Source organism: Sphingobacteriia bacterium, assembly GCA_017304685.1.
Taxonomy (GTDB): Bacteria; Pseudomonadota; Alphaproteobacteria; order Rickettsiales; family 33-17; genus JAFKLR01.
The window spans coordinates 115,343-230,685 of sequence record JAFKLR010000004.1 but is presented as its reverse complement, the minus strand read 5'-3'; the positions used below and the strand labels follow the sequence as shown (position 1 = coordinate 230,685).

Here is a 115,343-nt window from a genome sequence, read left to right as displayed (position 1 = left end):
CAAGACCAGTTGCAACATTAACTGTGGAAGCTCAAGAAAGAAGAGAAAATTACGAAAGACAACACAACGAAGAAGATGAATAATTTTTAACAATCGTTAAAAATTTATTTACATTTGCTTAAAAACAAGCTAGTTCTTAACAAAACTAGCTAGAAACTAAATTATGGATAAACTTAATAAATTACTAAATTATTTACTAAAGTCTAAAAATTTATCCTTTTTTATATTTGTAATAGCCCCATTAAGTGGTTTACTTGCATATTATATTATAGCAAAAAACTATAATAAATATGGACCAGATCCAAAATTAATTAGCACATTAGTTATTTTAAATCTTATCCTGCTAATTATTACGTCAGCGATAGTAATAAAAAAATGGCTAAGCATAAAATCTTTAAAGCATGTAAAAACAGCCCTTAAAACCTCAAGTCTACAAAGAAAAGTAGTTTTAAATTTTACATTTATAGCCATTATACCTGCCATAATTATAGCTTTATTATCAGTTTCCTTTATAAATTATGGTGTAAAAGCTTGGTTTCATGAAAGGGTAAGTGTAGCTATTAATGAGTCATTAGCGGTTGCTGATGCTTATTTATCTGAACACAAAGAAACTATTAGAACAGATGTGCTGTTCCTAGCAAATGACATTGATAGACAACTTTATTTATATTCCAATAATAGAGAATTATTAAAAGAACATTTAGAATTGCATGCAAAAGTAAGATCGCTCGCAGAAATTGTAGTTTTTCAGGAAAAAAAAATAGTAGCTTCAACTAAGTTTAGTACTATTAAATCATGGGATGATATACCCAAAGAAGATATTGCTAAGGCGGAAAGAGGAGAAATTCCTCCAATTATAAACAGTAAATCTAGGGATTCAGTTAAATCAATTATAAAGCTTCAAAATTTCTTCGATAGCTATGTTCTTGTGGGAAGATATGTTGATAATAAAATTCTAAAATTTATTGATAATGTAAACGGAGCAGCTAGCGAATATAACATACTTATGGACAACCTTTCCACGCTATTTCTTGAATATACTATAATTTTTATACTTATTGCAACTTTAGTAACTTTATCAGTGATATTCTATGGTTTAGTGTTTTCAACTTCTATAACAATGCCAATAAATCATTTAGTAGAAGTTACTGAAAAGGTACAACTTGGCAATTTAAAGGTTAGGTCAAAAGTTGAATCGCGTGATGAAATAGGGTTACTTGCAAACGCATTTAATAAAATGATTTCACAATTGGAGAAGCAGCATTTCGATCTTATAGTCGCGAATGATAAACTGGAAGAAAAAAGTAGATTTAATGAAAAAGTATTAAGCGGAGTTTCTGCAGGTGTAATAGCATTAGATACAGATAAGAATATTAAATTAATTAACCCTGCAGCAAAGCGAATTTTAAAAATTGATGAAATACATCAACTGAATACTAATATATTAACATTAATTCCAGCATTAAAAGATACATTAGAGAAAATTGAAAAAGAAAGAATAAAACAAACTAATAATATCGAATTAGAATATATAGTTGAAAATTCTAAAATTATTTTATTGTTAAATATTTTAGTAGAAAGTATTGAAGATAAAATTCATGGTTTCATTATAACTTTCGATAATATTACAGCTTTAGTTTCTGCGCAAAGGCAAGCAGCCTGGTCGGAAGTAGCTAGAAGAATTGCACATGAAATGAAAAATCCTCTTACACCAATAAGGCTATCAGCAGAAAGATTAAAGAAAAAATATACAAATTATCTTGAGGAAGACGAAAAAGAAACTTTTAATAAATGTACATCTACCATAATAAATAATGTAGAAAACATAACCTCAATGGTAAATGAATTTGTAGATTTTGCAAGAATCCCTTTACCGCAATTAGAAAAAATTAACTTTTATAATTTAATAAAAGGTGTTATAAACACCGTAAGTTTAGAAAATGAAAACATTGCATTTGAAGTAAAAGCAAGTAAAATCCACGATACAATTGGGGATCAAAAACAATTATCACGAGCATTTTTAAATTTAATAAAAAATGCTACTGAATCAGTGATAAGCGTAAAAAATGAAAATCCAAAAATAATAATTGAAATAGAACAAGATGATAAAAATACTGTAATAAGTATAATAGATAACGGTAGCGGCTTTGATGCCGAAGTTTTACCTAAACTAACAGAACCTTATATGACAACAAAGCCCGGTGGTACAGGCTTAGGACTTGCAATTGTTAAAAAAATAATAGAAGATCATAATGGTATGGTAAGTTTTAAAAATTTAAGTAATAACATGGGGGCTATTGTAAGTATAATAATTCCTCATAATACGAATTTGGATAAGGAAAATATATGAGCACGATTCTAGTTGTAGATGACGAAAAAGACATTAGAGAAATAGTTCAGGATATTTTAGAAGATGAAGGCTTTAAAGTAATTGTAGCATCAGATGGACTTGATGCTATTAAAAAATTTAATGAAAATAATATAAGTACAGTACTTCTTGATATTTGGTTAGAAGGTAGCGAGATAGACGGATTAGGAGTATTAGAAAATATCCAAGCAGAAAATTCAGATATTCCGGTCATAATGATTAGTGGACATGCTACAATTGAAGTTGCTGTGCAATCTATTAAAATGGGTGCTTACGATTTTATAGAAAAACCTTTATCTACAGATAAATTATTAAATATATTAAGAAGAGCAATAGAGACCTATAATCTCAAAAAAGAAAATAACGAGTTAAAAAAAAAGATTGGTTTGCCCCAATTAGTAGGTAAAAGTCCTCATATAACACAAATAAAAGCAATAATTAATAAACTTGCTCAAACTTCTAGTCGTGTTTTAATTTCAGGGCCTTCAGGATGTGGAAAAAGACTCGTCGCTGAATTAATTCACCAAAAATCTAAAAGAGCTAAATATCCTTTCATAGTATTTCATCCTGTAAATTTTGTATCAGAAAGATTCCAACAAGAAATAGTTGGAAATCAAAAACCAGGAAATGATAATGTTGTATCAGATAAAAACAGTATTTTTGCAAAAGCAAATAATGGAACCTTATATATTGATGAAGTAACTGATATGTCTATTGAAATGCAAAATCTATTTTTGCGTCAATTACAGCAACCAGGATATGATGTAAGAGTTATTGCTTCAACTAGTAGAAATATAGAACAATTAATAAAAGAAGGCAGATTTAGAGAAGATCTATATTATAGATTAAATGTTATGCCTATAAAAATACCATCGCTAATTGAAAGAAAAGAAGACGTTCCTCTTTTATGCGAGTATTTTATAAATTATCATGCAGAAATTTCTGGCGTACAAAAAAGAGAATTATCTGAAGATGCAGTAGCTGCACTTCAATTATTTGAATGGCCTGGGAATGTAAGACAATTAAAAAATATAATTGAATGGTTACTTATTATGGTACCGGGAAATTATAGCGAACAAATTACTGCTGAAATGCTTCCAAATGAATTAATATCTAATAAAGCTGCGATACAAAGACCTGACAATAATGTGAGCTTAATGTCTTTACCTTTAAGAGAAGCTAGAGAAATTTTTGAAAAACAATATTTAACCGCTCAAGTTTTAAGATTTAATGGTAATATTTCTAAAACTTCTTCTTTTATAGGAATGGAGAGATCAGCCTTACATCGTAAACTTAAATCATTAAATATCATAACTGATATTAATAACGATAATGATGAAAAAATAGCTAATAATGCCAATAACAGGATTAATTGATGAAGGTTATTATTTGTGGTGCTGGGTTAGTTGGTTACAGCATTGCATTACATCTAGCGAAAGAGCGGCATGATGTAACTATAATTGATACTAATCACGAAGTAGTAAATAGAATTAATAATTCACATGATATTAGAGCAATACATGGTTTTGCTTCGCACCCAAATGTTTTAAAAGAAGCAGGAGCGGAAAATGCTGATGCCATTATCGCTGTAACAGTTTCAGATGAAGTTAATTTCGTGATATGCCAAATAGCTTATGCAATTTTCCATATTCCTTTAAAAATAGCTAGAATACGACAACAAAGTTACCTAAGAAAAGAATGGTCAAGCATTTATGAGACAGGAAATTTGAATGTCGATGTACTTATTTCTCCTGAACATGAAGTAGCAAAGGCTATATATGATCATTTAGAAGTACCTGGAGTTGAAAATATAATCTCATTTTGTGAAGATAAAATAAAAGTTCTTATTTTAGAAGTTAAAGATAGTTATCCAATACTGAAACAAGAGATTATAGATAGTTTTAATAGCAATAAATATAAAATTTTTGGATTGCTTAGGAATGAAGAATACATTTTTGATGAAGAAATAAAATATATTCAAGCTAAAGATAAATTATGCATTGCCATTGCAAGTGATGAGATAGAAAAAATTTGTGAATTATCAGGGTTAATTAGTCGTAAGAAAAATATTATAATTATAGGTGGCGGTAATATAGGTCATAGTGTTGCAAGCCTATTAGAACAAGATGATTCACGTCATAATGTTAAATTAATTGAATTGTCAGAAAAAAGAGCAAATTATATAGCTGAAGATTTACAAAAAACTATTATTATTAATGGTAATGCTATTGATAAAAATATTTTAGAAGAAGTTGAAGTTACTGAATCGGATAAGGTGCTAGTTTTAACTAATGATGATAAAGTAAATATACTTGCTTCTTTACTTGCAAAATCGGCAGGATGTAGGGAAGTTATTACTCTAATAAATGATTATGATAGTTATGCAGATTTAGTATCTTCTCTTGGAATTGACCTAATAATTAACCCACGTGATATTACAATTAATAGTATTATAAGACATTTTAATTATGATAATATAACCTCTATTCAAATGCTTGGAACAAAAGATGTAGAAATTATAGAGGTAGAAGTTGCAGATAATTCTTTTGCAGCTTTTAAACCTATTAATCAAATTGATTCTACGCATATAGCCCTTGCTGCTATTTTACGAGAAAATAATGTTATTATTCCTAGTGCAGATACAGAGTTTTTACCTTTCGATAAAGTAGTAATGATGGTTAAATCATCTTTTATAAACTCTATTAAAGACCTTTTTTCAGTTAATTTAGAAGTATAAATCTACTTATTTTTGACCAAACCATTTTCACATTTTTTTTCTTCAGTTTTTTCACGATTAGTATAAGAAAAAATATTATGAGTACTTGTGAAAATATAAGAATCTTTAGGTGATAATTTTGTTAGAGCTGAAATAATTTCCTGTTTTTTATGATTAGAGTTTAAGGATTTATCATCATGAAAAAGCTCATATAATTCTTTTAAAATAAATTTAATTTTTTGTGTATAAGGATCTTCAACCGAGTAAGAGGAAAGAACTTTTATAAATGATTTGTTAGTATGATCTGTTAAAAATATATCTCTACCTTTTTGTAATTCTTCTAATGCTTCTTTAGCATTTAAATCACTATATTCGACAGATGAATCATTTGCATCCATAACTATTTTACAAATTGCAGACACATTTTTATCAGTAGTAAAAGATTTAGTATATTGGAACTTACCCCAAAGATTTTCGTTTCGCTGTTTTGCATTTTTATAAATCCATTTAAAAGCTTCAGAAGAGGAAATCTCACTATAATTTTTAGGAAAAAGTTTAATAGCTTTTATAACATCGTTAGGATTATTATAATCTAAATTTTCTAAATTTGTGTGAATGTCCTCTTTATTTTTAGAATGATAAGAAGCTTTGTTGGTAAAAACACCTTTATTTATTGTAGGAAAAGTACGTATTACCTTGAAAATTTGTGATAGCATAAATTTAAAAACTCAATAAAATTTAACTTATTAAGTTTAGAATAAAATTTTATAGATAGTAAATAACTTTTTTTCTTAATTTTGCATATGTAAATAAAGCTATTAAAAAAGCAATACCTGCTACTGTAAAGGCCAATAAGAATTTTATAGGTGTTGGGAAATGACCATAGTACATTACATCCTGTATAGGAGAAATTAGTAAATATATTGGATTATATTCAAAAAATATTCTTTTAGCTTCAGGGATTATTTCTAAAGGATAGGCAACTGGCATAGTCCAAAATATAACGTTTAATGCAACATTTACTAAATGACTTATATCTCTAAAATATGGTGTTAGATACGCTAGTAAAATAGAAGTACATATACAGGTTATAAATAGAGGTAAAATTGCAATTGGCAAATATAATACACTAAAATAAAGTTTATGAAAAATTATACCGTTAATTAGTATTAAAACTACCAATATAGAAATTGTAAAAACAAAAAATGCGCCGCTAACATCTGCTACAGGAAAAATAGTTTTAGAAACTATACATTTCTTTAATAGACTTTCTCTTCTAACTAAAGAGGTAGATCCTGTATTTACTGAATTTACGAAGAAATTCCAAGTAACAACACCAGAAGTCATGTAAATAAGATGATCTGCAAAGGGAAAACGCATAATAATTGAAAAAACAACTGAAGTAACGCCCACAAAGACCAGGGGTTGAATTAATGACCATAAAATACCAAAAAAAGAATTTTGATACTGAGTCCTAAGACTAAATTTTGTTATATAAAATACTGAAATTACATAACTTTTAGAAAAAATTCTCTTAAAATGAGAAATCATATTTTAACCTTATTATATTCTTTAAAAACATCATCAGTAGCGCCGTCTGCGATTATCTCACCATTTTGCAATAAGACACATCTTGTACAATTTTCACGTATAATATTTTCAGCGTGAGAAACCATTATAGAAATAGAAGATTTTTGAAATTTCTGTTTCATATAATCAGAAGATTTTTGTACAAATTTTGCGTCTCCGGCAGCAAAAACCTCATCAAGAAGTAAAATGTCACTTTCTGTAGAAGTTGAAATAGAAAATGCTAAGCGCGAAATCATACCAGAACTATAATATTTTATAGGTACATCGATTTTTTCACCTAACTCAGAAAATTCAATAACTTGTTCTTCGAGCTCTTTTGAATATTCAGTTATTCTATTAAAGTATAATAAGCCAAGCTTAATATTCTCTCTGCCTGTTAATTCACCATCGAACCCTAAGCCCATATCAATTATGGCTGAGATTGTACCGTAAACATCTATTTTTCCACTTTCTTGCGGATAAATTCCTGCTATAGCTTTTAAAAGAGAACTTTTACCTGATCCGTTAAATCCTAAAAAACCTACTTTTTCACCATGATTTATTTCTAAATTAATATTTTTTAAAATAGGGATTTTAACTTTATCCTTTTTATTTTTAAATTTAAAAGGATTTAAAAAAATATGTTTAATAAAAAATGATCTAGCGAAACAATCAATACCAGTTACATCAACATTCGTAAGAGCAATCTTTGCACTTTTTTGATTTTGCATTTTTATAATTTTTAATTTATTAATTTTTATGTTATAATTTCTTTAAGCATTTTTAGCGTAAGGTTTTTATTATTATTATTTACTATATAGTCAATAATTTTCTTGCTTATCTCTTCAATTAAAGAATACGAAAGCTCGTAATTGTCAATAATAAAGTCAATAAATTCTTTTTTAAGTCTAATTTGATATTGAATAAAATTTTTCATGAGTAATTGTTTTGCTAAGGAACTATCGACTGATTCAATTTTTATAACATTGAAAGAAGACAAACGTGAAGCTAAATCTGTTAAATTGAATATCTCATTAAAATTTGTATAGTTATTGGTTATAAGTAAGTGTTTTTTGTTGTTTACAACATAATTTATTATATGCAAAAGCTGTTCTTGAAGTTTACTCCATCTAAATATGTCATCAATAATAAAATATTTATTATTTTCAAGGGATTGAATAATTTTATCTAAATGTTTAATAGGTTTGATTTCAAAAGCCTTATTTTTATTTTGCCATAAATGTAGAAGGGTAGTTTTTCCACACTTTTTTTCACCAGTTAAAATAGTTATATAATAATTAGTAAGAATACTAGGCCAGGATTCAACAAATTTACAAGCAAAGCTATTACATTCCGATTTTAAAAAACCTGAATCATCGATATTGGGTATATCAATAGGTAAAGAAAATTGGGTGTACATGAAAATTTTAGTTTAAATAAAAATTAGATTTTATATATGCCTTTGTCATATGACGTGAAGCCACTCCAACAATGCCTGCTATAGGTACAGCAAGGATAATTCCAGTTATACCAAAAAGTGTTCCTCCAGTCATCATAGCAAAAATTAACCATACAGGATTTAAATTAATCTTATCACCTATAAGCCTAGGAACAATAATATTTGATTCAATAGTTTGACCTATTACAAAAATAAGAACGCATGCAAGTACTGGCGACATTGAGTTAAATTGAAAGAATATTATTACAGAGCATAATATACATGAAAATATAGCTCCTACATACGGTATTAGAGTGAGTGCTCCACATGCAATCCCCAATACTATACTGTTATGAATTCCTAATATCGATAAGGCTACTACATAATAAACAATCATTGTAAGTATAACTAATAATTGACCTCTTAAATAGCCTGAAAGTACTTTATCAACATCGTAAATAAATAGATTTATCGATTCTTTATATTTTAAAGGTATTAATTTAAAAGAGTATTGTCTTATAGTATTCCAATCTTTTAAGATATAATACATAACGATTGGTGTCACAAATATAAGAGCAATAAAATTAATTAATTCAGCGCCTGAAGAAAGAATACCTATCAAGCTATTTTTAGCATTAATAGCTATTTCATCACTATAATTTGGCAAATTTCTTTTAAAATAACTATAGATACTTTCTTCGCTTATAATATTTGAAAATGGAAAAATTTTCGAAATAATAAACGACTTAATGTTCACAAAATATTTAGGAGCTTGACTAATAAATGAAACTACTTGAGCAGCAATTAATGGAATGAAACTAATTAATATTAATAATAAAAAGCATGAAATAACTAATACCACAATTGCACTTGCTACACTTCTGTTAACTTTATGTTTAACTAACCATTCGGTAAGTGGGTTAAAGAGATAGGAAAGTATTATACCTATTATAAAAGGGAATAGTATATCTTGAATTAAATATAAACCCAAAATCGATAATACTATTAAAAAAGTAACAATTGCGTAATTTTTCATAAATAATTTCTTAATAACAAAATAATTTTCTTTTAAAGTTCTGTTGAATAAATTTATTTTTACAATAATATCAAGATATAAGAATAAGACAATATAGAGTTACAAAAATGAAAAATTTGTTAAATTTAAATTGTAGTAAGAAATGTAAAAAAGTTAATTAAAAGCAGAAATGCTTTATAATTAGATAAAAATGAGAAAATATATAACATTTATATAAGAGTTAAGTTAAATTATGAGTTTTAATATTAGAAGAATTTCGATAACTTTCATTACCATTATCCTTACAGTATTAATTTCAAATTTTTCATTAGCAAAATTTTCAGGTGAAAAAAGTACAGTAGCAAATATATTAGGTACTAATTCTACTGAATTCTTAGCTCTATTTTATGAATCTTTTGCAAAAGTTAAGAAAGAATACGTTACTGAAGTTTCAGATAAAGAATTAATCGAAGCAGCTATTAATGGAATGTTATCTTCTTTAGACCCACATTCAGCTTATTGGGACCCTAAAAGTTTTGAAGATATGAGACAAATCACTAGGGGTGAATACGGTGGACTCGGCATGGAAGTTACTATGGAAAATGGTTTAGTAAAAGTAGTAACCCCAATTGAAGGGACGCCTGCAGAAAAAGTAGGAATGAAACCAGGAGATTTCATAATAGGGATTAATACAGAGCCTGTGTTTGGGTTAACCTTAACAGAAGCTGTAGAAAAAATGAAAGGAAAAGCGGGTACCGAAATAAAACTTACAATAACTCGTGATGGTTTAAATGAGCCGCTAGACATAAATCTTATAAGAGAAATTATAAAAATTAGGTCAACACGCTCAAAATTATTTGAAGATATAGCGTATGTAAGGCTTAATACTTTTAATGAAAAAATCAATGAAGCTATGATAAAAGAGTATGATACTTTAAAATCGCAAGCTAAAAAACCACTAAAAGGTTTAATCCTTGATCTAAGAAATAATCCAGGTGGATTATTAGAGCAAGCCGTTGCAGTTGCTGATAGTTTTCTAAATGAAGGCAAAATAGTTACAACAAAATCACGCAATAATGAAGAAGAATTTAAATTCTCAGCTACAAAGGGAGACATAACAAATGGATTACCTATTGTAGTCTTAATTAATAATGGAACAGCTTCCGCTCCTGAAATTGTTGCAGGCGCACTTCAAGATAATAAAAGAGCTATAATTTTAGGGACAAAATCATTTGGTAAAGGTTCAGTTCAAACTGTAATGCCAATGAGTAATGGAGGTGCGATGAAGATTACAACTGCTAGATACTACACTCCAGCCGATAAATCTATTCAAGCAGAAGGAATAACCCCGGATATTTATGTAGAACAAGCCAAAATAGAAAAGGCTGCTCCAGCTAAACTTAAAATCCATGAATCAACCTTGCACAGACATCTTGAAAAGGTAAGTCCTGAAAAAGAAATTTCAGAGCAAGAAAAGAAACTAAATGAAATGTATGAACAAGATTTTCAATTAGCAAGAGCAATAGATGTAATAAAAACTATAGATATATATAGCTCTACAGGAAAGAAGAAATGAGTAGTTTTAGTAATAAACTTAAAGTTATTTTTAATATTAGAAGAATATTATCATTTTTCTCCTGGCTTTCAATTATTATAAGTATAGTTTATGTTTTATATTTTTATATATTTCTTCAAAATGTAAGAAATGAAACTTCAGTTAAAGAAGGACAAAAGGTTATATATGATTTAAAAAACTTAAAGTTTTTAGCATTTAATAGGCCTGGTGAAAAAGAGAAAACAACTGCAGAAGAAATAAAAATTGAAACACCTTCAATCAACAAGGTAGAAGGAGAGGCAAGTAATAACATACCAAATAAGCATCCAGCTACAGAAACATCTGCCAATGCAGCAGCATCTCAACAACAAGCAGCTGTTAATAAATTTAAACCTAAAATAGGTTTTTTAGTAATAAATCTTGGTCTAAGTGAGTCTGCAACAAAAATGGCTTTTAGTTTACAGCCATATGTAGGTATAGGAATTTCTCCTTACTCAGCTAATATTCCTTATTGGGAAAATGAATTTGTTAGTGAGAATCACGAAATTTATGTAGAATTACCCCTAGAACCAATAGATTACAAAAATGAAGATAAAGGTTTTTTATCAATTTTAAGTTATAATACTAATAAGCAGAATTTTGATAATTTAAATAATATTATTAAAAAATTTAATAAACTTAATGGTTTTTATACTTTTGGAAATGAAAAGTTTAGTTCATCAGATAAAGCTTTAGCCGTTTATAAAACAATTGCAGAGAAGGGATATAAATTAATATACAGCGATAGCTTAACTCTTGATGCAACTAAAAATTTAAAAGGAAGTAAAGTTAGATATTTAACTAACCCAATTGTAATAGATTATGAATTAACAAATGAAGCAATTGAAACCAGAATGAAAATACTATATGATACAGCACTTAGTACTGGTTATGCATTCGCTATCGCAAGGCCTTATCCAATTTCCATCAAAATAATTAGTAATTGGATTGATTCACATAAAGATGATGATAAAATAAGTATTGTAAATATTAGTGAATTGTTTAAATAAGATTTTTTAAAAGAGAAAAAGTAGTGGTAACAAATAATTACTACCTTACTTTGCCCTATCGTCCTGGGATCGGACTTATGATTACAAATAAAGAAGGCAAAGTATTTGTAGGTAAACGTATAGATACAAAAACAGACTCATGGCAGATGCCGCAAGGAGGGATAGACGAAAGTGAAACTCCTGAAGAAGCAGCTTATAGAGAATTATATGAAGAAACAGGAATCAAAACTGCTAAAATAATTGCTAAAAGTAAAATATGGTTTTATTATGACCTTCCAGATTATTTGATGACAAGATTATGGGATGGGAAATATCGAGGTCAAAAGCAACTTTGGTTTTTAATAAAATTTGAAGGTTCGGATGATGAAATTGACCTACAAAAAGAAGTTCCAGAGTTTTCAGATTGGAAATGGGTAAACGTAGATGAATTACCTGAAATAATAGTACCATTTAAACGTAAATTATATTTAGAGATAATTGAAGAATTTAAAAATATTTTAGAAGAAGTTAAGTTAAATTAAAGGATAAAAAATGCAAAATAGTAATGAATCATTCGATATTGAAGTTACAGCACAATATTTAAAAGATCTATCTTTTGAAAACCCAAATTCACCAATGAGCTTAATCCAAAAGGATGCACCAAAAATCGGGCTTGATGTAAATGTAAATATTCAAAAATTTGAAGAAAATAATTATGAAGTTGTATTAAATGTGACGGCAACTGCAACAAATCATTCCGATGAAACAATCTTTATAGTGTCAGTAGCTTACGCAGGAATATTTGATTTAAGTACAATTCCTGAAGAATTTCATAGAAATGTCCTAGTAATCTATTGTCCGACATTACTATTTCCTTTTGTAAGAGCAATTGTGAGCGATGCAACTAGAGACGGGGGCTTTCCTCCGCTTATGTTAAAGCCAATTGATTTTACAAAATTGTATCAACAAGATAACGAACAATCTATAAATTAATGAATATAGCACTTCTTGCTAGGAACCCGAATCTTTATTCTCATAAAAGATTAATCGAAGCAGCACGAGAAAAAGGGTTTCAGATTAGAATTATTGATACTTTAAAATGTTACATGGGTTCTTCTCCTAAAGGGGCTAAAGTTTGGCTTCGTGGTGGAGAAGAATTAGATAATGTAAATGTAGTAATTCCTCGTATTGGTGCTTCTATAACATTTTATGGCGCAGCAGTTGTAAGACAATTTGAAATGATGGAAGTTTACACTGCTAATTCTTCAGCAGGCATTGTAAATTCACGTGATAAATATAGATGTTTACAATTGCTTGCTAAAAATGGAATTAATATCCCTATAACCGCTTTTGGTCATTCACATGAAGACACTTCAGAATTAATTAGGATAGTTGGTGGAGCACCTCTAATTATTAAGTTACTCGAAGGTACACAAGGTGTGGGTGTAGTTTTAGCGCAAGATAATAGAATGGCAGAAAATGTTATAAATGCCTTTAAAGGTGCAAAAGCAAATATCCTTATTCAAGAGTATATAAAAGAAGCTTCAGGTTCAGACATTAGATGTTTTGTAATTGGTGATAAAGTTGTTGCCAGTATGGAAAGAAAAGCTATGAAGCCTGGTGAATTTAGAGCAAATTTACATCAAGGTGGAGTAGGAGAACCGGTTGTTCTAACTGATGAAGAAATTCATATGGCAATAAGCGCTGCAAGAGTAATGGGTTTAGGTATAGCTGGAGTTGATATTTTAAGATCAAATAATGGCTCAATGGTTATTGAAGTAAATTCATCCCCAGGCCTTAAAGGAATTGAAACTGTAACAGGAATTGACGTTGCGGGAAGTATAATAAAATTCATTAAATCCCAATTTTAAATTATGGTAAATTTAAATGTCAAATGATCAAGGCAAAAATTATGATAAAATTGCCAAAGATTTTGATTTAGCTCGTACAAAAAATTTAGAAAAAGAAAAAATATATTTAGATATTTTGACAGAAAATTTATTAGAAGATTCACATATTTTAGATTTAGGTTGTGGTACAGGTGAACCAATAGCTTCTTATTTAATAGACAAAAATTTTAATGTAACCGGTGTTGATAGTTCCAAAGAACTTCTTAAAAAAGCAAAAGAAAATTTAACTAAGCTTGAAATTATTTTTGGTGATATGAGAACAATTGAATTTGATAAAAAATTTGATGTTGTAATTGCTTGGGATAGTTTTTTTCATTTACCTCATAATGATCAAGAATTAATGATAGCTAAATTTTCAGATTGGTTAAAATATTCTGGTAGAGTAGTGTTTACTACAGGCAGCGAAAATATCGAAATACTTAATGCCGATATGTTAGGTGAAAAATTTTCTTATTATAGTTTTTCTCCTGAAGAGTATAATAAACTACTCGAAGAAAATAATTTTAATGTAATTCTTTTTGAGGAAGATCAACCTAATCATTTAGTTTGGATTGCAGAGAAATATTAGAAACATTTTTTAAAGATATTATCGTTATTAAAGTCATAATTCCAAGTAAGCTTATATACAAAATAGTTAAAAAAATACTATGCGTAAAATGCCAAATAGATAAACATATCATAGGAAGTGAGCGACCTATTATTGTAGATCCTAAAGATCTACCAATTCCAATTAGAAAATATTTATCATTTGAATTAAATAATGAATTTAACCAAACATTTAGTGGAGTTAGATAAGTTACTCCTAAAATTATTATCCAAATGCGAATAAATGTTACGTAGTAAATTGAAGAATTTTCCGCATAATAAAATAAAAATGGAAGAGTAAATGAAAATATAAAGGAAGATAGTATCATTACACTCGCAAATTTAAATCTTCTAATTATTTTACTAATTATTGGTATTAATAAAAAATCAAGAATAAGGAGAATGCTATTATAATACATCATTGATTCTAAGCTTATTGAACTAATAAGCGGTATAAAAGCATTCATAAAAACAAAAGGAACGCTATAAGTTAAATAAGAAAAGCCATCAATTATAGCAATGCGTAAAACTAGATATTTATTTTTCCATAAAAAAATTAAATTTGAAAAAGAATAGAATTTAAAAATACTAGTTTTTTGTTTCTCAAAATATCTTAATTCTTTTCTTAATCGATATGCAATAAATCCCGTGAAGGCTCCTAATAAAAAGGGTATACGCCATAAATATTCATTAGCTTTAAAATTTGTAACTATTACGGTTATTAAAGATGCAAGTAAGATACCTAAAACTGTAGTTGAATTATAAAAATTTGAATGAGATACAGAAATTGCTTTTGGTTTGTTTTCAATAATATAAAGGCTTGCAATTGTACTTTCACCAGATGCACATAATCCTTTTATCATTCTTAACAAAATTAAACAAAAAGGTGCAATCCAACCAAGTGTTTCATAAGTTGGAAGACAACCGATAAAAAAAGTAGTTATAGCAACTCCCATTAAAGAATAGGTAAGCGCAATAGCAGGTCCACTATTTTTTGCTAAAATTCCAAATATAAAAGCACCTAATGGGCGGGTAAATAAAGAAGTAGCTAAAACACTATATGCTAAAATTAATTGGACTTCAGGAATAAATTTTGGGAAAAACAAAGGAGCAAGAATAGGTGCAAGTAGTCCATAAATTGCTGTATCAAAATGGTCTAATATATTTGCAATTAAAATTGAAGAATCTTTTTTAGAAATTTTTGCCATAAATACTCCATGTTTAAAATGTCACCATGGAGTGATGGTAAAAATATAATTACCATATTCTTCACGCTCCTTACGCTAGTATTACCTAGAATCAAGTTTTAGAGTTGAACTTTAAAAGTTCTCTCAGCCCAAAGGCACCCCTGGTGATAAATGAAATATAATAAAATCATTTAATTAAATCAAATATTAAGTATAATCTAAACCGCTGTGCCGCCAACTGTCATTGAGCTTAGAAGTAAAGTAGGTTGGCCAACTCCAACAGGAACGCTCTGGCCATTTTTACCACATGTTCCTATACCTTTATCTAATTTCATATCATTACCGATTGCTTCAATTTTTGTTAAAGCATCTGGGCCATTGCCAATTAAAGTTGCGCCTTTTACTGGATGAGAAATTTTTCCATCTTCAATTAAATAAGCTTCCGATGCAGAGAAAACAAATTTACCAGAAGTAATATCAACTTGCCCTCCGCCAAAGCTTACTGCATATAATCCCTTTTTAACCGATTTAATAATATCTGCAGGGTTTGAATTGCCACCTAACATATAGGTATTGGTCATACGAGGCATTGGTTGGCATGCATAGCTTTCACGTCTACCGTTTCCAGTTGCTTGAACATTCATTAGCCTTGCATTAAGCCTGTCTTGCATAAAGCCCTTTAGAATTCCATCTTCGATTAAAACAGTTTTTTCTGTAGGGGTTCCTTCATCATCAATTGAAAGTGAGCCGCGTCTATCTTGCATTGTTCCATCATCAATTACAGTTACACCTTTAGATGCAACTTGTTTACCTAAAAGGTTATGAAAAGCAGAAAGTTTTTTACGATTAAAATCTCCTTCAAGTCCATGACCTACTGCTTCATGAAGTAACACACCAGGCCAGCCAGGACCAAGTACAACAGGCATTTCACCTGCTGGGGCATCTTTTGCTTCAAGGCATACTAGCGCTTGTCTTAAAGCTTCATCAGCTTGTGATTTCCACTCATTTTCATTTAGAATAACATTGTAATTAAATCTTCCACCTTTACCGTCAGAACCGCCTTCTTGTTTACCGTCTTTTCCTACTACCGCAGAAATATTTAATCTTACAAGCGGTCTAAAATCATAAAATTTTTCGCCATTAGGTCGTATAATACAAACAACTTGCCATTCACCTATTATCCCAGCTGAAACTTGTTTAACTAGTTCATTTTTACTACGAAGATATTCATCAATATTCTTTAAAATTTCTACTTTTTTATCAAAAGATACTCCTAATAACGGATTTTCTTCCATGTATAATCTTGGATAATTACTTTTAGTATTATTAAGAGACAAATTATTGCTACAATTAGATTGCTTCATACTAATAATAGCTTGAGAAGCATTTAAAATTTCTTCTTGTGAAAGTTTAGATGAATGAGCATAAGTTACCAATTCATCAATAACACCTCTAATACCAAATCCTGAATAAACAGAATAATTTGCGGTTTTAATTTTTCGATCATCAAGTATAATTTTTTCAGATTCTACATATTCTAAAAATAATTCACCATCATCAAAATTTGATAATGAATTTTTAGTTGTTTGCTCTAAAAATTCTTCTGAAAGATCATTTTTTAAGAAAGCTTTAGCGAGTATGGAATTTTCAAACATAATTACATTTATTAGGAATTAACTGAATATTAACAAAAACAATGTTGTATTTATCGGAATATATGATATTTTTTAGACATTGTCTATTAATCAAAATTTTTATAGTTTGCGCAAGGGTTAAGATGAAAAAAATTGGGTTTGTGTTGTTATTAATGATGATAGCTTTGAATGTTGCATTCGCTGACTATCCAAGGCCATGGGAAACATATTTTCAAGAGCCGGCTACACCAGTAATGGAGAGGTTTTATAAATTCCATGATAAACTATTAGTTATTATTACTGCTGTTTCATTATTTGTATTAGCTTTATTAGTTTATGCTTGTATTAGGTTTAGTAAAAAGTTTAATCCCATTCCAAGTAAAACAACACACAATGTAAAACTTGAAGTGCTTTGGACAATTATCCCGGTATTTATTTTATTATATATTTCAGTTCCGTCTTTTAAAACATTATACTATTCAGATGTAACACCTGAATCTGAAATGACCTTAAAAGTAGTTGGGCATCAGTGGTATTGGGAATATATTTATCCTGAGCAAGAAAATATAGCTTTTGAAAGTTATATGATCAAAGATGAAGATATAAAACCAGGTCAAATAAGATTACTTGAGGTTGATAATCAGGTCGTATTACCTGTAGATACTGTAGTAAAAGTTTTAATTACCTCAGCTGACGTTTTACATTCATGGGCTATACCTGCATTTGGGATAAAAACTGATGCGGTTCCTGGAAGAACAAATGAAACATGGATGAAAATTACAAAGCCAGGTGTTTATTATGGTCAATGTTCGCAATTATGTGGCTTTGGACACGGCTTTATGCCAATTGCAATAAAAGCAGTTTCAAAAGAAGATTTTAAACAATGGCTTGAAGATGCTAAAAAGAAATATAGCTACAATCAAAATAGCTTATTAAGCAGTATTAATTAAATTTGTATAGGTTAGAAGTATGGCAAATGTAAATGCAATAGTAGGACATCATGATACACATGATCATCGTCCAACTGGTTGGAGAAGATGGGTTTTATCTACCAACCATAAAGATATTGGAACCATGTATCTTACATTTTCAATTATTGCAGGATTAGTAGGTGGTTTATTTTCACTTATCATGCGTATGGAATTAATGCATCCTGGAATTCAGGTTCTTAATGGTGATCATCAATTATATAACGTTATTTTAACTGCGCATGCTTTTATCATGGTTTTCTTCATGATCATGCCAGGGTTATTTGGTGGTTTCGGTAATTGGTTTGTTCCTCTTATGGTAGGAGCGCCGGATATGGCTTTCCCGCGTATGAATAACATCAGTTTTTGGTTACTTGTACCATCATTTATTTTACTTATCGGTTCTGCCTTTGTAGGTGGAGGAGCAGGTACAGGCTGGACAGTATACCCACCTTTAAGTAAAAGTACATTCCAAGCAGGACCTGCAGTTGACATGGCAATTTTAAGTTTACATATTGCAGGTATTTCTTCGATTTTAGGTGCTATTAATATGATAGTAACTATTTTTAATATGCGTTGTAAAGGCATGACATTACATAAAATGCCATTATTTACTTGGGCGATTTTACTTACTGCATTCTTATTAGTATTAGCATTACCAGTTTTAGCAGGTGCAATAACAATGTTACTTACAGATCGTAATTTTGGAACTGCCTTTTTTGATCCAGCAGGGGGAGGTGATCCAATTTTATACCAACATTTATTTTGGTTCTTTGGTCATCCAGAAGTATATATTATTATTCTTCCAGGGTTTGGTATTATAAGTCACGTAATAGCTACATTCTCACGTAAACCAGTATTTGGTTATTTAGGAATGGTGTATGCTATGATCTCTATTGGCGTAATAGGTTTCGTAGTATGGGCGCATCATATGTTTACCGTAGGGTTAAATGTAAATGCACTTGCATATTTTACTGTAGCTACAATGTTAATTGCTGTTCCAACCGGAATTAAAATTTTCAGTTGGATTGCAACTATGTGGGGTGGTTCAATCGAATTTAAAACACCAATGTTATTTGCGATTGGTTTCATTTTCTTATTTACCGTAGGTGGTGTTACAGGTGTAGTACTTGCAAATGGTGGATTAGATAGAGTATTCCATGACACTTATTATGTAGTAGCACATTTCCATTATACAATGTCATTAGGTGCAGTATTTGCTGCATTTGCTGGATTCTATTATTGGATTGGTAAAATGTCAGGTCGTCAATATCCAGAATGGATGGGTCAATTACATTTTTGGTCTACATTTATTGGGGTAAATTTAACATTCTTCCCACAACATTTCCTTGGTCTTGCAGGTATGCCTCGTCAAATTCCTGATTACCCAGATGCATTTGCGGGGTGGAATTATGTATCATCAATCGGTTCAATGATTTCTATTGCTTCAACCTTTTGGTTTATATTTACTGTAATTTATACTTTGAAATTTGGTAAAAAGTGTGAGAATAATCCTTGGGGTGAAGCTGCAGATACATTAGAATGGACTTTACCATCACCACCACCGTTCCATACATATGAAAAGATACCTGAAGTAAAGTAAATGGTTAAAACTATAACTATCAAAGATACTAGTGTGAATCATGAAGAGTCACGCGTAAGAGATTATATCTCTTTGCTAAAGCCAAGAGTAATGTCTTTAGTTGTATTCACCGGTTTCGCAGGGTTATATTTAGCGCCAGGAAAAATAAATCCTGTTATTGCTGCAATAGCTATATTATGTATAGCTATTGGCTCAGGAGCTGCTGGCGCAATTAATATGTGGTACGATAAAGATATTGATAAAATAATGAAACGTACTCAAACTAGACCAATTCCTGCAAAGAGAGTAAATCCAGAAAGTGCATTAGAATTTGGCGTTTGCATGTCATTTGTTTCGGTATTTTTAATGGGAGTAGCTGTAAATTATTTATCAGCCTTTATACTTTTAATAGCAATTTTATTTTACGTTTTCATTTATACGATTTGGTTAAAAAGAAACACTCCACAAAATATTGTTATTGGGGGTGCGGCTGGGTCTTTTCCACCAATGATAGGTTGGGCTGCTGTAACAAATTCTATTTCACTTGAAGCAATAATTTTATTTTCAATTATTTTTATGTGGACACCTCCACATTTCTGGGCGCTTTCACTTTATAAATCAGATGATTATAAAGAAGCAGGTGTTCCTATGCTTTCTGTAACGCATGGTGAATTAGTTACAAAGCGTCATATATTTGTATATAGTGTACTGATGGTACTTACAGCATCGCTACCATATTTTATTAAAATGTCATCATGGGTTTATTTAACAGCTTCTTTAATTTTAGGAATAAAATTTATATATGATGCTTTAAGATTGCTTGTTTCAAGAAATATCATATTAGCACCAAAATTATTCGGCTATTCTATACTCTACTTATTTCTGATTTTTACATTTTTAATCTTAGATAAAATATTTTTTATTTAAAAAATTTAAAAATAATTTTTATTAATATTATTACTGATAAAGAGGTTCCTATGCCTTTACACGAAATTCATAAACAAAAAAAATATAAAAATTACACTTTGTTAGCTGCATTATTTGGTATGATTTTTATATTTTTTATTTTAGGTGTAATCAAATATTCCGATTTATTAATTAAATGAACAATAAAAAACTTGCAATTAATATGGCGGCTATAGTTTTAGGCATGTTCATGATGGCCTACGCTGCTGTTCCAATTTACCGAGTATTTTGTCAGGTTACAGGTTTTGGCGGTACAATAAGCCAAGTTAAACAAAAATCTGACAAAATAGGTACGCGAGAAATAAAAGTTTATTTTGATGCAAATATTGATAAAAACTTGCCTTGGGAATTTAAAACTAAACAAAATAATATTAAAGCCTTAACTGGTTCAAACATTTTAGTATATTTTGAAGCTAAAAATTTATCGAATAATATGATAAAAGGAATGGCAACATATAACGTTACTCCACTTAAAGCAGGTAAGTATTTTAAGAAAATTCATTGTTTCTGTTTTGAAGAACAAATTTTACTACCAAATCAAAAAGTTGAATTCCCAGTAACTTTTTATGTTGATCCAAAACTAGAAGACGATCATAATTTAGATGATGTTAAAGAAATAACTTTATCATATACTTTTTTTGATATAACAGAAAGGTAATTAAGATAAAATATTAGTAAGGAGTTTTAAATGGCAGACCACGAAAAATCGCACCCGTATCATCTAGTTAATCCAAGCCCATGGCCAATAATGGGAGCCATTTCCTTACTTACAACTGCAATCGGTGCCATATTATTTTTACATAAATATATGTTAGGTAAATTTCTTTTACCACTAGGTTTTTTAATGATTTTTTATGTTATGTTTGCTTGGTGGCGCGATGTAGTAAAAGAAGCTGCTATCGATAAAGCACATAATAATGTAGTTAAAAACGGGTTAAGAATAGGCATGGCCTTATTCATTCTATCAGAAGTAATGTTTTTCTTTGGATTTTTCTTTTCATTCTTCCATTCAGTTATTGCAACTCCTGGAATTTTAGAAGGAGTATGGGTAGTAAAAGAAGGTGTATGGCCACCAGCAGATATTAAAACTTTTGACCCATGGCACTTACCATTATTCAATACATTAATTTTATTATTATCAGGTACAACAGTAACTTGGGCTCACTATTCATTACTTGAAAATAATAGAAAAGATTTTATTCAAGGATTAGGGATAACAGTTTTATTAGGTATGTTTTTTACCTTATGCCAAGCTTTTGAATATATGCATGCACCTTTTACTTTTAATGGTGGAAATTACCCTTCTAACTTCTTTATGGCAACAGGTTTTCATGGTGCGCACGTAATTATAGGTACTATATTTTTAGCAGTTTGCTGGTTTAGAGCGCGTAAAGGCCAAATGGATTCAGAAAATCATTTAGGTTTTGAATTTGCAGCTTGGTATTGGCATTTCGTTGACGTTGTATGGTTATTCTTATTCGTATTTGTATACGTTTGGGGTAGATAAATAAATAATGAAATTTAAATTCAAACTTATTCCAACTACCATGACTATAATTATGGTTATATTCATGGTGTCGCTTGGGGTATGGCAATTATTTAGATTAAATACTAAACTTGATATTATTAACGATATTAAGAAAAAAATAGATCGGCCTGTAGTTACCGCTACTTGTAAGGAACTTAATAAAAAATTTGATGATAAAGAAGATATTTTTTATTCAAAAGTAAAAATTTCAGGCACTGTTAAAGCAGATCAAATCTTATTTTTATATTCAGGTCCTATTCAGTTTAAAGGTGAACCAGGTTATAGATTACTTGCGCCACTTAAATGTAAAGATGGGGATTATTTAGTTGCTGATATCGGGTGGATTCCCCTTAAGGAAAAAGATAAATATAAAAAAGATTATAATTTAAAACTTACAGGTGGAATACTTGAAGGTGAAAAGAAAAAAATGTTCACACCGACAAATGATGTTGAACATAATGTATGGTACTATATTTCACCCAAAGAAATAGGTAAGCATTTCAAAATTAATGTAAAAGATTTTTATGTGATGAAAGCTTATGAGAATAACATACCGCCTATTGGTAAAGATATCTCTTTAAACATACGTAATGATCATTTAGGTTACGCCTTTACATGGTTCGGCATGGCAATAGCACTTTTAATTATCTTCTTAGAATATTCAAGGAGACTTGCTAAAAATGAAAGAGTATAAAAAGTTAGAAGAATATAATAGTCGTCTAAGTAGTATTTCAGATGCGCTCTCAATTTTATATTGGGATTCTGCAACTATGATGCCAATAAAATCAGGGGAATTCCGTAATAAACAAATCGAAGAACTTTCAAAATTTTATCATGAGCTTACAACTTGCAAACAATATGAAGAATTAATTGTAAATGCCGAAAATAAATTAAATGAACTTAATGATTGGCAAAAAGCAAATGTAAGAGAAACAAGAAAGTTATATGACATCTCAACTTGCATTGATAATGAGCTTGCCGGAAAAATGGTTAAAGCAGGTTGTGAATGTGACCTTGTATGGCGAGAAGCAAAGCCAAAAGGTGATTTTAAAGCTGTTAAGCCTTACTTAGAGGAAATTGTAAATTTAACTAAAGAAATTGCTTCTATTAAAGCAGAGAAATTTAAAGTTACTAAATATGAAGCTCTACTTATAAGCTATGATTACGGTAGAAAAGAAGAAGAGATAAATAAATTATTTTCTAACCTCAAACAATTTCTACCAAGTTTTACTGATGAAATAATTGAAAAACAAAAAAGAGAAAATAATAACTATTCTAAAATTAAATTAAGCAAAGAACATCAAAAACAAATTAATTTAGAGATCATGAAAGATCTAGGTTTTAACATAGAAAATGGTCGGGTTGATGAAAGTATTCATCCATTTTGTGGTGGAACATATGGGGATATAAGAATAACTACAAATTATGATGAAAATGATTGCTTAAAATCAATTATGGCGACAGTCCATGAAACAGGACATGCGATATATGAACAAAATAGGCCTTATGAATATTATAACCAACCGGTTGGAAATTCATTGGGTATGTCGATTCACGAAAGCCAGTCTTTATTTTATGAAATGCAAATAGGAACAAATAAAGATTTCTTAAGTTATTTATCTAAAAAAATAAAATCTATTGCAAATGTAGATGTTAGTGAAAAAGATTTATGGAATAATTCTAATAAAGTAGAAAAATCTTTTATTAGAATCTATGCCGATGAAGTAACCTATCCTTTACATGTTATTTTAAGATATGAATTAGAGCAGGAAATTTTAAGAGGCGATGTTCAAGTAAAAGATTTGCCAGAAGCCTGGAACGCGAAAATGAAGCAATATTTAAATATCACTCCACCATCAGATGATTTAGGTTGCTTACAAGACATGCACTGGTATGGTGGGCATTTTGGATATTTTCCTTGCTATAGTTTAGGTGCAATGATAGCAGCACAATGGTTTGACGCTGCTAAACCGCATATTGATACTAATCAATTTAGAAATGGAAATTTTTCATCAGCAAAAATTTGGCTAAATAATAATGTACACAAATATGGTTCATTTTATAGTGCAAGCGGACTTATAGAAAAAGTAACAGGTAAAAACTTAGATCCAGAAATATATATAAATTACTTGAAAAACAAATTTAAGTAGATTTTAATTAATCATTTCAAATAGTTTTCTAGTAATTTCATACACTTTTGTTTCCATGATATTACTTAATATAATTATATGAATATCTCTTTTAGGTTCATATGCCATTATAGTGGAAAACCCGTTTATACGACCCTGATGATAATAAACTTTTTCATTACTTAACTTAGTACTTATGAATATACCATACCCATGGTTTTGTGAGTGATTTGTAAGCATTAAATTTAAATAGTTTTCTGATAATAATTTACCTTTAAACAATCCTTTTTGCCATTTATATAAATCATGAGTTGTTGAAATAATACCTGCTTCACCAAAAGCTAAACTTAAATTTAAACCCTTAGTTTCAATAAGATTATTTTTATCTTTTAAATAACCTTTAGCGAGTATTTTATTTTTAGTATAAAGAGAGGAAACTAATTTATTACGGGGTATAAAAGTTCTACTCATTTTTAAAGGGATAAAGAAATTATTTGCTAAATAATCTTCATATTTAATATTAGAAGCGTGTTCAATAACAGCACCTAATAGATTAAATCCAAATCCACTATATTCATATTTACTTCCAGGAATGAACCTTAATGGTAAATCTTTCCCTATATTAATTACTGTTTGGGTAGATTGAGGAGATTTATATAATTTTTTAAATTCTTCTGTTTCTATATAATTAGGAACCCCAGAAGTATGAGTTAGTAAATGATGTAATGAAACATCTTTAGACCACTTAGCTTTATATGTAGGTAAAGCCTTATCTAATTTATCGTTTATATTTAAAACATTATTTTCTGCGAGTTTTAAAATAGCGACTGAAGTGAATATTTTCGATAATGATGCAATAGGAAATTGTGTGTTAATAGTATTTAAAACCCTTTTATTTACATCAGCAAATCCATAAGCTTTATTAAATATAGTTTTATTACCTTTAATAACTAAAATAGTACCGCTTTCAAAATTTTCTTTTAAATAATTTTCAATAGAAGTTGATGCATAAACTTGAAATGAACATATGTAAAATAATGCTAATAAAAAAATAGTAATAGCTCTATTTCTCATCTTTAAAATATCCTTTTTCTTTAAGTTTATCTTCTAATTCTTTTGGAATATATTTTTCGTCATGCTTAGTTAAAATTTCGCTAGCTAAAAATTCACTAGAATTAATTAATTTTCCTCTTGCGACTACGCCTTGATTTTCTCTAAATAATGCAGGTAAAATTCCTTTATATTTTACTGAAATTTTTGCTTCTTCATCCGTTATAACGAATATATGAAATTCATTTGAGTGGCTGGCGTTTTTTATAGATCCTTCTTCAATCAATCCGCCAATTCTCATTTCTTTATTAAATAAATTTGTTTGATTTTTAAGCTCTGAAGGAGTGTAGAAAAAAATTATATTTTCTTTAAATTGAACTAAAACTAAAGTTAAACCACTACCAAAAAGAGCTAGAAAAATAAGTAGTGATAATAATCGTTTATATTTCTTTTTTATCATTTGATCTAATTTTATACCACTCTTTAAAAGTGTAAAAAGTATAAGAAATTATACAGGTAAAAAAAACTATATAAGATAAAATTACATATGTAAGATATTTTGCGTGCATACTTAATCTTGTTTTTTTATATTAATTACAATAATATCTATAAATATCAAAAAATTAAATGTATTAACTTATGATAAAAAAATATAGGTTAAATAGTTGTGGTGGTCCAGAAAAACTTGAACTAGTTCAGGATCAAACTACTATTCCTAATTCAGATGAAGTTCTTGTAGCACATAATTTTATTGGAATCAATCACCAGGATGTACTTAGAAGAAAAGGTATTATCCCAACTAAAACCCCTTATGTATTAGGTTATGAAGCAGTTGGAAAAATAGAAAAAATAGGCAATGGGGTTGAATGGAAGGATTTAAATGAAGGCGACAAAGTAATTTATGCGACAGTAGGTTCAGGTGCTTACTCTACTCATCGTGTAATTAACCCATATTTTTTAGTAAAATTACCTTCCGATATAGATCAACAAACTGCTATAGCTTGTTTTTCAAAAACTTTAACCGCTCATTATTTGTTAAAAAGAGTAGCGAAAATTAAAGAAGGACAGCCAATACTTATTCATGGAGCTGCAGGGAGTGTCGGTCATATACTTTGCCAAGTAGCTAAATTTTATAATTTAAAGGTTTTCGCAACTGTAAATTCAAAAGAAAAATATGATTATTTAACTTCTTTAAAATCATGTGAAATGGTTATTGATGTAACGCAGCAAGATTTTGTAAGTGAAATAATGAAAAAAACAAAAAATATTGGTGTTGATATTGTATACGATTTAGTTGGTGGCGATTATTTAACTAAATCTTTTAAATGCATGAATTTCTTAGCCGTAGCAGTTTCTTTAGGTGATATAGCAGGAAGGCCAAATAATTTAGATTTAACATTATTAGATGATAGATGTTTATTTGTTACAAGACCTGATCTAAATATTTATCAAATTTCTAAAATGGAATTAACGCTTGCCGCTAATGATGCGTTTGAATTAATGAGAAGGAAAGCTATTAAACCTACAATTAATATTTATAATTTTGATGAAATATCAAAAGCTCATAGTGATATTGAAAGTGGTACAAAAATAGGCTCTTATATAGCAAAAATATAAAAATAAGAGAGAAAGTTATTAAATTTTCTCTCTTATTTAAATCTATAGACCTTTTTTCTTACGAATGTTGAATCTTCCAAAATTTGAGAATATTTCTTTTACAAAGCTTGGATCATCGCCAAATGAAGGAGTTTCTTCATAAGAAAAACTTATATTTTTATAATTATTTAAATCAATTTTTTGATAATAAGTTAAAATGTTATTATCGAATTCAAAAAGAAAACCATATTGTTTTACAGTTTTAGCTTTAAGAAAACCTATTTTATCCATTTTTCTTACAATATATAACCACTTGTCGCCATCAATTTCTTCTACAGCAGTAGGTGAACCTAATTCTTGATGAATCTCGTTCTTTGTAGTTTTATTTATTTCAAATTGTAAAGAATCTTCTATTAAAAGTTCATTATTACCATTTATAATTTCCTTCTTTAAGCATCCATTAAGATTTAAAGTAAGTAGTAATAAGATAAGGCTATATTTCATAAAACTCATTGATATTCTAAAATTAATACGAAAACGTTTTATATTACACAAAAAATAATTTGCATTCTAGATATTTTCAATATATTAATAACTTTATTTTGAAGATCAATAAATCAATTATTTTAAATTAAGGGTAAAAAAATGGCAGTACCTAAACGGAAAACCTCGCCTTCCAAAAGAAAAATGCGTAGAGCGCACTTAGTAACGAAGGCTACACCATCAATGCCTGTAGAAGACACTACAACAGGTGATTTCCACAGACCGCACAGAATGACCAAAAGTGGTTATTATAAAGGTAGAAAAGTTATAATTAAAGCTCAAAAGCAAGAGACACACGACCATAATCATGATGAAAATGACAATCATGATGATCACAAACACTAGGATAATTTAATAAAGAATGCCAAAGTCCAATAGAGAAATAACCATAGCATTAGATTGTATGGGGGGCGACAACGCCCCTTCATCTGTCATAGCTGGTGCAAGTAAGGCATTAGAAAGAGAGGGTAACCTAAGATTCCTTTTAGTTGGTGATGAAGATAAAATTATTAAAGAAGTTAATAAGTCTCCGAACCTTGTAAATCATTATCATATTATACATACAACCGATATAGTATCTTCAAATGATACACCCGCATATGCTATCAGAAATGGTAAGCGTTCAAGTATGTATTTAGCAGTACAAGCAGTAAAAAATGGTGAAGCTCATGCTGTAGTTTCTGCAGGAAATACAGGTGCTTTAATGGCAATTTCTAAAATTGTACTTAGAACCTTAAGTGGTATAGACAGACCTGCAATATGCGGTATAGTCCCTACATTAAGAGGAAAAGCTGCAATGTTAGATATGGGTGCTAATATTGAATGCTCTGCTACAAATTTAATGCAATTTGCAATAATGGGTTCAGCTTTTGCAAAAATTATTTTTCAAGTTGAAAGACCAAAAGTAGGCTTACTTAACGTAGGTTCAGAAGATATTAAAGGCAGTGATACTATAAAGCTAGCTTCTCAAATGATCAGAGAATTTAGAGATTACATAAATTTTTATGGTTATATTGAAGGCGACGGTATTATCGATGGATTTGTAGATGTTATAGTTACAGATGGCTTTTCAGGAAATATTGCCCTTAAAACTGCTGAAGGTACAGCAAAACTTTGTAGAGAATTTATGAAAGAAGGTTTTCAAAACTCTATAATAGCAAAAATAGGATATTTGTTAGCTAAAGCAAGTCTTAAGAAAACTTTTTCAAGACTTGATCACAGAAATTATAATGGCGCCATGTTATTAGGTTTAGATGGAATAGTGGTTAAAAGTCATGGTTCATCTGATGAGCTAGGTAATGCAAATGCCATATTAGTTGCTAAAAGCCTTGCGAGCGAAGAAATTAATAAATCAGTAGCTAATATTTTAGAGCAATCATTTAGTGTAGAAGCTTTAATAGAGTAGAACAGTGCAAAAACAAATGATTAAAGCAGTCATAAGTGGTATTGGGTCTTATTTACCTAAAAATGTTTTAACTAACAATGATTTAGAAAAAATAGTAGATACCAATGATGAATGGATAACTACAAGAACTGGCATTAAACAAAGGCATATTATTGACGCAGATATGTTAACCTCTGACCTTGCAAGTGAGGCTTCAAAAAAAGCTTTAGAAGATGCAAAACTTTCTGCAGATAAAATTGACTGTATCATTGTAGCAACAACGACACCAGATTATACATTTCCTGCAACTGCGGTAAAGGTGCAAGCAAATATAGGAGCTTCAAATGCTTTTGCATTTGATGTGCAGGCAGTATGCGCAGGTTTTATTTATGCACTCCACATTGCAAAGAATTTTATTGAAAATAATCAGGCTAAAAATGTTCTAGTTATAGGCGCTGAAGCGATGACTAAAATACTAGATTGGAAAGATAGAACAACATGTGTTTTATTTGGTGATGGGGCAGGAGCTATAATACTTTCAGCTGAAGAAAATTCAAGTAGAGGAATACTTGCAAGCAAGTTACATTCTGATGGCAATTACATTGACATATTACGTACAAGTGGCGGTATAGGCGTAAACAACGGTGAAAAAAGTCTTCTTTTAATGAAAGGTGGTGAAGTTTTTAAACATGCTGTTGAAAAAATGCATGAAGTTATTGAAGGTATACTTGAAGAATTAGGACAAAAATCAGAAAATATTGATATTTTTATTCCACATCAAGCAAATGTAAGAATTCTTTCTAGTGTAGCAAAAAAACTTACATTAGAAGAAAATAAAGTAGTTATAACATTAGATAAGCACGCTAACACATCAGCAGCTTCGATTCCGCTTGCGTTAAGTGAGGCTTATAACCAGAAAAGAATAAAAAAAGGTGATAAAATTATGCTAGCAGCAATAGGTGGAGGACTCGCCTGGGGTGCCGCATATTTGGTATTTTAAATTTAACAAGAGATTGAAAATACTAGCTTTATTAAAATAAAATACATAGGAAACTTATAAAATTCTTTACTAATCACTAAAAATGTTTTAAATTTCCTGTGCTTATAAACTTTAAAATTATAAAAGGTAATAAATAATATGGCAGTTAAGATCAGATTAGCAAGAGGCGGAGCGAAAAAAAAGCCATTCTATAAAGTTGTAGTGGCAACTTCTACATCTCCGCGTGATGGTAAATTTATTGAAGTGATTGGTACATTTGATCCTTTAAAACCAAAAGGAACAGAAGATAGATTTGCAATTAACATCGAAGCTTTAAATAACTGGATGAGCAAAGGCGCTTTACCATCTGATAGAGTAGCAAAACTCGCTATGGATAAAGGAATCCAATTACCGGCTGCAGTTGTTCAGCAAGTTGAAAAATTAAAGAAGAATCCAAAAAGAGCTCCTAGAAAAGCAAGTGGTGAATAATTTAGTTTGTTTTGGAGTAATTTCAAACGTTCACGGATTAAAAGGAGAAGTGAAAATTAAACCTTTTACTTCTTCTGCATCTTCTTTTATTGAATTTCATAGTTTTACAGATGAAGAAGAAAATATTTTAGAGTTTAAATATAGATCTATAGGTGATAGTCAAATTATAGCTTCTATAAAAGGAGTTACTTCAAGAACTGATGCCGAAAAGTTCAAAGGTAGAAAGTTATATATTCTTAGAGAAGAATTACCGGAGATTAAAGAGGAAAACACTTTTTATATAGAAGATTTAATAGATTCAAAAATTATATTAGAAGGAAGTAATAAAGAATTTGGAATAGTAACCCAAGTTTTTAATTTTGGAGCTGGAGATATAGTAGAAATAAAGAAAATAGATAATACAAAAGTATTATATAATCTCACTTCAAAAATTTTCCCAGTTATTGATGTTAATAAAAAAATTATAGAAATTATTCCTCCAGAAGAGGTGTAAAATGATAACCTTCCATGTACTTACTTTGTTTCCTGAAATGTTTCCGGGAACGCTTAAGCATTCACTTGCAGGTAAAGCTTTAGGTAGTAAATGGGAATTAAAGGTTTATAATATAAGAGACTATAGTCAAGATAAACATCAAAATGTTGATGAAAAACCTTTTGGTGGCGGTGCCGGAATGGTAATGCGGCCTGACGTATTAGGGAATGCTATAGAAAATATTATAAATGAACATGTTATTGAAAAACAAATATATTTTACCCCTCGGGGTAAGGTTATGGAGCAAAATTATATAAGTCATTTGACTAATTTTAATTCTGCTCTATTATTGTGTGGGCGTTTTGAAGGTATAGACCAAAGAATTATAGATTTCTATAACTTTGAGGAAATAAGTTTAGGTGATTTTATAATGTCAGGAGGAGAAATTAGTGCGTTAGCTCTAATTGATGCTTGCATTCGTCTTCTACCTGGTGTAATAAATAACCAAAATGCGTTAAGTGAGGAAAGTTTTAGCAGTCAAAATGAATTTTCGGGATTGCTAGAATATCCGCTGTATACTAGGCCCTCTGAATGGAATGGCCTTATGGTTCCTGAAGTTTTAATGTCAGGTAATCATAAAGAAATAAAAAACTGGCGACATGACCAAGCAATGAAAATTACTAAAGAACGTCGTTCAGATTTATGGAGCAAATATAAAGAAAGTTAACTTACGGGGATGTTATGAATAAGTTAGAGCAATTTAATAACGCTCAAATTGCAAAATTGACACAAAATAAAAAATTACCTGAATTTAAAGCAGGCGATACAGTATCAGTGCATGTAAAAATTGTAGAAGGAAATAATGAAAGGGTACAGGTCTTTGAAGGACTTTGTATTGCAATCCGTAACAAAGGTTATGGTTCATCATTTGTAGTACGTAAATTATCTCATGGTGTGGGTGTAGAAAGAATATTCCCAACATATTCACCACGTATTGAAAAAGTGGAAGTGGTTAGACGCGGTAGAGTTCGTAGAGCGAAACTTTACTATATGAGAAAATTACGTGGTAAAGCTGCGCGTATTTCAGAAGTCGTTGACAGAAGAAATACACAAAAAGATTAAACAAATTTAATTGGATAGAGAATATGGTTCAAACAACTTATTCAATGAAAGCATCAGAAATTAAAAAAGATTGGCTTATAATCGATGCTTCTGATTTAGTATTAGGAAGACTTGCAAGTATAGTTGCTAAAGTTCTTCGTGGTAAGCATAAACCTACTTTTACTCCACATATGGATTGCGGTGATAATGTAGTAATTATTAATGCTGAAAAAGTAAGGCTTACAGGTAATAAAGCAAATAGAAAAAATGGTAAATTTTACTATCATCACACAGGATTTCCAGGCGGTATTAAAGAAATAACAGCTGGTAAAGTTCTTGAAAGTAAATTTCCTGAAAGAGTTATCTATAAAGCTGTACAAAGAATGATAACAAGAAATACTCTTGGTAGAAAACAAATGACTCATTTATTTGTATATGCAGGAAGTGAACATCCTCATCAGGCTCAAAAACCTGCTGCTTTAGATGTAGCTTCTATGAATAGAAAAAATAAAAAAACTAGTTAATTATAGGTGATAAGTTTATGGCTCGTAAGGAAGAAGCAGCACCAAAAAAAGTTAAAGTAGAAAAAGTTCCAGCTGTAAAAAAAGCTGCGGGAACAACAGAAAAAAAAGCTGTTACAACAGCTAAAAAGTCTACTAATATGCAAAATGCAACTTATGCTACAGGTAGAAGAAAAAGATCTATAGCAAGAGTTTATGTAAAACCAGGTACAGGTAAAGCTGTTATAAATGGTAAACCAATAGAAGAATATTTTGCTCGTCCAATTTTAAGAATGATTCTTAATCAACCTTTCGCTGATACTAATACAACAAATCTTTATGATATAGTTTGTATGGTTAAAGGCGGTGGTTTATCAGGTCAAGCTGGGGCTGTAAAGCTTGGGATAGCAAGATGTTTAGACCAAATTAACCCTGAAAGTAATCATAAAGCTTTACGTCAAAATGGTCACTTAACAAGGGATTCAAGAGAAGTAGAGCGTAAAAAATACGGTAAGAAGAAAGCTAGAAGAAGCTTCCAATTCTCAAAACGTTAGTTTTTACTTCTATATATTATTCAAAAAAAGCTCAAAGTTATTTCTTTGAGCTTTTTTTATACAATCTTTATAAAATATATATATTAGCTAATTCAATAAAAAATTATACCATACATATTAAATTAACATTTTAGCTAAAATGTAAAATCTTAATGAGTTAATTTTTAATTATGAATATTTATATCTCTAAAATCTCATAAAGATAACAAATAAAAAACTTATATCCCCTTATAATATTTACCAATTCTAATTATAAAATGCTAAAAAATTAAAATTGTGGAATAGTAAATAAATAATTAACGTAATAAAATAAAATCAATTTTTAATTAAGAAAGTTATTGAAAGCTTGAATTAAATGTTCTAGCATAAATTTATACGAAAAGAGGATGTATAATTTAAAAAGAGGATGGGTCATGAAAAAATACTTATGTGTACTCTTATTATTATTAATCGCTGGATGTGCAACCGTACTTTCAGGATTAACACAAACAATACATATTAAAGTCGTTGATAATAAAACTCATACTGAAATACATAAAATTCATTGTACTGTCATAGATGGTAAGGGAAACCACTACGAAATAACTACTAACCCTGCTTCACTAAATGTAAATTTAGGTCATGGAACCTTAAGAATTGAATGCGTAAGAAATGGTTATAGACAAGTTGGAACTGTTGCAGGCGAAAACTTTAATGTGTTAACTATTGGTAATGTACTATTCTGGCCAGGCTTTGTAATTGACGCTGCAAGCGGCGCTTATAAAAAATATCCAACCCATTATATTGTAAAAATGGCAAAAGAATAAATATTATTTAAAATATGATGAGATAGGGGGAGGTGGTTGAGCTCCCCCTTTTTTATTTAACGCGACTACCTTTACCTCTATTGTGAGGAGTTTTTCCAGTAAAATTTTCATGTGATTTATCATTACTATGAGATTTTTTACTAAGATTTGAAAAAAACTTTTTGATGCTTTCCACATTTTTCTTATGCGTTTCAGCCATTTTTTTCATATTATTTTGATGACGCTCTTTAAAACTTAACTTTTTATCTTTACCTTTCTCATCAACTCCAAGTGTTTTTTGTACTTTAGAAGATTTAAGGTTTTCTACTTCTTTATTGTCAGCTTTACTCTTATTTATTTCTACAGAATTATTTTTAATATGTACTTGTTCAATATTAACATTGCTATTTTTGCCTATTTTTTCTGCAAGTTTTTGGTCAAAATTCTTCTTATGCTCTCTTTGAAAATCATTTCTTGGTTCTTTAGCTACATCAATAGGGGTTTTACCATTTGTATCTTTTGCTTTAAGATCAGCGCCATTATCTATTAAATCATTAGCAATATTATATTGAGCAAGCTTAGTTGCTCTGTGAAGAGGAGTATTACCCAAATTATCAGGATTATTAACAAGAGAGGTAGGATCTTTTGAATGTGATATAACTTCTTTTACAACACTTGCATCTCTAGCATCAACTGCAATATCAAGAGCAGTATAATTATGGGCATATGGATCTTTAAAATCAACATCCATACCGTTTTTAATAAATATTTTTCCAATTTCTCCAAAGTCATTTCGCATTGCAAAATCAAAATGAGGTCTTAAAACTTCTGTACGCATATTTTCAGGAACAGTTTTAGCATATTCATCGATTTTATTAAGATTAGCCGCGTTAGAATTCCTTTGATACTCAGCAAGAAGTTGAGTGAAAGTTTGTTTAAAAGGATTTTCAGGTCTTGTTTTAGTCATAAAAACCCTCATAAATAATTATTATTCTATATATAATAATTATATCATATATTTTATCAAAAGTTAATATTTTAATAATTTAATAGTAATATTTTGAGATGTAAGGATTTTATAAGTAATTAATCAGTAAAATTATCGGCATAATTCTTTTTAACTTTCTTACTTTCATGTGGATAAGAAATTTCATAATCAGGGTAATATTTTTTTACATAATTTTCAGCAGCTTCTTTAGAAGGAAAAGTTAAAGTAGTTTCTTGAAGCATGTCCTTTGAACCGGTCCATCCCATTAAACTATCAACATAACGAGATCCATCATGCTCAAATTTAACTAACCATTTTTTTGTATTACGCAATCCAGATTGCATCGCAGTTTTAGTGGGCTTAAAAATTGTTGCTTGCATTGAAATTTCTACCCTTTTTAAATTAAAACTTTTTTAGCTAAAGTTGAAGCCGCTTTAACACCTATATCTTTATTATAAGAAATATCGCACATTTCTTCAAAGTAATAAATATTATTCATTTCATCATCTGCAACCATTGCCTTAAATTTAAGTTGATTTGCAGAGATTTTTGCAAGAGCTGCTATTGGAGTTTGGCAACTTGATATACGAATTCCAAATTTATTAAATTTTTCTACTTCCCATTGTCTTAAAAAAGCTCTTTCACTTTTTGCTATAATGTAAGTTTCACCATGATTTATTTTACTTAAAATATCGCGGATCATTGTATTATCTTCTCTAGACTCAATAGCAATAATTCCTTGCGCCGCAGCAGGAAGAAATTGCGTTTCATCTAAAGGGAAATAAATATTTTTATCAATTCCTAATCTTTTAAGCCCACTTACAGCAAGTATAGTTGCACTAACAATACCTTCATTTAACTTATTAATTCTAGTAGGAACATTTCCTCTAAAAGGAATTATTTTTAAATCAGAACGAAGGTTTTTTATTTGAGCAGTTCTACGTAGTGAAGAAGTACCGATTATTGCATTAAGCGGTAATAATTCAAGCGATGGAATGCCTAAAATAGCATCTCTATAATCTTCTCTTTCGAGAACTGCAGAAATTATTAAACCTTTTGGTAATTCAGCCGGCATATCTTTCATAGAGTGAACAGCAATATCAATAGAATTGTTTAAAAGTGCATCTTCTAATTCTTTTGTAAATACACCTTTTACCCCTATTTCACTGATATTTTTATCCGTAACAATATCACCTATAGTTTTTATAGGGATAATTTCAAATGCATCTTCCTTAAATCCAAGCATATTTATAAGTTGATTTTTTACAATATTAGCTTGAGTGATTGCAAGTTTACTTGTTCTGGTACCGATTCGAATTTTATCCATAAGTATAAAATTTTAAAGAGTTATTCTAGGTAATATATAAGTATATTTTAAATAGTCTACTGATAGTTTAAGTTGAAAATATATATTAAGTTAGAAATATTGCTGAAGAATAAAACTAATAATGTAAATTTTTATTGAATCTTAATAATTAATAAAATATTATTTTTAATAAACAATAATTTTTTTTAATAAACAATAACTTATGGTGAAATAGCATTGCTTAAAAATTTTTTAAATCTAATTATTATTTCTACAGTACTTGCAAGTTGTACATCATTAGAAACCTTAAAGCGTGCCAAAGCAAAGGGTGATGCTTACCAGCTACATTTATTCGAATTATACAAAGAATTTGCTGAAAACGAGGCAGAAAAATATGATTGGATTGATTCTCAACATTTTATAAATAAAGCAATGTTTATTGTATATGGTCAAAATGTTGAACCAGAAAAAATTGAACATTGGAATATTCCAGATCAATTTATTCCAGAACTTAATAATAAAAGAAAAATATTAGTAGATTTAATTGCAAAAACAGAAATTCGTAAAAACTATGCAAAAGATTTAGCAGAAGCCCATTTTGCTTTTGACTGTTTATTAGAAGAACAAGAAGAAAATTTACAACAAGAAGATATTGGTAAGTGTAAAAACCTACTTGATCAAAAATTAGCTTTATTAAGTAATTTAAATGTTGCAACAAATAAAACTATCCTTGCACCAGTAAAAAGTGAACCGATAAAATCACCTGAAGAAATATTGAACCAGGCAAAAGAAAATTTTTCATATCGTATATTCTTCGAATTCGATAGCGATAAATTAACTGAAGGTTCAAAAAATGCTCTTAAGAAAATATCTAATGAAATAAAGAAAATGAAACCTGCTCCGGAAGAAGTTTCTCTAAATGGTTTTACTGATAAAGCTGGTTCAGAAGTTTATAACCTTGAACTTTCTAAGAAAAGAGCGACAGCGGTTAAAAAGTTCCTTGCTTCTGAAGGTATTTCAAAAGAAAAAATAGTTATTTATGCATTTGGTGAATCTGACAATGCAATTGAGACTATTGATGGTCAAAGAGAACCAGGAAGCCGTAGAGTAGAAATCTCAATTGTTGATTAAAGAATCTAGCTTTTAAAATGCTCAAGAGTTTTATTAATCACATTCTCACAAAATTCTCTAAAATTTTGGGTTTGATCGTTATTGATATTATAGTTATTCGTATTACCGAAATCTTGTTGTTCATTGTTTTTGCTACCAGATAAGTTGGTAAAGTAATAGAGCACTAAGCTTAGAGAAACAAAGCTAAAAACTTTTATTAATATTCTTGGGGCATAATGTAATTTAATATCAGTTTTAATTTTTTCGCTCTTACTTTCTTCATCAAAGCTCGTGAATAAACCATACAGAACTTTTACATTCTTATTTTTTAAATCCTCTTTAATTGAAAGACATTTTTCTTGAGATGTTTTGATATCTGAGCCAAGTAGGCTTAATAACTTTAAATTAAATAATTTAAATATCTCGGGTAAGTTATGTACCACAGATCCACTCAGATCAAGTTCAACTAAATTAGTAAGAGCAGTTACATGATTTATATTAAAAATATTTAAAGACTTTCTAGATAAAGTAAGGTCGCGAATTTTTAATATTGTAAGAGTATGTAATTTGTTTAACACGTTAGTTTCAGTTAATGCACATTCATATAAATCAAGTGACTTCAAATGCGTAAATTTAACTAAAAATTTTAAATTAAATTGAATATTTCTACAGTAAAGATGAACGAGATTATTAAATTTACTTATATACGATAAGTTTTTAACCCTATCATTATTACTAACAAGTTCTAACGATGTTAAATTAGGAAAATTAGGGATATCCTTACAATCAATTCCACGAGCAAAAAAATCAAGGTGTAGCTCTCGAAGCGATGATAAGTTTGTTAAAGATTTTAAGTGATACGATTTAATATAAGCATTTAATTTTAATTTTTCTAATTTTACAAGTGATGAAATATTATCAATATTTTCAAAACTTCCGCAATTAGCTTCAAAACTAGTTAAATGCGGAGGAAGTATAAATCTATTAATATTAATATTAGTATAAAAACTATCTAAGGCTAGCTCTTTTAAGCGTGTTAAATTTTTAAAAAGATCAAGGTTAATACTCTTACCTTGGGTACGACTAATTCTAAGAGAGGTAAGTTGAGTTAGGTAAGAAATATTAGAAAGATTACTTATATGATCATTTTTATCATATGAATTACATTCAAATTTTAAACTTAATTCTCTTAATTTAGTAAGACCGGTAATATAAGGAAAATTTCTACTATGATAAAAATAATATTCTAAAGAAGTTAAATTAGTTAGAGATTGAAGAACAGTTTGATTGAACCCCTTCTTAGAAAAAATGCGCAAATTTAAATTATCAAGCTTTGTTAAGGCTAATAAATTTGTGAAATAAAAAGGATAGGATGGAAAATTAGATAATTTGTAGTCCGAATAATGTAACCTTAAACTTCTAAGGTTTGTGAAATAAAGTAATCTATTTTGGTTATCTTCTTGTACATCGATTGAGAGCTCTTCATTTTGTAAATATTCCTGAGTAGAAGTCCATTTATATAAATCTATATGCGTTTTAGACATATAACTTTCCCTACTTAATTATTTTATTACAGATTATTATTGCAATCTCATAAAGAATAATTAGCGGTAAAGCTAAAGCAATTTGGCTAAACACATCTGGTGGAGTAATTATTGCTGAAATAATAAACATGCCTACAATTGCATATTTACGTTTAGCTTTTAATGTTTCTATAGAAACTAGGCCAATTTTATATAATAACACCGTTGCAACTGGTAGCTGAAACGCCACCCCAAACGCAATCATTAAATGCATTACAAGGGATAAATATTCATAAATCCTTGCTTCAAAAACAATAGGTAAAGCGGCATTAGGGGATTCAAAGCTTAAGAAAAATTGCCATGCATAGGGGAAAACTAAATAATAAGCAAAAGCAATACCGCTGTAAAAAAGGAAAGGAGTAAATATTAAAAAAGGTAAAAATCCCTTTCTTTCATTTTTATAAAGCCCAGGTGCTGCAAATAAATAAATTTGCCAGAAAAAATAGGGAATTGTAAAAAGAAGAGCTGTAAAGGTAGAAAGTTTTATATAGGTAAAAAATGCTTCTGTAAGCCCAGTATAAATTATGCGGTGATTATTTTCACCATTGATTTTAATTAAAGGCATTAATAAAAAATTATAAACATTTTCCGAAAAGAAATAAGCAATTGCAAATAATGCAATAAACACAATTCCAACTTTAATAAAACGATTTCTAAGCTCAATTAAATGAGCGCTTATAGAAGCAGTTTTTTTTAAAATTTCGTCATTAGGTAATTGGTTTTGTGTCTGGTTCTGTATGTTCTTTTTCATCATTAGCAATATCAGGTTTTATAAAATCTAAATCATAGGCAAGATATTCTTTACCATCTTCACCTATAACGATTTTTGTAAATTGTTTGTTTATTTCTTCAATTTCTAGTTCGTTAGAGACTTCTTTTATATAATCCTTTACTTGAGATTTATAAAATGACAATTTTTTTATTACCTTTAATGCCATTTTTACAAGTTCAGGAATCTCCTTTTTACCAAATAAGGTAAGTGCCACTACGAAGATAACTATAATTTCAGAGAACGAAATCGAGAGCATCGTCAGTACCTAATTTTTCACCTTTATACATTGCATAATTACCGTTTGAATCTATTATTTTAATAGAATGCAATACTTTTTCATTAATTTTAACTAATAGCCAATTCCAAAAGGTAAAAGCTAAATTTTCTAAAGTGGGAACAATATGATGAAATTCATCCACTTCTTCATTTAAAAATTTATTATTAACTTTATTTATAACAAATTCCTTTACGAACTCATTTAATTTTAAATGGTTTAATACCATTCCATTTACAGGGTCAATTGCACCTTTAAATTCAATAATTAATTCAAAGCTATTACCTAAAATGTTATTATTTAAACCATAAAACATCAAATTTTCTTGTTCACTAAGATTTGGGTTAGTCATTTTATAAGAGCAAGAAAATTTTGTTTTATAAGCAAAAATCATTAAAGATTTTTCCATTTATAAGATCCTTAATTTTAGTTTTATAGAATAATATAAAATATTTGTTTCTAAAAATAGTTTCTCATAAGTAAAATTGTTAGTCTATAAAGTTTTGGAAAATAGAAATTAAAAATCGCTTACTCTACCTTTAACTTCCCAATCGCCATAGCGTGTTGGTTCAGGACCTTTTGGGCCGCCAATTTCTTCAATAGACTCATTATTTTTATTATCTTCACTATTATTTTTATCTGCTTCTTTCATGCTATTTTTTCCATATATGCATTATTAAATTTTGTAATACAATATAAACCTAATAAAGCGCTAACCATAATTAAAAAACCATGTGTATAAATTATACCAGTTTGCTTATAAAGAGATAAACTAAGGGTTGGAGCATAAGCTCCTATTTGGCTACCTATAGAATAACCAAATGAGATATTTGTATATCTTCTATTTACAGGAAATTGTTTTACAGACCAAGGGTGAAATGCTGTAATAAAAGCAGCGCAAATGGTAATCATAATTAGCTTGAAAGCAAAAATTGACCATATATCACCGCTAGTAAGTAATGTGAAAGTTGGGACGGTAACAAATACTCCAGCAAGTAAGGAATAATATAACAATCTATCAGTACCAAGTTTATCTGTAAGCATTCCCATAAATGGTAACATTATAGCATATAATACTAATACTAACGAATTTATTTTCATAATTTCAGGCACCGTTATATTGGTTACAATTGTTATGAAAGAATTTACCATTATGGTAGGTACCATATATAGAACACTTATAAATGTTGCAAGAACGATAATAGTAACTAATTGTTTAGCGCTCTCATTCGATAAATTACAAAAATGCTCATTAAAAGTTTTTCCATGACTTTTAATAAATTCAGGTGTTTCTGTTGCAGATAATCTAAAATATAATCCTATAAGAGCTGTAATTGCTCCTATAAAATATGGCACACGCCATAAATTTGCTTCTTCTTTATATTCTATAACAAGTGTTGTGGCAATAGATGCGAGTAATATTCCAATTGCGGTGAAACTACAATAAATTCCACTCATTAAACCATTATCTTTTTTATTGTGTTCAACAATAAAAATAGCGCCACCATTATATTCGCCGGCGACAAAAAATGCCTGTAACAATCGACTTAATATTAATAAAACAGGTGCCAAGCCTCCAACTTGAGCATAGGTAGGTAATAGACCCATAAATATAGTTACTATACCCATGCCTAAAATAGAAGTTACTAATGCTCTTTTTCTACCATATTTATCTCCTATCATACCTAATACAACAGCCCCAATAGGTTTACCTAATAAACTAATTCCATATCCAGAAAGTATTAGCATAATTCCATTAATTGGATCGACATTAGGAAAGAATAATTCAATTAATAAAGGAGACATAAAACCATAAAGGCTCGTATCATAATGCTCAACGAGTACACCTAAGCTTACAGGTAAAAAACGGAATCTTTTTGACACTGGAGGGCCCCTTAAATTTATTAATTGAATATAATAAAAGAAGTGTTTAGGTAATATTTTTAGCGTAGACCTTTAAGTGAAAAAGTCAATAAAAAAACTTCTGGGAAACCCCAGAAGTTTTCTTAAATTATTTGGAAATAATTTATGCAGTAACTACATCAACTGTAACTTCAGCTGGTAAAACGTTTGTTGGTACTTCGATAACTTCTTCAGTTCCATTAACGTTTTCTAAAACTACTACGTTAGCTTCTTCACTAACTGCAACTTCTTCATTATTTATAACTTCGTTATTTTCCATTAAAACCTCCTTAAAAAATTAGTTGTAAAGTAACCTTACAACGTAACTGTTATAAATATTTTATTTTCTAAAAGTGGTCAACAATTAAATCAAAAATTGTTAAAAATACTAAATTGACCAAAGAGGTTCTTTTATTTTTGAAAGAATTTCAAGATGAGCTAGTTTTTCTTCTTCAGATATTTGTGTAGGGTTTTCACGTGAGAATAAATTTCTTCTAGTAATAATAATTTCTTCGATTTGTTTTTTTGTAACATCAATTGTAAGAGAATCTTGGTAGCCACCAGTCAATTGAATATAAACATCAGCAAGTAGGTTAGAGTCAATTAAAGCTCCGTGTTTTTCACGTGAAGATAAATCAATTTTAAATCTGCGACAAAGAGCATCAAGATTAATTGGTGAACCAGGAAATTTAGTTCGAGCAAGTGTTAAAGTGTCTACGATTTTCCTATTATGATCAACAGGAAGGAACCCGAGTTCAATTAAATGATGATTAAGAAATTTAACATCGAAAGAGGCATTATGAATAATTAAACTTGCATCACCTATAAATTCTAAAAATGTATGCGCAATGTCTTCAAAAAAAGGTGCATTATTTTTTTTTAAAAAATCTAAAGAAATTCCATGAATGCGGAAAGAATCTTCAGGAATATTTCTTTTAGGATCAATATAAGTATGAAATTCAACACCAGTTTTAACTCGGTTAATTAATTCAACGCAACCAATCTCAATAATTCTGTGATTATTTGCAGGATTAAGGCCTGTTGTTTCAGTATCAAGAATAATTTCACGAATTAAAGGTTGCATCGATTTCCTCAAAAATATTCTTTAATTGTTTTAGCACAAAATTTTTACCTAAGCTACTATTTATAGTAAAATCGGCAAGCTCTGACTTATGCTTTGAACTGATTTGTCTTTTCAATATATTTTGAAGTTGTTTTTCATCAATTTTATTTCTCTTTAAAACACGTTTCTTTTGAATATAAAAAGGTGCTCTAACGTTAATAACATAATCACAAAGCCGGTCTAATTTTGACTCAAAAAGAAGAGGAGCCTCAATTACCAAATAATTGTACAATTTGTGCATTTTAAAATATTGAATATTTTTTAAATAAAACTCTTCAACTTTAGGATGAATAATTTTTTCTAAAACAAATAGCTTATTTTCATCATTAAAAACGATATTTCCTAATAATTTCCGGTCTATTGTATTATTAACAATTGCTTCAGGAAAATGATTTTTTACTTCTTGTGAATTTAAAAAATTATGCGCGATTGTATCAGCATTTAAAGTTATACAATTAAAATTTTTCATTAAGTCAGCGACAAAACTTTTGCCCATTCCAATTGATCCAGTTAATCCAATAATAATCATATAAAAAAATTTTAGGTTTTAAAAAGCTTACTTGCCATGTTAAAAAGTATATGATAGTTTGAGCAACAATAAAATCCAACCAAAAGTTAATCTATTATGGCAAAATCTGCAAAAGATGATGCAAAAATTATAAACGTATATGCAGAATCTTTATTCGAAATAACAGAAGCAAATTACAAAGGTATCAAGAATACCTTAGATAATTTATTGCAACTATACAATACTTCTGAAGAGCTGAAAAAGCTCGTACATAATAAATTTCTGAAAAAAAATATTGTCGAAAATACAATAAAAGAAATATTAAATAAATTAAACGCTGAAAAGTATTTGATAAATTTTATAAATCTTTTAATTAAAAATTCTCGACTAAATTATTTACCGCAAATTATTGAACGCTATAATGAAATAATTGAACAAAAAGAAAATAAATTTAGACTGAAATTAATTTTTGCTAAACAACCATCGCAAGAATTAATTAATAAAGTAGTAAATAAACTCGAAACTAAGCTAAATAAGAAGTTAATTACAGAAATAAAAATTGATCCTGAAATACTTGATGGCTTAGTGGTACAAATTAATTCAACATTATATGACGCGTCTCTTTACAATAAGCTGAAAAGCTTCAAACAAAGTGTGTATAAAGAATTTAGTAATCTAACTAGTTAAGAGGAAGATAATGGAAATAAAGGCTTCTGAAGTATCTCAAATAATTAAAAAGCAAATAGCAGAATTTGCTGATTCAGCTGAAGTAAAAGAAGTTGGCGAAGTACTTACTGTGGAAGATGGTATTGCTAAAATTTACGGCTTAAATGATGTCCAAGTAGGTGAAATGATAGAATTCGAGTCAGGACTTAAAGGTATGGCTCTAAATTTAGAATTTGATAACGTAGGAGCAGTAATTTTCGGAGAAGATTATAAAGTAAGAGAAGGTGAAACCGTTAAAAGAACTCATCAAATTGTTCAAGTACCAGTAGGAAAAGGTTTGCTTGGAAGAGTTGTGGACGCCTTAGGTAATCCTATTGATGGCAAAGGCCCTTTAACAAATGTTGAATTTCGTAAAATTGAAATAAAGGCTCCTGGAATTATTGCAAGGAAATCAGTTCATGAACCTGTACAAACGGGCCTTAAAGCTATTGATACTCTTATACCAATTGGAAGAGGCCAAAGAGAACTTATCATTGGTGACCGTCAAACAGGAAAAACTTCAGTAGCATTAGATGCTATATTAAATCAAAAGAAAGTAAATTCACTTGATGATGAAAGAAAAAAATTATATTGCGTATATGTTGCAATTGGCCAAAAGCGTTCAACTGTTGCACAAGTAGTTAAAAAATTAGAAGAAGAAGGTGCATTAGAATATAGTATTATAGTTGCTGCTACTGCTTCCGAACCTGCTCCTCTTCAATTTTTAGCACCATATACAGGTTGTACTATGGGCGAATATTTTAGAGATAATGCAATGCACGCATTAATTACTTATGATGATTTAAGTAAACATGCGGTAGCTTATAGACAAATGTCACTATTACTTCGTCGTCCACCAGGAAGAGAAGCATATCCAGGAGACGTGTTTTATTTACATTCACGCTTACTTGAAAGAGCAGCGAAAATGTCTGATGAAATGGGTGCTGGTTCACTTACTGCTTTACCAATTATTGAAACTCAAGCAGGGGATGTATCAGCTTACATTCCAACAAACGTAATTTCAATTACTGATGGACAAATATTTTTAGAATCAGAATTATTTTATAAGGGTGTAAGGCCTGCGGTAAACGTGGGGTTATCAGTAAGTCGTGTAGGATCTGCAGCTCAAATTAAAGCTATGAAACAAGTAGCTGGTTCAATTAAGTTAGAGCTTGCACAATATCGTGAAATGGAAGCGTTTGCACAATTTGGTTCTGACCTTGATATCACTACTCAAAAATTACTTGCAAGAGGTCAAAGATTAACTGAGTTACTTAAGCAACCTCAATATTCTCCGCTAGCAGTTGAAGAACAAGTTATAGTAATTTTTGCAGGGGTAAAAGGTTATCTTGATAACGTACCAGTTAATAAAGTGCAAAGATACGAGAAAGAATTATTAAGGCTTATTAAAACTCAATATAGTGATCTTTTAAAAACTATTAGAGAAGAGCAAAAAGTTTCTGATGAAAATGAAAAAATATTAAGGCAAGTTTTACAGCAATTTTCAGAGAATTTTGTATAAAAGGTTTAAAATATGCCAAGCTTAAAAAGTTTAAAACTTAGAATAAAAAGTATTAAATCTACGCAAAAAATAACTAAGGCTATGCAAATGGTTTCAGCCGCAAAGTTAAGACGTGCAAGATTAAAGCTTGATGGTGCGGTTCCTTATGCAAGTGCTATGAAGGAAATGATTAACACTTTAGCTAATAGTATTGATATTAGCGATGAAAATGTTAATCCACAATTAGTAAAACTGCTTAATGGCAAAGGTTCAGATAATAAACATTTACTTATTATTACTTCATCCGATAGGGGTTTGTGTGGCTCTTTTAACACTTCAATAGCGAAAGCTGCTAAACAACGAATTTCAGAATTAACTACCTTAGGTAAGCAATTTGAAATTGTAACTGTTGGTTCTAAAGGTTTTGATTTATTAAAACAGCAATTTAGTCAAAAAATAATAAATTCTTTTGATGGATTAAGTAAGAAAACTTTACATTTTAGTGATATAATTCAAGTTGCAGATAAAATTATAGATCTTTATTTACATGATAAATACGACACTGTAACAATTGTTTATAATCATTTCAAATCGGCAATAACTCAAGAGGTAACTTTTGAAAGATTACTTCCATTTACTGAGCATAAAAAAGAAAAAGACAGTGTAGTTGAAAACTTTAATTATAGCTTTGAACCAGAGCAAAATATTATTCTTGAAAATTTAATTATAAAAAATATTCGTACAAGAATTTATCATGCTTTATTAGAAAATGCAGCAAGTGAACAGGGTGCGCGCATGACAGCAATGGATAATGCAACGCGAAATGCAGGTGAAATGATAAATGATTTATCTTTAGAATATAACAGAACTCGCCAAGCACACATCACCAAAGAATTAATTGAAATTATATCAGGCGCAGAAGCCGTATAAGTTTTAAGGAGATAAGAATGACTAAAAACGTTGGTAGAATCACACAAGTAATTTCAGCAGTTGTGGATGTATATTTTGAAAATGGACAAGTGCCACCAATTTTAAATGCGCTTGAATGTAATAATAATGGCCAAAAATTAATTTTAGAAGTAGCTCTTCATATTGGAGAAAATACAATTAGAGCTATTGCTATGGATTCTACAGATGGTCTTAAAAGAGGTGTAGAAGTACTTGATACAGGTAAGCAAATAAGCGTACCGGTAGGTCCTGCAACTCTTGGAAGAATTATGAATGTTATAGGTGAGCCTATTGATGAAAGAGGCAGTATTGATTCTAAAGATACAGCGCAAATTCATGCTAAAGCTCCTGATCTAACCGAACAATCAACAAAAAAGGAAATTCTTGTTACGGGAATTAAAGTAATTGATATGTTAGCGCCTTACGCTAAAGGTGGTAAAATTGGATTATTTGGTGGTGCCGGTGTTGGTAAAACAGTTTTAATTATGGAATTAATTAATAACGTTGCTAAAGCTCACGGTGGATATTCTGTATTTGCAGGAGTTGGCGAAAGAACTCGTGAAGGAAATGATCTTTATCATGAAATGATTGAATCAGGGGTAATTAATCTTGATGAACCTTCAAAATCAAAAGTAGCCCTTGTTTACGGACAAATGAATGAGCCTCCTGGAGCACGTTCACGCGTAGCTTTAACAGGACTTACTCTTGCAGAATACTTCCGCGACCATGAAGGCCAGGATGTATTATTCTTCGTGGATAACGTTTTCCGTTTTACTCAAGCAGGTTCAGAAGTATCTGCGCTTTTAGGAAGAATACCGTCAGCAGTAGGTTATCAACCAACACTTGCAACTGATATGGGAGCGATGCAAGAAAGAATTACTTCAACTAAGAAAGGTTCTATTACTTCTGTTCAAGCGGTATATGTTCCAGCGGACGATTTAACAGATCCTGCACCGGCAGCGTCTTTTGCCCACTTAGATGCAACTACAGTACTTAGTAGACAAATTGCAGAACTTGGAATTTATCCTGCGGTTGACCCATTAGATAGTACATCGCAAATGTTAGATCCAGCTGTAGTTGGAGAAGAGCACTACCGTGTTGCGCGTGAAGTTCAAAGAATTCTCCAAACATATAAATCATTGCAAGACATTATAGCAATTTTAGGTATGGATGAATTATCAGAAGAAGATAAATTAGTAGTATCAAGAGCTCGTAAAATTCAAAGATTCTTATCACAACCATTCCATGTTGCAGAAGTATTTACAGGCTCACCAGGTAAATGGGTGTCACTTGAAGATACTATCAAAGGATTTAAAGGTTTAGTCGAAGGTGAATTCGATGATTTACCAGAAGCAGCTTTCTACATGGTAGGTAGTATTGAAGAAGCGAAAGAAAAAGCTTATAAACTTTCACTCGAGGCAGCATAAATATGTATAGTGTTAGGCTTATAACCCCTGAAAAATTAAAAAAAATTGATGATGCAAAACTTATTCAATTTGAAGCATTTAATGGTCAAATGGGGGTTATGCCTGGACACGAAAAAATGATGGTAATGGTAAAACCTGGAATTGTTACCATTGATAATGAAAATGAAATTTTTATTACCGGTGGCTTTGCTGAAATTAAAGAAAGTGAAATAATTATAATATCAGAGGAAATTGTTTATCCAAAAGATATTACTCATGATTATTTACAAAAAAAAATAGCTTACTTACAAGGTTTAAGTGCTGACCATCCAGATTATGACAATGCTTTTCTTACCGTTCAAAATATTGAACATTTAGTGTTAAGTAAAGAATAGTTATAAGTTATTTAAAGTTTTTGTTTTTTAAAAGTGCTTTAATTTTGTTACGTTTTTCTTTTATTTTTGTATCATTATTTAAATATAAAGGCCTTAAAATTATTTTAGAATTTTTTATATCAGCATAATCATATGCTAAAAACCCTTCATTATCTTTGATATTGATATCAATATCATTTACCAATAAAGCTTCAGCGATTTCAATTAGCCCATATTTTGCAGCAACATGCAAAGGTGTTCTACCATATTTATCTTGCAGGTTTAATTTAGGGTTATGGTCTAGAATTATTTTTACGCATTCCAAGCATTCTTTATTAACGTATACATGTAAGGATGTATTTGCCAACTTATCTTGAGCATTAATATCTGCCCCGTTATTAATAAAAAACTTTATTAGGTCAGGATTACTTACATTCATAAGAGGGGTTTTACCTGAAATATCTTTATTATTTACATCGGATATTGGTATCAATTTTTTACAAGCTTTAATCCCTTTCTCACAAGCATAATGTAAAGCCTCACGGTTATATAAATCTTTTAAGTTAGGATTAATTTTATTTTTTAATAAGATATCAATAATTTTTAATGCTTTGTCCTCATCATCACATTCTTTTATTACTTTATGAAGTGGGCTAAAGTTATCACCACCAAGTAAATTTACTTCGGCGCCTTTTTTAATTAATTCAATAGTTTTATTAATATCACATTTACTTACCGCATAATGAAGTTCGGTATTATTATATTTATCTTTTAAATCCACGTTTTTTGCAAAAGCAGAATAAAAAATAATGAAAAAACAAATGATTATAAGCTTCATCGAATAGGCCTTTATATTATTTGCATGTTATAAAATAATTTTAATTTAACTTATATGCTCTATCAATTAAAGATTTATTTACGATTTGACAATTTACCTAAATAATTGTAGCCATATATACAGAAATTTAAGATTTTTAAAGGGAAGCTCTGTATGCATATGTCACAACTTTTTTTACCAGTTTTAAAAGAAGACCCAAGGGAAGCTCAAGTTATTTCACATAGACTTATGCTTAAAGCAGGTATGATTCGCCAGGTTACATCTGGTATATATAATTGGCTACCTCTAGGCCTTAAAGTATTGAAAAAGGTAGAAAACATTATCCGTGAGGAGATGGATTCATCAGGAGCACAAGAAATTTTAATGCCTACAATTCAGCCGGCAAGTCTTTGGATTGAGTCAGGAAGGTTTGAAGCTTACGGCAAAGAAATGCTTAAAATTAAAGATAGACATGAAAATGACATGCTTTATGGTCCAACTCATGAAGAGGTGGTAACTGATATAGTAAGACATACTGTTAAATCTTATAAGCAATTACCTTTAAATTTATATCAAATTCAATGGAAGTTTAGAGATGAAATTCGCCCACGTTTCGGAGTTATGCGTGGTAGAGAATTCTTAATGAAAGATGCATATTCATTTGATTTAACGAAAGAAGAAGCAGAAAAATCTTATGCTTTAATGTTTAAAACCTATGTGAATATTTTTAAAAGAATGGGTTTAAATGCATTACCAATGCAAGCAGATACAGGACAAATTGGTGGAAATTTAAGTCATGAATTTCATGTAATAGCTGAAACTGGTGAAAGTGAAGTATTTTATGACAAAAGAATTCATGAAGAAAAAGAATTAGATATAAATAATTACAAAAAATATTATGCCGCAACTGATGAAAAGCATGATGTAGATAAATGTAATGTACCTGCTGAATATTTAGTAAATAAAAAAGGTATTGAAGTAGGTCATATCTTTTATTTAGGAACAAAATATTCAGAGGTATTAAAGTTACAAGTAATGGGTTCAAATGGAGCGCAAATTACTCCTGAAATGGGTTGTTATGGTATTGGAGTTTCACGTTTAGTTGCAGCTATAATTGAAGCAAGTCATGATGAGAAAGGAATCATTTGGCCTGAGCAAGTAGCGCCATTTGATTATGCAATAATTCCTCTTGGAAATTCAGAAGCTGTAATGAATCTAGCGCAAAAGATCTATGAAAAATATTTAAGCGAAGGTTATAATTGTTTGCTTGATGATAGTGAGGGAAGTGTAGGAAATAAACTTGCAACAAATGATCTTATTGGCACCCCAAAACAAATTATTATTGGGCCAAAGAATTTAGAAAAAGGTGTGGTTGAAATTAAGGATAGAAAAACTAATATTTCAAAAGAAGTTAATATTAGCGAGTTCTAATAAAAATGTATGAAGAAAAAAATATAGAAAATTTATGGTCAAAAGAATATCAAGCTAAAGGTGTTCCTTCTTCATTTAAGGAAACGCCTTCATCAAATTTAGTAGACTTTTTAAGACTATTTTCTAAAGAAAAACTTTCTGATTCAAAAGCTCTTGATATTGGTTGCGGTAAGGGTAGGCATTCTTTTTACTTAGCTGAAAAAGGTTACTTAGTTACCGGAATAGATATAGTAGCCACTAATATTGATGAAATAAACAATGCTGCTTTAAATTCTGCTTTACCTATAAAGGCATATAAAAGAGATTTAAGTGAAAATTGGCATTTAGAAAATGAAAAATTTGATATTGCTATAGATTGCTTTTGTTTTAAACACTTAATCTCAATAGAGTCTCGAGAAAATTATTTAAATGAACTAAATCGTTATCTTAAGCCGAAGGCTTATTATTTGCTTACTTTATCAGATATCGATGATGCTTATTACAAACAATTTCCAGTTAGAAAAGAAGAAGAATTGCAAGTAATTTTAGATCCTGTAAATAATATTGAATCAATACTTTATGCTAAAGAACAAATATTAAATTTTTTCTCTAAATACTTTGATTTAATTGACCATAAGTTAAACCACGCTTTTTCTGAAATGCATGGAAAAACCTTTTTAAGAAGTACTCATAAGTTTGTAATGCAGCATAAAATTGGGTAAAAAATGAAATACATATTTTTAAGTATATATTTAATTTTGCATCCATTTTCTAATAGTATTGCTCGAAGCGATTTTGAATATAAAATTCTAAATGAAAATGATTATGTTAAAATGCCATGGGTGAATGGTAAAGGTGTTACTTATGAAATTGCACGAGGCAATTTTTATAATAGTAAAACTTGGGATTGGCGTGTTAGCAGAGCAGAAGTTACAGAAGACAATGAATTTTCACTTTTTCCTGAAGTTGATAGAAAAATTACAGTTTTAAATGGAGAGGGAATCGAATTAAGTTTTCCAAATAAGACAAAGATTTTACTTAATAATCAAAGAATTTATTCCTTTCAGGGTGAAAATGCCCCAACTTCAAAATTAATAGGAAATAATGTTCAAGATTTTAATGTAATGACAAGACGAGGAATTGCTGAATCAAATTTACAAAATTTAGAAAATAATTTTAAGCCTAAATTGGAAGAAATAAATTTATTTTATATAATTAGTGATAAATGTAATTTTATAATAACTCAAAAATCTCCGCAAAATTTATTTAAAAAAATTACCCTTGATAAAAACAATACGCTTATTATCGGAGATAAATATGAGCTACAAATCGGGTCAAAATGTAAGGGTTTATTTACTTCTATTAATAAAGTGAAAGAATAGTTATTTTTGACATTTCTCACAATAATAGGTCGTACGTCCTCCTTGAACAATTTTAGTAATCATGTTTTCACAAAAAATACATTCCTTGTTATGCCTATCATAAACGCTAAATAATTTTTGAAAGCTGCCTGTAGTTCCATCTGCTTTTTTATAATCTTTTAAAGTGGAACCTCCTGCCTCAATAGCTTTTTTTAAAGCTTTTCTAATACAATCTACTAAAATTTTACACTCATCTAATGATAAAGAATTGGAAGGTCTTCTAGGTGAAATTTTTGCCATAAACAAACTTTCTGAAGCATATATGTTACCAACTCCAACTACAATTTTAGCATCCATTAAAGATATTTTAATGGATTGTTTAATTTTTTGTAGTCTGTTAAATAAATAATTTTTATTAAAATTTTCTGAGAATGGTTCTGGTCCTAAGTTTTTGAATAATATATTTTTTTCAAAATCTTTTTCTTCAATTATAGTAATTAACCCGAATCTACGCGGATCGGTATACAATAAATGTTTATTATTATCAAAACTTGCGATAAAATGGGTATGTTTTTCAAGTAAAGTTTCAGGATTTAGGTTAGTAAGCAGAATTCTACCGCTCATCCCAAGATGAATAACTAAGATTTTAGAATTATCTAGGTGTATAAGTATGTATTTAGAACGACGAGTGATTTTCTCAATTTTGTGGTTTTGTAATATATTTTGTATATTTTCAGGAAAAGGAATTCTTAGGTCCCTTCTTAAGGTTTTAGCGTTTATAAATTTAGCATGTCCTAAATCTTTTTTAAGTGCATTGCATATTGTTTCTACTTCTGGTAATTCAGGCATATACAAAATGGTTTTTAAGTTATGAATAAAAATGATGATAATGTAGATTTTGGTTATAAAAAGGTCAATAGTAAAGAAAAACCTAAACTAGTTAGTAATATTTTCTCAAACGTATCTAATAATTACGATTTAATGAATGACTTAATGAGTGCAGGTCTTCATCGTATGTGGAAAAATCGTTTTATTACTCATATACCTAAATTTGATATTGATTATTTAGATGTTGCAAGTGGAACTGGTGACATTGCGCTTAGGTTTTTACAAGAAGCGAAAAGTAAAAATAAAGAGAGTAAAGTAGTTTTAAGCGATTATAACATAGATATGTTACGAATAGGAAAAGATAAATTATTTGATAAAGGTTTTTATAAAAATATAAATTTTCTGGTCGCTGATGGGGAAAAACTTCCTTTTCCAGATAACAGTTTTGATTTAATTACAATAGCTTTTGGAATACGTAATTTTACTAATATTGATGCTGCATTAAAAGAATTTTATAGAGTATTAAAACCATTTGGAAAATTTTTGTGTTTAGAATTTTCTAAAGTAAATTCATTTATTGAAATCCCTTATAATTTTTATTCTTTTAATGTTATTCCTAAAATAGGGAAGTTAGTCGCAGATGATGAAGATGCTTATCAATATTTAGTTGAAAGCATAAGAAAATTCCCTAGTCAAAAGCAATTTGCAAATATGATGATTACAAATAATTTTAAAAAAGTAGATTACGAAAATCTATCCTTTGGCATTGCAGCAATTCATTCTGGATATAAACTATGATGAATTATTTTAAATTTATATATTTTATAATAATATTTATTCGTTATAAATTATGGGCAGTCTTTAGCGAAAAAGATTATGAATCAGGTTTAAGATTAGCCCGTGCTTTACAAAAACTTGGACCTGCTTTTATTAAACTAGGTCAAACCCTCTCTACAAGACCGGATATTATTGGCTCAAATGTAGCGCTTGCTCTTACAAAACTTCAAGATAATTTACCACCTTTTGAATATAAATTTGTTGAAGAAACATTTATTAAAGAATTTGGAGTAAAACCAGAATATTTTTTTCCTGTTATTGAACGCCCTGCAGTAGCGGCAGCTTCAATTGCCCAAGTACATAAAGTGCAAGCATGTGGAGGAAAATATTATGCAGTGAAAATTCTCCGCCCAAATATAGATAAAATAATAGATAGAGATATTAAATTTTTTCATTGGGGAGCTAAAAAATTAGAGAAATATTTTCCTGCAACTCGTAGGCTTAAACCTAAAAGTGTAATTGAAACATTTGCTGAAGCAATGAGGCTTGAGCTTGATTTAAGATTAGAAGCTGCAGCAGCTTCAGAATTAAAAGATAATTTAAAAGATGATTTAGGGATAAAAATCCCTGAAATAAATTGGAATGTAACTTCTAAAAGAATTTTAACTATAGAGTGGGTAGAAGGCATTCCAATAAATGATTTAAATCAATTAAAAGAAAAAGGCTATAATCTTAAAAAAATTGCCTCAAATTTAGCAATTAATTTCTTTAATCAAGCTTACCGCGATGGTTTTTTTCACGGTGATATGCATCCAGGAAATTTATTTGTAGATAGTGACTATAATATTGTTTTAGTTGATTTTGGAATAGTAGGAAGATTAGGTAAACAAACTAGAATTTATGTAGCAGAAATTTTACGCGGGTTTTTAAGTCGTGATTATCTACATGTAGCAAAAATTCATTTTGAAGCAGGATACGTTCCTCATGACAAATGCTTGTTTAGCTTTGCTCAGGCTTGCCGGTCAATTGGAGAGCCAATTATAGGTCTACCTTCAAACCAAATTTCAGTTGGAAAACTTCTTTCTCAATTATTTGATATTACTCGCGAATTTGATATGGAAACTCAGCCTCAATTATTACTTTTTCAGAAAACATTAGTAATAGTCGAAGGGGTAGGGACAAAGCTTGATCCTGAAGTTAATTTATGGAGTTTAGCAGAGCCTTGGATAGAAAAATGGGCAATTCAGAATTTAGGTCCAGAAGTGAAATTAAGAGATGGGCTACTTAAACTATTTGATTTTATGAAAAAATTGCCAGATATTTTGGAAGAAATTTCTAATAAATATGAAAATAAGAAAAAGAAACATGAAAGAGAACAAAATTATAATTACAATTGATGGTCCTGCAGCTTCAGGTAAGGGCACTGTTGCTAGGTTACTAGCTAAGCATTTTAATTTAGATTATTTAGATTCAGGGATAATTTACAGGTTACTTGGATTTAAAATTTCAAATGAAAAAGTTGACGAAACGAATATAAGTATTTTAGTTAATTTAGCAAAAAATTTAGATTTAACTCAAATTACTGATATCTCCCTTTTAAAAACTGAGGAAGTAGCAAAAATTGCTTCAAGAGTTGCAGCAATTAAAGAAGTTAGGGAAGCTTTATTAGAAGTTCAAAGAAAATTCGCTGAAAAATCAAGTAATGGTATTGTTACTGACGGACGTGATATGGGAACAGTTATTTTCCCGACTGCCAACTATAAGTTCTTTTTAACGGCTTCAATTGAAGCTAGAAGTTTAAGAAGATTTAAAGAGTTGCAGAGTAGTAACAAAAGTGTTATATATACCCAAGTTGTGCAAGAGTTAGTTGATAGAGATAATCGTGACATGAGCCGAAGCTCTGCGCCACTTGCGCCTGCCATTGATGCTATTACTATTGATAGTAGTAATCATACAGCAGTAGAAGTGGCAGATTATATTATTAATTACATTGCAAGTCATAACTCTAATTAATATTTAATAAATAATGCTGCTTTAAGCATTATACGAAAAGGTGATTTTTATGTTAAAAAAAGGTAATTTAAAGTCTAAACGTCTTAAAGTTGAAGCGGAATATACAACTAACGAAGATTTCGCTGCTCTCTTTGAAGCTTCTAATACTAATACTAGAGTAAGAGAGGGTTCTGTTGTAAAAGGTATAGTTATTGATATTCAAAAAGATAACGTAATAGTTGATATTGGTCTTAAAACTGAAGGTATAGTTTCATTAAAAGAGTTCGAGTCGATTAATGAAACAGCTAATATCGGTGAAACTGTTGAAGTTTATCTTGAGAAGATTGAAAACCGTTACGGTAGATGCGTAATTAGTCGTGAAAAAGCTCTAAGAGAAGCTGCATGGGCTAATATTGAAAGCGCACTTGCTGAAGGTAAAACAGTTAGTGGTTTCATTTGTGGTAAAGTTAAAGGTGGTTTCACCGTTGATTTACAAGGTGTTATCGCTTTCTTACCAGGTAGCCAAGTAGACATTAGACCAATTAAAGATATTGCACCATTAATTGGTGTGGTTCAGCCATTTAAAATCTTAAAAATCGACAGGAAAAACGCTAACATCGTAATTTCTCGTAGAGCAATTCTTGAGGAATCAAGAATGGAAGAGCGTGATGAAGTTCTTTCACAAATTAAAGAAGGTATGGTTCTTGAGGGCGTTGTTAAAAATATTACAGATTATGGTGCGTTCATTGATCTTGGAAGTTTTGATGGTTTATTACACTTAACTGATATTTCTTGGTCAAGAATTAACCATCCATCTGAAGTACTTTCATTAGGTCAAACTGTGAAAGTTATGGTGATCAAATACAATGCTGATACAAAACGTGTATCATTAGGTATGAAGCAACTTGAAGAAAACCCATGGGGCGATATTGAAGCTCGTTACCCAAGAGGTTCAAGAATCCGTGGTAAAATTAGTAATATTGCTGATTATGGTGCTTTCGTTGAATTAGAAACAGGTATTGAAGGTTTAGTTCACGTTTCAGAAATGAGCTGGGTGAAAAGCAATGCAAACCCTAAAAAATTCTTAAGCTTAGGTCAAGAAGTTGAATGTATCATTTTAGATGTTGATGCAAACAAACACCGTATAAGCCTTGGTATGAAGCAATGTGAAGAAAATCCATGGCAAGCGTTTGCTGATAAAAACGCTATTGGTTCAATCATTGAAGGTGAAATTAAAAACGTTGTTGATTTCGGTATCTTTGTTGAATTACAAGGTGGTATTGAAGGTTTAATTCACGTAGCTGATGTTTCATGGGAAGATGAAGATCCTAAGAGACTTAAAGAATTCAATAAAGGTGATAAGGTTAAAGCTATCGTACTTTCTACCGATGTTGAAAAAGAACGTATTAGCCTTGGAATTAAACAATTAGAAGGTGGAGATCCTTTTGAAGGTTCAACTAAAGATCTTAAAAAAGGTTCTAAAGTAACTTGTGAAGTAACGGCAGTTCAAGATGATGGTATTGAAGTTCTTGTTGATGGGTTACAGTGTTTCATTAAGAAGGCTGATTTAGCTTCTGAAAGATCTGAACAAAAACCTGAGCGTTTTAGCGTTGGTGACAAAATTGAAGCTAAAATTACTACTATTGATAAATCTTCACGTAAAGTGAATGTTTCAATTAAAGCTCTTGAAGTTGACGAACAAAAACAAGCATTAGCTGAATATGGTTCTGATAATACCAATTCAACACTTGGTGACGTATTAGGTAATGCAATTAAGAACGCTAAGAAAAAATAAGTAATTCTTTTTTCGAAGTTTAAAGGGGTCTTTTTAGGCCCCTTTTTTTATTTGGTTTATAAAATTCCTACTTTTTTATTGTTAAGCAAAATCCTAATTTATAAAATAATATCAGGAAGTTATTTTTTAAATTTCGGTTATAGAGGATAAAATGCCATTAAATGAGCAGCAACGTGAGTTTTTATTATTTTTACCTTGTGAAGCGTTAATTGATGCTAATAAAGGGATAAAATTTAATGATCTAAATATTCAGGAAGAAATTAGCCTTATAAAACAGGCTTTATTTACTCCTACTAAAAATAAATATAGCTACCTTGCATTACTTCTTTGGAACCCTGAAGTTTATATGTTTGAAATTCAAACTAAATTAAGAAATATGAATATTAATCCAGCAGAAATAAGAGATGGAATAATCGAAGGAATTAATAGAGAAATAAAAGATTTTTTTAAAGTAGAAGACTTAAAAGAAATTATCATCTTATTTAATGAAAAGAAAAATGATCTTAATTTTATTTCTGTAATGAAAGTTATAACTAGTGACGGAGCATTATATTCTCATCTTAATAATAAGGTAGAGAGCCTTTTAAACTCAAAAGGTTTCAGGCATAACTTTCGTGCCCCTACTTTTGATGAAATGGTTAGAGATAAAGTTGCAAAAGATATGATAAATGATTTATTTGACAGATATTAATTATATTTTCTCAATCCAGCCGCCCCCAAGAACTATGTCGCCATCATAAATAACGCAGGCTTGGCCCGGGGTCACAGCACGTTCTGGAGTAAGCATTCTAACAATTGCCTTTTCGCTATCATATTTTTTTATAATTGCATTAGTACCTTTATGAGTAGAGCGAAGCTTTACCATAGCTTCAATACCTTCATCTGGTATAGTTTCACCGTCGCCAAGCCAATTAATGTTTTTAATAAAAAATTCGCTGCTTTTAAGAGCAGATTCAGGTCCAACAACCACTTCTTTAGTATCAGGGTTTATTTTAACGACATATAAAGGATCAGGGGATGAAATTCCTAAGCCTTTCCTTTGACCGATAGTATAGTTAATAATGCCATCATGAGTTCCAAGTACCTTACCTGCTAAATCAACAATATTACCAGCATCCAAAGCACCTGGTCTAAGTTTAGAAATAACGGAAACATAATCACCATTAGGTACAAAGCAAATATCTTGGCTATCAGGTTTGTTTGCAACTTCAAGGCCAAATCTTTCAGCATGTTTACGGGTTTCTTCTTTATTTAACCCACCTAATGGAAAATAAGTGAAATCAAGTTGTTCTTTAGTTGTAGCAAATAAAAAATAGCTTTGATCTTTAAAGGGATCACTTCCTTTAATAAGCTGGGCTTTACCATTTACATAGCGTTTTTGTACATAATGGCCTGTGGCTAAAGCGTCAGCTCCAAGTTCTTTTGCAACTTTAAGTAAATCTCTAAATTTCACTGATTGATTACATTTAACACATGGTATTGGGGTCTCTCCGCGAAGATAGGTATCTGCAAAGTCATCCATAACTGATTCTTTAAATAAGCTCTCGTAATTTAGCACATAATGTGGAAAACCAATCTTATCAGCAACATTTTTAGCATCATATATATCTTGGCCCGCGCAGCATGCGCCTTTCTTTTCTAAAGTGATTCCAAGATCATAGAGTTGAAGAGTAATACCAATAACTTGGTACCCAACTTCATGAAGCATTGCTGCAACTGTTGAGCTGTCTACGCCACCAGACATAGCGACGACAACTTTGGTATCCTTGATTGGTTTATTGATATTCTCAAGTTTCATTTAATTTAATTATTTTGTTATATAGAAACAAAATATTAATAAATTATAAGATAAAGTCAATGTTTTATGCAATTTAAAGCTTAAGTTATTTAAATTTAAGCCTTATTTATTACGGTTGAATTTAACAACTTTACAAGCAGTAAATGTATTATCTTCTAACACTCTTTTACAGTAAACTTCAGCAATATTTGCATTACCAAGAGCACCAACTTTTAAATATTTCTCTTTAGTTTTAATATTTTGGACTATTTGATATTTAATTTTATAGTTCTGTACTTGTTTAATCGCTTTATTTAAAAGGCTACCATAATTATTAGTTTTCTTAGCATTTATAATTAGCCAGTAAAGTTGAGGACCGTTGTTATTAGCCATTATATCTTGATAATTAACTTTCCATTTAGTAATACCTTCATCATGGATAAGTTTAGCTTTGCCGACAGTAATTTTTTTATGTTTCTTACTTTCAAAAGTTACAGATTTAGCTGTAGGTTCTATATGGGCTAACTGAGGGGTATTTGGAGTAGGTGGAGCTATCTCTTTTGGTTTAGTTGGTGGAGCAGATGCAACAAGTTTTTCAGGCGCCTTTGCGGTTGTAGATTTATCTTTAAGCCATGCTAAATCAATATTATTATCTTCATTTTCAATATTTGGAGCGAGGGCATTTCGTGTAACCATTGTAGTATCAATGGCATTAATAGTTTTTGACGCTTCAGTTGACTGTTTACTTGGAGCTTTATATGAAATTTGAATTTTCTTCTTTTTATTTTTGGAATTTTCAGCTTTTTCTATTTTATCATTTGGCAGATTGTTTTCTTTTACTCTTACAATCGGAGCGAATGTTGATTTATTTTCTGTTTGTGTAACTACTTTAGATTCGCCACTACTTTTAATTATAGTACTGTCTTTAGGTAAATTTTCTTTAGTTACAGTAATTGCACTACCTTCAGTTTCCTTATTGTCAACCACGGCTTTTTCTTTATCTAAAGCATTATTTTCAACTAATAACTGCATCACTCTATTTTTATGTGCTGCAGTTGCTTTTGCAAGAGGTGTCATACCATATTTATCTTTAGCGTTAATATTAGCACCTGCGTCTATTAAAGCTTTAGCTATTTCATAGTGTCCGTTTCGCGCAGCAATGTGTAAAGGACTTACTCCCGCTATATCAGTTGAATTAACATCGGCGCCAAATTTTATAAGAAGTTTTGCAGCATTATAATTTTGTCGTGAAATACTAACCATTAAAGGTGTAATACCGTAATTTCCTCTTTCATCAGGATTTGCACCTGATTCAAGCGCACTTTGTAAGCCATAGATATTATTTTGGTTAATTAAATCAATGAGTTTTTTAGTATTAGCATTTGAAGGATTCGCTGTTAAAAGAAGAACACAGAGAATAGATAGCGCCGTTTTAACAAAATTTTTATACATACTTTAACTCAAACTCAACATTGGAGGCCGGGGTCGGAATCGAACCGACGCGTAGCGGATTTGCAGTCCACGGCATTACCACTTTGCTACCCGGCCTATTTATTAAATATTTCTATCTTAATATAAGTTGAAAATTTATTGAGTTTCAAGTATTTTTTAATTAAGTAAAATATCTTGTAACTAATTATATGGTTGTTTAATATCAGGCTTTATAAAGAAAATCAATATAAAACATAAAAATATGCATAATAACAATTTATCTGAAAAACAAAATTTTAATATGATTTTAGGACAATTATTTACAAATAAAGTCCATAACTCAGAAATATTAAATGCTTTTGCTAAAAATCCTAGACATGCTTTTCTACCTGATCATTTAAAAGCAGTAGCGTATGTAGATGAACATTTAAAAATAAATAATTCAACTTATCAAATGTCAGCGCTTTTATTCGCTCAGTTACTTGAAATTATAAAAGTTAAAAAAAGTGAAAAAGTTCTTGAAATAGGTGCATCAACGGGTTTTAATGCAACAATTCTTTCAGAGTTGTCTCAATCCATAGATTCTTTATATTTTGATGATACAATTTTAAATAATGCAAAAGATTTTTTAATTAGTAAACATAAAGATAATTGTCATTTTGTTAATTCTATTCCCCAAAATACTAAATATGATGTAATTATAGTTTCAGGCGGAATCACTTCATTTGACTCATTTGCAAAGCATTTAGAAGATAATGGCAGAGGGATAGCTGTAATATGTAACCCTAGCGCTACAAATTCACCTTATTTATCTTTAGGTGAAATTAGAGTTTTTAATAAAAATGGTATTAGTGTAAGTTCTAGGTTAATAAATAGAGTAAATATATTCAGCTTGAGGTTAAATAATGAATAAGTTTTTATATTGTATAACGATCTTGATAATCTTAATAAATTCTGCATCAGCCGAAACAATAAATGAAGCATTTAAAAAAGCATATAATTATAGTTTTGATATAAAAGCTCAAAGAGAAAATTTAAAATCTGCAAAGCTGCAGAAAACAAAAGCTGTTTTAGGTTTTATGCCAAAAGTTAGTGGCTCACTTTCAAGAAATCATCTTGAAAGAAAAGATGATGCAAATCCAAAAGTGCAAGGAACATATAATAATCGTAAATTAACTGTAACACAAAACGTGTTTAATGGTGGCGCAAGTATTTCTAATTTTAATATTAATGATATTAGATTAAAATTAAGTGAATTAAGGCTTAAAGGTACTGAACAAGTAGTTCTTTATACAGCAGCTCAATCATATATTGGCGTAATTTTAGCAAATGAATCATATAAAATAGCTGAAAATAATGAGCAAATTTTAAGAAAGCATTTAGAATCAACTAAATTAAGATTTGAATTAGGTGAAGTAACAAAAACAGATGTTGCTCAAGCTGATGCACGTTATTCTTTAGCTCAAGCTCAACTAATTAGATATAAAGGTGAAATTGAAAACGCTAAATCAAATTATATAAAATTGATGGGTGAATTACCTGTGACTTCACTTAGTAAGCCTCATCAATTAAAAAATATTCCAGAAAGTTTAGAAGAAGCTATATATATAGGAAAAGAAAATAGTTTTGAGTTAAGAATGAGTGAACTTTCTATGAAAGAAGCAAATGAAGGAATTAAATTAGCATGGTCTAAAATATTGCCTTCCGTTGATTTACAAGGTGAAGTATCGAAAACAGGACGCTCTGCTATTACAAATGATAGATTTGATAAAAGTGCTTATATCAGTCTTACTATTCCTCTTTTTCAAGGTGGTGGAGAATATATTGATGTTAAAGATAGTTCTGTTCAAAAAGAAAAAGCAAAATATACCTACCATAAAACACTTGATGATTTAGTCGCAAGAATTAATAATTCATGGATTAAATACAATTCAACTAAAGCTACTATTAAATCAGCACAAGATGCTGTAGATTCAGCATTGTTAGCATTTAATGGTGTAGAAGAAGAAGCAAAAATTGGATTAAAAACAAGTTTAGATATTTTAAATGCAGAACAAGAAGTGTTTGATGCTAAATTAAAACTTCTAAATGCAGAATATCAAACAATTTTAGCTGGATACGAATTATTAGCTATAATAGGGAAGCTTAATACTGATAGCTAATTAAAATAAAATTAAGGGAATTTTTATTAATAACGAGCATTTAAGTACATAAAATTTCCTTTAAAAATATATAATGATAGAAAATTTTTATATAAACGAATTTTTTATTTGTATATTTTACTGTAATAATGTTAAATTATTTAAATAATAATAAATTGTTAAGGTTATGACCATAGAAAATAAAGATAATCCTTCAATGCAGGACATATTAGCTGACATAAGGGGAGTTATAGCGGGTGACAATATAAGTGATTCCAAAGAAGATGTTTTAGAACTCACAGAAATTGTTGAGCAAGGTTCTAAACCAAAAAATGAATTGAATGACGTATTAGATAATATAGATAGTTTATTTGCAAATTCTTCAGTAATGACGCAAGAAAATTTAAAAAAAGAAGATGAACCTGAACAAAAACCTGCTGATGCAGTTGTTGATAGTTTATTAAATACATTAAATGAAAATAAAGAAGAAAATATTGTAGAAACACCTCCAACAACAGCGGTTGAGGAACCAAAAGAAGAACCCAAAGAAGAATCTACAATGGAAAGCAATCAGCCAATTGTCGATTTCGATAATCTTGCTAAACAAGCACCAGAAGCAAATGTTTCGAATGAGGAGCCAGAGGTGAAGAAAGAATTAAATGATGAAGTAGATCCTACAAAAAATTCACAAGATAATAATTCTAAAACTCTCTTAAGTGAACAAGCAATTGAAGAAACCTCAAAACATTTTAAAGATTTACTGCGAGCAGTTTCAAGGCCACAAGACGGGTTTGGTTTAAGATCAGGAGTAACTGTAGAAGATTTAGTAGTTGAATCTCTTAAGCCACAATTAAGCATTTGGTTAGAAAAAAATCTTTCTGCGTTAGTTAAAGAAATTGTAGAAAAAGAAGTGCGTAGATTAATCCCAAACGATGATGAGTAATTAAATATGTTAAAGAAAGTTCTGTTAGCTTTGTCTTGTATTTTACCTGCTTCAATAAGTTTTGCCGAAGATAAGCCGTTAGAAGCTCCTACTTTGCACTTACCAGGAGCAGTTAATGGAAATATAGAAATGCCTAAAATTGAAATTCCACAAGTGGTTGGAAGCGAAAACAATTCTATAATACCGCCAAAAATAGATGCACCTGCTACACCACAAAGCACTACTACTCCTCCAGAACAAATTCCAAGTAATAATACTGATGTTCCAACCTCAATGATTCCGCAAATAGAAGCGCCAAAAATTGAGGAGCCTACTTTAAATAATGACCCTGACGCTAAAGCTATTGATGTTAAGGATCCTATGATACCAGATCTACCAAAACCTGACAATGTTATGGTTGGGTCGGAGAAAAAAGATGATAAGAAAGATATAAAAATTCCAGATACAAACCCTGTGATTGACCAAAACAAAGATAAAGCACAAGAAGAAGGTAAAAAGGAAGAAGCGGATAAAAAAACTGCTACAAAAGAAGAACCAAAGCTTGATAAAAAAACATCTAAACCAAAATCTGCAGCAGAAATTTTAGAAGAGAAAGAAAAAAATAAAAAGAAGAACCCTTCTACACCAAAAGAAAAAAAGAAAAAGAAAGAAGAGGTAGTTTTACCAATTACTCCCGGTACTACACTTGATGTTAAAAAAATTAGTGGAAAACCAAAACTTGACCCAGATCAAAAAAAGGATATTGAATTAGAAAAAACCAGAAATGAAGCTGAGCAGGCTGAAAAAGTTTTTTCATTAGATTACAGAAATAAAGAATTACCGGCAGAATTTTATTATAATGAGAATGATCCAAATAATAGACACTTGCCAAAACCTGTTAGTACAAAAGAATATGTTTTCGCATCCTTTGTAGCTATTGAAAATCATGATTTAGATGGCTTAATGGATTATAGCAAAAGGGTAGGAGAGGTAAATTTTGTTGATGATGATGGTAATAGTTTATTAATTTATGCTGCAATGTTTAAAGCTCATGATATAGCTAAATGGTTAATTAAAAATCATGTTAGTGTAAATCTTAAAAATAGATACAATGCCAATGCTTTACATGCGGCTGTTATAAACAATGATGTGAAAATGGTAAAAATCTTACTCAATGCAAATGTTTCAATAAATGTTTATGATCAAAATAACAAAACTCCATTAGATTATGCTATGGCTAATAATAATAAAATTATAGTAAATTTATTGAAAAAAGAAGAAGCCAGTCACAACCCTAAAGCGCAACGTAAAAGTAAATAGCGGATAAGTTTTTCAACTTAAGGCTTACCTTATTATAAATACATACATATTTAGACATTAAGGTTTATTTTAAAATAAAAGATATATAGAGGAATGGTGACCCCTACGGGATTCGAACCCGTATTGCCACCGTGAAAGGGTGATGTCCTAACCATTAGACGAAGGGGCCATTAGAAAACTCTTTTTAATATACCTTTCTAAAAAAAGCAAGCACAAAATAACAGTTTATTCTAATAAATATACATTTTTAGGTGCAGAGCTTGAATTTAGGATTAATTATTTTCATTAAGGCGTACTTGTTAACCTATTTTGTTTTAAAATATTATTATTAAACAAATGGTTATTTTTAAAGCTCTACGCCAGAAGAGCTATTAAAGCAATAAGTCTTTTGTGAGGTTAAATCTAGTTTGTTTGTAGAAGAGTTATAATTTATTTTAAATTCTTTATTTGGATTGTTTCTTAAACCTTCTTTCTCTTTGAAAAATTCTCTTTTTAGCTCTTCGCTACTATTTTCAAGCGATTCTTCTTCATTTTGTTTCGTTTCTTTTAAAATTTCTCTACACGTTTTATGATGAATACTGCTAATTTTATGTAAAACAATTGAAGTATCTTTTAGTCTTTTGAATTTTGACTCATATTCTTCATTACTTAGCTCATCTATATTATTTACTAAATCTTGTAATTTTTCAGCTAATTTTGCGCTTGTATTAAGAATAGTATTATGAGTTTTCTCAATATCTATAATAATTTGTGTCATATATATATTACCCTTTTAAGTTTATAGTAATATATATACAATATTGAAAATTTTTGTGTAAGAGGTTGGAAGAAAATTTGATTCTTTGAAAATCAAGGGGTTAGAAAAAAGGATAATTAATCTATAAAAAACTATTAATATTATTATAATCCATACCTATTATTATTTTTAATAATATATCCAGCATTTTCAATACTTCTCAATAAAACGCGTTTACCCTTTTTTTCATATAAAATCTTCTCATCTCGGAGTGAAAGTTTTGACATTATTAGGCTTATTCTAATTACGCATTTCCATTAATTGATTATTAAATATCTTTTTATCCAATAAGTTATTAAGGGAAAGAAAAAGATAATATTAATTTTAAAACATTTAGCTGATTTATATGGAAACTTTCCTTATAAAGTTTATCAAACTCATAATTCTTAAATTAAATCATATTAACCTTATTTAATATCACAAACTTGATTACAACTATATTAAATGGTAAAATTATTAATATAATTGTAATTCAAGGAATTAGTTTGTATGAAGAAAAAGTTAGAAGCTACCTCCCTTCTGTATCAAAACATAAATTATATTTTAGATAATGGATTAGTTAACCCAGTTACTATAAAAGAAGGGTTAATAAGTAAAAAACCAGCCTTTGGTAGAAAAGCTTCTAGTAAAGAATTAAAAAATATAATTAATGAAATAATTACCGAATTAAATAATCCTAATGAATTAACAAAGTTAGATGATAATCAACTAAAAACATTATTTTTTGACAAATTAGCTTTATTGCCATCAGAAATTTTTGACAGAAGCTTAATAAAGGGTGAACTTAAAAATCGTTTAGAAGGTTTTATAGAAATAGATCAAGATATAAAAGATTTCGTTGCACCAACTGATGATTATAAAAAAGAATATAAAAAGGCAAAATTTTGTGCTGCTCTTGGTTGTTTTGAAATGAACAGTGTAGGGGTTAGTGATTCTTTAATAATATATGATCCTTTCGAGAAAAACGATAACAACAAACATCCAAATCTAGGTATATATAAACCACCTGCAAGTGACCCTTTAAGTAAAGAAAATATGCACCTCGGTCAAATTATTAAAAGGTTAGTTTTATTATACGTAAATGCCATTTATAAGCTTTTAGGTTACAAGGAAAACATGAACGTTTTCCATACTGTTGCCGGTACTTCTTATTTAAATGAAGTTGCAACAAGCGTTATTGATAAAGAAGTACAAAAAGCCCTAGTCGGAAAAGAAAAAGAAGGTTTAGATCTTTCTAGCTTTGTTCCAGAAACTCAAATAGGACGATTTGATATTCCCGGTAAAGGGAAAACTATTGGTTCATTCCAATTATGGGCAAAAGGCGCAATTACAATGGGAGATCGTTATTTAGGAACAGATATTAATTATAACAAACGAAAAGGTCAGGATCAGAAACAATTACCTCCTGAACTCTTTGATGCGCTAGTAATAATTTCATATATAAGTGGGGATGCTGATAAAAAAGGTGATAATTGGTTAGTAAATGAAAATAACGGAAAAACAGGTATTCAATTGATTGATGGTGCATGGAGCATGCACCCATTTTTTCTTGAATCGATTTTTTCACCTGAAGCTGCTAAACAACATCATTGGAAGAAGATGCAAAATTCTGACAATAATCTTTCTGAATTAGGTAAAGAAACAATTATTAAATTATGGGCAAGCAGAGAAGGCCTGGCTAAAAACATTAAAGCTTTTTACATGCAAAATCAACTAATGAGAACCTCAAGTGAACATGCTGATTTAATTGAAAAATGTGTAGGAAACGTTTTAAATTCTAACCTTGAAAAGATGTTTTATAGTAATACAAGTAACGGCTCTAAAACACTTAATAATGCAATTAAAATTTTAGATGGTATTGAACAAAAAATTAAAAAAGATTCCAGCAATAAATGGGTTATTGAAAATGAAACTAGAAAAAAATACCCTAATCTTAATAAAAAAGAATTGAATGAAAAAATTAAAAGTGAAATTGAGAATAGTAAAAATAGAAGAGCTAATGATTTTAGAACTAAAAAACTACAATTCATTTTAGAAGAATTTGCAGATAATAAGGAATTAATAAACTTAATTAAAGAGCAAATGGTTGAAGATATAAAATATGAAATGAAGATTAATAGTATTTTTTTAAGTAAATCAGAAATAAGTAAACTTGTTGATGAACAAATTGAATTTTTAAAATTTAACAAGCATCAAGAAAATATAATTGAGGGAAGAGTTAATTACATGTTAGCTCGCCTCGAAGTATTGTATAACGCTGCAGTTAAAGAGGAAAAAATAAAAGATTTAGCTGCAACTAAACTTAAAGGTCAATTTAAAAATAAATGGACTTCAATCGATAGTGAAAGAAGTACTGCAATTGAATTAATTAACAATGTATGTGAATGTTTTGCTTATGCGGAACCTTCTATAAAAAATTACCTTAAAAATAAATTAGAGAATGAAGGTATTATAGTTGAATTTGATAAACATACATTTGGGGACTTTAGCGTTAAGGCAAAAAATGGTTTTAATTATAGTAAAACTGCTGCAATTTTAACAGAAGCAGTAACAATAAAAGAGTTAATCTCTTTAGAGGAAAAATGTTCAAATGTTTTAAAAACAATTGAGAAAGTGGAAAAGATGGAAAACGGTAAGTCCGTTAATAAAATAATTAGTAAAGTTGGTGAGTATTTTCAGGGTACAGCACCTTTTGTAAAAAATTACCTAACTGATAAATTAAAAGAAATAGGTTATGAAATTAAATTTGAGGCTGGAGTTTTCAAGTTTGAAATAAAGCCTGGGGTTAATTTTAATGAAACTTGTAAAAGCTTAAAAGAAATACTACTAAATTTAAAACCAGAATGCGAAAAAGCTTTACAAACGATTGCAGAATCAAATAAACAACAAGAAAAAAGTCGTTAGTATCGTGGGAGTTTTATTCCCACGGACTAGAAGTTTTATTTTCAGGTTTATTGCTGGTTACTTGCTTTGCTTTTTCTTTTGCTTCATTAATTAAACCTTGTTTGCCATCTTTCGGAGAAAGTTTATTAATGAGAGTAGTAGCTTGTGTTATCATTCCACTTAAATCAGTTAAGTTACTTGGTACAACAACAGTAGTACTTTTTTGAGCGATTTCTTTAAATGCATCAATATAATTTTGTGCGATTTTTAAATTAGCAGCTTCATTTCCTCCAACTGTATTTAAAGCATTACCAATAAGCTCTAAACTTTTTGCGGTAGCGCTTGCAACAAGAGAAACTGCTTCAGCTTCACCTTTTGCGCGATTTACTTGCTCAGTTAAATTCGCTTCAGACTTTAAAACGATTTCTTGTTTAAAACCTTCTGCAATATTAATTTGTGATTGGCGATGACCCTCAGATTCAAGAATTTGCGCTCTTTTTTGTCTGTCGGCTGCAACTTGCAATTCCATTGCTTTTAAAACTGTTGAAGGCGGTTTAATATCTTTAATTTCATAGCGCATACATTGAATTCCCCAATTAGTCGCCGCTTGGTTCATTGCTTGAACTATATTATAATTCATTGTATCTCTTTCTTCAAAAGTGCGATCAAGTGTCATTTTACCAATTTCAGAACGCATTGTAGTTTGCGCGAGTTGGGTGATTGCATAATAAGGATCATTAACACCATAAGAAGCTGCAATTGGGTCAATTATTTTAACATATAACACGCCATCAATTGCAAGTGTTACGTTATCTTTAGTAATAGCAGTTTGTTCTCTAACTTCTATTGCTTGTTCTTTTAAAGAATGGTAATAAGCAACTCTTTCAATAAAAGGAACTAAAAAATTTAAACCAGGTTCAAGTTTACGATCGAACTTTCCTAATTTCTCTATTATCCATGCTTCTTGTTGCGGAACTATTTTAATGCCACGAGCAAGTGCAATTATCACAATTACTGAGATAGCTGCAGGAATTAAATTACCAATTTCAAACATATTTTACTCTTTAATTACAAAAAATGTATTACCTTTAACTTCTACAATCTTAACAGTTTCATTTAATTCTGCAACATCAGCGTTAAGGAGAGAAGCATTAACAATTGTACCTGACCAATTAATTTTACCCAAAGTACCTTTTATAAGTGGTTGTTCTATTACCACTCCAAATGTATTTTTAATATCATTAAATTTTGATGTTTTATCCCTCAATTTTTGGATTTTTCCCCAAAAACTTATGAGTAAAATAACGCTTAATATTCCAAATATTGATACAGAAGCGAGAGGAGAACTTATAATACCTGCATATAAAGCAGCAGCCGTAATAAGCCCTGCAATTCCAACAATAATTAAAAAGAATGATTGAATAAAAATGAGCTCAACGCACAATACTAAAGTACTAACTATAAGCCAAATATGTGCTATTGAATCAGTTAAGAAATCTAAATTCATAATTACTCTTTACTTGAAACTAAATCTGCTGGTGGTAAAGCAGGAGGGTTATCATGAAGCGTACGTAAATATGCAATTACATCAGCTAATTCTTCAGGCTTTTTAAGACCTGCAAATCCCATTTTTGTGCCCTTAGCAAAATCTTTTGGTGAATAAAGAAATTTGAATAAATCTTCATAAGTCCATTTACCTTCTTTAGCTTTTAAGGCTTCTGAATAACTATAACCTTCATGAGAAGCTTTATCATGATCTACACTATTCCAAAGTCCAGGACCAACTTTATTTGTGCCATTTTTTTCATTACTATGACACACAGCACATTTTTTAAAAATTTGTTGACCTTTTTCACTATTTGCAGCAGCCATTAATTTACCAATTTCAAAACTTGGCCACTCGAACTTTCCTGTAGTTGAAGCTGTAGGAGTATCAGCAATACCTTCGACTTGATATCCTCTTTTTTCAGGTTGTTCGTGAATATCATATAAAATTTCTGCACCAAAACCAGAAAGCATTGCAATTATTCCACCAACAAGTATTGCTGCGGCAATTTTATTTAATTCAAAACCGTTCATAAACTAACCTTAAATAAGAACGTTAAGGTAAAATATAATTACCTTAAACGATTGTTAAACATAGTATTTGGGGTTTATTATAACTATAAAAATTTTATTTTTTCAATAGACTTCTTATATGAATTAAATAATTTATTTTAACTTAATAAGGTAAGGCTGTTGATCCTAAGGAATTACTATGGTAATTTATTTGTAATAAAATTATGTTGAGAATATGATTAAATATTTTTTTAAAGCACTTACATTTCTAATTAGCCTTATATTTATAGCCTCTACAATAGTAGTTATCATCACAAATAATAAAGTCAATTTTAATAAGCTTAGAGCATCTTTAGATAAGAAATATACTATCTTCGATAGTAATAAATATGAAATAAGTTATTTCCCTTATCCATCAGTTAAAGCATCTAATGTTAAAATTATGGAAGGAAATAAGTTAATTATAGAGGCTAAAGAGGTAGAAGTAGGATTTACTATCCCGACAATATTAAATTTAATATTAAGTAATAATATTTCTCAAAATATAGATTTTTTAAAAGTTTCAAATGGAAAAGTTATTATTGATAATTTTATAAATTTTTCCGCAAATCAAAAATTTATAGATAAAGTTCAGCTTGAAAATGTAGCACTCTCAACTGATTACTTAGATAAAATAAATGTTATAAATGAAGAAGGTGAGAAGTACGATTATAATTTTGGTGTAGTAAATTTAGAATTAAGTTATACGTTTGGTAGGTATAAGTTTAAAGGTGATTATATTAATAATCAAAAACTGACTTTACGTGGAGAGTATAATAATTATTTACAATTAAATATTTTTGGCGAAGGTGTTGAAATCAATTTAACTCCAAATGAAGCCCTAAAAAACTCTAATGTTAAACTTGATATTAAAAATTTTAAATTAATAAATAATACAATATTAGATAATTTTCCTGAATATATAAAAAATAATCTAGAAAACGAAATTATAACTTTAGATGGTTTATATAGTTATGATAAGGGAACTTTTAAAATTAATAATGTTGATGGAAGTATTATTAAAGGGTCAGGAACCGAAAGACTTTTAAGTAATGGAGTGAATGTTTCTTTATTACAGTTAGAATATTTAAAATGGGGTAAAAAGTTTGATACAGTCCATGATAATTTTTTCCTAGATGTAATTGTAAATTATGATTCCGTTAAAACAAACGGTTTTGCAATTTTAGCTAAACAAGTTAATTTACATGGAAGTGAATTTGATGGACTCAAGTTATTTGTAGTAAAAAATGATGAAAAAGTAGTTTTACAAGAATTTAAAGTTGGTAATAATGACGAATATATAGAGGTTAAAGCTAATTATTTAGAAAATATAAAAAGTATTGAAGGTGATCTTAATATTCGCTTAAATAAAAATAAAAGTATATTTAATGAATTAGTTCGATATTTCCTAGAATATTCTTATAATTTTACATTAAAAAACGAACCTTTAATTTTAACATCAAAATTTAAATTTTCTGATAATTATGCTGAAATTGATAATTTGCAAATTAATAATGATTCAGCAATTGTAGTTGCAGGATTTAATTCTAACTTTAAAAATCCTTTGACCCCTGTAAAAAATTTAAATGTTTATTTGAAAGATTTTAATTTTGATGATTTTAAAATAAATGATTTCTTTTCTCATGCAAGTGAAGATCTACTTTACACTGATATTGAATCACCACAAAAAACATTTCATTTTTTAAGAAATGTTAAATCCGAAACGAGAATTTTAGTTAATGCTACAAATCTTACACTTAGAGAAAAAATATTAGATAATATAGCCCTTGATGCGATTATTATGCCAAATTTATTACGCATAAATTCTATTAAAATTAATGAAGAAGAGCAGGCTAAAATTAATGCTAAAATAGATTTGTACGTTGGTAAATTAAGACCTATTATTAATATGGTAATAGAAGGATCTTACTTAGCTACAGAATTTTTTAATATTTTTGAACCAAGTGTAAAAAACGATATAGATGCTAATAAATCAGAACAAACTGTATGGTCTAATTCTTTATTTGAAACAATTAAATGGAATAAATTTGACGGTAACATAAAAACAAATATTGATCGCGTTCAATTACAGAAACTTTCAATGGATGATGTTAAAGGAGAGGTGGTATTTGTAGGTGGATTAATGAATATAAAAAATAGCTCAGCAAAAATGTTTGGAGGAGAGTTAAAACTTAATGGTTCTTTAAGAGCAGCAGATAATTACTTAAGTTTAGCTTTTTCATTAAATAACGCTGAATTTACCTTTACAGAAAGTTTTGAAAAAAGATTCTTTCCTAATTTTGCAGGCCCTTATAGTTTAGGGGGAACTTTATTTACTAGTGGCAAAACCCCACTTGAAATGATTAGGAATTTAAATGTAGATAGTAAGTTTGCTGCTAAGCAAATTAGCATTAATAATATTGCCTTAGATGAAGTGGTTATAGCAATTGCTCGTACCAAAAACACTTTAGATTTATCTTTACTTAAAACTCTGGAACAGTCTGGGGCAAATGTAGGTGTAACAAATTTTAATACTATCAACGGTACAGTAAAAATAAATAATGGGATATTAGTTACTCCTGATCTGGTTTTTGCAAGCCTTTATACTAAAGGTTTTGCTCAAATAGTGATGAATTTAGAAAACCTTAATATTGATCCTTCTTCTAAAATTGAAGCAAGCTTTGTTCCATATAAAGATGCAAATTCGATGATTGCAAAAATACTTTTGCAAGGTAACTTTAACTCACCTCAAAAAACCATGAAGTTAGATAGCGTTGCCTCAAGTTTAAATATTAAATATCAATAATATTTATTTATTAAAGAGCTCTTTTTTAGCTTGAGCGTTAAATTCAATAACTTTTTGCTTAATTTCAGCTTTACTTAATTTGCTACCGAATTTTTGGAGATCTTCATAAACTTTATTAATTACATCGGTGTCACCTGGAATCTCTAAATCACTTTTAATAACGTCTTTAATGTAACTTTCAGTATGTGATTTGTCTAAATGCATTAAATTTGCAGCCCATTCACCTAATAATCTATTTCTTATAGAATTTATTTTGAATTCAATATTTGCTTCGTTGACAAACTTTTCTTCTTGAATAAGCTCATTTTTATTTTTATTAAATGACATATCTATTTACTCTAGTATTTGTTACATTTACTATATTTAAAAATACTGCTAAAATTAACATTTGGCAAGATAAAATTAAGGAAAAGTTAAAAAATTTACTTTTGAAGAGGTGTGATGTTGGCAAGTAAAAATAATAAGAGACAGGCAATTTTAGAAGGTAAAACTAAAGTTTTCTATCAATATCAGGACCTTAATCATTATATAATGCATTTTAAGGATGATATAGAGCTTAAAAATGATAAAAGTGGAATTATCTCAGGAAAAGGGGTGATTAATAACAAAATAAATGAATTAATAATGACTCGTTTAAATGAGGCAGGATTACAAACGCATTTTGTAAAAATTCTAAATATGAAAGAGCAGCTAGTTAAAATAACAGAAGTTATACCTGTTAAAATAGTAATTAGAAACGTAGTCGCAGGCTCATTAAGCAGAAAATTTGATATTGTTGAAGGTTTAGTGCTAAATAACCCTTTAATTGAATATTATTATAATGAAAGTGGTAATAAGCATAATTTAGTTTCAGAAGAGCATATTTTAACTTTAGGCTTTGCAAATCCATTTGAATTTGAAGAAATAAGAACAATTGCTCTTAGAGTAAATGATTTTTTACAGGGCTTCTTTGCAGCTGCAGGTATTAGATTAATTGATTTTAAACTCGAATTTGGAAGAGTAATCGAGGATGATATATATAGTACCGTAATAATTGATGAAATTAGTCCAGATACTTGTAGGCTTTGGGATATAAAAACTAATGAAAAACTTGATAAAGACAGGTTTAAGTTAGATATGGAAGGTGTTCAAGAAGCTTATAGAGAAGTTGCTAAAAGGCTTGGGGTGCTTCCTAGTAACATTAATAATGTAGAAACTACAAATTAGCTTTATAGTTTTTAATTTAGTGTAAGCTCTAGTTTGTGATAAAGATCATAATCATATTCAGTATCAATTTCAAACCAGAAATCGCTTATACCGACAGTATTTACTGTTATTCCATCTTGAACTAATTTATTTAATAATTTAGTAGAATCAAGTGTTGAAATAACTTGTTCTGTAAAATTATTTAAAAAATTCCTAACCTGTAACCATCCATTAGGGCTAAATTTCATAATCCCCATGAATTGGCCCTGGATATTGTTAATATTGTCAGTTTTATTACCTATTTCTGTTAACTCGCCACGGTCATTAATTTTAAAGGTTTCTAAATATTCTAAAGGATTTGAGAAACGCTTAGTCCATAATTCTAACCATTTGGTATAATAGGGAATGGTAATATTTCTTTCAGCAGTCAGTAAAGTGCTTAGAGCTTCTCTGCTATATAATATATCAGTATAGCAAACTACAACTTCACTACCTTGAAACCATTTTTCTGCGCATAAAAGAGAAGATATAATATTAGAGTCTGCCCAATTTGAATTATGAAAAAATTCAATATTATATTCCTTTAAGTGTTCGTATAATACTTCATCACGATAACCAGTAACAACAGCGATTTCATTAGTAAAAGATTTGATAATATCAAGTTGTGATTGAATCAATGAACGACCATTTATCTCAGTCATTGATTTTGGTTTGTTATCTGACAAAGAGTTAACTCTACTCCCTCTACCGGCAGCTAATAATACGAATTTTATATTTTTCATACTTTAATTTTATTGTTAATTAGTGAAAATGAAATTTTTAAAATATTTTTTGAGCCAAGTTTCATATTTTCATAATCTATTTTAATTTGTCTTAGTTTTAATGTGTGTCATTTAATATTAAGTTATTGGAATTTTTTAAAAGTGTATAATATCCCTAGGTTATTTTAATTTATAGCTGCGCTTTATTTATTGTACGCTTCTAATGTTTTCTAGTTAAGAATAATAGACACAAAATCCTTTATTTATTAAAATTTATCAATTAATGAAATATCTTCTAAGTGATATAAAAGATAAAATTAAAAATATCAATGAATTTTATATTACAAATATAATTTTTAACATAATTAAAATTTATAGATCGTTGTGTAACATATTCAAAACTTTTAACATTCTTGAATGAATTTCAACGTTATGTACTCTAATATACTCAATTCTATTGCTTAATAGAAAGGAAGAAAGGCTAAGCGTTTCAATATCTCTTTCATTAAATGGCAACTTTGTTACTTTGTTAATAAAGGATTTGCGCGAATGACCAACAAGTATTGGTAGTCCAAATATTTTTAATTTATTAATATTTTTTATCACATAAAATGATTGATCAGCACTTTTACCAAACCCAATTCCAGGATCTAAGATAATATTTTGTTTAAGTATTCCATTATAAATTGCCCCACATATTCTTCTTTCAAAAAATCCAAACAGGTCAGGGAATATATTTATATTTGAAGGTAAAGGCAGTGAGCGGTCTTCCGGTATACCTCTATTATGCATCATAATATATTTAACATCATAATCGGATATGACTTGAAACATTAAAGGATCTTCACCACCACTAACGTCATTTACATAATTAATACCTAGTTTTAACCCATTTTTGGCAGTCGAAGAAAATCTGGTATCTAGGCTTACTTCGACATTATAATCTCTGCAAATACTCAAAATATCAGGTAAAATCTCTTTTAAACGCTCCCATTCTTCTTCAGGAGTTAAAGCTTTTGACTTGGGATTTGTAGATTCAGCGCCAATATCTAAAATATCAGCTCCATTTTGGACTGCTTTTAATACATGCTTAATTGTATGCTCTTTATTAGCGTGTATTCCATCTTCAGAAAAAGAATCAGGGGTTAAATTAACTATGCCTACTATTTTCATAATAAAAATTTTTCTTTATAATTTGGAACAATTTCTTTAACAGTAATTTGAAAGAACTCTCTATCAAAAATACCTGGATGAGGAATTACTAAATCTCTCTCCTTTATTTTTAATTTATCATAAAAAATAATATCTATATCAATAATTCTTGGGGACCATTTCTCATAATCTATTCTTCCCATAGATTCTTCTATTTTTTTAACAAAAGAAAGTAATTCATAAGGGTCTAATTTAGTTTTTGCATAAATTGCTATATTTATAAATTCTTTATCCCATTCTTTAGGAGCGTTTTCAGGCAGCATAGCATTATTATAAAATTCATTTGAAATGCTTTCGATCGAAATTTTTTCTTTTAAAAGATCTAAAGCTTTTTTAAGGTTTTCTTGCCTATCCCCTAAATTAGTACCTATAGTTAAAATTATTTCTTTCATTTAAAATTACAGCTTTAAAGTTCATTATATAATAATATAAATCTTAAATTTAAATTACCAAGATTAGACTTAAAATACTATATCGAATGCATACACATAATAAAAGTTATAAAATTGAAATAGATTGGCAAGAACCAATAGATATTGCAGCAAAATTTAGTTCTGAAGAAGTAATGGTATTTTTATATTCTTCGAGAATAAATAAAGAAAATTATCATTCGTATATAGGGTTGTTTGTTAATGAGGAAGTTTACCCTTTAGAAATCAATGATAAATTTTTTAAAAATGCAAATAATGAAATTTTAGATCGTTATTTCGGTTATTATTCGTATGAATTAAAGCACACTATAGAAGAATGTTTTACTAACGTTAATAAAAGTGTAATAAATCCGCCGCTCTCATATTTTGCTAAATTTAATTTAGTTATTACATTTAATCATGAAAATAAAAGTATTTATATACAATATAGAGACGAAAAATATTTAAATAAATTTTATGAAATTTTATCAACTAATAATGATTTAAAGACCAAGCCAAAAGCTATTAGTATATCTTCCAATATGAGTAAAGAAGAGTATCTCGATAAAGTTAATGAGATAAAAGCACATATATTAGAAGGTGAGGTGTATCAGGCCAATTTAACCAGAAAATTTTATGGAAAATTAAATTTTTATAATTCTTTGGAAATATTCAAAGATCTTGTAACTATTTCTCCAGCTAACTATTCTGCGTATTTTAAAATTAGAGACTTATCCATCGTATCATCAAGCCCTGAATTATTTTTATCTTTAAATGAAAATGACGAAGTTACAACTGAGCCTATAAAAGGTACAATTGGGAGGAAGGTTAATTCTTTAGAAGATGAAGTTACAAAGTTAGGGTTAATTAATGATATGAAAAATCGCGCTGAAAATTTAATGATAGTTGATTTAATGCGTAATGATTTAAACAGATCATGTATTCCAGGAAGTGTCATTGTACCTGAATTATTTAAGTGTACAACTTATACAGATTTACATCATTTATCCTCAATTGTTATAGGTAAAAAAGAAAGAGAAGTTTTAGCCTCAAAAGTAATAGTAAATGCTTTCCCTCCCGGTTCTATGACGGGCGCCCCTAAGATTGCTGTAATTAAATTATGTGAAAAATTAGAAAATATTGAACGAGGTATATATTCAGGAATTTTAGGTTGGTTTACACCAAATCTAGGTTTCAGATTTTCGGTAGTTATTAGAACTATTATATTTAAAAACGAAGAATTTGAATTTCAAGTTGGTGGAGGAATTACGATTGATTCTAATCCCTACGATGAATATGAGGAAACTCTAGTTAAAGCTAAAAGTATATGTAAAGTTTTAAAGATTGAAATAATAGAATAACTAAAGTTTAATCCCAGAAATTTTTAATTTCTCTTCAGCGATTATAAGAGTTTTTTGATCATAATTTGTTCTAAAACCTTCTTCACTGGTAATAGTTTTTACTGATTTATTATTCTTTAACTGTTCCCAAGTAGGGGGTATTAATTTAATAAGTTCTTGATAAAATTCTTCTAAACTTTTTTTATTATTATCTAATAAACCAAATTTAAATACAGTTATATAGGCAAGTCCATTATTGCCAAATATACAATTATATTCGCTCATTAACTTTACAATAAATTTTTTATAATCTAACTCATTTATAAAAATATCAAATGCAAATTAAATTTTGGCATTTTCAAATTTATTATTACTTAAAGCTAAAATTATTGGCAGTTCGCCTTTAGAATTTTGTAAAAAAGGATCTGCTCCTTTTATTAACAATAAGTTTACAATATCTGTAGAGGATCTATGACATGCATAATGTAGGAGCGTTTGATCTTTCGCATTAAGAAATTTGAGATCTATCCCTTTTTTAATTAAAAACTCTACAGCTTTCAAATTATTTAAAGATATTGCTTTAAAAATTAAAGTATCGCCATGTTTACTAACTGTATTAACGTCTTCACCCGCTTCAATTAATTTAATTCCATCTTGAAGCAAGTTTTCATTAAAAAATAAATTGTCATCAAGTAATTTTTTTAACATAGTTAACTCTAAAAATTATTCTATTATATAAATCATTTTACAAACAATTTGACCATTATTACTTGTGTTATAATGATCAGCGTTTGAAAGCGCGGAATTAGAACAAGAGTTAGCAGGAAGTGCAGCAAAAGTGCCAGGAGCAAGACCAGTTAAGCCAAGAACTAACCCTTGGTCTGCTACTCCATCATCAAGTTTTGTATCTATAAATAAAGCATTGGTTGGGTCAATAATACTTACATCTGCATATCCACGTGTTTGAGATGACATACCTCCAAATTCTACAAATGTTTTAGTTAAACCTGAAATATTAGCAGTTCTTACCGCAAAATATCCACCATCAATAGTACTTTTTGGAAGAATGTCATTTGTATTTGTTCCAATATATTCTTTAGTTATAAACCCGGCTAATGAAAGTTGCTGCCAAACTCTAAAAGTTTCATTGTCAGTATCAATTCTTTCGTTACCATCTCCATTACAAGTAGCAGTGCATCCTGAAATTATATCAGAAGCATTTGACATATCCCCTGGAAGAGCCGCGTATTTATTTTTAAAATTTATTACCGCTGCTCTATAGGTTATTAAATCTCTAGCAACTCTTTGTATTTTAGCTTGTTCATAAAACCTATTTCCTAAAGTTATACCTACAGCAAGTAAACTAATTATTAACATTACAATAGACATTTCAGCTAAAGTATAAGCATTCGTAAAAGTAAATTTCTTGTATAATTTAGAAAACATGGTAGTATCTCTAGTTATGTTACTGTATAATCGTAATAAATTAATCATAATAATCAAATCATTTTGTAATGAAGGATAACAATGGGCACGCTTTCTAAAGATAAATTAATTGCTTTTTATAAGGACATGCTACTAATTCGTCGATTTGAAGAGAAAGCAGGTCAGTTATATGGTATGGGTTTAATAGGTGGTTTTTGTCATTTATATATTGGTCAAGAAGCCGTAGTTGTAGGTATTCAAGGAGCTTTAACTAAAGACGATCAAATCATAACAAGTTATAGAGATCATGGTCATATGCTTGCATGTGGTATGGATCCTAAAAATGTTATGGCTGAGTTATTAGGTAAAGCAACTGGTTGTTCAAAAGGTAAGGGTGGATCAATGCATATGTTTGATATCCCTAAAAATTTCTATGGCGGTCATGGAATCGTCGCAGCTCAGGTGCCACTTGGAACAGGTATAGCCTTTGCTAATAAGTATAAAGAAAATAATAATTTATGCGTTACTTATTATGGTGATGGGGCCGCGCATCAAGGGCAGGTTTACGAATCATATAATATGGCAGCACTTTGGAAATTACCGGTAATTTTTGTTATTGAAAACAATCAATACGCCATGGGTACTTCGGTTCAGCGTTCTACAGCGTCTCCTGATTTTTATAAACGCGGTGAAGCATTTGGAATACCAGGAAAGCAAGTTGATGGTATGGATGTGGTAAAAGTTTGGGAAGCTGCAAGTGAAGCAGTTGAATATATCAGAAGCGGAAAAGGGCCAATGATATTAGAAATGAAAACTTATAGATATCGTGGTCACTCAATGTCTGATCCTGCAAAATATCGCTCGAAAGAAGAAGTAGAAAAATTTAAGGAAGAAAAAGATCCGATCACAAATTTAAAAACTTATATCATGCAAGAATTTAAATTAAGCGAAGATGATTTTAAAACTCTTGAAAAAGATATTAAATCAATTGTTCAGGAATGTGTGGATTTTGCTCAAAATAGTAGTGAACCAGATCCAAGTGAATTATATACTGATATTTATAATGAAAACTAATAAAGAGAAAAGCTTATGGCAGTGATTACAGTAAGAGAAGCATTACGTGATGCGATGCTTGAGGAAATGAAAAAGGATCCTAATGTTTTAGTAATGGGTGAAGAAGTTGCAGAATATCAAGGTGCTTATAAAGTTACTCAAGGGTTACTACAGGAATTTGGACCAAAAAGAGTAGTTGATACACCAATTACAGAACATGGTTTTGCAGGTGTTGCAGTTGGAGCCGCTTTTGTTGGTTTAAAACCTATTGTTGAATTTATGACATTTAATTTTGCTATGCAGGCAATTGATCAAATTATAAATTCAGCTGCTAAAACAAATTATATGTCTGGTGGACAAGTTAGATGTCCAATAGTATTTAGAGGACCAAATGGCGCCGCTTCAAGAGTTGCAGCGCAACATTCACAATGTTATGCAAGTTGGTATGGACATGTTCCTGGTTTAAAAGTAATAGCACCTTATAGTGCAGCTGATGCAAAGGGATTACTTAAATCTGCGATTAGAGATCCAAACCCAGTAATATTTTTAGAAAATGAAATTTTATATGGCCAAAGTTTTGAAGTGCCAGATGATGCTGATTATTTAGTACCAATTGGAAAAGCTGCCGTTTTACGTGAAGGTAGTGATGTGACTATTACTGCTTTTTCTTTAATGGTAAAACATGCACTAGCAGCAGCTGAAGAACTTGCAAAAGAAGGTATAAATGCTGAGGTAATTGACCTTAGAACTATTAGGCCGCTTGACAAAGAAACAATTTTAAGTTCACTTAAGAAAACAAACAGGATAGTTTCAGTTGAAGAAGGATGGCCCTTTGCAGGTATTGGTTCAGAAATTGCAGCAATAGCAATGGAAGAAGCTTTTGATGATTTAGATGCGCCTGTTGTAAGAGTTGCAGGTAAAGATGTACCTCTTCCATATGCTGCTAATTTAGAAAAAATGGCTTTACCACAAGTAGCTGATATTATTGATGCAGTTAAAAATGTTTGTTATAAAAAGTTTTAAACTATAAGTACTCGAGGAATAATTTATGCCAATTCAAATTCTAATGCCTGCTCTTTCTCCTACTATGACTGAAGGAAATTTAGCTAAATGGTTAAAAAAAGAAGGTGATAAAATTAAAGCAGGTGAAATTATAGCTGAAATTGAAACCGATAAAGCTACAATGGAAGTTGAAGCGGTTGATGAAGGAATTTTAGGCAAAATACTTATTCCTGCCGGTACAGAAAATGTAAAAGTTAATGAACTGATTGCGCTTGTTTTAGAAGAAGGTGAAGATAGTGGAGCTCTTACTAATTTCACCCCAAAACCTGCTGCTAATCAAAATGCAACTCCAGAGAAAAAAGAAGTGGTAGTTGAAGCTAAAACAGTTCATACATCATCTTCTGTTTTAACCTCAAATAATAATGGCAGAGTTGCTGCGTCTCCTCTTGCTAAAAGAATTGCCTCACAAGAAAGCATTGATTTAAGTAAAGTTCAAGGAAGTGGACCACGTGGCAGGGTTATTAAAGATGACGTTCTAAATGCGAAGAATAAAGGTGGGTCTACAAAATCATCTTCTGGTTTTTCATCAGGTGTTGTTGCTCGTAACCCAGAAGAATTTACTAAAGTACCGAATAATAATATGCGTAAAGTTATTGCGAAAAGACTTTGCGAATCAAAACAAACTATTCCTCATTTCTATTTATCAATTGAATGTGAAATTGATAAATTATTAAGTATGAGACAAGATTTAAATTCAGCGACTGATAAAGATAAACCTGCTTATAAACTTTCAGTAAATGATCTTGTTATTAAAGCTGTTGCTTTAGCATTAAGAGAAGTTCCTGATGCAAATGCGATGTGGACTGATGAAGCAGTATTGAGATTTAATAACGTTGATATATCTATTGCAGTTGCAATTGACGGTGGGCTTATTACTCCAATCATTCGTAATGCTGATCAGAAAAATGTAATTACTATTTCAAATGAAATGAAAGACTTAGCAGCACGTGCTAGACAAAATAAATTATCTCCTGAAGAATTCCAAGGTGGTGGCTTTAGTATTTCAAATTTAGGAATGTTTGGTATTAAAAACTTTAAAGCAATTATTAACCCACCACAAAGTTGTATTTTAGCTATTGGTGCAAGCCAAGAGAAACCAGTTGTTAAAAATGGAAATATTACAATTGCAAATACGATGGAAGTTACACTTTCTTCTGACCATAGAGTTGTTGATGGAGCTGTAGGTGCAAACTTCTTAGCAAGTTTTAAGAAATATATTGAAAATCCAGTTCTAATGTTAATTGAATAATTAATTTTAGGTTTTAAAAATAAAATAAAAATACAATTAAAGGCCACTTTAATTGTATTTTTATTTAAAATATTTATAATTCTATAAGATTGTATATAATTATCTAATACATAAAAATTACTTGGGAGTAAAATATGAAAGATAGTTTCGATTTAGTAGTGCTAGGAGCAGGACCTGGTGGTTATGTAGCAGCAATTAGAGCAGCTCAATTAGGTTTAAAAACATGCGTAGTTGAAGCAAACCATTTAGGTGGAATTTGTTTAAATTGGGGTTGTATTCCAACTAAAGCATTACTTAGAGTATCTGAAATTTATCATCTATTAGAAAACTTAGATAGCTTTGGTTTAAAAGCTGAAAATATTAGTTTTGATATCAAAAAAATTGTTCAAAGATCAAGAGATGTTTCAGGCCAACTTTCAGGCGGTATTAAAGGCTTACTTAAGAAAAATAAAGTTACTGTAATTGATGGCTTTGGAAAAATTAAACCTGGTAAAAAAATTGAAGTTACCAAAGATGGTGTCGTTGTTGACGAAGTACAAGCAAAAAACATTTTAATTGCAACTGGAGCTAGAGCAAAAGTAATTCCAGGATTTGAACCTGATAATAAATTTATTTGGACATATAAAGAAGCAATGGTTCCTGAAACTATGCCAAAATCATTACTCGTTGTAGGAAGTGGAGCAATTGGTGTTGAATTTGCAAGTTTTTATAAAACTATGGGTGCTGATGTAAATTTAATAGAAGTAGCTGAAAGAATTCTAATTAATGAAGATAAAGATATAGCAGATTTCGCTAAAAAGTCATTTGAGAAACAAGGCATTAAAATTCACACTAAAACAAATTTAAAATCGGTTACTAAAAATGCAGAAGACGTAACTGTTACTTTTGAAAAAGATGGAAAAGAAGAAAAACTTACAGTTGAAAGAATAATTATGGCTGTCGGTATTCAAGCAAATACTGAAAACTTAGGTTTAGAATCAACTAAAATAAAATTAGATCGTGGGCAAATTGTAGCAAACGATTATATGGAAACAGATGAGCCAGGTATTTATGCAATAGGTGATGTTACCGGTGCTCCTTGGCTTGCGCATAAAGCAAGTCATGAAGGAATTATTGCGGCAGAAAAAATTGCCGGTAAACATCCACATAAGATGGTTAAAAATAATATTCCAGGATGTACTTATTCACGTCCACAAATTGCAAGTGTTGGTTTAACTGAAGAAAAAGCTAAAGAGGCTGGCCTTAACATTAAAGTTGGTAAGTTTCCTTTCATGGGTAATGGTAAAGCAATTGCGATGGGTGAAGCAGAAGGATTAATTAAAACTATTTTTGATGCTAAAACAGGAGAATTAATTGGTGCTCACATGGTAGGTGCTGAAGTAACTGAAATGATTCAAGGTTATGTAATTGCAAAATCTGGTGAACTAACTGAAGAAGATTTAATTAATACAATTTTCCCACATCCAACAATGTCAGAAATGATGCATGAAGCAGTTCTTGATGCATTTGGAAGAGTCATACATATGTAATTATATTTAGGTGTAGCATTGAAAGCTACACCTATTATTTTAACTTAATTGAAATGGTTTTTCTTTAGCTTCATAAGCTTGGTTTATAAATTTTCTACTGTTATGTAATTCATCACCAATATTAATATTATAGTTAGATAAAAATTCACTTATTTGATTCATTCGAGCTGTTACCATATTTACTTGCATAAATACACTTTGTTCAATAGAACCGAAGTTTATTGACCATTCTTTAGGCTGTTTAGGGTTACTTACTTGGAATGCATTTATATTAAAACCAAAAATTTTTTCTTCATTGTTTTTATAAAGGTATGTAGCACCAGAAAGATTATCTGGAATTGCATCAATATTTAATGCATTATCAATTAAATGATTTGGAAAGTTTTTTTGAGCATTAGTGTAATTTTCTCTTTGTGCATTACTAATGTTTTGTGCTTCAGCATATGTTTTTTGCGAATATGCACAAAGGAGTCTTAGTTTTCCTTTATTAAGCATTTCATATAAAATATTTGCTCTTTTAGTTACCATTGCAATTCTTTCTGGTGTTTTTGCAACATCTTCTACAGCAAATGTAATATCTAAAAGGTTTTTATCGGGCCCCGCTAAAATTGGGGAAGGAACGTTATTTCATGAATAACGCATACTGCTTCAGTAATATATTTTTGTTCAACTAATCTTGAAAGTGTTGATTCAAAACAAGCTTGTAAATCAACATATAAAGTCTTTAATTTTTCATCGTTTATATTATTAGAAATACTTTGATTAGTGCAAAGTTGTGAAAGCATTTCGCTAATTTTAGTTTTATATTCGCTAGGATTATTTGATTTGTTTGCAAATAATTCGATAGTTTTATTCATTTCATTTAAAAATAAAACATCTTGAATTTTAGACATAATAATTCTCCTTACTTTGACAAAGTGGAGATAAAATTATAAAGGTTTATAATGCGTTAAGCAAGGATAGGTTAATTAATGGTTCTTATATGAAAAAGTGAGGGTAAATAATGACTATTACCCTCACTTAAAACCTTTAGAACTTTAAATGATTTTATTATAATTTCGCACTTATACTTAAAGTCGGGTTTTGACAAACAGTACTTCTGACAGATTTTTTAACAGAAGTTTTGGGTGCTTCAATTTTAGCATTAATAGAATTTAATCTTTCAGAAAAAGTGTTAAATTTCTCTTGTAGCGATATTAGATAATTATTATCAAAAAGTTTATAACGCAGTTTGCCGTTATTCTCTAAAATATCTATCAATCTTACATTGCTTGTTAACAAAAGCTCCTCTTCATACTTTAGTACATCCGATGGTTTTAAACTTCTATCTTTAAGTTTTGAAACTAGGGTGTTTAATTTATTATTTATATAGCTGCCATTTTTACCATTTAAATTGAATAACACTTTATCCCAAAATTCTATATCACTAATAAGTATAGCAAGTTTCTCTCTATTAGCTTCATTGCTTAGATCTTTTAAAGAAAAGGGGTTATCAATAAAAGATTTGAAGTTGTTTAGAAATGTTTCTAATGTTTGGTTGTTTCTTTTATCTTGAATGGTTTCTATATTTTTAATATTACAGTTTTTTATTACATTAGGGTTTACAGGTAAATGACTCCATTTATCCAAAGATATTAATAAAGGTTTCTTTTTAAACCAGTTAAAAATATTAAATAAGCTACCCTCTTTATTAAATACTTCAAATACACTATAAAGGCCACCAATCCCACTAGTGATGGTTCCTGTTACTAATGCCACAACTTTCTTAATAATCATAAATATCTCCATTAATTTTAGGAAATATTACATTAATATTAATAATATGTCAAGCAATAATTAATTTATTTACTTAATTTATAGAATTATTTGAAAAATAAGACTTTCTGCCTTTAATAATCTCTTCCACTACTTTCGGGTCGGCAAGGGTGCTTGTATCTCCAATACTTTCAAATTCACCTTCAGCAATTTTACGTAAAATTCTACGCATAATTTTGCCAGAACGTGTTTTAGGAAGATCAGTACATATTTGAATAAAGTCAGGAGTCGCTATTGGGCCTATAATTTTTCGTACCCAATTTTTAAGTTCTTCTTCAGTATCAATTGTGGCTTTAATTCCTTGTTTTAGAACAACGTAAATATATATTCCTTGGCCTTTTATATCATGCGGGAATCCTACTGCCGCAGCTTCAGCAACATTAGAGTGAGCTACTAAAGAGCTTTCAAGTTCCGCTGTACCAATTCTATGACCCGAAACATTAATTACATCGTCTACTCTTCCTGTAATCCAATAATAACCATCTTTATCTCTTTTTGCTCCATCGCCTGAAAAATAATAACCTTTAAATGGTGCAAAATAAGTTTCATAAAACCTTTTATGGTCACCTAAAATTGAACGAGCTTGACCAGGCCACGAATCTTTAATACATAAATTACCCTCACCTTCACCAATAACTTCTTTACCGTCCTTATCAATTATTACAGGAGTAATACCAAAAAATGGTTTTGTTGCCGAACCAGGCTTTAAATTGGTAGCTCCAATAAGTGGGGTTATTAATATTCCGCCTGTCTCAGTTTGCCACCACGTGTCAACTATAGGGCATTTTTCTTCTCCGACAGTTTTATAAAACCACATCCAAGCTTCTGGATTTATTGGCTCACCTACAGAACCTAGCACTCTTAAACTTTTCCTAGAAGAAGATGTTATGAATTTTTCTCCTTCGCGCATTAATGTTCTAATTAGAGTAGGTGCGGTATATAAAATATTAACTTTATATTTATCAACTATTTCCCACATACGAGAAAAATTAGGGTAGGAAGGTATGCCTTCATAGATTACACTTGTTGTTCCATTACATAAAGGGCCATACACCACATATGAATGTCCAGTCACCCAGCCGATATCAGCAGTACACCAATAGATATCATCATCCTTACAATCAAAAATATATTTATGAGTAAGTGAAGCGTAAACTAAATAGCCACCAGTAGTATGTACTATACCCTTAGGTTTATTTGTTGATCCCGAAGTGTAAAGTATAAATAAAGGATCTTCAGCATTCATTGGCTCAGGTCGGCAAATTTCGTTAGAATTTATGCTAACTTCATTAAATAAAATGTCGTGGGGTAATTTAGTTGTTTCTAAATTTAAATAAGGTATAACTAATACCTTTTCAATAGTTTTACATTCATGAACTGCTGAATCGACATTGGCTTTTAATAGAATTTCCTTACCACCTCTTTTACCGCCATTTGAAGTTATTATTATTTTAGCTTTAGTATCAATTATTCGATCACGTAATGAATTAGATGAAAAGCCTGCAAAAACTACTGAATGAACGGCACCAATTCTACTACATGCAAGCATTGCATAGATTGCTTCAAAAATCATGGGCAAATATATGATTACTATATCGCCTTTTTTAACTCCTAGGCTTTTTAGTACCAGGGAAAATTCATTTACTTTATTAAATAATTCTTGATATGTAATAGATTTTGTTTGATTAGGTTCGTCGCCTTGCCAAATAAAAGCTGTTTTTTCTGCCTTTTCTGGTAAGTGGCGGTCAATTGCATTATAACATGTATTTAAAATACCATCTTCAAACCATTTAATATCTAAGTCATCGCTATTAAAAGAAACATTTTTTATTTTCGTAGGTTCTTTAAACCAAGTTATATTTTTGGCTTGTTCAATCCAAAATTTTTCAGGGTCGTCAATTGAAGAATTATATAATCTTAAATATTCTTCCTGATTAATATGTGCTTTACTGCTGATTTCCGGGTTTATTTTAATAATATTTGATTCATACATATATTTTACTTTTTTCTTTTAATTCTGCTAATATTAATAGAGTATTTTCCAATACTTAAAAAATCAATACAGTCTTTTTTGTTTATTCAAAAATTACATTTTAATTGACATCTAACATTACTCGCTTTTCTAATAAGAGTAATATGTGAGTTAAAATTTTTACAGGCAAAGTTTATGAAATTTGGTAATTCCAATAATCTTGATAGCAAAAAAAATATTGTAATCGTAATTGGTAATGAAAAAGGTGGAGCAGGTAAAACTACTACTGCTATGCATACTATTGCAAGCTTATTGAGCTTAGGGTTTAAAGTTGCAAGTATAGACGTCGATTCTAGACAAAAAAGCTTAACTCGTTATATAGAAAATCGAGAATATACTAATAAAAAAACTAATAGTTTGTTAATGCCAAATCATTTTTTAATTCCACCGGTAAATGATGAAAATCAAGATGCAAGGCATAAAGAAGAAGAGAGATTATTTTTAGAGGCACTTAATAAAGCAAGTGAAGAATGTGATTTTATAGTAATTGATACACCAGGAAATAATACATATCTTTCAACACTAGCGCATTCACATGCAGATGTAATTGTAACCCCAATTAATGATAGCTTTATTGATTTAGATGTTTTAGCTAAGGTTAATCCTGATAATTTATCGATAGAACGACCAACTCATTATAGTGAAATGGTTTGGGGACAAAAAATGCGTAGGGCAAGTGTTGCTCAAGAATCTATCGAGTGGATAGTACTTAGAAATCGTTTAAGTAATATTGATGCTAAAAATAAAAGAAATATGACAGAAGTTCTTAATAAACTATCTGCAAGAGTTGGATTTAAACATATCCCAGGTTTTTCTGAAAGGGTGATTTTTAGAGAATTATTTTTGCAAGGCTTGACTTTACTTGACCTAGCGGCGCAAAATATTAGTATGACAATGTCTCATATTGCTGCAAGACAAGAATTAAGAGCTTTTTTAAAAAATTTAAACTTGAAAAAAGTAAATGAAGCTCTTAATAATTCAAATCTGCTTGCCTCACGACATGTTAATGAAATTGAACAAGAAGAATTGGCTTAGATTTAATGTTTACAAGCATAATTATAATTGGATTATTAGCAATAATATATATTACTAATAAAGATAAAATACCTTACCAATATAAAACCGCAATATTGGCACTGATAGTTTCTATTTTTTTTCTAAAATTCGGAATAGCTTTTTTAATTATAATTATGTGTTTAATATTTGCTATATCAGTGCTTTATTCTAAAAAAAATACAGATTTTCATTTTCACGATATGAATTTTTTCAAACACTATGAAAATATGTATAAAAATTGGCAGCATGAACATTTTCCTAATAAAACTCAACAAGGGATAACTAAGGAAGAGGCATTGAAAATTTTAGGGCTAAAAGAGGGGGCTTCAGAAAAAGAAATTAAAGCAGCACATGTAAAGCTAATAACTAAATATCATCCAGATAAAGCAGATGGGTCTGAATATTTCGCTCAAAAAATTAATCAAGCGCGTGACATATTATTAAAATAATTATTAAATAATAAACTTTCATTGCAATTTATTAAAACGCTCTTAATATGTTTAAGGCAATTAAATATAAGGGGGTTTTTTTGAAAGGCAATGTAGATTTAACTTTCAAGGAAGAAATTGAAAGATCTAAAAGTGAATTAAATGATCATCTGAATACAGTAGAATCTAATCTTAAGAAAAATAAAAAACCTTTAAAAGATAAATGGGAAATTAGCGAGTTAATTTTTGAAGAAAATAAGTTTAGAATCCAACTACTTCTAAAAGAACTTAAAGAAATAGGAGTGGAAGATAAATTAATTATAAATAATTTGCCCACAAGAATTATAGAACCTTTTGAAAATATCGACCAAATATATAATCATATCGATGAAGTTATAACTAGTATTTTTATTAAAGAAAATAAATCAAGTTTAAAAGAATTTTGCGGAGAATTTTACCTAAAACTACTTAAAGATTCAGGTTTAGTAAATTTATCCCAGTTAAAAAAAAATATTTCAATTGATGAATTAAAAGTATTTTTCCCTTTTCTAGCTGATCAACAATTTAAACATATAGAAAGCTATATTGAAAAGTATAAAATAAATTATGACAATGAATTATTAGAAACAATAATTGAATCCCTAAAAGTAGAAGTTCAAAGGTATTTTGATTTAGTAGGAGATCAAAAAGAAGAATACATTAAGTTCAATAATAATTTTGTAAATATTTTTATTGATAGCTTATTTAAAATTAAAAAAATTGAATTTAATCACTTTAACTTTGCTAATTCTCTTATGAATGGAGAAAGAAAAGCAGCTCTTAAGATGATTAATCCTACCAATCTAAATATGGGACTAAATATTGGATTTAGTGCTATAAAAAATAAATTACTACCAATAATTAGTAATAAAGCGACAAGAGAATCTATTTATTTACTTTTTACGGAGGAAAAGTTTATAAATTTGCTAATACAAGTTACTCCTAAATTAGAAGAAGTAATAATTAATAATAAGGAAGTATTAAGCGCAGTTTTGGCTTCTTTAATTACTAAAAATATTGTTATTGAACCCTCAGAGAAGAAGCTTTACGCAACATATAGCGCTCAAAGAGAGCGAATATATAATGATATAAAAGAAATAATAGATAACAAGATTAATAATATTATAGAAGGATTTTTTGGCGCTTTAAAAAAATGTAAAGGTGTTGAAAAAGAAATATTAGCTAAAAACATAGCTTTAGGGGTAAATAATTTAATAACAAAGTTTAGCGCTGATAAAATATTCAATGAAAACTTTAATGCTGTTTTTCAAATATTAACTAAAACCAGTCTACTAAAACATAATATTTTTCATAGTGATTTTGCTTTATTATTAAATAAACTCGCAGTTTATATAAAAGTATTAAATCAAAAAGATTATACTATATTAAATAATCAAGTAGAGAATTTCGGTAATTTGTTTTTTGTTACTGCCCAAGGAATTCAGTTAGGTAGAAATTGCTTGGAAATATTTAAAGAAGAAGAAATTGTTGCTAAATTTTTACCCATTATTCCTATTTTTAAACAACTCACAGGAAAATTAACTGCTAAAGAAGAAAAGTTAAAATTAGCAAATAAATTTGCTCGTTTAATAGCGGTTGAAGATCAAATTATAAAAAAACTTATTACGCCAGAAAATAAATGGTTAATAAGTGGAATTTTAAATGAAATTGAAGGTGCTGTAAAATTTCTAAAGGCTTATAAATTTTCTAGTAAAACTAAACTAATTCTAAAGGGTTTAGAAGGAAGTAAGTTAAATAGATTAAATATTGATAATATTTTTAATATATTTGATTTAGTGGTAAATAAGAGCGAAGATGAAATTAAAAGGTTTCTTTATAAAATTATTATAAAAAATGCTGAAAAAGAAAACAAACTTGATAAAAAAAATGCTGAAAAAGCTTTTATAGCCAAGCTTTTGGATGAAATCTCTTTAAATTTAGATAAGGTCCTTGATAGTAATAACGCTTACGTATTTAAAAATTTAGTATCATTTTGTCGACAGCATAATATTGCAGGCTATATAAGTCATAAAATAATTAAATTTTTGCCTGTAAGTAATATTTTTAAAGCTGAGTTAAGCTTAAAAACATTAATAAATGATAATCTTTTTGAGGCTTTAGAGCAGTTTTTCAATAAATTATCTGATCAAAATTTAAATATAAAATTTAATTACAGTATAAGGATGGTTTTAAAACCTCTCGCTTATTTAATACAGATGCCATATATCGAAAAGTCAGGTTTACAATTAGAAGAATTTTATGAAAAAAATAAATTTGTAAATAATAAAATTAAGGAAACAATACCTCAACTTTGTAATGCTTTCGCCAATTTAGAGGTTGATACCTTAAATATAATTTTAAGTGAAAATATTTTAAGTAGCACTATAGAATTTTTATTTGAATATATAGTTCCCAATTATAAATTAACTAAAGAACTTGGAGATCTTAAAATTTCTCTTTTAAATTCATTACCTAAACTCGCAGGTAATAAAGAAAATCTCTCTTTTTTATTAAAGGAATTAAATAATATCGCGCAAGGAAATTTAAGCGATAAACCAATTTTAAAGATATTTGATAAATTAATTGAATGTAAGTGCTTTGATTTAATTGATATCACCATGCTTAAAGGTCTTCATATTTATTCTTTATTTCATAGTAGAATTGATTTTGAAATAGAAAATGCCGTTAGGGAAAATACTAACCATCCGACTCAACATCATTCTTTAACCAAAAATATGTTACATTTATTATTAGGGATCGCTAATAAGCTTGGACAGAAAAATCTTTTATCTAATAATCATAAATTTATAAGGCAAATCATAAGTGATTTTGAAGATTTAATTTTATTATCTAGTTCTAGTAAACAAAACATTGAAGCGTCTAAAAAAATAAACAAAGAAAAAGTAAGGTTCAGTTTAATAAAAAATATTGTAATAAATTTAGATAAAATTTTAAAAAATACTAGTAAAAGCAATGAGTTTGAAAAAGAAATAATATTAGAAATTAATAGTTTTTTAAATCAAAATAGTCAAGAAATATCAGTATTTATTGAAGAAATTATAAAAGAAAAGCTTACTTTATCTTATGGCGTACCTTATTCTTTAAAAAATTTTTTATCAAGTCAAAATATTATTTCAAGTTTAAGTGTTTATTCAATTAAACTTTTAAGCAGCGTTTTAAATAATATTTATGATGAAAATAAGGTTTTAAATTTAGACGATATATTAAAATTCATAGAGAAACCTAAAACTAACTTTAAATTAATTCAGCATTTAATTAAGAGTAATAGAAAAGCGGTTGAGAGTCTTTTGTTATCTGTTAAAAATGATACTACATTAATGTCCCATTTAAAAAATGTATTAAAGAAAAATGTACCATATATAAGAGAAGAAGAATTAAACGCTTTAATAGATAAAGTTTTTAATAATGAAAAATGTCAAAATAATTTGTTTGATTTTATTGAAAATAAATTTAGTTACTCATTTATTGGATATTTAAAAACTATAGTATTTACGTGTAATAATATTGGGAAGATAAGATTAATTAAAAATATTATATATGCAATTCAAACAATTATTTATAATTTATATTTAAGCTATTTTACAAGACAAGAAGTTCAATTAGCGACAGCTTATAATCATATAAATAAAATTATACAAAATGCTGAGATAGATAATTTAAAAGATTTTGTCGATGAAGTAGATAAATTTATTGAGAAAAATTGCACTTCTTTTAGTGATAGTTTATATATAAGAAACTATATTAATTATAAATATATTTGTAATTTAGATTTAACTAAATTTTCTCTATCTTCCTTCAAATTTAATGTGGAGCTTGTAAATGTTACGTTAGATTTAAATTGTATAAGGGGTGCTTGGTTTAATAAAAGGGTGAATTTTACTAAAATAAAATTTAAAGATTTAGAGGCAAATAATAAGGAGAATATTATTAAACATATGGAAAGATTCATAGGTTTGATACAAGATAAACATGTAATTGTAGATCGCTCTGCTTTAAAGACTTTAAAAGAATTTTATTGTCAAAAACTAAACAAAGATCAAGATTTACTAGGTGTTTTAGAGAAGAGATTTGATGAATTAGAACATGAACTTGTTAAAAAGGTGATAGAATTGGAGATAAGTTTATAAACTTATCTCTTTTACTACTTAACTAGCAATTTTAAAATTTTGTATAGGTCTAGAGTTAAATTTAATTAAATTCCTTAAAGCAGTAATTTCGTCAATTGAAGCTTCAATTGGTTTATCCATAACTAACCAATTTACTCCTTCAGTACAAGGAGGGGTTGTTAAAGAGCCTACATAGTTATAAATATTACTATTATTAGGCAATAATCTACCTAAGTTTATATTTGTTGAATTTTCTGGAATATTTTTATCGGGATGATAGTTTAATAGTTTTTTAATTTCCGAATGTGACTTTCCTTCTTTAATTAAAATTCCAATTACTGCAAGAGTGTCGTCTTCATTTTGATGTACCAGATGTAATTCCATATCATATTTTTTACTATTAAGGGTATGTTCACTTAAATTATGAAAATGAAATTGAACTAAATTATATTTTTTATCATTAATTAAAATATAATTTTGATTGTTTTGTTTCAGTTTTAAAGCTGTACCTTTATTATCAACAATTTGCTCTGGCTTTAAAGATGAATAAAAATATTTCAGATTTTTAATTTTATTTAAAGAAGGGGTTATGTTTATTGGAGATTGAGAGTTGCCATTGTGACAATGGTTATAATCACTTGAAAGATTTTCCCAATTAGTTGGGACAAATTCATTTTCATAATACATATAAATATAATTATCTGATAAGGCGTTAAAAAATATAGAAAAGAAAATTAAGGTTAAATGCGTTAAAAAATGCTGTAATTTAATAATATTAAACATCTGAATTATCCTTATGAAAAATTTTTATCAAATAATAAGTCTATTTATACGGAATCATTTTAATTCCATATATATTTATAATTAAAATATTAATTATTTCAACCGATAAAGCTTTGCTTAAATTCCTTAACATTAAATTCTGCTACTTTTTTAAAACTTTTATGTTTATTAAAATATTTTTTCTGTCTTGTAGCACTATTACCATGTTTTAGTATAGTAAATAAGTAAGTAAAATATTCTTGATAACCTAATTTTTCCGATACTTCATTTAACTGATTAATTATATTTATAAAATCTTTTCTTATAGGAATAGTCTCACCGGAATTGTTCTTAATTAAATCCATTTCAAAACCATAACGCATAGCACGCCATTTGTTTTCTCTAATAAGCCATAATGGGATGTATTCTAATAAACCAAGATCTTTTCTTTGTGCATTTGATAAGTTTTCATACCAATGTGCTAAAGTATGGATAAAAGCAACAATAGCTAGCAATTCATTTAAGGTGGCTATTCCATCACATACTCTTATTTCTAGCGTGCCGAAATCTGGGCTTGGTCTTAAATCCCACCATAAATCTTTTGTTGATTTGATTGCACCGCAATTTATAAGGGCATTTACTTGTTCTGATAAATCATTCCAATCATACATCCATTGGCAATGACCGCTGGTTGGTGAAGCTTCAAAAATACTAAGTCTAGAAGAACTTAAACCGGTATCTTTGGCTTGCCAAAAGGGAGAACTTGCAGAAATAGTAATTAAATGAGGTAAAAATTTCTGGAATAAATTCATAAATTTAATACATTCTTCTCCTGATTTCATCCCGATGTGAACGTGTAAGCCAAAAATAGATAATCTTCTGGCAATCCATTGGTTTCTATCAATAGAATTTCTATATCTTTCAGATGGGAATAATTTACGTTCTACATAACGAGCAAAAGGGTGTGTGCCAGTTGTAGCGCATTCTACGCCTATTTGTTTACAAATATTATATAATAAATTTGTAGTTTGTTTTATATCTTCTTTTACCTCGTGAACATTATTGCAGATTCCAGTATTAATTTCTAACATACTTTGAAAAAGCTCAGGTTTAATTTTCTCTGCATTATTACATAATTTTAAGATCTCTAAAGCCTTTGGATATAAATTAAAATTATTAGGATCAATAAGTTGTAATTCAATTTCTACACCTAAAGTTAAATGTTTACTCGGTTCAAAGAATAAATCTGCCATATTACCTCAAAATTATTATTAAAATATTTACCATCCTTATAAAGCACTTAGTAATTTTATATGTGGGTTAATAAGTTTATTTAAAAACGAGCAAACTTCAAAGAGATTTTAAAAGTTATTTTTAAAAACATTGTTCATTGAAATGTAATAGGGTGCTGTGATACGGTAAAATCGCTAACTAACACTTATATATTAATGATATAGAAGTAGTAATTTTAAAATTTTTAAATTTTGCTAAAAACGCAATTTAGCAAGCGTAGGTTAAAATATTTTTTATTGACTAAACTCATAGCCTTAAATATATTGCATTTTTAAAATAGAGTATATTTTATGCAAGATACCCTTACAAAACAGAATTTAAATCAAAGTGATTTAGAAAAAATTGGTTTTGAAGATTCACCAATGGGGAAGGCTATCCTTAATAAAGCGATAGGATTTATCGATGTAGGCGCAAAAGATGAAATCATTGATGAATTTAAGCCTATATCTAATTACTTAGATGTTATTTTCTTTGAACCTAATAAAAATGAATATGAAAAGCTTATTAATAGAAATCAAGCTTATCACTCATGTAAATTTTTTAATGCTGCTTTAAGCAATGAAGAAAAGCAAGCTGATCTACATATAACAAAAAGTTCTATGTGTTCTTCTTTATATTCTCCACATCCACATTATACTTCAAGATATGGTTTAGTAGGTTATGACGTAGAAAATATAGAAACCATTTCAGTTTCGAGTTTAGATTCAGTATTAAAAAATGAAAAATTTACTAAAGATGATTTTTTTATTTTAAAATTAGATGCTCAAGGAGCAGATTTAGATATTATTAAAGGTGGAAAAGAATTTATTCAAAACAATGTTTGTGCAATAATTTCTGAAGTTAATTTTTTCCCTTCATATTCAAATATACCTTTATTTTCAGAAGTAGAGCTTTATTTACGTGAATTAGGATTTAGTTTTATAACATTTACAGATTATATGTTTAGATCGCATAGAAGAACAAAGCCTGCTAAGTCCTTATCTCGTCAAAGATTATTTCATGCTGATGCATTATTTGTAAAAGATCCAATTTTAAATGCTTCTAATATTAAAAATGATAGTTTTCCTTACTATTATATAATTTTATTTATGTTATATAATTTATATGATTCTGCTATCGAAATTGCAGAAAAGTTAATTACAAACCCTGTTGATAGGGAAGAGAGTATAAAAGTAATTACTAAAGCAGAAGAATTATATTTAGAAAGAGCAATTTCAAGAGCTAATAAGGGTTTAAATATTTTACAATCCTCGAATGATAATAAAGAAATACTTTATTATTTAAATAATAGAACAATATTATAATTCTTAATAATAGTAAAAATGAAAGATTGTTTAATCTCTATAATAGTACCTACGAGAAGGCCTGCAGAATTAAAAAACCTTCTTGAAACCTTAAAAAATAATACAGCTGATTGTAAAAATATTGAGCTTATTATTAAAATCGACGAGGATCAGGCAAGCTTATATCAAGATATAATGAAACAAATTGATAATTATCCATTTAAAACTCAGTGGGTAAGTTCCCCACGTTTGTATGGATACTATACAATGTGGATTAATAATCAATTGACGCTAAAATATGTTAGCCCTAATGCCTATTTTGTTTTACTTATGACTGATGAAGCAAAATTTAAAAAGGATTGGGATAGTGTCGTAAGAAAATATTATAAATATTTTGACGATGATATTTTTAGATTAAAAGTCTCTCATGCTAGATATTTAAATTATTATAATGTTGGCCAATTAAATTATTTGCCGGATAGTTTTTGTTTCATTACAAAAAAATGGTTGGATTTAACTAATGGATATGGTGATTGCTGGGGATCAGATGTATTTTTGCAATCTATTAGCTACCATTTAGGAAGGGGCATTGGTTCATTTTATAGTCCTTATATTAAAGCACCTATTTCGCGTGACATTCCTGTAAATGAAAATATTTTAGATGATTTAGAAATATTTGGTGATGCAACAGAAAGCAGATTTAATTCGTTATGCAAAAGTTCCATAATGTATGATGAGTGGAGCAGAAATGTTTCTCATAAAACTCAAACCTTACATTGCTATTATGCAAGATTAACATATCTTCATATAAAAGCTCATGAAGCAAAAATTAATTCATATAAAATTTATCAAGATGAGAAAAGTAAAACGCTAGTTTTATATGATGTTGATAATGATAAGGTTATTACTAAGGTTAATTATAAAATTCCTAAATTATATTTCACTATTCATAGAATATATTTTTCTTTACTTGAACTTAGGACTTTAATGGCGTTAAGTTCAAAAGAAGTTTTACCATTTTTCTATTATTTAAGACAATTATTAAGGTTACGTAAAGCATATAAAATTTTCCCCTACTATGTAGTGCCATTTTTAGGTTCTATATACAAAAAATTTAAGCCTTTATTCTATGTGCCTAGAAAATGTATAGAATTTATTATGAAAAAAATAAATTCTACTAAAAAAGGACAAGTTCAAATAGTCGAAGATAAAAATAAAGATATTTTGGGTAAAGTAGTAATTTTTGATGCAAAGAATGATATTAAACCTATACCTGTTATTACCTTAAATGCAGGTAATTTGTATTATGTAAATAACGGCCAAATTCTTCCATCAAAGTTTTTTAAAAAGATTATTTCTTCTTACCATTATACTTCATGCAGCGATGAAGAATTTACTCATAATCTTAATAAAGTTTTCGAAACTGGATATAAAACAGATATCTAATATTATTTACTATTTCTTCTTTAAGGTTTGACTTGCTATAACTCAAACCTTAAAAGAATCAGTTGTCTTAATATTCACAAATTATGATTTAATTTAAAATAAAAATAGAATTTATACTGTTTTAGGTAATGGTGAAATATTAAGAATATCATCGTAATCATTAAATTTACGTCTGCGATCTACGAAGTTACCTACTAATACGTTAGCATATTCAGGAGTTTTATTTACCTGAGCATTTAAAGAATTCAATGCTTCGATAGTAGTAACTGGTTGAATGCTTGAAAGTTCATCAATTAGTTTTCTAATTATAGCTTGCTCATTACTATCATTTTTTGCCCAAGTTGAACTAGCAAGTTCTAAAGCGAAATCATAGTAACCTATGAGTAAGGCTGCCATAAATACAACTTTAACATCTCTATCATTTAATTGTTTGTTTAGCTTCTTATCTAGAGGATCTTTAAAAAATACCGCATCAGTATAAAAGGCTCTTTCCATCGATACATGATCTTTCTTATCTAATAATTTTTTTGCACGGGTTCGAATTGGCATAAAACCATAAAAGGAAAAGCCAAGGCTTCTTAATAACATTTCTACTTCTGAGAAGAGTTTTTGTCCTTTATATAACTCACAAAAGGCAACTTCAGTTATAATTACTGAAGTTTTATTTGTAAGAGTATTTAGGCTTCCTTGAAATATTTCGTATTCGGTTCCTTGAGTATCAATTTTAATAAATTCAGCTATATTAGTTTTTTGGTTGTTTTCTAAAATTTTATCTAAGGTTGTTGCTTTTAATGTGCATTTTCCAACTTCGTGCCATTTGACCATGTTATAACGTTCTATAAAAACAGGGTTTGGGCTAAGTAATGAATGGTTAGTTGATGCAGAAAGTAAATGTAAGTCAACTTCCCCTTCTTTATCATATAATGCTATGGGTTCTAATTTGAATTCTGACCAGTTATTTACCACTTCAGGTAATGACATTAATCTTTTACATTCTTCTTCATCAGCTTCAAAACCAAGAACAGAAGTAATGCCCGCAATAGGTTCAATAATATCATGAGTTCCACCGCGAGCTCCAATATCCACGAAACCTAATGGGAGTGTTTTAAATTCTTTATATACTGAGGTTTCTTTAAATAAATTATTATTTATTAAAGCGTTTAACTCTGTTCCTAAAAACACTGCTTACTCCATTTGATTTAAAGGTTATTGAGAATGATTTTAATTCAATTATAATAAGATTTTAAAATTCAAAACAAATTAACATATTGAATTTGCTTGTCAATATTTATCATATTTGCATTAAACCCAAGGTTAACGTGTAAAATAAAAAGCTAGAAAAATTTATAAGTGATAATTAAAAAGTTGTATCAATATTATAAAGATTTACTTCTGCTCTTTGTGCGTAACGACCAGGTCTAAATTTTTCACCCTTTCTAATATAAGTACAAAGTAAAACATAACGGAAATCATTTGTTATATTAGGATTTGAACCATGTACAAGATTGCCGTGAATAAAAAATACTGAGCCTTTTGGAACTATCGCATCCATTGGTGAGTAATTCTCTGGCACAATAACTTCTTCATTATTAGCGTTAGGGTCTTGGCCTGAATCCTTTTCTAACTGAATTTTTCTAGTAGGCAACAAGTCTTCTTTGTGAGTACCAGGGTAAGCAATTAAACTACCTTTATCTTTATATACATCTGTAAGTGCAATCCATGCTGAAGCGAAAACTTCTTTATCTGCCTCAACAAAAAAATTATCTTGATGGAGAGAAAATCCTCGTGTTCCAGGTTTGCAGAAAAAGAATTCAGTTTGGAGGCCACTGACTTCCCCATTAACAAGAATAGACATTATATCTACCAATTTAGGGTAAGCCATAGCTTTTAGAAAGATATCGTTAAGACGATGTGGCATCATAAATGGCTTAAATGTTTTGTCGAGAGCAGAAGGAAGGGTTTGAGAAGCTTCAATAAGTTTATCGCATTCATCAGGAGTAAACAAATTATGCTCAATAAAATAACCATTTTCATTATAAAAATTTAAAGCAGCTTGTTTATTATCTAAAAATGATAGATTAGTTACTTCGTTCATTTTTTATCTCATATTTAAGTCTAAAATTATGCCAAAATTAACACTTTTTAAAGCGTAGGTCAACTTATTATAAGAAGATAATTAAGAGCATTTTTACTGGCAAAAAAGAAAGGCTAATTTTAGAAAAAATTCTCCATATAGCCTTAATTTAAGCTTTAAATTACTTATTTACTAATATTGTAATTATCTTTGTTTTTCAATAAGAAGTATTTAACAAATTTAACTTGGTGTCATAAAAGATAGTTTTTAATTCAAATAAAAGTTTATTCTATGCAACCAACGGAAAAAAATTTCGGATACACTTTTGCAGGAGTTTTCTTATTAATCTCAGGTTATATTTTTTATAAAACTGAACAAATAAATTTATATACTTTAAGTTTAGCTATTATTTTTTTTATAGTAACTATATTTACACCAAAATTTTTAAAACCACTTAATTTAATATGGTATCAATTTGGTTTACTCCTTAGTAAAATTACTACCCCAATAATATTATTTTTGATCTATTATTTAGTAATCGTTCCTTTTGGATTATATTTTAAATTATTCAAAAAAGATAATCTAGGGCTTAAATTTGATAAAAGCTCTAAATCATATTGGGTTAACAAACAATATAAAAGCAAATTTGAAAACCAATTTTAGAAGAGAAAAGAAATGACTGACCTATTAAAAGAATTGTTTTTATTTATGAGAGTTAGGAAAAAATTTTGGTTATTACCTATCTTAACTATAATGTTGCTTTTTGGTACATTGTTATTCTTAACTAAAGGTAGTGCATTAGCACCATTTATTTATACAATTTTTTAGTTGATTAGATTATGAAAATTTTAGGCATCTCTGCATTTTATCATGACAGTGCAGCAGCAATTATTGAAGATGGAAAAATTATTGCAGCTGCTCAAGAAGAAAGATTTACACGTAAAAAACACGATGAATCTTTTCCACTTAATGCAGTTAAATTTTGTTTAAAGCAAGCTAATACAACTTTAGAAGAGATTGATGCAATTTATTTTTATGAAAAACCTTTACTAAAGTTTGAAAGGTTAATGGAAACTTATATTGCTTTTGCTCCAAAAGGGTTTAAATCATTCACTAAAGCTATACCTGTCTGGGTAAAAGAAAAACTTTTTCAAAAAAGTTTAATTGCTGAAAACCTCAATAAAATTAATCAAAAAAAATATGATTTTACTAAAAAAGTATTTTTTAGTGAGCATCATTTATCACATGCAGCAAGCGCTTATTATCCTTCAATGTTTAATGAAGCAGTTGTTTTAACTATTGACGGTGTAGGTGAATGGGCAACAGGAAGCTTATCGATTGGTAAAGGGAATAATTTAGAAATTGTAAAAGAAATGCATTTTCCGCATTCTTTAGGGTTACTTTATTCGGCCTTTACATATTATACGGGTTTCAAAGTAAATTCTGGTGAGTATAAATTAATGGGGTTAGCTCCTTATGGAAACCCTATTTATACCGACATAATTTTTGATAATTTACTAGATTTAAAAGAAGATGGGTCATTTAGATTAAATCAGGAATATTTTGATTATTGTACTGGCTTAACTATGACTAATAAAAAATTTGATGGTTTGTTTGGTTTAAAGCCTCGTCATCCAGATGAAGAACTTACACAAAAACATATGGATATAGGAGCATCTATCCAAGTTGTAACCGAAGAAATTGTTACTAAAATGGTAAAGTTTGCCAGAAAAGAATATGGAATAGAAAATTTATGTCTTGCGGGTGGTGTTGCTTTAAATTGCGTAGCAAATGGTAAAATTTTGAAACAAAATATTTTTAAAAATATTTGGATTCAACCTGCGGCAGGTGATGCCGGAGGTGCTTTAGGTGCGGCATTAAGTGGTTATTATCTTAAAGAGAACAAGTCTAGAAATTTAACAAGTAAATCTGATACCATGCATGGCTCTTATTTAGGACCTGAATTTACAGAAAAAGAAATAGAAGAAACTTTTAATAGAATTGGTGCTAAATATACTAAATTAAATGATGAACAAGTAATAAAGCAAACTGCAAAAGCTTTATCAGATGAAAAAGCAATAGGATGGTTTCAAGGTAGAATGGAGTTTGGGCCTCGTGCTTTAGGTAATAGATCGATTATAGCAGACCCACGTTCTCCAAAAATGCAAAAGAATTTAAATTTAAAAGTTAAGTTTAGAGAATCCTTTAGACCTTTTGCACCTTCAGTCTTAGCAGAAAAAGTAAGTGAATGGTTTGATTTAGATAGCGATAGTCCATATATGTTAATAGTTGCTGATGTTGCTTCAAAACATAGGATTGAAATGTCCGAAGATCAAAAAGCTTTATTTGGAATTGAAAAATTAAATGTTGCGCGTTCAAGCATACCTGCAGTAACGCATGTAGATTATTCAGCTCGTATTCAGACTGTACATAAAGAAACTAATCCTAGATATCATGCTCTTATCAGTGAATTTGAAAAAATCACCGGTTGTTCTGTACTCGTAAACACAAGCTTCAACGTTAGAGGAGAACCAATTGTTTGTTCACCAGAAGATGCTTATCGTTGCTTTATGGGTTCTAACCTTGATGTGCTAGTAGTGGGTAATTACTTCTTAATTAAAGAAGAACAACCAGAAGAATTAATTTTAGATTATAAGAATTTATTTGAGCTTGATTAAGGATAGTAATGAATAGTAAATTAAAGCCTATACTACAAAATATTATACTAGCTACAGCTTCCACTTTATTTTTTATATTCTTAATAGAATTTACTTTTGGTTTTTTATATCAAAAGAATTTTTTTGAGTTAACTGAATTAGATAAAACTATATTTAATAATCGTTACTTTACTTTCTTAAGATTGTCAAAAGATAATATTAATGACTTAATGTACCCTGAAAATAAAAAAGCCTTTTCTAAAATGAGTAACGAAACTGATAAAGTTTTTTTAGAGATGATGTGTTATGAATTTTATGATCAAGGTACTATATGGGCATTTGAAACTGATATAGCTAAAAATGCTCATTGGTATAAAGATAATTTAAAAGAAAAAAATATAAGTTATAAAACTGTTGATTCAAGAGATGAATTTTTTAAACTTCTTGCTGAAAAAAGTAAGAATAAAAAATTAATAACTAGTTTTGGAGGCTCAACTACTGTTTTAAGTATTAATTGGCCTTATCATTTTCTTAAAAATGTAGATGCAGATTATAAAAACTATATTTTATTGAACTTAGGGCAACCCGGTTATAATAATGAAAGCTATCTCTTATTAATAAAAGCATTAAGTAGCTATTTTACTAAATATTCTATTACTCCTTCAATAATAATAAGTTTAGATGGAGTAAATGAATACCTTATTTACTTATTTAAGTATTTAAATGATAATAAAAATATGCAAGCGGGGGCAAGTAAACCTGCTGAATATAAAAGCTCTATTATGCAAAACTTAGCATTTTATAGTTTTAAAATTATGCCATATACAAGTACGTACTTCTGGCGTATGAATACATTTAAAAACAATAAAAAAAATCAATATAATTTGTCTATAGATGAAAATAATACTGTTAAATTTGAACAGAATTTTACAGAAGGTTTATTAAATAATTTTCGTAAACATCATAATGATTTCATAGAAACGCTCAATAATAAATTTAAAGCGCCGCATTTTCATTTTTTACAACCAATTTTAACAGAAAAATATTATCCTTTAGCTGCTGAAAGACATAAGTTTTATATTAGAAATATAAAAACTCCTATTGCTAAAGAGTATAGACCAACACTCGATTATACATTAGCTATTTATGGATTATTAGGTATAAATATAGATGTTTATTTGAATGTAAACCCAATATATAAACAATTTGAAGATTATTATACAACTTTTTCTATACCTTCTACCCATTTTAGCCTTAGCCATGTTTTTAATCACTTGGAAGGGTTTAAAAATGATGTATATTCAGGTGATGCCGTACATTACTCTATTCAAGGGTCTGAAATAATAGCAAAAGAAATGTATAAAATACTTAAACCTATTTATTTTGATAAAGAAAGTAGTTTAATTAAGTAATAATATCCATTTAATCTTTATTTTATTTATATTACAATTCCTAAGGACCAAAAATCTTTATTATACCAATGATTTGGGTGAAACCCTTCAACTTGCATGCCAATCTTTTTATAAAAATTTACTACTTCTTCAGAAGGAGCTGTTAGTTTAATTTTATGACACTTAATTGCTTTATAATGGTCTTCTGCCATTGTAAACAGGTTTTTGCCAATACCTTTATGACGACAATTATTATTAACTACTAACCATATTATGGTACCTACGCCACCTTCCTGGGGAGTACATAAAATTAAGCCATTTACATAGTTATTTTCTTCATAAATAGCAAGTAACCCTTGGTTTTGGATAATTTGAGATAATTTACTTAAATTAAAAGTTTCAATATAATTATTTACTAATTCAGAAGTGAAAATATAACGAAAATTTTCCTTTATAAGGGTTTTATATTGATTAAAAAATTCTGGTGTTAAATCAGTTGTATTTAAAATTCTATATTGTTCCATGATTTTCTTTCTTCGTAAGGTATTTTATATACATAAGATGTAAATTCATATAATCCATAATCAGCTCTAAATGAGTAATTATTTACTATATTTAGCTCTTTTTTTAAAATGCTTGCTATTTCATCATAAGAAATATGGAATAAATGATCTTTTTCATAATCGACATGTTTACTCATAACGTTAAAAGCAAAGCCAAATTTACTAATTTTAGAAGCTTCCTTTATTAAAGTTATAAAAAATTCTTGCATCTCAATTTGAGTCATGGAGAGTTTCTCAGTGAACACTCCATTCATAATTACGAAATCAAACTGATTATCATTAAAGGGATTTGAAATTACATCTTTAACTTCAAAATTCTGAGGTTCAAAATTACTTTGCGCATATGAAATCATTTCATTTGATAAATCTACACCGTGGTAATCAATTTTCTCTAATAGATTATGGGACTTAAGATAACTAAAAAGCGCTCCATATCCGCAACCAAGATCAAGTAATTTTACTTTTTGATTTCCATGAAACTTAACTATTTCAAGCATAATTCTAAGTCTTTTAAATGCATCATGTTCATTTGGCCAATCTACACCTTTATGACTTGCCCCATGTTGCTTAAAACACTTTTCATAATGCTCAACTAATTGGTGATAGTCAGGCTTAAAATTAATATTAGAATTAGTCATTTAATATTAAACTATTACAATTATTAAAAATTTCTTCTCTTATAGTATTTTTATCTTCCATAATTATTCTTTCTAAAATGCTTCTAAAATTACCTTCATACGCACTTAAAAACTCTAATTTTATAGAATTTTGTTGAAATATATTAGCATCATATAAATCTCTGCCACCAGGTGGGTTTATGTAATGATTTGCGTTTAACGCCCTTAATATAGCTAGAATTCTATCCTGAGCTTTAAGTTCCGGATCTATATCTAAAGTAGAAGATTTTATAATATTAAATTCTATGTTTAAATGGTTACAAATAAGTTTGTTAATATCGATGATATAATCAACTACTGACTTATTAATATTCTTTATAGCTTTATCTAACTCAGGAAAAATTAAAGGTAATTTTTTTAAACAATCAATTTTACATAATTGGCTCTCTAATAAATTTTGTGCATCTTTATGAAAATGCAAATCTTTAATTAAAGTTTCTTGAGGGCATTTCTCTATTGGTAAAGTTAACCATACTTCTTTACCATCATTACTAAATTTATTTCTGTGAACCCAACCTCTACGAGGAAACTGTACGCAATCAAAAATTACAAATAAATTAGTGGCAGCAAATAATCTGTAATAACCTGCGTAAGGTATAAAATAAGGTTGCATTACTGCTGCGGTTAACATAATTCCTATTTATTTAAGCTATGATGAATGATTTTGAGAGTCGCACCATTCATTCCACATATGAATATACGCTTTTTCCATATCTTTTGCAAATCTAGTAATATCGACCAATGGTGATTTTCTCATCATATCTCTAAGATTTTTTCTATAATATTCGATTCGTGAATAATTATTAGCAAGTTCTGTAAGTTTTTGTATATATTCTTCCTTATCATTAGCAATAAGTTCTGTAGCACCTAAAGCTGTTAAAGTACTTGCACCGGACCTAGATGACCAACGATTACCTCTTAAAGTTACTACCGGAATTCCTTGCCACAAAGCTTCAAATGTAGTGGTACCACCAGTAGTAGGAAAGGTATCAAGCATAATATCAATTTTATCATATAATTTGAGCATTTCAGAGTGTTCAGACCATCCTTCTAAATAAATACGTGATACATCGATATCGTTATCTTTAAAAACTTCAAGTATTGAGTTTTTATATTGCTCGTAAGTAAAAGGTGCTGATTTAAGAAATATTCTTGAATTAGGGACTCTTTTCATAACTTGTGCCCATAATCTTAAAGCCTCTTGCGAATATTTATGTGAAGCTCCAAAGCAACCAAATGTTACATATTTATTTTCTATACACGCTGGAGTTAAAGAATGGTCAGGAAAACGTCCTTCAAGCTGTACTGCGCCAATAAAAATATCATTTTGATAAACTTTTTCTGTATAATAAGGTTTATCTTCATCAGTTATTGATATTCTGTCACTAACAACATAGTCAACATTGGCAAGCCCTGTTGTAGATGCATGATTGTACCAATTCATTTGGACAGGAGCTGCTCTCATATTTAATACATTAAAACGGTTTATTAAAACAAGACCGTTTAATTCTTGTAATATGTCAATTTGATCTTTAATAATCAAATCGTATACTTGCTCATCACTCCAACCTCTAATGTCATGCCACTTATGAGCAATCTTTTTTACTTCTTCTCCGGTTTCGCCATCATCATAACAATAAATTTCAAATTTATTTATATCATGTGCTTTTAGCATAGGTAATAAACAATTTCTTGAAACGCTATTATCAAAAAAATGACACAAATATCCTACTTTTATTTTTCTATTTTTATCTGGGGTGTTTGTTAAATGTTTAATATGATATTTTTTTGTATAAAGCTTGTTAAATTCTTGATGAGCCGCTAATAAGCTTTCATTGGTACTTCCTTCATAAAATTGCAGTATCTGCAAATATACTGAATGAATCATTATATCAGGATATTCTTTAAGAGTTTGTTGAAATAACTCAATAGCCAGTTTATGATGAGCAGAATTTGCAAGATATACGGCAATTTCATAATATACAAAAGCTAAAGGTTTTTCTTCATATGTAAACCTTTTGAGAATATTTAAAACATTAACATCACCGAAACAGGCTTTTATTTTAATGAGTGGATTAATTTTTAAAAAAGTGTAAATATCCTTTTCTTGCTGCTTTGTAAATGTATGTAATACATCAGAGGCTTTATTTGCTGCAGTAAATTCTTTTAGAATTTTGACAGGTTTAGTGCGTTTAATAATAAAATTTTTAACTCTGAGGATAGGTGTTGTAAGCCTTTGGATAATTTTAAACATTTATAACCCTATAATTTTTTATAAAAATCTAATATAATGTGTATTAAAAATTTTTAAGCAATTATGCACTATTTGTTACAGAAAATTGTTCATTGAATTCATAAATTTTAGAAGTAATAAATTTAATTGTGTCATTTTCAATATTGCTAAAAAATGGTATGCCTAACATATGGGATGATAAATATTCTGTATTGGTTAAACTACCGACAGGGCAATCAATATATGCAGGTTGAGTATGGCAACCATTTCCCCACCATCTTCTGGTTTCAATACCATTTTCTCTTAAATAATTTTCTATATTATCATTATTATATTCACAAATAATATTACAAGTAGTGCTTACATAATTTTCTTTTAAATCATGTGTAATATTGTGATTATTTAAGTGTTTTATATATAAATCACGAATTGTTTGATATTGTAATTTTTTTTGAGGATAATTTTTTAAGGAAGCAAGTCCGATAGCTGCTGTATATTCAGACATTTTAGCATTAATACCAAAAATTTGTGATTCTCTACTTTTTACAAAACCAAAATTAACAATATCTTCAATATGCTTGATAAGTTTATGATCAGTAGATGCAATAAAACAACCTTCACCTGCTCCTAGCATTTTAGTTGCATGTAAACTTACTATAAAAGGAAGTTCGGTAACAGGCATTAATCCGCTAATAAAGCTATCATAAGCAGCGGCTCCATCAATTACTACCTTAATTCCTGTTTGATCTTGAAATTCTGCCCATTCTTCTAAATTAATAGGAGCTCCAAAAGGACAAACTACTATTACTGAACTAATTGTTTCCGGAATTTTGTCAAATTCATTATATATTATTTCAGGAGTTAAAGCCTTTGTATTAATATCAACGTCTAAAAAATAAGGTACTAATCCTGCAAGTTTAGCGGCAGCAGGAGTAGCAGTAAATGTCCAAGAAGGCATTAAACAATAAGATTTCTCAGGTAAATTTAAAGCTTGTAAAGCTGCATAAATTCCAAGAGTTGCATTTGATACAGTTACTACCGATTCTTTTTCAAGGTTAAGGTTTGAAGCTATTTCTTTTTCAAAAATTCTAACTAAAGGGCCAAAATTAGAATATATTGCATTTTGATCAATAGTATTTAAATAGGGAATTAATTCCGAAGCTTCGGGTAGTTTAACTCTCATCACAGGTATATTATATGGCATAGCTAGCAATAGTTCCTTCTACTAAATAATTGCTACATTAAACATTTGTTAGAGCATTTTCTTTTTTTGAATCATATATATCAATTAAATTCCACTCATCTTTTTGTGGAAAAACACCAAATTGTGGACGTATTCTTTCTTTAATTTCTGGAAATAACGCTCTATCAATTAAAGCTTGAGCATTTCTATTATTTAAATCCATGAAATTTTCAAACCAAAACCAAAAACGTGCTAAATCCATAACAAAGTCAGTGTGTTGCTCATTCTCACATGCCCATTGTAAATTAGTTAGTAATAATTTCGATTCAAGTACAGAGGCCCAAATTTCTTCTCTAACAAATAAAGTTTGTTGAACATCTTCTGCATCATTCCAATCATATTGTACACCATCTTTAGGATTAGCTTTAATTACGAAAGAAAAATTACTATTAGGCCCTTCTATTGTAAATTTTACTCGAGTAGTAAAATCAACCATATATTTATTTAACCATTTTTGGATATGATTAGTATATTCAATACTACGTTCTTTTAAATTTTGTAAATTAGAACTATTAATCCAATCATCTACAGCTTTAACTTTATTTTGTAATTTATCTTTTAATTTAGCTATTAGTTCTACATAATTATCCCAATCAATTTCAGGATGATTACGTATTAAGCCATTATTTATATCCCATGTATCAGTAGGATACATAATTACCACATTAATATTTTTATCTGGATAATTATTAGCTACAAAATCACTAAATAATTTTGGTGTAGATCTGTTAACTATATTGCAGTGAAATAAGTTGTCACTAAGCCAGGAAAAATCACCTGCAAAAGGTGCAATATTTTTTACTTTTAAATATTCAATTAAATTTTTTTGTTGAATCCAACTATGTTTGCGTACTTTAGAAGCTTCAAACATTTCTTCTCGACTCATTCTATAACATCCTGGAAACATTGAAACGCCAGAGTATTGAATAAAAGCTAAATCAATTTCACCAAATTTTTCATCAACTTTTTCATATAATTCTTTATCAGAAGGACAATCATTCATGTTAAGTAATTTGAAATCACCGATTTCAAGAACAAATCCTGAATTTTCCCAATCCCAATATTTCATTTTACAAGCAGGAATTAATGTAAATTTTTCTCCTTCTCCTAAATCAATAGTTTCCCAAGGCATCATCTTAATGATATTGTGGAAGCCCATTTCTCTTAATGTTCTTTCCATTGTATAAGATCTTAAACAATTAAAATCAGGGAATTCAGCAAGAATGATTTTAATATCACGCGGAAAACAATCTATGGAAGGTATATGAAAATGATCTTCATGCGGATGAGAAAAATATAAATAATCAATTGTATTAACAATTTCCTCAGGTTTGATTATGGCTGCAGGAAACTTCCATGTAGTCATTGCATAAATTGGCTCATTTAAAATCCATGGATCAGTAAGTAAAGATCCAAACTTTGATTCAATTTTAATTGAAGCATGTGTAATGTAGGTTATTTTGAAATCTGCTTGAGGCATAAACTTTTATTCCTGTTAGCATAAACTTAAAATTAATGCAGGATAATGACATAATTGAAATGCTTAAGCAAGGGGTTTTTAAAACAATAGAATTTTGAAGTTCGTATATTTGCAACTTTTACGGTAATGAGAAATATTATTAAATTTATATGTAATTTTAATAACGTATAGCAGGCAAAGTTGTTTCGGTACAAGTATATTGACTTACTTAATACAATATTTTATTCCTACGTATAAATTCAATTTATATACAAAATTATGAGGGCACTATGAAATGTGAAGATCAAGTAATGGAATGGCAAAAATTAGGCTTAGTTTTTCACGTAGAAGGTAACTCGGAATTAATGAATTCACATACATCTTTTCCAAAACCATTTCTTATGGAAGATAGAATAAGAATCTTTTTCGCTTCAAGATCAACTAAAATACAAGGAAGAATATTTTACATAGATGTTGATATTGATAATCCTACTAAAGTTATAAAAGTATGTGAAGAACCAGTATTAGGGTTAGGAGAATTAGGAACTTTTGATGATTGCGGTATAACACCAGATTGTGTTCTCGAGCATAATGGTAAAATTTATTTATACTATCATGGCTGGAATGTTCTTCAAGCCACTCCCTTTCGTTCTACCGTGGGGCTAGCTATAAGTGAAAATCATGGTGAAAATTTTAAACGTTATTCTTTAGCTCCTTTATTTGATAGGACAAATGAAGAGCCAATTTTTTCTACAAATCCTTATGTTATGAAAGAAGAAGAGGGTAAGTGGCACATGTGGTATATGGTTGTAACAAAATGGTTAACCATTAATGGAAAGTTAGAAGGGCTTCATACTATATACTATGCAAGTTCAACAGATGGGATAAATTGGAACCGTGAAAACGTCAGATGCATTGAACCTAATGAAGAATTAGAATGTATAGCTAACCCTTGTGTAATAAGGGAAAACGGGGTTTATAAAATGTGGTATTGTTCTCGTAAAGCACTGGATTTTAGAGATGGACAAAATAGTTATAGAATGGGTTACGCTGAATCAAGAGATGGAAAAAATTGGGTTAGAATGGATGATAGAATGCAATTTGATGTTTCTAATGAAGGATGGGATTCATTAATGGTTGCATATCCTGCTATTATTGATGTAAAAGGAAGCAGATATATGTTTTATAATGGCAATGGTTTTGGGAAAACAGGAATTGGCTGTGCAAAATTAGTAAAATCTGAAAACTAATTATAAATTTATATTATCAATAAATTAATGAAATTAACCCAACAACTTATTTCAATTGAAGATAAAGATGCTTGGTCAAAGGTATTGCATAATAATATTCATACCTTTTATCATAGCTATGAATATAACAAAGCCATATCTAATTCCTTTGATAATATTTTTCTTTATCATGGGTATAATCAAAATTTTTCTGCTATTTGCCCTTTGCAGATAAGACAAAAAAAACTTATTAATGATGTTACTACTCCTTATGGTTTCTCGGGCCTAATGATAAATGGAATATATAATAATTTTTCAAATGAATGGGCTGAATTTATGAGCCTAAATAATATTATTGCAGGTTATATTTTATTAAACCCCATACAAAATAATCAGGCAATGTTTGAAAATAAAGACATATTTTATGGTCAGAGCCTATATTTTATTAACTTAGAAGATGATTTAAAAACTATTTTTGCAAACTTTTCTAGTACTCACAGATCACTTATAAACCAATGGGAAAGAAAAAATTATAGTTTTGTATTTGATAAGAATAAATTATTCGAGAAATTTTTATCTTTGTATAATCAAACTCTTGATAGGGTTCAAGCGTCAACAGTTTACCGATTCTCTGAGCAAACATTAAAAGAAATTTTTTTTCACCCTCAGTGCTTGAGTATAGGTGTTGAAAATAACAATATTTTAGAAGCTGTTTCTGTATTCACCTATACTTCAAAATATAGCGATTATTTTTTAAATGCTTCTACTATGGAAGGAAGAGTCCATACAAGAGCTTTAATCTGGGAGGCTATTAAACAATTGAAAGCGCTTAAAATACCGGTTTTAGGACTCGGTGGTGGTATAAAAGAAAACGATTCGCTTGCAGAATTTAAAAGTCGTTTTAGTGGATGGTCAAAGAAAAATATTGTTTTAAAGCAAATATATAATAATGAAAAATATCAAAATATCTGTAAAGAATTAGAAATAGATTGTACAGATAAGTCAGGCTATTTTCCTGCTTATTGGAACCCTAATATTAATAAGCAAAAAGAAAAGGTTATTTAATATTATTTATACCAATTTTTAAGATATGGTAATAAATTTTTAGCCAAAAATTCTGCCTTTACTCTGTCACCATCTTTATTTACATGTGCATGATCTGTAAAATACTGTAAAGGAATAGAATTATCAGGCATTTGAAATAATAAAACATTTTCTTCGGTAGTAATTAGTTTTATATCTCGTTTTACTTTATCAAATGCAAGTAAAAGAGCAGGAAAGGCTTTTATTGCCCATGGATCATTATTGGTTTTAAGTATCTCCACAGGAGCAACTTGTTCAGCCATAATTATAGGAATAGCGCCATCTTGTTTAATATTTCTTAAAACTAACTCTAAATTACGCGCGAAACCAACTGGTTCATGTTTTTTTACATTTGCTATAGCTTTATCGCTTGTAATTTCATCCCATTCAGAAGGAAATAATAATAAATTGGAAACTTTAGGAGTTTTAAGCCACCATGAATAAAATATTTTTGCAAAATAAGAATGCTTTAATAAAGCCTGTTCGCCAGGACGTGCATTTATTGGTAAACCACCCCATTTTCTATATGATGCATAATCAGGTTCATATTTGCTAAATATTAAAGTAGCTGCATCATTCCATCCAGCATTATAAATTACAATATCAGGTTTAATATATCTATGTTTAAAAATATATTGTGATAGTACTTCACCAGAAGTTCCAGCATTTAATCCGCCGTTAATTACTTCAATATTTAAATTAGTTTGCTCTTTAAGTAATTTTTCAAGTTGTACAGGCCAAGCGTCTTCTGGGTTTAATACACTTGGAAAATTATAAGTAGTTGAGCCACCAAGAGCTAGAATACGAATAACACCTTTAGGTTTAATTAAAGAAAATTCTTTGCCACGATAACCTAAACTATTATTTTGTTTAAAACCACCTGCTTCCCAATTAGGATTATTAATATATAAACAATAGGGATGAGGAAGATAAGCTAAAAAATTTGTAGGATATTCTTTGCCAACAATTATATCTACTGATTTTCGTCCTGATTCGATAGTTACATCTTCATAAAATGTTTTAGATAAAAATTCTATGCTGCTAATTATAAGAGTAAAAATAAATATATATCCTATAAATTTTACAGCGAATTTTTTAAACATTATTTTTATTATCCTTTAAAATTTATGATTAATTTTATTTCTACACTTTGCTAACAATTATTATAATTAAGAAAAATTACCTTTTATTTAGTGGCTTGTTTTATTTATGTAAGTGGTTATATTGTATTTCTTTTACTATTTAAACGCACTATGAATGGGAAATTTAATTAGTCGCTTAACCAATGTCAAGGTCAAGTTAAAGAGCAATTTACTAAGGTAAATAATTAATTATATAAAAATTTCAAATTTAAAAATTATATTAAACGTGATGAATAAAACTCTTAAATTCTATATCTTTTACATTTTAATTTTTATTTTTATTATTTTAGTAATTTTATTATCAGAAATAGGCTTGCGTTTACTTGGTTACAAACCATTTGTCCCATATCCTAAGAAACCATTTGAACCTGTGATGCACCAAATTGATCCAGACACAGGAATAATAAATAAAGCAGGAATATATGAATATTCTACTACTCCTGAGGGTGAAAAAATCAAAATCACTATTTTATCAGATTCAAGTAGATCTTCTGAGAATGTTGATAAAGTAGATTTAAATAAAAAAATATATTTCTTTGGTTGCTCAATAGGTTTTGGTTGGGCAGTAGATGATAAATATGTAGCCTCAAATGTAATTGCAAAATACACTCCTTATGAATCAGTTAATTTATCTGTTGGTGGGCTTGGGAGTTATGAAGCTTTACTACTATTAAAGAGAGCAGCTAAGAAATGGGCCTATAATAATAAACCTAAAGCTATAATTTATCAGGCAGCAACACATCATGCTAATCGTAATGTAATGGATCCACTATGGGTGCATATTAAAGATAATATGAATAA

116 protein-coding genes, 2 tRNA genes, 1 pseudogene and 1 riboswitch (2 of these 120 running past the window's edge) are annotated in these 115,343 nt (G+C 29.1%); of the genes and pseudogenes, 65 read left to right on the top strand and 54 right to left on the bottom strand.

Annotation, left to right across the window (positions count from 1 at the left end):
- The 4 genes from dksA to trkA form a co-directional block, all read left to right on the top strand.
- Positions 1–83, top strand: the end of a protein-coding gene (gene dksA, locus J0H68_06480) for an RNA polymerase-binding protein DksA (protein MBN8828335.1). 337 nt of this gene lie to the left of the window's left edge; only the last 83 of its 420 coding nucleotides appear in the window; the start codon falls outside the window, past its left edge; it ends in the stop codon at positions 81–83.
- 80 nt (positions 84–163) lie between these two features.
- The gene (locus tag J0H68_06475; GenBank protein MBN8828334.1) at positions 164–2,350 is read left to right on the top strand and encodes a HAMP domain-containing protein; all 2,187 of its coding nucleotides are present in this window, start codon (positions 164–166) and stop codon (positions 2,348–2,350) included.
- Positions 2,347–3,744, top strand: a complete 1,398-nt coding sequence (locus J0H68_06470) for a sigma-54-dependent Fis family transcriptional regulator (protein MBN8828333.1) — start codon at positions 2,347–2,349, stop codon at positions 3,742–3,744. The genes J0H68_06475 and J0H68_06470 overlap by 4 nt, the downstream gene beginning before the upstream one ends.
- The gene (gene trkA, locus J0H68_06465; GenBank protein ID MBN8828332.1) at positions 3,744–5,105 is read left to right on the top strand and encodes a Trk system potassium transporter TrkA; all 1,362 of its coding nucleotides are present in this window, start codon (positions 3,744–3,746) and stop codon (positions 5,103–5,105) included. Before J0H68_06470 ends, trkA begins: the two co-directional genes overlap by 1 nt.
- A gap of 2 nt (positions 5,106–5,107) precedes the next feature.
- Here trkA and J0H68_06460 read toward each other — a convergent pair whose 3' ends face one another.
- From J0H68_06460 to J0H68_06440, 5 genes are read right to left on the bottom strand one after another with little or no spacing between them, the layout of a single operon-like run.
- Positions 5,108–5,800 (bottom strand): hypothetical protein, encoded by a 693-nt coding sequence (locus J0H68_06460; protein ID MBN8828331.1) that lies wholly within the window; start codon positions 5,798–5,800, stop codon positions 5,108–5,110.
- Between the two features lie 49 nt (positions 5,801–5,849).
- Positions 5,850–6,635 carry an ABC transporter permease gene (locus J0H68_06455; protein ID MBN8828330.1) on the bottom strand — a complete coding sequence of 262 codons (786 nt, stop codon included), beginning with the start codon at positions 6,633–6,635 and terminating at the stop codon, positions 5,850–5,852.
- Entirely contained in the window at positions 6,632–7,384 is a 753-nt protein-coding gene (locus J0H68_06450; protein MBN8828329.1) for an ABC transporter ATP-binding protein, read from the bottom strand. Before J0H68_06450 ends, J0H68_06455 begins: the two co-directional genes overlap by 4 nt.
- Before the next feature lie 26 nt (positions 7,385–7,410).
- Entirely contained in the window at positions 7,411–8,073 is a 663-nt protein-coding gene (locus tag J0H68_06445; GenBank protein ID MBN8828328.1) for a hypothetical protein, read from the bottom strand.
- 7 nt (positions 8,074–8,080) lie between these two features.
- Positions 8,081–9,127, bottom strand: a complete 1,047-nt coding sequence (locus tag J0H68_06440) for an AI-2E family transporter (protein MBN8828327.1) — start codon at positions 9,125–9,127, stop codon at positions 8,081–8,083.
- A gap of 232 nt (positions 9,128–9,359) precedes the next feature.
- Between J0H68_06440 and J0H68_06435 the strand changes: the two genes are divergently transcribed.
- The 6 genes from J0H68_06435 to J0H68_06410 all read left to right on the top strand — a co-directional run bounded on the left by J0H68_06435 (position 9,360) and on the right by J0H68_06410 (position 14,167).
- Entirely contained in the window at positions 9,360–10,682 is a 1,323-nt protein-coding gene (locus tag J0H68_06435) for a S41 family peptidase (protein MBN8828326.1), read from the top strand.
- Positions 10,679–11,710 carry a divergent polysaccharide deacetylase family protein gene (locus tag J0H68_06430; GenBank protein ID MBN8828325.1) on the top strand — a complete coding sequence of 344 codons (1,032 nt, stop codon included), beginning with the start codon at positions 10,679–10,681 and terminating at the stop codon, positions 11,708–11,710. The genes J0H68_06435 and J0H68_06430 overlap by 4 nt, the downstream gene beginning before the upstream one ends.
- 77 nt (positions 11,711–11,787) lie before the next feature.
- Complete coding sequence (locus tag J0H68_06425) at positions 11,788–12,231, top strand: RNA pyrophosphohydrolase (GenBank protein ID MBN8828324.1); 444 nt, start codon at positions 11,788–11,790, stop codon at positions 12,229–12,231.
- A gap of 10 nt (positions 12,232–12,241) precedes the next feature.
- On the top strand, positions 12,242–12,682 hold the full coding sequence (gene secB, locus J0H68_06420) for a protein-export chaperone SecB (protein ID MBN8828323.1): 441 nt from the start codon (positions 12,242–12,244) through the stop codon (positions 12,680–12,682).
- Entirely contained in the window at positions 12,682–13,560 is an 879-nt protein-coding gene (rimK, locus tag J0H68_06415; protein ID MBN8828322.1) for a 30S ribosomal protein S6--L-glutamate ligase, read from the top strand. Before secB ends, rimK begins: the two co-directional genes overlap by 1 nt.
- Before the next feature lie 16 nt (positions 13,561–13,576).
- The gene (locus J0H68_06410) at positions 13,577–14,167 is read left to right on the top strand and encodes a class I SAM-dependent methyltransferase (GenBank protein ID MBN8828321.1); all 591 of its coding nucleotides are present in this window, start codon (positions 13,577–13,579) and stop codon (positions 14,165–14,167) included.
- On the opposite strand, the gene J0H68_06405 is transcribed toward J0H68_06410, so the two are convergent.
- Complete coding sequence (locus tag J0H68_06405) at positions 14,133–15,392, bottom strand: MFS transporter (protein MBN8828320.1); 1,260 nt, start codon at positions 15,390–15,392, stop codon at positions 14,133–14,135. The two genes, J0H68_06410 and J0H68_06405, sit on opposite strands and share 35 nt — an antisense overlap.
- A gap of 49 nt (positions 15,393–15,441) precedes the next feature.
- Positions 15,442–15,544, bottom strand: a riboswitch (TPP riboswitch).
- A gap of 45 nt (positions 15,545–15,589) precedes the next feature.
- Complete coding sequence (gene tldD, locus J0H68_06400) at positions 15,590–17,026, bottom strand: metalloprotease TldD (protein MBN8828319.1); 1,437 nt, start codon at positions 17,024–17,026, stop codon at positions 15,590–15,592.
- Between the two features lie 122 nt (positions 17,027–17,148).
- On the opposite strand from tldD, the gene coxB reads away from it, so the two are divergent.
- The 7 genes from coxB to J0H68_06365 all read left to right on the top strand — a co-directional run bounded on the left by coxB (position 17,149) and on the right by J0H68_06365 (position 24,199).
- Positions 17,149–17,955 (top strand): cytochrome c oxidase subunit II, encoded by an 807-nt coding sequence (gene coxB, locus J0H68_06395; GenBank protein MBN8828318.1) that lies wholly within the window; start codon positions 17,149–17,151, stop codon positions 17,953–17,955.
- 19 nt (positions 17,956–17,974) lie between these two features.
- Positions 17,975–19,576, top strand: a complete 1,602-nt coding sequence (gene ctaD / locus J0H68_06390) for a cytochrome c oxidase subunit I (protein ID MBN8828317.1) — start codon at positions 17,975–17,977, stop codon at positions 19,574–19,576.
- Between the two features lie 18 nt (positions 19,577–19,594).
- Positions 19,595–20,482 (top strand): heme o synthase, encoded by an 888-nt coding sequence (locus J0H68_06385; GenBank protein MBN8828316.1) that lies wholly within the window; start codon positions 19,595–19,597, stop codon positions 20,480–20,482.
- A 175-nt stretch (positions 20,483–20,657) separates the two neighbouring features.
- Positions 20,658–21,179 (top strand): cytochrome c oxidase assembly protein, encoded by a 522-nt coding sequence (locus tag J0H68_06380; protein MBN8828315.1) that lies wholly within the window; start codon positions 20,658–20,660, stop codon positions 21,177–21,179.
- A 30-nt stretch (positions 21,180–21,209) separates the two neighbouring features.
- Positions 21,210–22,028 carry a cytochrome c oxidase subunit 3 gene (locus tag J0H68_06375; GenBank protein MBN8828314.1) on the top strand — a complete coding sequence of 273 codons (819 nt, stop codon included), beginning with the start codon at positions 21,210–21,212 and terminating at the stop codon, positions 22,026–22,028.
- Positions 22,029–22,035: 7 nt separating this feature from the next.
- Positions 22,036–22,743, top strand: a complete 708-nt coding sequence (locus tag J0H68_06370; protein ID MBN8828313.1) for an SURF1 family protein — start codon at positions 22,036–22,038, stop codon at positions 22,741–22,743.
- On the top strand, positions 22,730–24,199 hold the full coding sequence (locus tag J0H68_06365) for a carboxypeptidase M32 (GenBank protein MBN8828312.1): 1,470 nt from the start codon (positions 22,730–22,732) through the stop codon (positions 24,197–24,199). Before J0H68_06370 ends, J0H68_06365 begins: the two co-directional genes overlap by 14 nt.
- 3 nt (positions 24,200–24,202) lie before the next feature.
- On the opposite strand, the gene J0H68_06360 is transcribed toward J0H68_06365, so the two are convergent.
- Together J0H68_06360 and ccmE are read right to left on the bottom strand one after the other, a co-directional pair.
- Positions 24,203–25,252 carry a beta-lactamase family protein gene (locus tag J0H68_06360; protein MBN8828311.1) on the bottom strand — a complete coding sequence of 350 codons (1,050 nt, stop codon included), beginning with the start codon at positions 25,250–25,252 and terminating at the stop codon, positions 24,203–24,205.
- Entirely contained in the window at positions 25,242–25,685 is a 444-nt protein-coding gene (gene ccmE, locus J0H68_06355; GenBank protein MBN8828310.1) for a cytochrome c maturation protein CcmE, read from the bottom strand. Before ccmE ends, J0H68_06360 begins: the two co-directional genes overlap by 11 nt.
- Positions 25,686–25,867: 182 nt before the next feature.
- Here ccmE and J0H68_06350 point away from each other — a divergent pair, with 182 nt between their 5' ends.
- Complete coding sequence (locus J0H68_06350; protein MBN8828309.1) at positions 25,868–26,845, top strand: zinc-binding dehydrogenase; 978 nt, start codon at positions 25,868–25,870, stop codon at positions 26,843–26,845.
- Between the two features lie 42 nt (positions 26,846–26,887).
- On the opposite strand, the gene J0H68_06345 is transcribed toward J0H68_06350, so the two are convergent.
- Positions 26,888–27,328, bottom strand: a complete 441-nt coding sequence (locus tag J0H68_06345; GenBank protein MBN8828308.1) for a hypothetical protein — start codon at positions 27,326–27,328, stop codon at positions 26,888–26,890.
- A gap of 141 nt (positions 27,329–27,469) precedes the next feature.
- Here J0H68_06345 and rpmF point away from each other — a divergent pair, with 141 nt between their 5' ends.
- The 10 genes from rpmF to J0H68_06295 all read left to right on the top strand — a co-directional run bounded on the left by rpmF (position 27,470) and on the right by J0H68_06295 (position 33,652).
- Positions 27,470–27,712: a 50S ribosomal protein L32 gene (gene rpmF / locus J0H68_06340; GenBank protein ID MBN8828307.1), complete on the top strand. Its 243-nt coding sequence runs from the start codon at positions 27,470–27,472 to the stop codon at positions 27,710–27,712.
- A 16-nt stretch (positions 27,713–27,728) separates the two neighbouring features.
- Positions 27,729–28,772, top strand: coding sequence for a phosphate acyltransferase PlsX (gene plsX, locus J0H68_06335; GenBank protein ID MBN8828306.1), 1,044 nt, complete (start codon positions 27,729–27,731; stop codon positions 28,770–28,772).
- A 16-nt stretch (positions 28,773–28,788) separates the two neighbouring features.
- The gene (locus tag J0H68_06330) at positions 28,789–29,751 is read left to right on the top strand and encodes a ketoacyl-ACP synthase III (protein ID MBN8828305.1); all 963 of its coding nucleotides are present in this window, start codon (positions 28,789–28,791) and stop codon (positions 29,749–29,751) included.
- Positions 29,752–29,889: 138 nt separating this feature from the next.
- On the top strand, positions 29,890–30,219 hold the full coding sequence (gene rpsP / locus J0H68_06325; GenBank protein ID MBN8828304.1) for a 30S ribosomal protein S16: 330 nt from the start codon (positions 29,890–29,892) through the stop codon (positions 30,217–30,219).
- Positions 30,212–30,712, top strand: a complete 501-nt coding sequence (gene rimM, locus J0H68_06320; GenBank protein MBN8828303.1) for a 16S rRNA processing protein RimM — start codon at positions 30,212–30,214, stop codon at positions 30,710–30,712. Before rpsP ends, rimM begins: the two co-directional genes overlap by 8 nt.
- Before the next feature lie 4 nt (positions 30,713–30,716).
- The gene (gene trmD, locus J0H68_06315) at positions 30,717–31,418 is read left to right on the top strand and encodes a tRNA (guanosine(37)-N1)-methyltransferase TrmD (GenBank protein MBN8828302.1); all 702 of its coding nucleotides are present in this window, start codon (positions 30,717–30,719) and stop codon (positions 31,416–31,418) included.
- 14 nt (positions 31,419–31,432) lie between these two features.
- Entirely contained in the window at positions 31,433–31,813 is a 381-nt protein-coding gene (rplS, locus tag J0H68_06310; protein ID MBN8828301.1) for a 50S ribosomal protein L19, read from the top strand.
- A 23-nt stretch (positions 31,814–31,836) separates the two neighbouring features.
- Positions 31,837–32,316, top strand: a complete 480-nt coding sequence (gene rplM, locus J0H68_06305) for a 50S ribosomal protein L13 (protein MBN8828300.1) — start codon at positions 31,837–31,839, stop codon at positions 32,314–32,316.
- A 137-nt stretch (positions 32,317–32,453) separates the two neighbouring features.
- Positions 32,454–32,846 (top strand): 30S ribosomal protein S9, encoded by a 393-nt coding sequence (rpsI, locus tag J0H68_06300; GenBank protein MBN8828299.1) that lies wholly within the window; start codon positions 32,454–32,456, stop codon positions 32,844–32,846.
- A gap of 413 nt (positions 32,847–33,259) precedes the next feature.
- Positions 33,260–33,652, top strand: coding sequence for a hypothetical protein (locus J0H68_06295; GenBank protein ID MBN8828298.1), 393 nt, complete (start codon positions 33,260–33,262; stop codon positions 33,650–33,652).
- A 52-nt stretch (positions 33,653–33,704) separates the two neighbouring features.
- On the opposite strand, the gene J0H68_06290 is transcribed toward J0H68_06295, so the two are convergent.
- From J0H68_06290 to hemC, 3 genes are all read right to left on the bottom strand, one after another.
- The gene (locus J0H68_06290; GenBank protein ID MBN8828297.1) at positions 33,705–34,598 is read right to left on the bottom strand and encodes an ankyrin repeat domain-containing protein; all 894 of its coding nucleotides are present in this window, start codon (positions 34,596–34,598) and stop codon (positions 33,705–33,707) included.
- 119 nt (positions 34,599–34,717) lie between these two features.
- Positions 34,718–34,999, bottom strand: coding sequence for an ETC complex I subunit (locus J0H68_06285; protein MBN8828296.1), 282 nt, complete (start codon positions 34,997–34,999; stop codon positions 34,718–34,720).
- A 17-nt stretch (positions 35,000–35,016) separates the two neighbouring features.
- Complete coding sequence (hemC, locus tag J0H68_06280; GenBank protein MBN8828295.1) at positions 35,017–35,946, bottom strand: hydroxymethylbilane synthase; 930 nt, start codon at positions 35,944–35,946, stop codon at positions 35,017–35,019.
- 216 nt (positions 35,947–36,162) lie between these two features.
- On the opposite strand from hemC, the gene J0H68_06275 reads away from it, so the two are divergent.
- Positions 36,163–37,056 (top strand): OmpA family protein, encoded by an 894-nt coding sequence (locus J0H68_06275; protein MBN8828294.1) that lies wholly within the window; start codon positions 36,163–36,165, stop codon positions 37,054–37,056.
- A gap of 5 nt (positions 37,057–37,061) precedes the next feature.
- Here J0H68_06275 and J0H68_06270 read toward each other — a convergent pair whose 3' ends face one another.
- The 9 genes and pseudogenes from J0H68_06270 to J0H68_06230 all read right to left on the bottom strand — a co-directional run bounded on the left by J0H68_06270 (position 37,062) and on the right by J0H68_06230 (position 43,218).
- Positions 37,062–38,579, bottom strand: coding sequence for a hypothetical protein (locus J0H68_06270; protein ID MBN8828293.1), 1,518 nt, complete (start codon positions 38,577–38,579; stop codon positions 37,062–37,064).
- Positions 38,580–38,589: 10 nt separating this feature from the next.
- Positions 38,590–39,369 carry a twin-arginine translocase subunit TatC gene (tatC, locus tag J0H68_06265; GenBank protein ID MBN8828292.1) on the bottom strand — a complete coding sequence of 260 codons (780 nt, stop codon included), beginning with the start codon at positions 39,367–39,369 and terminating at the stop codon, positions 38,590–38,592.
- A complete protein-coding gene (locus J0H68_06260) occupies positions 39,326–39,646 on the bottom strand; it encodes a twin-arginine translocase TatA/TatE family subunit (protein MBN8828291.1) in 321 nt (106 codons plus the stop codon). The genes tatC and J0H68_06260 overlap by 44 nt, the downstream gene beginning before the upstream one ends.
- Positions 39,624–40,073: a 6-carboxytetrahydropterin synthase gene (locus J0H68_06255; GenBank protein ID MBN8828290.1), complete on the bottom strand. Its 450-nt coding sequence runs from the start codon at positions 40,071–40,073 to the stop codon at positions 39,624–39,626. Before J0H68_06255 ends, J0H68_06260 begins: the two co-directional genes overlap by 23 nt.
- 108 nt (positions 40,074–40,181) lie before the next feature.
- Positions 40,182–40,262, bottom strand: a pseudogene (locus J0H68_06250) (DUF1674 domain-containing protein).
- Between the two features lie 50 nt (positions 40,263–40,312).
- Positions 40,313–41,548 carry an MFS transporter gene (locus J0H68_06245; GenBank protein ID MBN8828289.1) on the bottom strand — a complete coding sequence of 412 codons (1,236 nt, stop codon included), beginning with the start codon at positions 41,546–41,548 and terminating at the stop codon, positions 40,313–40,315.
- A gap of 142 nt (positions 41,549–41,690) precedes the next feature.
- Positions 41,691–41,846, bottom strand: a complete 156-nt coding sequence (locus J0H68_06240) for a hypothetical protein (protein ID MBN8828288.1) — start codon at positions 41,844–41,846, stop codon at positions 41,691–41,693.
- Between the two features lie 108 nt (positions 41,847–41,954).
- On the bottom strand, positions 41,955–42,650 hold the full coding sequence (dnaQ, locus tag J0H68_06235) for a DNA polymerase III subunit epsilon (GenBank protein MBN8828287.1): 696 nt from the start codon (positions 42,648–42,650) through the stop codon (positions 41,955–41,957).
- A complete protein-coding gene (locus tag J0H68_06230; GenBank protein ID MBN8828286.1) occupies positions 42,631–43,218 on the bottom strand; it encodes a dephospho-CoA kinase in 588 nt (195 codons plus the stop codon). The genes dnaQ and J0H68_06230 overlap by 20 nt, the downstream gene beginning before the upstream one ends.
- A gap of 96 nt (positions 43,219–43,314) precedes the next feature.
- On the opposite strand from J0H68_06230, the gene atpH reads away from it, so the two are divergent.
- Genes atpH through J0H68_06205 form a run of 5 tightly spaced genes read left to right on the top strand, consistent with a single transcriptional unit; the run spans position 43,315 to position 48,152 of the window.
- The gene (atpH, locus tag J0H68_06225) at positions 43,315–43,884 is read left to right on the top strand and encodes an ATP synthase F1 subunit delta (GenBank protein ID MBN8828285.1); all 570 of its coding nucleotides are present in this window, start codon (positions 43,315–43,317) and stop codon (positions 43,882–43,884) included.
- A gap of 10 nt (positions 43,885–43,894) precedes the next feature.
- Positions 43,895–45,424 carry a F0F1 ATP synthase subunit alpha gene (locus J0H68_06220; GenBank protein ID MBN8828284.1) on the top strand — a complete coding sequence of 510 codons (1,530 nt, stop codon included), beginning with the start codon at positions 43,895–43,897 and terminating at the stop codon, positions 45,422–45,424.
- A gap of 12 nt (positions 45,425–45,436) precedes the next feature.
- A complete protein-coding gene (locus J0H68_06215) occupies positions 45,437–46,333 on the top strand; it encodes a F0F1 ATP synthase subunit gamma (protein ID MBN8828283.1) in 897 nt (298 codons plus the stop codon).
- Between the two features lie 17 nt (positions 46,334–46,350).
- On the top strand, positions 46,351–47,778 hold the full coding sequence (gene atpD / locus J0H68_06210; protein MBN8828282.1) for a F0F1 ATP synthase subunit beta: 1,428 nt from the start codon (positions 46,351–46,353) through the stop codon (positions 47,776–47,778).
- 2 nt (positions 47,779–47,780) lie between these two features.
- Entirely contained in the window at positions 47,781–48,152 is a 372-nt protein-coding gene (locus tag J0H68_06205) for a F0F1 ATP synthase subunit epsilon (GenBank protein MBN8828281.1), read from the top strand.
- Positions 48,153–48,159: 7 nt separating this feature from the next.
- On the opposite strand, the gene J0H68_06200 is transcribed toward J0H68_06205, so the two are convergent.
- The gene (locus J0H68_06200) at positions 48,160–48,969 is read right to left on the bottom strand and encodes an ankyrin repeat domain-containing protein (GenBank protein ID MBN8828280.1); all 810 of its coding nucleotides are present in this window, start codon (positions 48,967–48,969) and stop codon (positions 48,160–48,162) included.
- A 153-nt stretch (positions 48,970–49,122) separates the two neighbouring features.
- Between J0H68_06200 and J0H68_06195 the strand changes: the two genes are divergently transcribed.
- From J0H68_06195 to J0H68_06185, 3 genes are read left to right on the top strand one after another with little or no spacing between them, the layout of a single operon-like run.
- Positions 49,123–50,379, top strand: a complete 1,257-nt coding sequence (locus J0H68_06195) for a proline--tRNA ligase (GenBank protein ID MBN8828279.1) — start codon at positions 49,123–49,125, stop codon at positions 50,377–50,379.
- 5 nt (positions 50,380–50,384) lie between these two features.
- Complete coding sequence (locus J0H68_06190; protein MBN8828278.1) at positions 50,385–51,080, top strand: class I SAM-dependent methyltransferase; 696 nt, start codon at positions 50,385–50,387, stop codon at positions 51,078–51,080.
- A 3-nt stretch (positions 51,081–51,083) separates the two neighbouring features.
- Positions 51,084–51,740 (top strand): HutD family protein, encoded by a 657-nt coding sequence (locus J0H68_06185; protein ID MBN8828277.1) that lies wholly within the window; start codon positions 51,084–51,086, stop codon positions 51,738–51,740.
- On the opposite strand, the gene mutM is transcribed toward J0H68_06185, so the two are convergent.
- A complete protein-coding gene (mutM, locus tag J0H68_06180; GenBank protein MBN8828276.1) occupies positions 51,741–52,568 on the bottom strand; it encodes a bifunctional DNA-formamidopyrimidine glycosylase/DNA-(apurinic or apyrimidinic site) lyase in 828 nt (275 codons plus the stop codon). It abuts the gene before it with no gap.
- Between the two features lie 21 nt (positions 52,569–52,589).
- On the opposite strand from mutM, the gene ubiE reads away from it, so the two are divergent.
- The 5 genes from ubiE (at position 52,590) to J0H68_06155 (ending at position 57,802) form a co-directional block, all read left to right on the top strand.
- On the top strand, positions 52,590–53,345 hold the full coding sequence (gene ubiE, locus J0H68_06175; protein MBN8828275.1) for a bifunctional demethylmenaquinone methyltransferase/2-methoxy-6-polyprenyl-1,4-benzoquinol methylase UbiE: 756 nt from the start codon (positions 52,590–52,592) through the stop codon (positions 53,343–53,345).
- Entirely contained in the window at positions 53,342–54,721 is a 1,380-nt protein-coding gene (gene ubiB, locus J0H68_06170) for a 2-polyprenylphenol 6-hydroxylase (GenBank protein ID MBN8828274.1), read from the top strand. The genes ubiE and ubiB overlap by 4 nt, the downstream gene beginning before the upstream one ends.
- Positions 54,690–55,337 (top strand): (d)CMP kinase, encoded by a 648-nt coding sequence (locus J0H68_06165; protein MBN8828273.1) that lies wholly within the window; start codon positions 54,690–54,692, stop codon positions 55,335–55,337. The genes ubiB and J0H68_06165 overlap by 32 nt, the downstream gene beginning before the upstream one ends.
- Positions 55,338–55,386: 49 nt before the next feature.
- A complete protein-coding gene (locus J0H68_06160; GenBank protein ID MBN8828272.1) occupies positions 55,387–57,111 on the top strand; it encodes a 30S ribosomal protein S1 in 1,725 nt (574 codons plus the stop codon).
- 151 nt (positions 57,112–57,262) lie between these two features.
- On the top strand, positions 57,263–57,802 hold the full coding sequence (locus tag J0H68_06155; protein MBN8828271.1) for a hypothetical protein: 540 nt from the start codon (positions 57,263–57,265) through the stop codon (positions 57,800–57,802).
- On the opposite strand, the gene mnmA is transcribed toward J0H68_06155, so the two are convergent.
- The 3 genes from mnmA to J0H68_06140 all read right to left on the bottom strand — a co-directional run bounded on the left by mnmA (position 57,803) and on the right by J0H68_06140 (position 60,436).
- Entirely contained in the window at positions 57,803–58,909 is a 1,107-nt protein-coding gene (mnmA, locus tag J0H68_06150; protein MBN8828270.1) for a tRNA 2-thiouridine(34) synthase MnmA, read from the bottom strand.
- A gap of 102 nt (positions 58,910–59,011) precedes the next feature.
- Positions 59,012–60,340 (bottom strand): ankyrin repeat domain-containing protein, encoded by a 1,329-nt coding sequence (locus J0H68_06145; GenBank protein ID MBN8828269.1) that lies wholly within the window; start codon positions 60,338–60,340, stop codon positions 59,012–59,014.
- Between the two features lie 21 nt (positions 60,341–60,361).
- Positions 60,362–60,436: transfer RNA gene (locus J0H68_06140), tRNA-Cys, on the bottom strand.
- Positions 60,437–60,581: 145 nt separating this feature from the next.
- Here J0H68_06140 and J0H68_06135 point away from each other — a divergent pair.
- The 4 genes from J0H68_06135 (at position 60,582) to J0H68_06120 (ending at position 64,702) form a co-directional block, all read left to right on the top strand.
- A complete protein-coding gene (locus J0H68_06135; protein MBN8828268.1) occupies positions 60,582–61,232 on the top strand; it encodes a hypothetical protein in 651 nt (216 codons plus the stop codon).
- On the top strand, positions 61,225–62,481 hold the full coding sequence (locus tag J0H68_06130) for a TolC family outer membrane protein (protein ID MBN8828267.1): 1,257 nt from the start codon (positions 61,225–61,227) through the stop codon (positions 62,479–62,481). Before J0H68_06135 ends, J0H68_06130 begins: the two co-directional genes overlap by 8 nt.
- Before the next feature lie 166 nt (positions 62,482–62,647).
- On the top strand, positions 62,648–63,403 hold the full coding sequence (locus J0H68_06125; GenBank protein ID MBN8828266.1) for a DUF2497 domain-containing protein: 756 nt from the start codon (positions 62,648–62,650) through the stop codon (positions 63,401–63,403).
- 6 nt (positions 63,404–63,409) lie between these two features.
- On the top strand, positions 63,410–64,702 hold the full coding sequence (locus J0H68_06120) for an ankyrin repeat domain-containing protein (protein MBN8828265.1): 1,293 nt from the start codon (positions 63,410–63,412) through the stop codon (positions 64,700–64,702).
- 94 nt (positions 64,703–64,796) lie between these two features.
- Here J0H68_06120 and J0H68_06115 read toward each other — a convergent pair.
- A tRNA-Glu gene (locus J0H68_06115) sits at positions 64,797–64,871 on the bottom strand.
- Between the two features lie 177 nt (positions 64,872–65,048).
- Positions 65,049–65,459 carry a hypothetical protein gene (locus tag J0H68_06110; GenBank protein ID MBN8828264.1) on the bottom strand — a complete coding sequence of 137 codons (411 nt, stop codon included), beginning with the start codon at positions 65,457–65,459 and terminating at the stop codon, positions 65,049–65,051.
- Between the two features lie 528 nt (positions 65,460–65,987).
- On the opposite strand from J0H68_06110, the gene J0H68_06105 reads away from it, so the two are divergent.
- Positions 65,988–68,402, top strand: coding sequence for a hypothetical protein (locus tag J0H68_06105; GenBank protein MBN8828263.1), 2,415 nt, complete (start codon positions 65,988–65,990; stop codon positions 68,400–68,402).
- Between the two features lie 13 nt (positions 68,403–68,415).
- Here the strand turns inward: J0H68_06105 and J0H68_06100 are convergent, their stop codons facing one another.
- Genes J0H68_06100 through J0H68_06090 form a run of 3 tightly spaced genes read right to left on the bottom strand, consistent with a single transcriptional unit; the run spans position 68,416 to position 70,460 of the window.
- Positions 68,416–69,435, bottom strand: coding sequence for a paraslipin (locus tag J0H68_06100; protein ID MBN8828262.1), 1,020 nt, complete (start codon positions 69,433–69,435; stop codon positions 68,416–68,418).
- 3 nt (positions 69,436–69,438) lie between these two features.
- A complete protein-coding gene (locus J0H68_06095; protein MBN8828261.1) occupies positions 69,439–69,888 on the bottom strand; it encodes a hypothetical protein in 450 nt (149 codons plus the stop codon).
- Positions 69,889–69,890: 2 nt separating this feature from the next.
- Entirely contained in the window at positions 69,891–70,460 is a 570-nt protein-coding gene (locus J0H68_06090; GenBank protein MBN8828260.1) for a cytochrome c family protein, read from the bottom strand.
- A gap of 214 nt (positions 70,461–70,674) precedes the next feature.
- Between J0H68_06090 and J0H68_06085 the strand changes: the two genes are divergently transcribed.
- Positions 70,675–73,284 carry an AsmA family protein gene (locus J0H68_06085; protein MBN8828259.1) on the top strand — a complete coding sequence of 870 codons (2,610 nt, stop codon included), beginning with the start codon at positions 70,675–70,677 and terminating at the stop codon, positions 73,282–73,284.
- A 3-nt stretch (positions 73,285–73,287) separates the two neighbouring features.
- Here J0H68_06085 and J0H68_06080 read toward each other — a convergent pair whose 3' ends face one another.
- The gene (locus tag J0H68_06080; GenBank protein MBN8828258.1) at positions 73,288–73,611 is read right to left on the bottom strand and encodes a DUF1476 domain-containing protein; all 324 of its coding nucleotides are present in this window, start codon (positions 73,609–73,611) and stop codon (positions 73,288–73,290) included.
- A 114-nt stretch (positions 73,612–73,725) separates the two neighbouring features.
- On the opposite strand from J0H68_06080, the gene J0H68_06075 reads away from it, so the two are divergent.
- Positions 73,726–74,490, top strand: a complete 765-nt coding sequence (locus J0H68_06075; GenBank protein MBN8828257.1) for a phosphoribosylaminoimidazolesuccinocarboxamide synthase — start codon at positions 73,726–73,728, stop codon at positions 74,488–74,490.
- Positions 74,491–74,501: 11 nt separating this feature from the next.
- Here J0H68_06075 and J0H68_06070 read toward each other — a convergent pair whose 3' ends face one another.
- The 3 genes from J0H68_06070 to folK form a co-directional block, all read right to left on the bottom strand.
- Positions 74,502–75,251 (bottom strand): phosphocholine cytidylyltransferase family protein, encoded by a 750-nt coding sequence (locus J0H68_06070; protein MBN8828256.1) that lies wholly within the window; start codon positions 75,249–75,251, stop codon positions 74,502–74,504.
- A 351-nt stretch (positions 75,252–75,602) separates the two neighbouring features.
- Positions 75,603–76,403, bottom strand: coding sequence for a dihydropteroate synthase (folP, locus tag J0H68_06065; GenBank protein MBN8828255.1), 801 nt, complete (start codon positions 76,401–76,403; stop codon positions 75,603–75,605).
- On the bottom strand, positions 76,400–76,834 hold the full coding sequence (gene folK / locus J0H68_06060) for a 2-amino-4-hydroxy-6-hydroxymethyldihydropteridine diphosphokinase (GenBank protein MBN8828254.1): 435 nt from the start codon (positions 76,832–76,834) through the stop codon (positions 76,400–76,402). The genes folP and folK overlap by 4 nt, the downstream gene beginning before the upstream one ends.
- Before the next feature lie 86 nt (positions 76,835–76,920).
- Between folK and J0H68_06055 the strand changes: the two genes are divergently transcribed.
- Positions 76,921–78,213, top strand: coding sequence for a chorismate-binding protein (locus tag J0H68_06055; protein MBN8828253.1), 1,293 nt, complete (start codon positions 76,921–76,923; stop codon positions 78,211–78,213).
- On the opposite strand, the gene J0H68_06050 is transcribed toward J0H68_06055, so the two are convergent.
- From J0H68_06050 to J0H68_06040, 3 genes are read right to left on the bottom strand one after another with little or no spacing between them, the layout of a single operon-like run.
- Positions 78,214–78,477 carry a hypothetical protein gene (locus tag J0H68_06050; protein ID MBN8828252.1) on the bottom strand — a complete coding sequence of 88 codons (264 nt, stop codon included), beginning with the start codon at positions 78,475–78,477 and terminating at the stop codon, positions 78,214–78,216.
- A gap of 57 nt (positions 78,478–78,534) precedes the next feature.
- Entirely contained in the window at positions 78,535–78,900 is a 366-nt protein-coding gene (locus tag J0H68_06045) for an ankyrin repeat domain-containing protein (GenBank protein ID MBN8828251.1), read from the bottom strand.
- Positions 78,901–78,915: 15 nt separating this feature from the next.
- On the bottom strand, positions 78,916–79,638 hold the full coding sequence (locus tag J0H68_06040; protein MBN8828250.1) for a type II secretion system protein: 723 nt from the start codon (positions 79,636–79,638) through the stop codon (positions 78,916–78,918).
- Positions 79,639–79,719: 81 nt separating this feature from the next.
- Between J0H68_06040 and pdhA the strand changes: the two genes are divergently transcribed.
- From pdhA to lpdA, 4 genes are all read left to right on the top strand, one after another.
- Complete coding sequence (gene pdhA / locus J0H68_06035; protein MBN8828249.1) at positions 79,720–80,691, top strand: pyruvate dehydrogenase (acetyl-transferring) E1 component subunit alpha; 972 nt, start codon at positions 79,720–79,722, stop codon at positions 80,689–80,691.
- 15 nt (positions 80,692–80,706) lie between these two features.
- Positions 80,707–81,693, top strand: a complete 987-nt coding sequence (locus J0H68_06030) for a pyruvate dehydrogenase complex E1 component subunit beta (protein MBN8828248.1) — start codon at positions 80,707–80,709, stop codon at positions 81,691–81,693.
- A 25-nt stretch (positions 81,694–81,718) separates the two neighbouring features.
- Entirely contained in the window at positions 81,719–82,981 is a 1,263-nt protein-coding gene (locus J0H68_06025; GenBank protein MBN8828247.1) for a pyruvate dehydrogenase complex dihydrolipoamide acetyltransferase, read from the top strand.
- A gap of 134 nt (positions 82,982–83,115) precedes the next feature.
- Positions 83,116–84,510 carry a dihydrolipoyl dehydrogenase gene (lpdA, locus tag J0H68_06020; GenBank protein MBN8828246.1) on the top strand — a complete coding sequence of 465 codons (1,395 nt, stop codon included), beginning with the start codon at positions 83,116–83,118 and terminating at the stop codon, positions 84,508–84,510.
- A 39-nt stretch (positions 84,511–84,549) separates the two neighbouring features.
- Here the strand turns inward: lpdA and J0H68_06015 are convergent, their stop codons facing one another.
- The 4 genes from J0H68_06015 to acs form a co-directional block, all read right to left on the bottom strand.
- Positions 84,550–85,038 (bottom strand): hypothetical protein, encoded by a 489-nt coding sequence (locus J0H68_06015; protein MBN8828245.1) that lies wholly within the window; start codon positions 85,036–85,038, stop codon positions 84,550–84,552.
- 74 nt (positions 85,039–85,112) lie between these two features.
- Positions 85,113–85,403, bottom strand: coding sequence for a hypothetical protein (locus tag J0H68_06010; GenBank protein MBN8828244.1), 291 nt, complete (start codon positions 85,401–85,403; stop codon positions 85,113–85,115).
- Positions 85,404–85,560: 157 nt separating this feature from the next.
- Positions 85,561–86,286 carry a hypothetical protein gene (locus J0H68_06005; GenBank protein MBN8828243.1) on the bottom strand — a complete coding sequence of 242 codons (726 nt, stop codon included), beginning with the start codon at positions 86,284–86,286 and terminating at the stop codon, positions 85,561–85,563.
- Between the two features lie 73 nt (positions 86,287–86,359).
- A complete protein-coding gene (gene acs / locus J0H68_06000; GenBank protein ID MBN8828242.1) occupies positions 86,360–88,318 on the bottom strand; it encodes an acetate--CoA ligase in 1,959 nt (652 codons plus the stop codon).
- Between the two features lie 174 nt (positions 88,319–88,492).
- Between acs and J0H68_05995 the strand changes: the two genes are divergently transcribed.
- The 3 genes from J0H68_05995 (at position 88,493) to J0H68_05985 (ending at position 94,028) form a co-directional block, all read left to right on the top strand.
- Positions 88,493–89,392, top strand: coding sequence for an AAA family ATPase (locus J0H68_05995; protein ID MBN8828241.1), 900 nt, complete (start codon positions 88,493–88,495; stop codon positions 89,390–89,392).
- Between the two features lie 221 nt (positions 89,393–89,613).
- The gene (locus tag J0H68_05990) at positions 89,614–89,862 is read left to right on the top strand and encodes a J domain-containing protein (protein ID MBN8828240.1); all 249 of its coding nucleotides are present in this window, start codon (positions 89,614–89,616) and stop codon (positions 89,860–89,862) included.
- Between the two features lie 80 nt (positions 89,863–89,942).
- Entirely contained in the window at positions 89,943–94,028 is a 4,086-nt protein-coding gene (locus J0H68_05985) for a hypothetical protein (protein ID MBN8828239.1), read from the top strand.
- Between the two features lie 18 nt (positions 94,029–94,046).
- Here the strand turns inward: J0H68_05985 and J0H68_05980 are convergent, their stop codons facing one another.
- Together J0H68_05980 and J0H68_05975 are read right to left on the bottom strand one after the other, a co-directional pair.
- The gene (locus J0H68_05980) at positions 94,047–94,790 is read right to left on the bottom strand and encodes a carbonic anhydrase family protein (GenBank protein ID MBN8828238.1); all 744 of its coding nucleotides are present in this window, start codon (positions 94,788–94,790) and stop codon (positions 94,047–94,049) included.
- Positions 94,791–94,888: 98 nt separating this feature from the next.
- The gene (locus tag J0H68_05975; protein ID MBN8828237.1) at positions 94,889–96,022 is read right to left on the bottom strand and encodes a YbdK family carboxylate-amine ligase; all 1,134 of its coding nucleotides are present in this window, start codon (positions 96,020–96,022) and stop codon (positions 94,889–94,891) included.
- 330 nt (positions 96,023–96,352) lie between these two features.
- On the opposite strand from J0H68_05975, the gene J0H68_05970 reads away from it, so the two are divergent.
- Positions 96,353–97,366 carry an FkbM family methyltransferase gene (locus J0H68_05970; GenBank protein MBN8828236.1) on the top strand — a complete coding sequence of 338 codons (1,014 nt, stop codon included), beginning with the start codon at positions 96,353–96,355 and terminating at the stop codon, positions 97,364–97,366.
- An 18-nt stretch (positions 97,367–97,384) separates the two neighbouring features.
- Positions 97,385–98,791 carry a hypothetical protein gene (locus J0H68_05965; GenBank protein ID MBN8828235.1) on the top strand — a complete coding sequence of 469 codons (1,407 nt, stop codon included), beginning with the start codon at positions 97,385–97,387 and terminating at the stop codon, positions 98,789–98,791.
- Positions 98,792–98,902: 111 nt separating this feature from the next.
- On the opposite strand, the gene J0H68_05960 is transcribed toward J0H68_05965, so the two are convergent.
- Positions 98,903–99,973 carry an FkbM family methyltransferase gene (locus J0H68_05960; GenBank protein ID MBN8828234.1) on the bottom strand — a complete coding sequence of 357 codons (1,071 nt, stop codon included), beginning with the start codon at positions 99,971–99,973 and terminating at the stop codon, positions 98,903–98,905.
- Positions 99,974–100,148: 175 nt separating this feature from the next.
- Positions 100,149–100,886 carry a phytanoyl-CoA dioxygenase family protein gene (locus tag J0H68_05955; GenBank protein ID MBN8828233.1) on the bottom strand — a complete coding sequence of 246 codons (738 nt, stop codon included), beginning with the start codon at positions 100,884–100,886 and terminating at the stop codon, positions 100,149–100,151.
- A gap of 270 nt (positions 100,887–101,156) precedes the next feature.
- Between J0H68_05955 and J0H68_05950 the strand changes: the two genes are divergently transcribed.
- The 3 genes from J0H68_05950 (at position 101,157) to J0H68_05940 (ending at position 104,934) form a co-directional block, all read left to right on the top strand.
- Positions 101,157–101,528, top strand: a complete 372-nt coding sequence (locus J0H68_05950) for a hypothetical protein (GenBank protein MBN8828232.1) — start codon at positions 101,157–101,159, stop codon at positions 101,526–101,528.
- Positions 101,529–101,704: 176 nt separating this feature from the next.
- Entirely contained in the window at positions 101,705–103,543 is a 1,839-nt protein-coding gene (locus J0H68_05945) for a carbamoyltransferase (protein ID MBN8828231.1), read from the top strand.
- A gap of 8 nt (positions 103,544–103,551) precedes the next feature.
- Positions 103,552–104,934: a hypothetical protein gene (locus J0H68_05940; protein ID MBN8828230.1), complete on the top strand. Its 1,383-nt coding sequence runs from the start codon at positions 103,552–103,554 to the stop codon at positions 104,932–104,934.
- A 26-nt stretch (positions 104,935–104,960) separates the two neighbouring features.
- Here J0H68_05940 and J0H68_05935 read toward each other — a convergent pair whose 3' ends face one another.
- From J0H68_05935 to J0H68_05910, 6 genes are all read right to left on the bottom strand, one after another.
- A complete protein-coding gene (locus tag J0H68_05935; GenBank protein ID MBN8828229.1) occupies positions 104,961–105,437 on the bottom strand; it encodes a GNAT family N-acetyltransferase in 477 nt (158 codons plus the stop codon).
- The gene (locus tag J0H68_05930; GenBank protein ID MBN8828228.1) at positions 105,416–106,114 is read right to left on the bottom strand and encodes a methyltransferase domain-containing protein; all 699 of its coding nucleotides are present in this window, start codon (positions 106,112–106,114) and stop codon (positions 105,416–105,418) included. Before J0H68_05930 ends, J0H68_05935 begins: the two co-directional genes overlap by 22 nt.
- Positions 106,107–106,784 carry a WbqC family protein gene (locus tag J0H68_05925; protein ID MBN8828227.1) on the bottom strand — a complete coding sequence of 226 codons (678 nt, stop codon included), beginning with the start codon at positions 106,782–106,784 and terminating at the stop codon, positions 106,107–106,109. Before J0H68_05925 ends, J0H68_05930 begins: the two co-directional genes overlap by 8 nt.
- Before the next feature lie 18 nt (positions 106,785–106,802).
- Entirely contained in the window at positions 106,803–108,407 is a 1,605-nt protein-coding gene (locus tag J0H68_05920; protein ID MBN8828226.1) for a hypothetical protein, read from the bottom strand.
- Positions 108,408–108,468: 61 nt separating this feature from the next.
- Positions 108,469–109,590 (bottom strand): aminotransferase class I/II-fold pyridoxal phosphate-dependent enzyme, encoded by a 1,122-nt coding sequence (locus J0H68_05915; protein ID MBN8828225.1) that lies wholly within the window; start codon positions 109,588–109,590, stop codon positions 108,469–108,471.
- A 37-nt stretch (positions 109,591–109,627) separates the two neighbouring features.
- Complete coding sequence (locus J0H68_05910; GenBank protein ID MBN8828224.1) at positions 109,628–111,109, bottom strand: MBL fold metallo-hydrolase; 1,482 nt, start codon at positions 111,107–111,109, stop codon at positions 109,628–109,630.
- Positions 111,110–111,378: 269 nt separating this feature from the next.
- On the opposite strand from J0H68_05910, the gene J0H68_05905 reads away from it, so the two are divergent.
- Together J0H68_05905 and J0H68_05900 are read left to right on the top strand one after the other, a co-directional pair.
- Positions 111,379–112,338, top strand: coding sequence for a hypothetical protein (locus tag J0H68_05905; GenBank protein MBN8828223.1), 960 nt, complete (start codon positions 111,379–111,381; stop codon positions 112,336–112,338).
- A gap of 27 nt (positions 112,339–112,365) precedes the next feature.
- Positions 112,366–113,382: a hypothetical protein gene (locus J0H68_05900; GenBank protein ID MBN8828222.1), complete on the top strand. Its 1,017-nt coding sequence runs from the start codon at positions 112,366–112,368 to the stop codon at positions 113,380–113,382.
- 2 nt (positions 113,383–113,384) lie between these two features.
- On the opposite strand, the gene J0H68_05895 is transcribed toward J0H68_05900, so the two are convergent.
- Positions 113,385–114,503 (bottom strand): hypothetical protein, encoded by a 1,119-nt coding sequence (locus tag J0H68_05895; GenBank protein MBN8828221.1) that lies wholly within the window; start codon positions 114,501–114,503, stop codon positions 113,385–113,387.
- Positions 114,504–114,771: 268 nt separating this feature from the next.
- On the opposite strand from J0H68_05895, the gene J0H68_05890 reads away from it, so the two are divergent.
- A protein-coding gene (locus J0H68_05890; GenBank protein ID MBN8828220.1) for a hypothetical protein crosses the window boundary here: on the top strand, positions 114,772–115,343 show its 5' portion. 463 nt of this gene lie beyond the right edge of the window; the window shows 572 of its 1,035 coding nt (coding positions 1–572); it begins with the start codon at positions 114,772–114,774; the stop codon falls past the right edge of the window.

Excerpts from the sequence above, each read along its gene's own strand:
- J0H68_06460 (MBN8828331.1), bottom strand. The coding sequence starts at position 5,800 with ATGCTATCACAAATTTTCAAGGTAATACGTACTTTTCCTACAATAAAT.
- rplS (MBN8828301.1), top strand. The coding sequence starts at position 31,433 with ATGAATAAGTTAGAGCAATTTAATAACGCTCAAATTGCAAAATTGACA.
- tldD (MBN8828319.1), bottom strand. The coding sequence starts at position 17,026 with ATGTTTGAAAATTCCATACTCGCTAAAGCTTTCTTAAAAAATGATCTT.
- J0H68_06255 (MBN8828290.1), bottom strand. The coding sequence starts at position 40,073 with ATGGAAAAATCTTTAATGATTTTTGCTTATAAAACAAAATTTTCTTGC.
- J0H68_06195 (MBN8828279.1), top strand. The coding sequence starts at position 49,123 with ATGCATATGTCACAACTTTTTTTACCAGTTTTAAAAGAAGACCCAAGG.
- J0H68_06430 (MBN8828325.1), top strand. The coding sequence starts at position 10,679 with ATGAGTAGTTTTAGTAATAAACTTAAAGTTATTTTTAATATTAGAAGA.
- J0H68_06120 (MBN8828265.1), top strand. The coding sequence starts at position 63,410 with ATGTTAAAGAAAGTTCTGTTAGCTTTGTCTTGTATTTTACCTGCTTCA.
- J0H68_06290 (MBN8828297.1), bottom strand. The coding sequence starts at position 34,598 with ATGACTAAAACAAGACCTGAAAATCCTTTTAAACAAACTTTCACTCAA.
- J0H68_05965 (MBN8828235.1), top strand. The coding sequence starts at position 97,385 with ATGAAAGATTGTTTAATCTCTATAATAGTACCTACGAGAAGGCCTGCA.
- J0H68_06260 (MBN8828291.1), bottom strand. The coding sequence starts at position 39,646 with ATGCTCTCGATTTCGTTCTCTGAAATTATAGTTATCTTCGTAGTGGCA.
- J0H68_06030 (MBN8828248.1), top strand. The coding sequence starts at position 80,707 with ATGGCAGTGATTACAGTAAGAGAAGCATTACGTGATGCGATGCTTGAG.
- J0H68_06055 (MBN8828253.1), top strand. The coding sequence starts at position 76,921 with ATGCATACACATAATAAAAGTTATAAAATTGAAATAGATTGGCAAGAA.
- J0H68_05905 (MBN8828223.1), top strand. The coding sequence starts at position 111,379 with ATGAAATGTGAAGATCAAGTAATGGAATGGCAAAAATTAGGCTTAGTT.
- secB (MBN8828323.1), top strand. The coding sequence starts at position 12,242 with ATGCAAAATAGTAATGAATCATTCGATATTGAAGTTACAGCACAATAT.
- J0H68_06435 (MBN8828326.1), top strand. The coding sequence starts at position 9,360 with ATGAGTTTTAATATTAGAAGAATTTCGATAACTTTCATTACCATTATC.
- J0H68_05945 (MBN8828231.1), top strand. The coding sequence starts at position 101,705 with ATGAAAATTTTAGGCATCTCTGCATTTTATCATGACAGTGCAGCAGCA.
- J0H68_06475 (MBN8828334.1), top strand. The coding sequence starts at position 164 with ATGGATAAACTTAATAAATTACTAAATTATTTACTAAAGTCTAAAAAT.
- J0H68_06075 (MBN8828257.1), top strand. The coding sequence starts at position 73,726 with ATGTTGGCAAGTAAAAATAATAAGAGACAGGCAATTTTAGAAGGTAAA.
- J0H68_05980 (MBN8828238.1), bottom strand. The coding sequence starts at position 94,790 with ATGTTTAATATTATTAAATTACAGCATTTTTTAACGCATTTAACCTTA.
- J0H68_06380 (MBN8828315.1), top strand. The coding sequence starts at position 20,658 with ATGAACAATAAAAAACTTGCAATTAATATGGCGGCTATAGTTTTAGGC.
- ctaD (MBN8828317.1), top strand. The coding sequence starts at position 17,975 with ATGGCAAATGTAAATGCAATAGTAGGACATCATGATACACATGATCAT.
- coxB (MBN8828318.1), top strand. The coding sequence starts at position 17,149 with ATGAAAAAAATTGGGTTTGTGTTGTTATTAATGATGATAGCTTTGAAT.
- J0H68_05975 (MBN8828237.1), bottom strand. The coding sequence starts at position 96,022 with ATGGCAGATTTATTCTTTGAACCGAGTAAACATTTAACTTTAGGTGTA.
- J0H68_06010 (MBN8828244.1), bottom strand. The coding sequence starts at position 85,403 with ATGTCTAAAATTCAAGATGTTTTATTTTTAAATGAAATGAATAAAACT.
- J0H68_06405 (MBN8828320.1), bottom strand. The coding sequence starts at position 15,392 with ATGGCAAAAATTTCTAAAAAAGATTCTTCAATTTTAATTGCAAATATA.
- J0H68_06200 (MBN8828280.1), bottom strand. The coding sequence starts at position 48,969 with ATGAAGCTTATAATCATTTGTTTTTTCATTATTTTTTATTCTGCTTTT.
- J0H68_06220 (MBN8828284.1), top strand. The coding sequence starts at position 43,895 with ATGGAAATAAAGGCTTCTGAAGTATCTCAAATAATTAAAAAGCAAATA.
- J0H68_05955 (MBN8828233.1), bottom strand. The coding sequence starts at position 100,886 with ATGAACGAAGTAACTAATCTATCATTTTTAGATAATAAACAAGCTGCT.
- J0H68_06005 (MBN8828243.1), bottom strand. The coding sequence starts at position 86,286 with ATGATTATTAAGAAAGTTGTGGCATTAGTAACAGGAACCATCACTAGT.
- J0H68_06360 (MBN8828311.1), bottom strand. The coding sequence starts at position 25,252 with ATGAGAAATAGAGCTATTACTATTTTTTTATTAGCATTATTTTACATA.
- J0H68_06095 (MBN8828261.1), bottom strand. The coding sequence starts at position 69,888 with ATGAATTTAGATTTCTTAACTGATTCAATAGCACATATTTGGCTTATA.
- J0H68_05995 (MBN8828241.1), top strand. The coding sequence starts at position 88,493 with ATGAAATTTGGTAATTCCAATAATCTTGATAGCAAAAAAAATATTGTA.
- J0H68_05920 (MBN8828226.1), bottom strand. The coding sequence starts at position 108,407 with ATGTTTAAAATTATCCAAAGGCTTACAACACCTATCCTCAGAGTTAAA.
- J0H68_06165 (MBN8828273.1), top strand. The coding sequence starts at position 54,690 with ATGAAAGAGAACAAAATTATAATTACAATTGATGGTCCTGCAGCTTCA.
- J0H68_06080 (MBN8828258.1), bottom strand. The coding sequence starts at position 73,611 with ATGTCATTTAATAAAAATAAAAATGAGCTTATTCAAGAAGAAAAGTTT.
- J0H68_05930 (MBN8828228.1), bottom strand. The coding sequence starts at position 106,114 with ATGACTAATTCTAATATTAATTTTAAGCCTGACTATCACCAATTAGTT.
- J0H68_06045 (MBN8828251.1), bottom strand. The coding sequence starts at position 78,900 with ATGTTAAAAAAATTACTTGATGACAATTTATTTTTTAATGAAAACTTG.
- J0H68_06040 (MBN8828250.1), bottom strand. The coding sequence starts at position 79,638 with ATGTTTTCTAAATTATACAAGAAATTTACTTTTACGAATGCTTATACT.
- hemC (MBN8828295.1), bottom strand. The coding sequence starts at position 35,946 with ATGGATAAAATTCGAATCGGTACCAGAACAAGTAAACTTGCAATCACT.
- J0H68_06295 (MBN8828298.1), top strand. The coding sequence starts at position 33,260 with ATGAAAAAATACTTATGTGTACTCTTATTATTATTAATCGCTGGATGT.
- J0H68_06450 (MBN8828329.1), bottom strand. The coding sequence starts at position 7,384 with ATGCAAAATCAAAAAAGTGCAAAGATTGCTCTTACGAATGTTGATGTA.
- J0H68_06470 (MBN8828333.1), top strand. The coding sequence starts at position 2,347 with ATGAGCACGATTCTAGTTGTAGATGACGAAAAAGACATTAGAGAAATA.
- J0H68_05895 (MBN8828221.1), bottom strand. The coding sequence starts at position 114,503 with ATGTTTAAAAAATTCGCTGTAAAATTTATAGGATATATATTTATTTTT.
- J0H68_06370 (MBN8828313.1), top strand. The coding sequence starts at position 22,036 with ATGAAATTTAAATTCAAACTTATTCCAACTACCATGACTATAATTATG.
- J0H68_05915 (MBN8828225.1), bottom strand. The coding sequence starts at position 109,590 with ATGCCATATAATATACCTGTGATGAGAGTTAAACTACCCGAAGCTTCG.
- dnaQ (MBN8828287.1), bottom strand. The coding sequence starts at position 42,650 with ATGCAACCTTTAATTCGTGAAATTATTCTTGATACTGAAACAACAGGC.
- J0H68_05925 (MBN8828227.1), bottom strand. The coding sequence starts at position 106,784 with ATGTTAACCGCAGCAGTAATGCAACCTTATTTTATACCTTACGCAGGT.
- J0H68_06365 (MBN8828312.1), top strand. The coding sequence starts at position 22,730 with ATGAAAGAGTATAAAAAGTTAGAAGAATATAATAGTCGTCTAAGTAGT.
- mnmA (MBN8828270.1), bottom strand. The coding sequence starts at position 58,909 with ATGAAACTTGAGAATATCAATAAACCAATCAAGGATACCAAAGTTGTC.
- J0H68_06215 (MBN8828283.1), top strand. The coding sequence starts at position 45,437 with ATGCCAAGCTTAAAAAGTTTAAAACTTAGAATAAAAAGTATTAAATCT.
- J0H68_06090 (MBN8828260.1), bottom strand. The coding sequence starts at position 70,460 with ATGAACGGTTTTGAATTAAATAAAATTGCCGCAGCAATACTTGTTGGT.
- J0H68_06190 (MBN8828278.1), top strand. The coding sequence starts at position 50,385 with ATGTATGAAGAAAAAAATATAGAAAATTTATGGTCAAAAGAATATCAA.
- J0H68_06160 (MBN8828272.1), top strand. The coding sequence starts at position 55,387 with ATGTTAAAAAAAGGTAATTTAAAGTCTAAACGTCTTAAAGTTGAAGCG.
- J0H68_06155 (MBN8828271.1), top strand. The coding sequence starts at position 57,263 with ATGCCATTAAATGAGCAGCAACGTGAGTTTTTATTATTTTTACCTTGT.
- J0H68_05970 (MBN8828236.1), top strand. The coding sequence starts at position 96,353 with ATGCAAGATACCCTTACAAAACAGAATTTAAATCAAAGTGATTTAGAA.
- J0H68_06270 (MBN8828293.1), bottom strand. The coding sequence starts at position 38,579 with ATGTCTAAAACGCATATAGATTTATATAAATGGACTTCTACTCAGGAA.
- rpmF (MBN8828307.1), top strand. The coding sequence starts at position 27,470 with ATGGCAGTACCTAAACGGAAAACCTCGCCTTCCAAAAGAAAAATGCGT.
- J0H68_06130 (MBN8828267.1), top strand. The coding sequence starts at position 61,225 with ATGAATAAGTTTTTATATTGTATAACGATCTTGATAATCTTAATAAAT.
- J0H68_05950 (MBN8828232.1), top strand. The coding sequence starts at position 101,157 with ATGCAACCAACGGAAAAAAATTTCGGATACACTTTTGCAGGAGTTTTC.
- folP (MBN8828255.1), bottom strand. The coding sequence starts at position 76,403 with ATGAAAATAGTAGGCATAGTTAATTTAACCCCTGATTCTTTTTCTGAA.
- J0H68_06145 (MBN8828269.1), bottom strand. The coding sequence starts at position 60,340 with ATGTATAAAAATTTTGTTAAAACGGCGCTATCTATTCTCTGTGTTCTT.
- J0H68_06110 (MBN8828264.1), bottom strand. The coding sequence starts at position 65,459 with ATGACACAAATTATTATAGATATTGAGAAAACTCATAATACTATTCTT.
- rplM (MBN8828300.1), top strand. The coding sequence starts at position 31,837 with ATGGTTCAAACAACTTATTCAATGAAAGCATCAGAAATTAAAAAAGAT.
- pdhA (MBN8828249.1), top strand. The coding sequence starts at position 79,720 with ATGGGCACGCTTTCTAAAGATAAATTAATTGCTTTTTATAAGGACATG.
- J0H68_06015 (MBN8828245.1), bottom strand. The coding sequence starts at position 85,038 with ATGGTAACTAAAAGAGCAAATATTTTATATGAAATGCTTAATAAAGGA.
- J0H68_06455 (MBN8828330.1), bottom strand. The coding sequence starts at position 6,635 with ATGATTTCTCATTTTAAGAGAATTTTTTCTAAAAGTTATGTAATTTCA.
- mutM (MBN8828276.1), bottom strand. The coding sequence starts at position 52,568 with ATGCCTGAATTACCAGAAGTAGAAACAATATGCAATGCACTTAAAAAA.
- atpH (MBN8828285.1), top strand. The coding sequence starts at position 43,315 with ATGGCAAAATCTGCAAAAGATGATGCAAAAATTATAAACGTATATGCA.
- ubiB (MBN8828274.1), top strand. The coding sequence starts at position 53,342 with ATGATGAATTATTTTAAATTTATATATTTTATAATAATATTTATTCGT.
- J0H68_06100 (MBN8828262.1), bottom strand. The coding sequence starts at position 69,435 with ATGTTTGAAATTGGTAATTTAATTCCTGCAGCTATCTCAGTAATTGTG.
- J0H68_06330 (MBN8828305.1), top strand. The coding sequence starts at position 28,789 with ATGATTAAAGCAGTCATAAGTGGTATTGGGTCTTATTTACCTAAAAAT.
- J0H68_05900 (MBN8828222.1), top strand. The coding sequence starts at position 112,366 with ATGAAATTAACCCAACAACTTATTTCAATTGAAGATAAAGATGCTTGG.
- J0H68_06050 (MBN8828252.1), bottom strand. The coding sequence starts at position 78,477 with ATGAGCGAATATAATTGTATATTTGGCAATAATGGACTTGCCTATATA.
- J0H68_06445 (MBN8828328.1), bottom strand. The coding sequence starts at position 8,073 with ATGTACACCCAATTTTCTTTACCTATTGATATACCCAATATCGATGAT.
- trkA (MBN8828332.1), top strand. The coding sequence starts at position 3,744 with ATGAAGGTTATTATTTGTGGTGCTGGGTTAGTTGGTTACAGCATTGCA.
- J0H68_06425 (MBN8828324.1), top strand. The coding sequence starts at position 11,788 with ATGATTACAAATAAAGAAGGCAAAGTATTTGTAGGTAAACGTATAGAT.
- J0H68_06205 (MBN8828281.1), top strand. The coding sequence starts at position 47,781 with ATGTATAGTGTTAGGCTTATAACCCCTGAAAAATTAAAAAAAATTGAT.
- J0H68_05910 (MBN8828224.1), bottom strand. The coding sequence starts at position 111,109 with ATGCCTCAAGCAGATTTCAAAATAACCTACATTACACATGCTTCAATT.
- J0H68_05990 (MBN8828240.1), top strand. The coding sequence starts at position 89,614 with ATGAATTTTTTCAAACACTATGAAAATATGTATAAAAATTGGCAGCAT.
- J0H68_06285 (MBN8828296.1), bottom strand. The coding sequence starts at position 34,999 with ATGCAAGCAACAATTTTTAAGCCCACTAAAACTGCGATGCAATCTGGA.
- plsX (MBN8828306.1), top strand. The coding sequence starts at position 27,729 with ATGCCAAAGTCCAATAGAGAAATAACCATAGCATTAGATTGTATGGGG.
- J0H68_05940 (MBN8828230.1), top strand. The coding sequence starts at position 103,552 with ATGAATAGTAAATTAAAGCCTATACTACAAAATATTATACTAGCTACA.
- lpdA (MBN8828246.1), top strand. The coding sequence starts at position 83,116 with ATGAAAGATAGTTTCGATTTAGTAGTGCTAGGAGCAGGACCTGGTGGT.
- J0H68_06375 (MBN8828314.1), top strand. The coding sequence starts at position 21,210 with ATGGCAGACCACGAAAAATCGCACCCGTATCATCTAGTTAATCCAAGC.
- J0H68_06350 (MBN8828309.1), top strand. The coding sequence starts at position 25,868 with ATGATAAAAAAATATAGGTTAAATAGTTGTGGTGGTCCAGAAAAACTT.
- J0H68_06070 (MBN8828256.1), bottom strand. The coding sequence starts at position 75,251 with ATGAAAAATATAAAATTCGTATTATTAGCTGCCGGTAGAGGGAGTAGA.
- rpsP (MBN8828304.1), top strand. The coding sequence starts at position 29,890 with ATGGCAGTTAAGATCAGATTAGCAAGAGGCGGAGCGAAAAAAAAGCCA.
- atpD (MBN8828282.1), top strand. The coding sequence starts at position 46,351 with ATGACTAAAAACGTTGGTAGAATCACACAAGTAATTTCAGCAGTTGTG.
- J0H68_06345 (MBN8828308.1), bottom strand. The coding sequence starts at position 27,328 with ATGAAATATAGCCTTATCTTATTACTACTTACTTTAAATCTTAATGGA.
- ubiE (MBN8828275.1), top strand. The coding sequence starts at position 52,590 with ATGAATAAAAATGATGATAATGTAGATTTTGGTTATAAAAAGGTCAAT.
- J0H68_06230 (MBN8828286.1), bottom strand. The coding sequence starts at position 43,218 with ATGATTATTATTGGATTAACTGGATCAATTGGAATGGGCAAAAGTTTT.
- J0H68_06105 (MBN8828263.1), top strand. The coding sequence starts at position 65,988 with ATGAAGAAAAAGTTAGAAGCTACCTCCCTTCTGTATCAAAACATAAAT.
- J0H68_05935 (MBN8828229.1), bottom strand. The coding sequence starts at position 105,437 with ATGGAACAATATAGAATTTTAAATACAACTGATTTAACACCAGAATTT.
- J0H68_06240 (MBN8828288.1), bottom strand. The coding sequence starts at position 41,846 with ATGGAAAATAACGAAGTTATAAATAATGAAGAAGTTGCAGTTAGTGAA.
- J0H68_06185 (MBN8828277.1), top strand. The coding sequence starts at position 51,084 with ATGAAATACATATTTTTAAGTATATATTTAATTTTGCATCCATTTTCT.
- J0H68_06025 (MBN8828247.1), top strand. The coding sequence starts at position 81,719 with ATGCCAATTCAAATTCTAATGCCTGCTCTTTCTCCTACTATGACTGAA.
- J0H68_06085 (MBN8828259.1), top strand. The coding sequence starts at position 70,675 with ATGATTAAATATTTTTTTAAAGCACTTACATTTCTAATTAGCCTTATA.
- folK (MBN8828254.1), bottom strand. The coding sequence starts at position 76,834 with ATGAAAGAAATAATTTTAACTATAGGTACTAATTTAGGGGATAGGCAA.
- rimK (MBN8828322.1), top strand. The coding sequence starts at position 12,682 with ATGAATATAGCACTTCTTGCTAGGAACCCGAATCTTTATTCTCATAAA.
- rpsI (MBN8828299.1), top strand. The coding sequence starts at position 32,454 with ATGCAAAATGCAACTTATGCTACAGGTAGAAGAAAAAGATCTATAGCA.
- J0H68_06410 (MBN8828321.1), top strand. The coding sequence starts at position 13,577 with ATGTCAAATGATCAAGGCAAAAATTATGATAAAATTGCCAAAGATTTT.
- J0H68_06440 (MBN8828327.1), bottom strand. The coding sequence starts at position 9,127 with ATGAAAAATTACGCAATTGTTACTTTTTTAATAGTATTATCGATTTTG.
- tatC (MBN8828292.1), bottom strand. The coding sequence starts at position 39,369 with ATGAAAAAGAACATACAGAACCAGACACAAAACCAATTACCTAATGAC.
- acs (MBN8828242.1), bottom strand. The coding sequence starts at position 88,318 with ATGTATGAATCAAATATTATTAAAATAAACCCGGAAATCAGCAGTAAA.
- J0H68_06125 (MBN8828266.1), top strand. The coding sequence starts at position 62,648 with ATGACCATAGAAAATAAAGATAATCCTTCAATGCAGGACATATTAGCT.
- J0H68_06135 (MBN8828268.1), top strand. The coding sequence starts at position 60,582 with ATGCATAATAACAATTTATCTGAAAAACAAAATTTTAATATGATTTTA.